Source organism: Kitasatospora sp. NPDC093679, from assembly GCF_040683455.1.
GTDB classification, from domain to species: domain Bacteria; phylum Actinomycetota; class Actinomycetes; order Streptomycetales; family Streptomycetaceae; genus Kitasatospora; species Kitasatospora arboriphila.
On record NZ_JBFBDW010000019.1, the window covers coordinates 1 to 112114 of the forward strand.

109 protein-coding genes, 3 tRNA genes and 1 pseudogene (1 of these 113 cut by a window edge) are annotated in these 112114 nt (G+C 73.8%); 68 read left to right on the forward strand and 45 right to left on the reverse strand.

All coding sequences use genetic code 11. From position 1 onward, the window contains the following. From AB0O09_RS17720 to AB0O09_RS17730, 3 genes are all read left to right on the forward strand, one after another. Nucleotides 1–1854: phosphatidylglycerol lysyltransferase domain-containing protein (locus tag AB0O09_RS17720; protein ID WP_363542567.1), on the forward strand; the 1854-nt coding region annotated here is incomplete at its 5' end. Between the two features lie 55 nt (nucleotides 1855–1909). Next, nucleotides 1910–2536, forward strand: coding sequence for a class F sortase (locus tag AB0O09_RS17725; protein ID WP_363542568.1), 627 nt, complete (start codon nucleotides 1910–1912; stop codon nucleotides 2534–2536). Nucleotides 2537–2555: 19 nt separating this feature from the next. Further along, nucleotides 2556–4037 (forward strand): DUF2156 domain-containing protein, encoded by a 1482-nt coding sequence (locus tag AB0O09_RS17730; RefSeq protein ID WP_363542569.1) that lies wholly within the window; start codon nucleotides 2556–2558, stop codon nucleotides 4035–4037. 16 nt (nucleotides 4038–4053) lie between these two features. Here the strand turns inward: AB0O09_RS17730 and AB0O09_RS17735 are convergent, their stop codons facing one another. Further along, a complete protein-coding gene (locus tag AB0O09_RS17735) occupies nucleotides 4054–4491 on the reverse strand; it encodes an SsgA family sporulation/cell division regulator (protein WP_363542570.1) in 438 nt (145 codons plus the stop codon). 237 nt (nucleotides 4492–4728) lie between these two features. Between AB0O09_RS17735 and AB0O09_RS17740 the strand changes: the two genes are divergently transcribed. The 7 genes from AB0O09_RS17740 to AB0O09_RS17770 all read left to right on the forward strand — a co-directional run bounded on the left by AB0O09_RS17740 (nucleotide 4729) and on the right by AB0O09_RS17770 (nucleotide 10006). Further along, nucleotides 4729–4899, forward strand: coding sequence for a hypothetical protein (locus tag AB0O09_RS17740; RefSeq protein ID WP_363542571.1), 171 nt, complete (start codon nucleotides 4729–4731; stop codon nucleotides 4897–4899). After that, nucleotides 4896–5282, forward strand: coding sequence for a type II toxin-antitoxin system death-on-curing family toxin (locus AB0O09_RS17745; protein ID WP_363542572.1), 387 nt, complete (start codon nucleotides 4896–4898; stop codon nucleotides 5280–5282). Before AB0O09_RS17740 ends, AB0O09_RS17745 begins: the two co-directional genes overlap by 4 nt. 135 nt (nucleotides 5283–5417) lie before the next feature. Further along, nucleotides 5418–7247, forward strand: coding sequence for a DEAD/DEAH box helicase family protein (locus AB0O09_RS17750; RefSeq protein ID WP_363542682.1), 1830 nt, complete (start codon nucleotides 5418–5420; stop codon nucleotides 7245–7247). 210 nt (nucleotides 7248–7457) lie between these two features. Next, nucleotides 7458–7694, forward strand: coding sequence for a TM2 domain-containing protein (locus AB0O09_RS17755; protein ID WP_363542573.1), 237 nt, complete (start codon nucleotides 7458–7460; stop codon nucleotides 7692–7694). Nucleotides 7695–7696: 2 nt separating this feature from the next. Next, nucleotides 7697–8149, forward strand: a complete 453-nt coding sequence (locus AB0O09_RS17760) for a DUF2752 domain-containing protein (RefSeq protein WP_363542574.1) — start codon at nucleotides 7697–7699, stop codon at nucleotides 8147–8149. 350 nt (nucleotides 8150–8499) lie between these two features. Continuing rightward, on the forward strand, nucleotides 8500–9150 hold the full coding sequence (locus AB0O09_RS17765) for a helix-turn-helix domain-containing protein (RefSeq protein WP_344623436.1): 651 nt from the start codon (nucleotides 8500–8502) through the stop codon (nucleotides 9148–9150). 64 nt (nucleotides 9151–9214) lie between these two features. Then, nucleotides 9215–10006, forward strand: a complete 792-nt coding sequence (locus AB0O09_RS17770; protein ID WP_344623464.1) for a hypothetical protein — start codon at nucleotides 9215–9217, stop codon at nucleotides 10004–10006. A gap of 44 nt (nucleotides 10007–10050) precedes the next feature. On the opposite strand, the gene AB0O09_RS17775 is transcribed toward AB0O09_RS17770, so the two are convergent. After that, nucleotides 10051–10533, reverse strand: coding sequence for an Lrp/AsnC family transcriptional regulator (locus AB0O09_RS17775; protein WP_263105176.1), 483 nt, complete (start codon nucleotides 10531–10533; stop codon nucleotides 10051–10053). Nucleotides 10534–10747: 214 nt separating this feature from the next. Between AB0O09_RS17775 and AB0O09_RS17780 the strand changes: the two genes are divergently transcribed. After that, nucleotides 10748–11293, forward strand: coding sequence for a VOC family protein (locus AB0O09_RS17780; RefSeq protein ID WP_363542575.1), 546 nt, complete (start codon nucleotides 10748–10750; stop codon nucleotides 11291–11293). A gap of 32 nt (nucleotides 11294–11325) precedes the next feature. Here AB0O09_RS17780 and AB0O09_RS17785 read toward each other — a convergent pair whose 3' ends face one another. After that, complete coding sequence (locus AB0O09_RS17785) at nucleotides 11326–11871, reverse strand: hypothetical protein (protein ID WP_344623438.1); 546 nt, start codon at nucleotides 11869–11871, stop codon at nucleotides 11326–11328. A 167-nt stretch (nucleotides 11872–12038) separates the two neighbouring features. On the opposite strand from AB0O09_RS17785, the gene AB0O09_RS17790 reads away from it, so the two are divergent. From AB0O09_RS17790 to AB0O09_RS17805, 4 genes are all read left to right on the forward strand, one after another. After that, nucleotides 12039–12755, forward strand: a complete 717-nt coding sequence (locus AB0O09_RS17790) for a response regulator transcription factor (RefSeq protein WP_344623439.1) — start codon at nucleotides 12039–12041, stop codon at nucleotides 12753–12755. Nucleotides 12756–12838: 83 nt separating this feature from the next. After that, nucleotides 12839–14242 carry a HAMP domain-containing sensor histidine kinase gene (locus AB0O09_RS17795; RefSeq protein WP_363542684.1) on the forward strand — a complete coding sequence of 468 codons (1404 nt, stop codon included), beginning with the start codon at nucleotides 12839–12841 and terminating at the stop codon, nucleotides 14240–14242. A gap of 239 nt (nucleotides 14243–14481) precedes the next feature. Continuing rightward, a complete protein-coding gene (locus tag AB0O09_RS17800) occupies nucleotides 14482–16005 on the forward strand; it encodes a cellulose binding domain-containing protein (protein WP_363542576.1) in 1524 nt (507 codons plus the stop codon). A 227-nt stretch (nucleotides 16006–16232) separates the two neighbouring features. Then, complete coding sequence (locus AB0O09_RS17805; protein ID WP_363542577.1) at nucleotides 16233–17669, forward strand: glycosyltransferase 87 family protein; 1437 nt, start codon at nucleotides 16233–16235, stop codon at nucleotides 17667–17669. Between the two features lie 338 nt (nucleotides 17670–18007). Here AB0O09_RS17805 and AB0O09_RS17810 read toward each other — a convergent pair whose 3' ends face one another. After that, on the reverse strand, nucleotides 18008–18424 hold the full coding sequence (locus tag AB0O09_RS17810; RefSeq protein WP_363542578.1) for an SsgA family sporulation/cell division regulator: 417 nt from the start codon (nucleotides 18422–18424) through the stop codon (nucleotides 18008–18010). A gap of 211 nt (nucleotides 18425–18635) precedes the next feature. Here AB0O09_RS17810 and AB0O09_RS17815 point away from each other — a divergent pair, with 211 nt between their 5' ends. Together AB0O09_RS17815 and AB0O09_RS17820 are read left to right on the forward strand one after the other, a co-directional pair. Next, nucleotides 18636–20702 carry an RDD family protein gene (locus AB0O09_RS17815; protein WP_363542579.1) on the forward strand — a complete coding sequence of 689 codons (2067 nt, stop codon included), beginning with the start codon at nucleotides 18636–18638 and terminating at the stop codon, nucleotides 20700–20702. 133 nt (nucleotides 20703–20835) lie between these two features. Continuing rightward, nucleotides 20836–21546, forward strand: coding sequence for an RDD family protein (locus AB0O09_RS17820; protein ID WP_363542580.1), 711 nt, complete (start codon nucleotides 20836–20838; stop codon nucleotides 21544–21546). 132 nt (nucleotides 21547–21678) lie between these two features. Here AB0O09_RS17820 and AB0O09_RS17825 read toward each other — a convergent pair whose 3' ends face one another. After that, entirely contained in the window at nucleotides 21679–21951 is a 273-nt protein-coding gene (locus tag AB0O09_RS17825; RefSeq protein ID WP_363542581.1) for a hypothetical protein, read from the reverse strand. 307 nt (nucleotides 21952–22258) lie between these two features. Here AB0O09_RS17825 and AB0O09_RS17830 point away from each other — a divergent pair, with 307 nt between their 5' ends. From AB0O09_RS17830 to AB0O09_RS17855, 6 genes are all read left to right on the forward strand, one after another. Continuing rightward, complete coding sequence (locus tag AB0O09_RS17830; RefSeq protein WP_363542582.1) at nucleotides 22259–22936, forward strand: endonuclease V; 678 nt, start codon at nucleotides 22259–22261, stop codon at nucleotides 22934–22936. 157 nt (nucleotides 22937–23093) lie between these two features. Beyond that, nucleotides 23094–23564 carry a hypothetical protein gene (locus tag AB0O09_RS17835; protein ID WP_363542583.1) on the forward strand — a complete coding sequence of 157 codons (471 nt, stop codon included), beginning with the start codon at nucleotides 23094–23096 and terminating at the stop codon, nucleotides 23562–23564. 133 nt (nucleotides 23565–23697) lie between these two features. Next, nucleotides 23698–25014 carry a hypothetical protein gene (locus AB0O09_RS17840; protein ID WP_363542584.1) on the forward strand — a complete coding sequence of 439 codons (1317 nt, stop codon included), beginning with the start codon at nucleotides 23698–23700 and terminating at the stop codon, nucleotides 25012–25014. Between the two features lie 94 nt (nucleotides 25015–25108). Then, nucleotides 25109–26569: a S8 family serine peptidase gene (locus AB0O09_RS17845; protein ID WP_363542585.1), complete on the forward strand. Its 1461-nt coding sequence runs from the start codon at nucleotides 25109–25111 to the stop codon at nucleotides 26567–26569. Between the two features lie 90 nt (nucleotides 26570–26659). Next, a complete protein-coding gene (locus AB0O09_RS17850) occupies nucleotides 26660–26866 on the forward strand; it encodes a hypothetical protein (RefSeq protein ID WP_344623450.1) in 207 nt (68 codons plus the stop codon). A gap of 61 nt (nucleotides 26867–26927) precedes the next feature. Next, nucleotides 26928–27374, forward strand: a complete 447-nt coding sequence (locus AB0O09_RS17855; RefSeq protein WP_363542586.1) for an HIT family protein — start codon at nucleotides 26928–26930, stop codon at nucleotides 27372–27374. Between the two features lie 69 nt (nucleotides 27375–27443). On the opposite strand, the gene AB0O09_RS17860 is transcribed toward AB0O09_RS17855, so the two are convergent. Both AB0O09_RS17860 and AB0O09_RS17865 read right to left on the reverse strand, forming a co-directional pair. Next, nucleotides 27444–27932: a GNAT family N-acetyltransferase gene (locus tag AB0O09_RS17860; RefSeq protein ID WP_363542686.1), complete on the reverse strand. Its 489-nt coding sequence runs from the start codon at nucleotides 27930–27932 to the stop codon at nucleotides 27444–27446. Between the two features lie 71 nt (nucleotides 27933–28003). Further along, nucleotides 28004–28495, reverse strand: coding sequence for a GNAT family N-acetyltransferase (locus AB0O09_RS17865; RefSeq protein WP_363542587.1), 492 nt, complete (start codon nucleotides 28493–28495; stop codon nucleotides 28004–28006). A 643-nt stretch (nucleotides 28496–29138) separates the two neighbouring features. Between AB0O09_RS17865 and AB0O09_RS17870 the strand changes: the two genes are divergently transcribed. Further along, nucleotides 29139–29669 carry a DinB family protein gene (locus AB0O09_RS17870; protein ID WP_363542588.1) on the forward strand — a complete coding sequence of 177 codons (531 nt, stop codon included), beginning with the start codon at nucleotides 29139–29141 and terminating at the stop codon, nucleotides 29667–29669. A 145-nt stretch (nucleotides 29670–29814) separates the two neighbouring features. Here the strand turns inward: AB0O09_RS17870 and AB0O09_RS17875 are convergent, their stop codons facing one another. The 3 genes from AB0O09_RS17875 to AB0O09_RS17885 form a co-directional block, all read right to left on the reverse strand. After that, on the reverse strand, nucleotides 29815–30897 hold the full coding sequence (locus AB0O09_RS17875; RefSeq protein ID WP_363542589.1) for a DUF2332 domain-containing protein: 1083 nt from the start codon (nucleotides 30895–30897) through the stop codon (nucleotides 29815–29817). A 104-nt stretch (nucleotides 30898–31001) separates the two neighbouring features. Next, nucleotides 31002–31391, reverse strand: coding sequence for a hypothetical protein (locus tag AB0O09_RS17880; protein ID WP_363542590.1), 390 nt, complete (start codon nucleotides 31389–31391; stop codon nucleotides 31002–31004). Between the two features lie 249 nt (nucleotides 31392–31640). Then, entirely contained in the window at nucleotides 31641–32057 is a 417-nt protein-coding gene (locus tag AB0O09_RS17885) for a hypothetical protein (protein WP_363542591.1), read from the reverse strand. On the opposite strand from AB0O09_RS17885, the gene AB0O09_RS17890 reads away from it, so the two are divergent. Both AB0O09_RS17890 and AB0O09_RS17895 read left to right on the forward strand, forming a co-directional pair. After that, nucleotides 32031–33074 (forward strand): cation diffusion facilitator family transporter, encoded by a 1044-nt coding sequence (locus AB0O09_RS17890; RefSeq protein WP_363542592.1) that lies wholly within the window; start codon nucleotides 32031–32033, stop codon nucleotides 33072–33074. The genes AB0O09_RS17885 and AB0O09_RS17890 overlap by 27 nt on opposite strands. 115 nt (nucleotides 33075–33189) lie before the next feature. Further along, on the forward strand, nucleotides 33190–34077 hold the full coding sequence (locus AB0O09_RS17895; protein ID WP_363542593.1) for a hypothetical protein: 888 nt from the start codon (nucleotides 33190–33192) through the stop codon (nucleotides 34075–34077). Here AB0O09_RS17895 and AB0O09_RS17900 read toward each other — a convergent pair. Then, entirely contained in the window at nucleotides 34052–34666 is a 615-nt protein-coding gene (locus AB0O09_RS17900) for a hypothetical protein (RefSeq protein WP_363542594.1), read from the reverse strand. The genes AB0O09_RS17895 and AB0O09_RS17900 overlap by 26 nt on opposite strands. Before the next feature lie 316 nt (nucleotides 34667–34982). On the opposite strand from AB0O09_RS17900, the gene AB0O09_RS17905 reads away from it, so the two are divergent. After that, entirely contained in the window at nucleotides 34983–36011 is a 1029-nt protein-coding gene (locus AB0O09_RS17905; RefSeq protein ID WP_363542595.1) for a type IV toxin-antitoxin system AbiEi family antitoxin domain-containing protein, read from the forward strand. A gap of 79 nt (nucleotides 36012–36090) precedes the next feature. Here AB0O09_RS17905 and AB0O09_RS17910 read toward each other — a convergent pair whose 3' ends face one another. Further along, nucleotides 36091–36678, reverse strand: a complete 588-nt coding sequence (locus AB0O09_RS17910) for an isochorismatase family protein (RefSeq protein ID WP_363542596.1) — start codon at nucleotides 36676–36678, stop codon at nucleotides 36091–36093. 193 nt (nucleotides 36679–36871) lie between these two features. Then, complete coding sequence (locus AB0O09_RS17915) at nucleotides 36872–38200, reverse strand: nicotinate phosphoribosyltransferase (protein WP_363542597.1); 1329 nt, start codon at nucleotides 38198–38200, stop codon at nucleotides 36872–36874. A 150-nt stretch (nucleotides 38201–38350) separates the two neighbouring features. On the opposite strand from AB0O09_RS17915, the gene clpS reads away from it, so the two are divergent. The 8 genes from clpS to AB0O09_RS17955 all read left to right on the forward strand — a co-directional run bounded on the left by clpS (nucleotide 38351) and on the right by AB0O09_RS17955 (nucleotide 44110). Beyond that, nucleotides 38351–38644 (forward strand): ATP-dependent Clp protease adapter ClpS, encoded by a 294-nt coding sequence (gene clpS, locus AB0O09_RS17920; protein ID WP_363542598.1) that lies wholly within the window; start codon nucleotides 38351–38353, stop codon nucleotides 38642–38644. Nucleotides 38645–38762: 118 nt separating this feature from the next. Next, a complete protein-coding gene (locus AB0O09_RS17925) occupies nucleotides 38763–39338 on the forward strand; it encodes a DUF2017 domain-containing protein (RefSeq protein WP_363542599.1) in 576 nt (191 codons plus the stop codon). Nucleotides 39339–39522: 184 nt separating this feature from the next. Further along, nucleotides 39523–40965 (forward strand): amino acid permease, encoded by a 1443-nt coding sequence (locus AB0O09_RS17930; RefSeq protein ID WP_363542600.1) that lies wholly within the window; start codon nucleotides 39523–39525, stop codon nucleotides 40963–40965. Between the two features lie 100 nt (nucleotides 40966–41065). Then, nucleotides 41066–41497: a M67 family metallopeptidase gene (locus AB0O09_RS17935; RefSeq protein ID WP_363542601.1), complete on the forward strand. Its 432-nt coding sequence runs from the start codon at nucleotides 41066–41068 to the stop codon at nucleotides 41495–41497. A gap of 137 nt (nucleotides 41498–41634) precedes the next feature. Then, nucleotides 41635–41751 (forward strand): putative leader peptide, encoded by a 117-nt coding sequence (locus AB0O09_RS17940; protein WP_344626806.1) that lies wholly within the window; start codon nucleotides 41635–41637, stop codon nucleotides 41749–41751. A gap of 97 nt (nucleotides 41752–41848) precedes the next feature. Beyond that, complete coding sequence (locus tag AB0O09_RS17945) at nucleotides 41849–42127, forward strand: MoaD/ThiS family protein (RefSeq protein WP_344626805.1); 279 nt, start codon at nucleotides 41849–41851, stop codon at nucleotides 42125–42127. Continuing rightward, nucleotides 42127–43095: a cysteine synthase gene (locus tag AB0O09_RS17950; protein ID WP_344626804.1), complete on the forward strand. Its 969-nt coding sequence runs from the start codon at nucleotides 42127–42129 to the stop codon at nucleotides 43093–43095. Before AB0O09_RS17945 ends, AB0O09_RS17950 begins: the two co-directional genes overlap by 1 nt. Before the next feature lie 262 nt (nucleotides 43096–43357). Then, nucleotides 43358–44110, forward strand: coding sequence for an MBL fold metallo-hydrolase (locus AB0O09_RS17955; protein WP_363542602.1), 753 nt, complete (start codon nucleotides 43358–43360; stop codon nucleotides 44108–44110). Nucleotides 44111–44206: 96 nt separating this feature from the next. Here the strand turns inward: AB0O09_RS17955 and AB0O09_RS17960 are convergent, their stop codons facing one another. Continuing rightward, on the reverse strand, nucleotides 44207–45112 hold the full coding sequence (locus AB0O09_RS17960; RefSeq protein WP_363542603.1) for a branched-chain amino acid transaminase: 906 nt from the start codon (nucleotides 45110–45112) through the stop codon (nucleotides 44207–44209). Nucleotides 45113–45251: 139 nt separating this feature from the next. On the opposite strand from AB0O09_RS17960, the gene AB0O09_RS17965 reads away from it, so the two are divergent. Next, nucleotides 45252–46208, forward strand: coding sequence for a helix-turn-helix transcriptional regulator (locus AB0O09_RS17965; RefSeq protein WP_363542604.1), 957 nt, complete (start codon nucleotides 45252–45254; stop codon nucleotides 46206–46208). A gap of 7 nt (nucleotides 46209–46215) precedes the next feature. Here AB0O09_RS17965 and AB0O09_RS17970 read toward each other — a convergent pair whose 3' ends face one another. The 5 genes from AB0O09_RS17970 to AB0O09_RS17990 all read right to left on the reverse strand — a co-directional run bounded on the left by AB0O09_RS17970 (nucleotide 46216) and on the right by AB0O09_RS17990 (nucleotide 50664). Next, nucleotides 46216–46680 (reverse strand): hypothetical protein, encoded by a 465-nt coding sequence (locus AB0O09_RS17970; protein ID WP_363542605.1) that lies wholly within the window; start codon nucleotides 46678–46680, stop codon nucleotides 46216–46218. Next, on the reverse strand, nucleotides 46677–47201 hold the full coding sequence (locus AB0O09_RS17975; protein ID WP_363542606.1) for a sigma-70 family RNA polymerase sigma factor: 525 nt from the start codon (nucleotides 47199–47201) through the stop codon (nucleotides 46677–46679). The genes AB0O09_RS17970 and AB0O09_RS17975 overlap by 4 nt, the downstream gene beginning before the upstream one ends. Continuing rightward, entirely contained in the window at nucleotides 47194–47676 is a 483-nt protein-coding gene (locus AB0O09_RS17980; RefSeq protein ID WP_363542607.1) for a DUF3995 domain-containing protein, read from the reverse strand. Before AB0O09_RS17980 ends, AB0O09_RS17975 begins: the two co-directional genes overlap by 8 nt. A gap of 186 nt (nucleotides 47677–47862) precedes the next feature. Further along, the gene (locus tag AB0O09_RS17985) at nucleotides 47863–49137 is read right to left on the reverse strand and encodes a PTS transporter subunit EIIC (RefSeq protein WP_363542608.1); all 1275 of its coding nucleotides are present in this window, start codon (nucleotides 49135–49137) and stop codon (nucleotides 47863–47865) included. A gap of 234 nt (nucleotides 49138–49371) precedes the next feature. Next, complete coding sequence (locus AB0O09_RS17990; RefSeq protein ID WP_363542609.1) at nucleotides 49372–50664, reverse strand: PTS transporter subunit EIIC; 1293 nt, start codon at nucleotides 50662–50664, stop codon at nucleotides 49372–49374. A 358-nt stretch (nucleotides 50665–51022) separates the two neighbouring features. Between AB0O09_RS17990 and AB0O09_RS17995 the strand changes: the two genes are divergently transcribed. From AB0O09_RS17995 to rdgB, 4 genes are all read left to right on the forward strand, one after another. Then, the gene (locus AB0O09_RS17995) at nucleotides 51023–51259 is read left to right on the forward strand and encodes a PTS glucose/sucrose transporter subunit IIB (protein WP_030275743.1); all 237 of its coding nucleotides are present in this window, start codon (nucleotides 51023–51025) and stop codon (nucleotides 51257–51259) included. Nucleotides 51260–51343: 84 nt separating this feature from the next. Continuing rightward, complete coding sequence (gene rph / locus AB0O09_RS18000; protein WP_344626795.1) at nucleotides 51344–52078, forward strand: ribonuclease PH; 735 nt, start codon at nucleotides 51344–51346, stop codon at nucleotides 52076–52078. A 148-nt stretch (nucleotides 52079–52226) separates the two neighbouring features. Further along, nucleotides 52227–52616, forward strand: a complete 390-nt coding sequence (locus AB0O09_RS18005) for a hypothetical protein (RefSeq protein WP_363542610.1) — start codon at nucleotides 52227–52229, stop codon at nucleotides 52614–52616. Nucleotides 52617–52653: 37 nt separating this feature from the next. Then, nucleotides 52654–53262, forward strand: a complete 609-nt coding sequence (rdgB, locus tag AB0O09_RS18010; RefSeq protein ID WP_030275746.1) for an RdgB/HAM1 family non-canonical purine NTP pyrophosphatase — start codon at nucleotides 52654–52656, stop codon at nucleotides 53260–53262. Between the two features lie 51 nt (nucleotides 53263–53313). On the opposite strand, the gene AB0O09_RS18015 is transcribed toward rdgB, so the two are convergent. Together AB0O09_RS18015 and AB0O09_RS18020 are read right to left on the reverse strand one after the other, a co-directional pair. After that, nucleotides 53314–53388 (reverse strand) — tRNA-Leu (locus tag AB0O09_RS18015). A 62-nt stretch (nucleotides 53389–53450) separates the two neighbouring features. After that, nucleotides 53451–54101: an HNH endonuclease gene (locus AB0O09_RS18020; protein WP_363542611.1), complete on the reverse strand. Its 651-nt coding sequence runs from the start codon at nucleotides 54099–54101 to the stop codon at nucleotides 53451–53453. A 370-nt stretch (nucleotides 54102–54471) separates the two neighbouring features. On the opposite strand from AB0O09_RS18020, the gene AB0O09_RS18025 reads away from it, so the two are divergent. Next, entirely contained in the window at nucleotides 54472–56826 is a 2355-nt protein-coding gene (locus tag AB0O09_RS18025) for a chitinase C-terminal domain-containing protein (RefSeq protein WP_363542687.1), read from the forward strand. Between the two features lie 99 nt (nucleotides 56827–56925). Here AB0O09_RS18025 and AB0O09_RS18030 read toward each other — a convergent pair whose 3' ends face one another. Next, nucleotides 56926–57597 carry a hypothetical protein gene (locus AB0O09_RS18030; RefSeq protein ID WP_363542612.1) on the reverse strand — a complete coding sequence of 224 codons (672 nt, stop codon included), beginning with the start codon at nucleotides 57595–57597 and terminating at the stop codon, nucleotides 56926–56928. 204 nt (nucleotides 57598–57801) lie between these two features. Continuing rightward, on the reverse strand, nucleotides 57802–58275 hold the full coding sequence (gene bcp, locus AB0O09_RS18035) for a thioredoxin-dependent thiol peroxidase (RefSeq protein WP_363542613.1): 474 nt from the start codon (nucleotides 58273–58275) through the stop codon (nucleotides 57802–57804). Between the two features lie 142 nt (nucleotides 58276–58417). Between bcp and AB0O09_RS18040 the strand changes: the two genes are divergently transcribed. Both AB0O09_RS18040 and AB0O09_RS18045 read left to right on the forward strand, forming a co-directional pair. Further along, on the forward strand, nucleotides 58418–58756 hold the full coding sequence (locus tag AB0O09_RS18040; RefSeq protein WP_363542688.1) for a DUF3618 domain-containing protein: 339 nt from the start codon (nucleotides 58418–58420) through the stop codon (nucleotides 58754–58756). 200 nt (nucleotides 58757–58956) lie between these two features. Beyond that, nucleotides 58957–59259 carry a co-chaperone GroES gene (locus AB0O09_RS18045; RefSeq protein WP_363542689.1) on the forward strand — a complete coding sequence of 101 codons (303 nt, stop codon included), beginning with the start codon at nucleotides 58957–58959 and terminating at the stop codon, nucleotides 59257–59259. A 74-nt stretch (nucleotides 59260–59333) separates the two neighbouring features. Here AB0O09_RS18045 and AB0O09_RS18050 read toward each other — a convergent pair whose 3' ends face one another. Next, on the reverse strand, nucleotides 59334–61754 hold the full coding sequence (locus AB0O09_RS18050) for a transglycosylase domain-containing protein (protein ID WP_363542614.1): 2421 nt from the start codon (nucleotides 61752–61754) through the stop codon (nucleotides 59334–59336). 280 nt (nucleotides 61755–62034) lie between these two features. On the opposite strand from AB0O09_RS18050, the gene AB0O09_RS18055 reads away from it, so the two are divergent. The 8 genes from AB0O09_RS18055 (at nucleotide 62035) to mycP (ending at nucleotide 71357) form a co-directional block, all read left to right on the forward strand. Continuing rightward, the gene (locus AB0O09_RS18055) at nucleotides 62035–62877 is read left to right on the forward strand and encodes an ABC-2 family transporter protein (protein ID WP_363542615.1); all 843 of its coding nucleotides are present in this window, start codon (nucleotides 62035–62037) and stop codon (nucleotides 62875–62877) included. An 85-nt stretch (nucleotides 62878–62962) separates the two neighbouring features. After that, nucleotides 62963–63736 carry an ABC transporter permease gene (locus AB0O09_RS18060; protein ID WP_363542690.1) on the forward strand — a complete coding sequence of 258 codons (774 nt, stop codon included), beginning with the start codon at nucleotides 62963–62965 and terminating at the stop codon, nucleotides 63734–63736. Nucleotides 63737–63813: 77 nt separating this feature from the next. Next, nucleotides 63814–64773 carry an ATP-binding cassette domain-containing protein gene (locus tag AB0O09_RS18065; protein ID WP_344626786.1) on the forward strand — a complete coding sequence of 320 codons (960 nt, stop codon included), beginning with the start codon at nucleotides 63814–63816 and terminating at the stop codon, nucleotides 64771–64773. 89 nt (nucleotides 64774–64862) lie between these two features. Beyond that, nucleotides 64863–66170: a DUF445 domain-containing protein gene (locus AB0O09_RS18070; RefSeq protein ID WP_363542616.1), complete on the forward strand. Its 1308-nt coding sequence runs from the start codon at nucleotides 64863–64865 to the stop codon at nucleotides 66168–66170. 38 nt (nucleotides 66171–66208) lie between these two features. Next, the gene (locus AB0O09_RS18075; protein WP_363542617.1) at nucleotides 66209–67246 is read left to right on the forward strand and encodes an adenosine deaminase; all 1038 of its coding nucleotides are present in this window, start codon (nucleotides 66209–66211) and stop codon (nucleotides 67244–67246) included. Between the two features lie 333 nt (nucleotides 67247–67579). Then, entirely contained in the window at nucleotides 67580–68176 is a 597-nt protein-coding gene (locus AB0O09_RS18080) for a hypothetical protein (protein ID WP_363542618.1), read from the forward strand. 34 nt (nucleotides 68177–68210) lie between these two features. Further along, nucleotides 68211–69788: a hypothetical protein gene (locus AB0O09_RS18085; protein WP_363542619.1), complete on the forward strand. Its 1578-nt coding sequence runs from the start codon at nucleotides 68211–68213 to the stop codon at nucleotides 69786–69788. A gap of 159 nt (nucleotides 69789–69947) precedes the next feature. Then, entirely contained in the window at nucleotides 69948–71357 is a 1410-nt protein-coding gene (gene mycP, locus AB0O09_RS18090; RefSeq protein WP_363542620.1) for a type VII secretion-associated serine protease mycosin, read from the forward strand. A gap of 107 nt (nucleotides 71358–71464) precedes the next feature. Here the strand turns inward: mycP and AB0O09_RS18095 are convergent, their stop codons facing one another. Beyond that, nucleotides 71465–72535 carry a Gfo/Idh/MocA family oxidoreductase gene (locus tag AB0O09_RS18095; RefSeq protein WP_363542621.1) on the reverse strand — a complete coding sequence of 357 codons (1071 nt, stop codon included), beginning with the start codon at nucleotides 72533–72535 and terminating at the stop codon, nucleotides 71465–71467. A 37-nt stretch (nucleotides 72536–72572) separates the two neighbouring features. Then, entirely contained in the window at nucleotides 72573–73601 is a 1029-nt protein-coding gene (locus AB0O09_RS18100; RefSeq protein ID WP_363542622.1) for a lytic polysaccharide monooxygenase, read from the reverse strand. A gap of 385 nt (nucleotides 73602–73986) precedes the next feature. Between AB0O09_RS18100 and AB0O09_RS18105 the strand changes: the two genes are divergently transcribed. Both AB0O09_RS18105 and AB0O09_RS18110 read left to right on the forward strand, forming a co-directional pair. Continuing rightward, on the forward strand, nucleotides 73987–74766 hold the full coding sequence (locus AB0O09_RS18105; RefSeq protein ID WP_030275764.1) for an HAD-IIA family hydrolase: 780 nt from the start codon (nucleotides 73987–73989) through the stop codon (nucleotides 74764–74766). Nucleotides 74767–75089: 323 nt separating this feature from the next. Further along, a complete protein-coding gene (locus tag AB0O09_RS18110) occupies nucleotides 75090–76130 on the forward strand; it encodes a VCBS repeat-containing protein (RefSeq protein ID WP_363542623.1) in 1041 nt (346 codons plus the stop codon). Between the two features lie 148 nt (nucleotides 76131–76278). Here AB0O09_RS18110 and AB0O09_RS18115 read toward each other — a convergent pair. After that, nucleotides 76279–76395 (reverse strand): annotated as a pseudogene (locus AB0O09_RS18115) (integrase); the annotation flags it as partial. A gap of 54 nt (nucleotides 76396–76449) precedes the next feature. Here AB0O09_RS18115 and AB0O09_RS18120 point away from each other — a divergent pair. The 3 genes from AB0O09_RS18120 (at nucleotide 76450) to AB0O09_RS18130 (ending at nucleotide 79321) form a co-directional block, all read left to right on the forward strand. After that, nucleotides 76450–76731 carry a hypothetical protein gene (locus tag AB0O09_RS18120; protein ID WP_363542624.1) on the forward strand — a complete coding sequence of 94 codons (282 nt, stop codon included), beginning with the start codon at nucleotides 76450–76452 and terminating at the stop codon, nucleotides 76729–76731. Nucleotides 76732–77309: 578 nt separating this feature from the next. Continuing rightward, a complete protein-coding gene (locus AB0O09_RS18125) occupies nucleotides 77310–78431 on the forward strand; it encodes a low temperature requirement protein A (RefSeq protein WP_363542625.1) in 1122 nt (373 codons plus the stop codon). 179 nt (nucleotides 78432–78610) lie between these two features. Then, nucleotides 78611–79321: a uracil-DNA glycosylase gene (locus tag AB0O09_RS18130; protein WP_363542626.1), complete on the forward strand. Its 711-nt coding sequence runs from the start codon at nucleotides 78611–78613 to the stop codon at nucleotides 79319–79321. Nucleotides 79322–79390: 69 nt separating this feature from the next. Here AB0O09_RS18130 and AB0O09_RS18135 read toward each other — a convergent pair whose 3' ends face one another. Both AB0O09_RS18135 and AB0O09_RS18140 read right to left on the reverse strand, forming a co-directional pair. Then, nucleotides 79391–80104 carry a CoA transferase subunit B gene (locus AB0O09_RS18135; RefSeq protein WP_363542627.1) on the reverse strand — a complete coding sequence of 238 codons (714 nt, stop codon included), beginning with the start codon at nucleotides 80102–80104 and terminating at the stop codon, nucleotides 79391–79393. 1 nt (nucleotide 80105) lies between these two features. Further along, nucleotides 80106–80867, reverse strand: a complete 762-nt coding sequence (locus AB0O09_RS18140; protein WP_363542628.1) for a CoA transferase subunit A — start codon at nucleotides 80865–80867, stop codon at nucleotides 80106–80108. A 513-nt stretch (nucleotides 80868–81380) separates the two neighbouring features. Between AB0O09_RS18140 and AB0O09_RS18145 the strand changes: the two genes are divergently transcribed. From AB0O09_RS18145 to AB0O09_RS18170, 6 genes are all read left to right on the forward strand, one after another. Then, complete coding sequence (locus tag AB0O09_RS18145; RefSeq protein WP_363542629.1) at nucleotides 81381–82721, forward strand: substrate-binding domain-containing protein; 1341 nt, start codon at nucleotides 81381–81383, stop codon at nucleotides 82719–82721. Between the two features lie 164 nt (nucleotides 82722–82885). Beyond that, nucleotides 82886–83644, forward strand: a complete 759-nt coding sequence (locus tag AB0O09_RS18150; RefSeq protein WP_363542630.1) for an ABC transporter ATP-binding protein — start codon at nucleotides 82886–82888, stop codon at nucleotides 83642–83644. Between the two features lie 77 nt (nucleotides 83645–83721). Continuing rightward, nucleotides 83722–84504, forward strand: a complete 783-nt coding sequence (locus tag AB0O09_RS18155) for an ABC transporter ATP-binding protein (protein ID WP_363542631.1) — start codon at nucleotides 83722–83724, stop codon at nucleotides 84502–84504. Then, nucleotides 84501–85367, forward strand: coding sequence for a branched-chain amino acid ABC transporter permease (locus AB0O09_RS18160; protein ID WP_344627088.1), 867 nt, complete (start codon nucleotides 84501–84503; stop codon nucleotides 85365–85367). Before AB0O09_RS18155 ends, AB0O09_RS18160 begins: the two co-directional genes overlap by 4 nt. Before the next feature lie 107 nt (nucleotides 85368–85474). Beyond that, on the forward strand, nucleotides 85475–86581 hold the full coding sequence (locus tag AB0O09_RS18165) for a branched-chain amino acid ABC transporter permease (RefSeq protein WP_363542692.1): 1107 nt from the start codon (nucleotides 85475–85477) through the stop codon (nucleotides 86579–86581). Then, a complete protein-coding gene (locus AB0O09_RS18170) occupies nucleotides 86578–87483 on the forward strand; it encodes an alpha/beta hydrolase (RefSeq protein ID WP_363542632.1) in 906 nt (301 codons plus the stop codon). The genes AB0O09_RS18165 and AB0O09_RS18170 overlap by 4 nt, the downstream gene beginning before the upstream one ends. A gap of 181 nt (nucleotides 87484–87664) precedes the next feature. On the opposite strand, the gene AB0O09_RS18175 is transcribed toward AB0O09_RS18170, so the two are convergent. Next, nucleotides 87665–88930: a hypothetical protein gene (locus AB0O09_RS18175; protein WP_363542633.1), complete on the reverse strand. Its 1266-nt coding sequence runs from the start codon at nucleotides 88928–88930 to the stop codon at nucleotides 87665–87667. A 463-nt stretch (nucleotides 88931–89393) separates the two neighbouring features. Then, entirely contained in the window at nucleotides 89394–89993 is a 600-nt protein-coding gene (locus tag AB0O09_RS18180; RefSeq protein ID WP_363542634.1) for a hypothetical protein, read from the reverse strand. A gap of 496 nt (nucleotides 89994–90489) precedes the next feature. Between AB0O09_RS18180 and AB0O09_RS18185 the strand changes: the two genes are divergently transcribed. After that, on the forward strand, nucleotides 90490–91671 hold the full coding sequence (locus tag AB0O09_RS18185) for an LLM class flavin-dependent oxidoreductase (protein ID WP_363542635.1): 1182 nt from the start codon (nucleotides 90490–90492) through the stop codon (nucleotides 91669–91671). Between the two features lie 60 nt (nucleotides 91672–91731). On the opposite strand, the gene AB0O09_RS18190 is transcribed toward AB0O09_RS18185, so the two are convergent. Further along, complete coding sequence (locus AB0O09_RS18190) at nucleotides 91732–93873, reverse strand: EAL domain-containing protein (protein ID WP_363542636.1); 2142 nt, start codon at nucleotides 93871–93873, stop codon at nucleotides 91732–91734. A 673-nt stretch (nucleotides 93874–94546) separates the two neighbouring features. Continuing rightward, nucleotides 94547–94972: an OsmC family protein gene (locus tag AB0O09_RS18195; RefSeq protein WP_363542638.1), complete on the reverse strand. Its 426-nt coding sequence runs from the start codon at nucleotides 94970–94972 to the stop codon at nucleotides 94547–94549. Between the two features lie 332 nt (nucleotides 94973–95304). On the opposite strand from AB0O09_RS18195, the gene AB0O09_RS18200 reads away from it, so the two are divergent. Both AB0O09_RS18200 and lepB read left to right on the forward strand, forming a co-directional pair. Beyond that, nucleotides 95305–95604: a chorismate mutase gene (locus AB0O09_RS18200; RefSeq protein ID WP_344627099.1), complete on the forward strand. Its 300-nt coding sequence runs from the start codon at nucleotides 95305–95307 to the stop codon at nucleotides 95602–95604. A gap of 239 nt (nucleotides 95605–95843) precedes the next feature. Beyond that, on the forward strand, nucleotides 95844–96701 hold the full coding sequence (gene lepB / locus AB0O09_RS18205) for a signal peptidase I (RefSeq protein WP_363542640.1): 858 nt from the start codon (nucleotides 95844–95846) through the stop codon (nucleotides 96699–96701). Nucleotides 96702–96804: 103 nt separating this feature from the next. Here lepB and AB0O09_RS18210 read toward each other — a convergent pair whose 3' ends face one another. Both AB0O09_RS18210 and AB0O09_RS18215 read right to left on the reverse strand, forming a co-directional pair. Continuing rightward, a complete protein-coding gene (locus AB0O09_RS18210) occupies nucleotides 96805–97866 on the reverse strand; it encodes an EamA family transporter (RefSeq protein WP_363542641.1) in 1062 nt (353 codons plus the stop codon). 67 nt (nucleotides 97867–97933) lie between these two features. After that, nucleotides 97934–100318 (reverse strand): transglycosylase domain-containing protein, encoded by a 2385-nt coding sequence (locus tag AB0O09_RS18215; RefSeq protein ID WP_363542642.1) that lies wholly within the window; start codon nucleotides 100316–100318, stop codon nucleotides 97934–97936. Nucleotides 100319–100571: 253 nt separating this feature from the next. On the opposite strand from AB0O09_RS18215, the gene AB0O09_RS18220 reads away from it, so the two are divergent. After that, entirely contained in the window at nucleotides 100572–101396 is an 825-nt protein-coding gene (locus tag AB0O09_RS18220) for a hypothetical protein (RefSeq protein WP_363542643.1), read from the forward strand. A gap of 79 nt (nucleotides 101397–101475) precedes the next feature. Here AB0O09_RS18220 and AB0O09_RS18225 read toward each other — a convergent pair. The 3 genes from AB0O09_RS18225 to AB0O09_RS18235 all read right to left on the reverse strand — a co-directional run bounded on the left by AB0O09_RS18225 (nucleotide 101476) and on the right by AB0O09_RS18235 (nucleotide 103078). Continuing rightward, nucleotides 101476–101549: transfer RNA gene (locus tag AB0O09_RS18225), tRNA-Lys, on the reverse strand. Between the two features lie 64 nt (nucleotides 101550–101613). Further along, the gene (locus AB0O09_RS18230; RefSeq protein WP_363542645.1) at nucleotides 101614–102186 is read right to left on the reverse strand and encodes a YdeI/OmpD-associated family protein; all 573 of its coding nucleotides are present in this window, start codon (nucleotides 102184–102186) and stop codon (nucleotides 101614–101616) included. A gap of 40 nt (nucleotides 102187–102226) precedes the next feature. After that, nucleotides 102227–103078 carry an alcohol dehydrogenase catalytic domain-containing protein gene (locus AB0O09_RS18235; RefSeq protein WP_363542646.1) on the reverse strand — a complete coding sequence of 284 codons (852 nt, stop codon included), beginning with the start codon at nucleotides 103076–103078 and terminating at the stop codon, nucleotides 102227–102229. Between the two features lie 144 nt (nucleotides 103079–103222). On the opposite strand from AB0O09_RS18235, the gene AB0O09_RS18240 reads away from it, so the two are divergent. Together AB0O09_RS18240 and pgi are read left to right on the forward strand one after the other, a co-directional pair. Further along, complete coding sequence (locus AB0O09_RS18240; protein ID WP_363542648.1) at nucleotides 103223–104803, forward strand: Na+/H+ antiporter; 1581 nt, start codon at nucleotides 103223–103225, stop codon at nucleotides 104801–104803. Between the two features lie 140 nt (nucleotides 104804–104943). Then, nucleotides 104944–106605, forward strand: coding sequence for a glucose-6-phosphate isomerase (pgi, locus tag AB0O09_RS18245; RefSeq protein WP_363542649.1), 1662 nt, complete (start codon nucleotides 104944–104946; stop codon nucleotides 106603–106605). Between the two features lie 67 nt (nucleotides 106606–106672). On the opposite strand, the gene AB0O09_RS18250 is transcribed toward pgi, so the two are convergent. The 7 genes from AB0O09_RS18250 to AB0O09_RS18280 form a co-directional block, all read right to left on the reverse strand. Beyond that, nucleotides 106673–107014 carry a hypothetical protein gene (locus tag AB0O09_RS18250; RefSeq protein ID WP_363542651.1) on the reverse strand — a complete coding sequence of 114 codons (342 nt, stop codon included), beginning with the start codon at nucleotides 107012–107014 and terminating at the stop codon, nucleotides 106673–106675. Nucleotides 107015–107094: 80 nt separating this feature from the next. After that, nucleotides 107095–107168: transfer RNA gene (locus AB0O09_RS18255), tRNA-Lys, on the reverse strand. A 66-nt stretch (nucleotides 107169–107234) separates the two neighbouring features. Further along, nucleotides 107235–107831, reverse strand: coding sequence for a bifunctional DNA primase/polymerase (locus AB0O09_RS18260; protein WP_363542652.1), 597 nt, complete (start codon nucleotides 107829–107831; stop codon nucleotides 107235–107237). A 133-nt stretch (nucleotides 107832–107964) separates the two neighbouring features. Then, a complete protein-coding gene (locus AB0O09_RS18265; RefSeq protein WP_344627640.1) occupies nucleotides 107965–108366 on the reverse strand; it encodes a hypothetical protein in 402 nt (133 codons plus the stop codon). Between the two features lie 156 nt (nucleotides 108367–108522). Further along, entirely contained in the window at nucleotides 108523–109875 is a 1353-nt protein-coding gene (locus AB0O09_RS18270; RefSeq protein ID WP_363542654.1) for an AAA family ATPase, read from the reverse strand. 8 nt (nucleotides 109876–109883) lie between these two features. Continuing rightward, the gene (locus AB0O09_RS18275) at nucleotides 109884–111467 is read right to left on the reverse strand and encodes a hypothetical protein (RefSeq protein WP_363542656.1); all 1584 of its coding nucleotides are present in this window, start codon (nucleotides 111465–111467) and stop codon (nucleotides 109884–109886) included. A 37-nt stretch (nucleotides 111468–111504) separates the two neighbouring features. After that, nucleotides 111505–112114, reverse strand: the 3' portion of a protein-coding gene (locus AB0O09_RS18280) for a hypothetical protein (protein ID WP_363542657.1). It continues 590 nt past the right edge of the window; only the last 610 of its 1200 coding nucleotides appear in the window; its start codon lies off the right edge, out of view; it ends in the stop codon at nucleotides 111505–111507.

The following is a 112114-nucleotide window of genomic DNA, read 5'->3' on the forward strand; positions in this document are numbered from 1 at the left end:
GCCCGGGCTCCGGGGCCGGTGCCCGGGCCGAAGGCCCCGGCGCCCGACCGCGACCGCGGCAGGGCGGCCGCCCCCGCCGCCGGGGGCGGGCCCGCCCCGCCGGTGCCCCTCTGGCGCCGCCGGTTCGCCGCCGGCGCCGAGTGGTACGTCCGGGTGGTCGCGCTGCTCAACCTGGTCGCCGGGCTGATCGAGCCCTTCCGCCAGCAGGTCCAGCGGGCCAACCGCGGGGACTTCTTCACGCCCGTCCTGGTCGCCTCCGGCTTCACCGGCGCGCTCTTCGCCGGGCTGCTCGCCGTCATGCTCCGCCGCCGCAAGCGGGCCGCCTGGACGGTCACCACCGTCCTGGTGGCGATCTACACCGCGCTGTTCGGCTGGGCGCTCGCCTACGTCGACTACAGCGAACACCCCTTCAACTGGATCTCCGCCCTGATCACCGTGGCCCTGCTCGTCGCGCTGCTGATCGGCCGGCCCGTCTTCACCGCCCGCGGCACCCGGGGCAACGTGGTGCTGGCCGCCGTCGTCCTGGTGGCCGGCGGGGCCCTGCTGACCGTGCTCGGCGCCGCGGTCGTCCGCGCCACCTACCCCGACACCCCGCCCGACTGGGGCGACGCCTCGCTGTACGTGCTGCTGCGCCTGCTCACCCTCTCCGGGGTCGTCCAGGTCGCCGACGTGGACGTGCCCGGCTGGGTCGACCTCGGGATCAACCTGTTCGGCGCCGCGCTGCTGCTGATCGCCCTGCGGGTGCTGTTCCGCTCCCCGCGCGGCCACGTCGCGCAGCAGCCCGAGGACGAGCAGCGGCTGCGCGACCTGCTCGCCCGGCACGGCGCCCGCGACTCGCTCGGCTACTTCGCGCTCCGTCCCGACAAGGCGGTCTGCTGGTCCCCGTCCGGCAAGGCCGCCGTGCTGCACCGGGTGGTCAACGGCGTCGCCCTCGCCTCCGGCGACCCGATCGGCGACCCGGAGGCCTGGCCGCAGGCGATCGAGGTCTGGCACCGCCGGCTGCGCGAGCAGGGCTGGATCCCGGCCGTCACCGGCGCCGGGGAGGCCGCCGCCACCGCCTACACCCGGGTCGCCGGGCTGCGCGCCCTGGAGTTCGGCGACGAGGCGGTCGTCGAGACGGCCGGCTTCACCCTGGAGGGCCGCGCCATGCGGCCGCTGCGGCAGGCGCACAGCCGGGTCCGCAAGGCCGGGTACCGCGCCGTCGTCCGCCACCACCGCGACATCCCCGACGGGGAGATGGCCGACCTGATCCGGCTCGCCGACGCCTGGCGGCACGGCCGCACCGAACGCGGCTTCTCGATGGCGCTCGGCCGGCTCGGCGACCCCGCCGACGGCGACTGCCTGATGATCGAGTGCCGGGACGAGAACGACCGCACCTGCGCCCTGCTCAGCTTCGTCCCCTGGGGCGGGCACGGGCTCTCCCTGGACCTGATGCGCCGTGACCGGGAGTCCGACAACGGCCTGGTCGAGTTCATGGTCACCGAGCTGCTGCTGCGCGGCGCCGCCGGCGAGCTGCAGGTCGCCCGGGTCTCGCTGAACTTCGCCATGTTCCGCGCGGTCTTCGAGGAGGGCGGCCGGCTCGGCGCCGGGCCGGTGCTGCGGCTGTGGCGGGCCGTCCTGCGCTTCCTCTCCCGCTGGTGGCAGCTGGAGTCGCTGTACCGGGCCAACGCCAAGTACCGGCCCGACTGGCAGCCGCGCTACCTGCTCTACGAGAAGTCCACCGAGCTGTTCGCGATCGGCCTGGCCAACGCGATGGCCGAGGGCTTCGTCACCCGCCCGCGGCTGCCCGCCGTGCGCCGCCGCCGGAACGGGCCTCACCCGGGCGGGGCAGCGGCGGATGCCCCGGGAGGCTGACGGCCCTTCACTTGAGACGGGCCGCGCAGGGCGGACCGACGGACGGGAGCTCGGGTTGGGCGGACAGCGCAGGAGCCCCTGGCCGGGCACGCTGGCGGCCGGCGCCGCCCTGGTGCTCGGTGCCTGGATGCTGCACGGCGGCGGCGTCCTGCCCCCGCTGCCCACCGCCGAACAGGGCGTCGACGCCCTCGGGCTGCCCATGGTCGTCGCCCCGCCGATGCCCCGTTCCGCGCCGACCAGGATCCGGATCCGCAGCGTCGGCATCGACGCGCCCGTCACCGGCCTCGCCCTCGACGACGACGGCCGGCTGCAGCCGCCCCCCGAGGACGACGACGACCTGGCCGGCTGGTACGCGGCCGGCACCGCCCCCGGCGAGAGCGGCACCGCCGTGCTGGCCGGACACGTCGACACCGCCGACGGCCCGGCCGTCTTCTACCGGCTCGGCACCCTGCGCCGCGGGGACCAGGTGGAGGTCGTCCGGGCCGACCGCACCACCGCCCACTTCGCCGTCGACGGCGTGGAGGTCTACCCGAAGAAGGACTTCCCCGACCGGAAGGTCTACGGCGCCTCGCCCAACGCCCAACTGCGGCTGATCACCTGCGGAGGCGGCTTCACCCGGCAGCACGGCTACGACGGCAACGTGGTCGTCTACGCCCACCTCGTCCGCGCCACCGCGGCCTGACCGGCGCGGAGAGGAGCCCGTGGACCGCAGCCTCGCCTCCTGGAACCCGATCGACTGGCCGATCACCACCGGCGTCGTCCCCTACGCCCTGCTGGTCGCCGGCAGCGCCGCGCTGCTGCTGCTCGTCCTGGTCCCGGCGCCGCGCTGGTGGCCGCTGCGGCTGCCCGCCGCCGTCCTCGCCGCGGCCGGCGGCGGCGTGCTCACCGCCCTGACCGTCGACAGCTGGTGGCAGCCGTTCGCCGGCGGGCTGCCCGGCGACCAGTACGAGCCGGACGCCACGGCCGCGGGGCTGGCGGCGGGCCTGCCCTCGGTGCTGCTGCCGCCCGCCTACGACGAACTGCTGCCGGACCGGCCGATCGCCGCGGGCGGCGGCGCGCAGGCCCTGGAGATCGCGGTCGGGCCGGTGTTCTGGGCGGTGGCGCTGACCGCGCTGCTGGTGGCCTTCCGCCGCCCGGTGGTGCACGCGGACGCCGAGGACGCGGCCCGGGCCCGCGCGCTGCTCACCGAGTACGGCGGTTCCACGCTCTCCTTCATCTCCACCTGGGACGGCAACCACTACTGGTTCGACGGGGACGGCCGGGCCGCGGTGCCGTACCGGGTGATCGCCACCGTGGCGCTCACCACCGGGGACCCGTTCGGCGAGCCGGAGGCCCGGCGGCGGGCGGTCGCGGGCTTCGCCCGGTACTGCGACGCCCGGAGCTGGACGCCGTGCTTCTACAGCGTCTCCGCGGACGCGCAGCAGGCCGCCGAGCAACTCGGCTGGCGCTCGCTGCAGGTCGCCGAGGACACCGTGGTGCCGCTGCCCGACCTGGCCTTCACCGGCAAGAAGTGGCAGTCCATCCGGACCTCGCTGAACAAGGCGGGCAAGCAGGGCATCACCGCCGAGTGGTGGACCTACCGGGAGGCGCCGATCGGCATCCGCGACCAGATCCGCTCGATCTCCGAGGAGTGGGTCTCCGACAAGGGCCTGCCGGAGATGGGCTTCACCCTGGGCGGGCTGGCCGAGCTCGACGACCCGGCGGTGCGGATGCTCGTCGCGGTGGACGGCGACCGCACCGTGCACGGGCTGACCAGCTGGATGCCGGTCTACGCCGCCGGGCAACCGGTCGGCTGGACGCTGGACTTCATGCGTCGTCGCTCGGAGGGCTTCAGCGGAGTGATGGAGTTCCTGATCGCCTCGGCCGCGCTCGGCTTCAAGGAGGAGGGCGCGCAGTTCCTCAGCCTCTCCGGGGCGCCGCTGGCCCGCGCCGACCGCGGCGGCGAGCCGCCGACCGCCCTGCAGCGGATGCTCGACTGGATGGGCAAGGTGCTGGAGCCGGTGTACGGCTTCCGTTCGCTGCTCGCCTTCAAGGCGAAGTTCCAGCCGGAGTACCGGCCCATGTACATGGTCTACCCGGACCCGGCGGCGCTGCCCGCGATCACCCGGGCGATCGGCAAGGCGTACCTGCCGCACATGACCCCGGGGCAGGGGGTGCGGCTGATGCGCAAGCTGTCCGCCTGAGGTGCCCGGCCCGCCGTCAGCCGAGGAGTTCGGCGAGCGCCCGGTCGGCGTCGAGCAGCAGGGCCTCGTCGCCCTCCGGGACGGCGAGGAGGGTCTCCGCGAGGAAGTGCCGCAGCTGGGCGCCGTCGAACTGGAGCAGGGCCACGCCCTCGGCGGAGCGCAGCTCCAGCATGGTGCGCCCGGACGCGGCAGGCCGCAGGTGCACGTCGCCGATGCCGCTCGGGGCGTCCAGGCCGGCGGCCAGCAGCCACCGGGCGAAGACCCACTCGACCTCCGGCGGGGCCTCGGGCAGCGGCGTGCCGTCCAGGGAGAACTCGGCGGGGAAGGCCATCCGGACGGCCAGCGGGTCGTCGGACCGGTAGCGCAGGGCCACCCGGAGCACGGCGGTGCGGTGGGTGGTGACGTAGAGGCGGGCCTGGACGACCTGTTCGACGACGATGGGCGCAGCTGTCATGGCGGTTCCTCCCGGTGTCGTCCTGCCCCGAGGTTCGCGGGCGGAACGTGTGACGTGTGTGGATTCTGTGACGGCCGGGGTGCGGCCCGTCGGGAGGGGAGAGCGGGACGGCGGGCCGTCCTTACCGGGCGGGGCTGTGAGCCCGGTCACGCGAGGGGGCGGACCGCCCGGCGGGCCGGGGTCCGGCGCCGAAATCCGGTACCGGCCCGGGCTTCGCCGCCGGTAGCGTCCCGGCGCATGACCGAGCAGACCACCGGCCGGCCGCCCGAGGGCGGCGGCCGTCCGCAGCGCGCCCCGGGGCCGCAGGAGGACCTCCGCGAGGCCGACCTGCGGCGGGCCGAGATCCGGCGCCTGGGCGCCAAGTACGCCGAGTGCCACGCCGAGCTGCTGAGGAGGCTGGGGGAGTGAACCGCCTGGAGACCGCCGAGCTGCTGGAGCTCGCCGCCTTCGCCTGCCGGGGCCGTCCGGCCGAGCTCCGCGAGCCCGGCCTGCTGGACTCCGCCGCGCACCGGCCGTCCGCCGGGATGTTCGGGGTGGAGGTCTACCCGGGCGTCTTCGAGAAGGCCGCCGCACTGCTGCACGCGGTGGCCTCGAACCACCCCCTGGTGGACGGCAACAAGCGGACCGCGTGGATGGGCGCGGTCGTCCTGCTGGACCTCGCGGGCATCGACATGGCCGGGGTCGACCAGGACGCGGCGTACGAGCTGGTGGTGGCCGTGGCGGCCGGCGAAACCACCGACGTCGGGGTGATCGCGGAGCGGCTGCGGGCGCTGCACGAGGGTCGAGCCTGAGCGGGCGGACCGGCGCGGCCCGGTAGGCTGGGCTGGTTGTCCGACGACCGCCCGACAGCGGGCTGGGGCCACGAAGAATGCCCTGACCTGCGACGATCCCCTCCGGAGCCCGTGAGTACCGCCGCCGCCTCCCCGATGTCGCCGCTGTTCTCCGACGTTGCCTCGCCGCACACGCCCGTCCGCCCGGCCGGTACGTCGAACGCTTCGCACCACCTGTCGCCGGCCTTCCCCGGCCGTGCCCCCTGGGGCACGGCCGGCAAGCTCCGGGCCTGGCAGCAGGGTGCGCTCGACACGTACATCGAGAAGCAGCCGCGCGACTTCCTCGCGGTCGCCACCCCGGGCGCGGGAAAGACCACCTTCGCCCTCACCCTCGCCTCCTACCTGCTGCACAACCACCTGGTGCAGCAGGTGACGGTCGTCGCGCCGACCGAGCACCTGAAGAAGCAGTGGGCGGAGGCCGCGGCCCGGATAGGCATCCGGCTGGACCCGGCGTACTCCTCGGGCCCGCTCTCCAAGGACTACCAGGGCATCGTCGTGACCTACGCGGGCGTCGGGGTCAACCCGATGCTGCACCGCAACCGCACGGAGGCCCGCAAGACCCTCGTCATCATGGACGAGATCCACCACGCCGGTGACTCGAAGTCCTGGGGCGAGGCCTGCTTCGAGGCCTTCGAGCCCGCCACCCGGCGGCTCGCGCTCACCGGTACGCCGTTCCGCTCGGACACCAACCCGATCCCGTTCGTGGCGTACGAGGCGGACACCGACGGCCTGCGCAAGTCCGTCGCGGACTACACCTACGGCTACGGGCACGCGCTGGCCGACCACGTCGTCCGCCCGGTGATCTTCCTCTCGTACAGCGGCAACATGCGCTGGCGCACCAAGGCCGGCGACGAGCTGGAGGCCCGGCTCGGCGAGCCGATGACCAAGGACCTGATCGCCCAGGCCTGGCGCACCGCGCTCTCCCCGCAGGGCGAGTGGATCCCCAGCGTGCTGCAGGCCGCGGACCGGCGGCTCACCGAGGTCCGCAAGGCGATCCCGGACGCCGGCGGCCTGGTCATCGCCACCGACCAGAACGTGGCCCGCGCCTACGCCAAGATGCTGCGCGAGATCAGCGGCGAGAAGGTCACCCTCGTCCTCTCCGACGAGGCGGAGGCCTCCAAGCGGATCTCCGACTACTCGGCCGGCACCTCGCGCTGGATGGTGGCCGTCCGCATGGTGTCCGAGGGCGTCGACGTGCCCCGGCTGTGCGTCGGCGTGTACGCCACCTCGATCTCCACCCCGCTGTTCTTCGCGCAGGCCGTCGGCCGCTTCGTGCGGGCCCGCAAGCGCGGCGAGACGGCCTCCGTCTTCCTGCCGACCATCCCGATGCTGCTCGGCTTCGCCAACGAGATGGAGCTGCAGCGCGACCACGTCCTCGACCGGCCGAAGAAGGAGGGCGAGGGACTCTTCGACGAGGAGGACCGGCTGCTCGCCGATGCCGAGAAGGCCAACGACGGGCCGGACGCCGGCGGCGAGGAGTTCTCCTACGAGGCGCTCGGCAGCGACGCGGTCTTCGACCGGGTGCTGTACAACGCCATGGAGTTCGGCATGCAGGCGCACCCGGGCAGCGAGGAGGAGGAGGACTACCTCGGCATCCCGGGCCTACTGGAGCCGGACCAGGTGCAGATGCTGCTGCAGAAGCGCCAGCACCGGCAGATCCAGCGCTCCAAGGCCAAGCCGGCCGAGGAGGCCGACCTGGTCGAACTGCCCGCCGAGCAGCGGCCGGTGGTGACCCATCAGGAGCTGCGCGAGCTGCGCAAGGAGCTGAACGCGCTGGTCGCCGCCTGGCACCACCGCACCAACCAGCCGCACGGCACCGTCCACAACGAGCTGCGCCGGCAGTGCGGCGGACCGCTGACCGCGCAGGCCACGGCGAACCAGCTGAAGGCGCGGATCGCGAAGATCCGGGAGTGGGCGAAGGGCTGACGCCCGTTCGGGGCGACGGAGGCCCGGTCGGAGTCTCCCGACTTGGCAAAGAAAGTGTGGAGACACGCGGTCATACGATCCGTTAATCTTCCGCGTGCCCGGCTCCGGTACGGACCTCCACGAGGTGACGGCCCGGCGCCCCGTCCCACATGCCGAGACCCGGCCGTCCCGCACGGCGGGCCGGCCGCGCACCGAACGAGGAGTCACCCCGTGGCGTACACCGCCCAGAACCCCGAGCTGTCCGACAAGTCGAAGGTCGTCGCAGGCCTCCTGCAGATCTTCCTCGGCGGCTTCGGCATCGGCCGCTTCTACACCGGCCACGTCGGCATGGGTGTCGCCCAGCTGCTCACCTGCGGCGGTCTCGGCGTCTGGGCCCTGATCGACGGCATCCTCTTCCTGGTCAGCGACACCCGCACCGACGCCCAGGGCCGCCTCCTGCGCTCCTGACCGTGCATCCCGCCCCGGCCCGGCAGCACCCCCGCCCCGCGAGCAGTGCGGGCGGGGGTGCCCGCCGCCGTGCCGCGCTTCTGCGGCACCCGGCGGCCGGCCCCCTCGGCCTGCTCGCGGCCGCCCTCACCGGCGCCGGGTACCTGTACACCCGCGACCCCCACCTGCCCGGGCAGGCCCTGCCCTTCTGCCCCTTCCACCGCCTCACCGGCCTGCAGTGCCCCGGCTGCGGCGGCACCCGGGCGGCCTGGGACCTGCTGCACGGCGACCTGCCGGCGGCCTGGCACGACAACGCCGCCCTGCTGCTCGCACTGCCCTTCGTCGCCGCCTGGTACCTCGTCCGGCTGCGGCACGGCCTGGCCGGCCGGACCTGGCGGCTGCGCCTCGGCCCTCGCACCGTCGCCGCACTGCTGACCGCGGCGGCGCTCTGGACGATCGGCCGGAACCTGCTCTGAGCGCCCCGGTCCGAGGGCCGCCGTGTCCGGAGTCCGGTCAGATATCGAACACCTGAGCTATTCAGGGCCCGGAATGTGGGCTTAATGTCCGTATTTGCGTCTCGACTTTGCGTCGATGATGACCGAATTTTGGACAACTACTTCCGCAGCGCGCGAAGAGTTCACTACCTTCTCCCCACGCTCGCTCGACGGACCACCCCCACCCCGAGAAGAGCACCGCGGAGCCGTGCCCTCGTCGATGGCGCCGAGCCAGCTGCTCCAGCGCGGACACCCACCTGCGCGTGACACCTCCGTCCCGGCCCGAGCCCCACGCCGGCGCCGGTGCCCGCCGCGGAAAGGACTTGCGCGTCGTGACTGCCGAAACCTCCCAGACCCTGGACCGCGGGGTCCGGGTCCTCAAGCTCCTCGCCGACTCCGAGCGGGGCCTGACCGTGACCGAGCTCGCCGCCCGGCTCGCCGTCAACCGCACCGTCGTCTACCGGCTGCTGGCCACCCTGGAACAGCACGGCCTCGTCCGCCGCGACATCGGCGGCCGGGCCAGAGTCGGCCTCGGGGTGCTCCGCCTCGCCCACCGCGTCCACCCGCTGCTCCGCGAGGCCGCACTGCCGGCCCTGCGCAGCCTCGCCGAGGACCTCGGCGCCACCGCCCACCTCACCCTGGTGGACGGCAACGAGGCGCTCGCCGTCGCCGTCGTCGAACCCAGCTGGACCGACTTCCACGTCGCCTACCGGACGGGCCTGCGCCACCCGCTCGACGAGAGCGCCGCCGGCCGCGCCATCCTGGAGGCCCGCGGCTTCCCCAGCCAGCGCCGCCCCGACCAGGGCTTCGTGATCACCCGCGCGGAGGAGCAGTCCGGCGCGAGCGGCGCCGCGGCCGCCCTGATCGGCCTCAGCGGCATCGAGGGCAGCGTCGGCGTCGTGATGCTCAACGGCCTGGTGCCCGAGCGGGTCGGCCCGCGGGTCGTCGAGGCCGCCACCGAGGTCGCCGACGCGCTGCGCTGACCCCGTACCGCAGGCCCGGCGGCACCGCCGGTGTGGTTCGATGCGGGATGTGTCTCCTGCGAAGCTGCCCACGGCCCTGACCGCCCCCAAGACCCGCGCCCTGGCGCTGTGCACCGTCCTGGTGCTCGCGCTGTTCGGGGTCACGGCGTTCGTGCCGCTGCCGTTCACGCTCACCCAGCCGGGCGTCACCGCGAACACCCTCGGCAGCTACAACGGGGTGCCGGTCATCACCGTCACCGGCACCCCGGTGCGGACCACCGGCGGCGAGCTGCTCGCCACCACCATCTCCGCCACCAACGCCGGCGAGAAGATCAGCTTCCGCGACGCCCTGCGGGCCTGGATCCGCGAGGACGAGGCGGTGCTGCCGACCGAGGCCGTCTACCCGCAGAGCAACCCCGGCAAGGCCGAACAGGAGACCGCCCAGCAGATGGCCGAGTCCCAGGACAGCGCCACCGCCGCCGCCCTCTCCTACCTCCACCTCTCGCCGTCCCAGGTCACCGTGAAGATCGACCTCGGCGACATCGGCGGCCCCAGCGCCGGCCAGATGCTCAGCCTCGGCATCATCGACAAGATCGCCGGGAACGGCCGCGGCGGCGACCTCACCGGCGGCCGGGTGGTGGCCGGCACCGGCACCATCGACGACCAGGGCGTGATCGGCGCGGTCGGCGGCGTCGCCCTGAAGACCCGGGCGGCCGCCCGGGACGGCGCCACCGTCTTCCTCGTCCCCGCCTCGGAGTGCTCCGACGCCAAGGTCGACACCCCGCAGGGCCTGCGGCTGATCCCGGTGGCGACCCTCGCCTCCGCCGTCGCCGCACTCGACGCCCTCGACGGCGGCGGCTCCGTGCCGAGCTGCTGACCCCGCGTCGGGTCCGCTCCGCGGGCGGCCCGGGCCGCGCCGGGTCACTCCCGGGCGGCCTGCTCCACCAACGGCAGGATCCGGTACGGCACCGGGTTCTCCAGGGCGATCGCGGTGGACGCCCGGACGATCCCGTCGAAACCCACCACCCGGTCGATCACCCGCTGCAGGTCCGCGTTCGACCGCGCGACGATCCGCACCAGCATGTCGCCCTGCCCGGTGATCGTGTGCAGCTCCAACACCTCCGGCACCGCCGCCAGATGGGCCCGCACGTCACTGCCCTGGCCCTGCGAGATCTCCAGCGTCGCGAAGGCCGTCACCGGGTAGCCGAGCGCCGCCGGATCCACCTGCGGACCGAAACCCCCGATCACCCCGCGCGCCTGCAGCCGGTCCAGCCGGGCCTGCACCGTGCCGCGCGCCACCTGCAGCCGCCGGGAGCACTCCAGCACACCGATCCGCGGCTCCTCGCTCAGCAGCCTGATCAGCTTTCCGTCGAGTGCGTCGATCGCGTCGTTGGGTGAGTGCACAACCGCTCCGTCCGCCGGCCGGTCCGACGGTCGGTCGTCCCGGTGGGCAATCTGTCCAGTGGGTGCGGCCATTCTCCGGCCCCCGGGGGCACCTTGCCCAGGAGGAAACGGAACAGTTGCGCGCCCCGAGGAGCCGCGCCACCCTCCTGCACACCCCGGCGGGCGGCCGCTCCGCCCCCGAACCGTCCCCGGGGCGACCCGGGGAGGCCCTGCCATGACCGCGCACATCGCCAACACCCGCTACGCCGTCCGCCCCTGCCCCTCGCCGGGGGCGCCGCCCACCGGGGCGGGCCCGCTCGCCGCCACCGACGCCCTCGTCCTCGCCGTCCGCGACGCCCGCCGCACCGCCCACCACTACCGCACCGCCCTCGGCCTGCACTGCACCGCCTACACCGGACCGGAGACCGGCAACCCGCGGCTGCGCGCGTACGTCCTGGAGGCCGGCGGCGCCCGCTGGGTGGTCAGCTCGCCCGCCGGCACCGGCGGCCGGCTCGCCCGCCACCTCGCCGAGCACGGCGAGGGCGTGCTGGAGGTCGTGCTGCGGGTGCCGGACGTGCACTGGGCCTTCGACTACGCCGTGGACCGCGGCGCCGTGGCCGTCACCGAGCCCCACGAACTGAGCGACCGCCACGGCACCGTCGTGCTCGCCGCCGTCGGCGACGGCGGCCCCGTCCGCCACACCCTGGTCGACCGGACCGGCTACACCGGCCCCTACCTCCCCGGATACGTCGCCCGCCCCGGCACCGGCTCCGCCGCCTGAGCAGGCGCCGGCCCGGCCGGAGCGACGGGAGGTCAGCGAACGACGGTCTGGACGTCCGGCGGGTGGCCGTTCCAGGTGACGAACACCGAGTTGGCCTTGTCGTCCTTGGAGAAGTCGATCCGCATCCAGTGGTCGCCGTTCCACACCTGGACCTGCCAGCCCGCGTCCGGCGTCGCCGAGACCAGGTCCGCCCGGTCCGGGTGGATGTCCAGCGCCACCCTGCCGCCCGGCACCAGGTAGCTGCGCACCGAGGACGGCGACGGCGGCTTCACCGTCGGCGAGGCCGACCGGATCGGACTCGGCAGCGTCGGCGCCGCCGACGGCGAGGGCGGTGCCGAGGACGCGGAGGGCGAGGGGTCGGCCGGCGCGGTCGACCCCGGCTCCTCGCCCGAGTCCGTCGCCGAGGCCGCCGGCGGCAGGCTCGCCGCCGCCTGCGTCGTCGAGGACGGCAGCGGCACCGCCTGCGGCCGCTCGAAACCCGCCTCGGTCAGCACCGTGTGCACGCCGTACCAGGACAGCGCCACCGCCGCTCCGGTGGCCACCGCCCAGGCGCCGATCTGTACCAGTCCGCTCCGCATCGTCCGCACATCCTGCCGCATCCCGCGCGGCCGCAGCGCCCCGGGCCCGGCAATCCCGTGAAAGGTTGCGGCAACCCTGTGAAACGTCCGCGCCGGAGCACGGGCAATCAACGCATAACGCCCGAGGTACAGACCAATGGGGGGCCCATGCCGTACCGTGCAGGGCCATGGCAACAGTGCTCGTGGTCGAGGACGACCCCTTCGTACGCTCCGCGCTGATCCGACACCTCGCCGAGACCGGCCACGCGGTGCGCAGCGTGGGCACCGCGTTGGAGGCACTGCGGGAGGTCGCCCAGGTCGGCTGCGACCTGGTGATCCTCGACCTCGGTCTGCCCGACCTCGACGGCAGCGAAGCGCTCAAGATGATCCGCGGCCTCACCAACGTGCCCGTCATCATCTCCACCGCCCGCGACGACGAGGCCGAGATCGTCCGCCTGCTCAACGCCGGCGCCGACGACTACCTCGTCAAGCCGTTCTCGCCCGAGCACCTGACGGCCCGGATGGCGGCCGTCCTGCGCCGCCTCGGCGGCGGCAGCGCCCCCGCCCCGCAGGTCCTCCGGGTCGGCGGACTCGCCATCGACGTGCAGCGCCGCGAGGCCGCGCTCGACGGCCGGTCGCTCGACCTGACCCGCCGCGAGTTCGACCTGCTGGCCTTCCTCGCCGCCCGGCCCGGCGTCGTCGTGCCGCGCAAGGAGATACTCGCCGAGGTCTGGCGCCAGACCTACGGCGGCGACCAGACCATCGACGTGCACCTGTCCTGGCTGCGCCGCAAACTCGGCGAGACCGCCTCCCGGCCCCGCTACCTGCACACCGTCCGTGGCGTCGGCGTGCGGCTGGAGGCCCCGAGCGGCACGGTCGCCGACCCGGTGGGCCGCCTGACATGACGCCCCCCGGCACCGGGCCGACCGGCGGGGACGCCACGGCCGCGGACAGCTCACCCGCCACGAGACCCCGCTTCACCCGCTCGCTGCGCTGGGCCCTCGTCAAGGCCGCCGTCGCCGGCACCACGATGGTCGCGCTGGCCTTCCTCATCCCGCTCGGGCTGATGGTCCAGCAGACCGCCAGCGACCGCGCCTTCACCGCCGCCGAACGCCAGGCCGCGGCCCTCGGCCCGGCCCTCGCCATCACCACCGACCAGGACCCGATCGCCCGCGCCGTCGCCTCCACCGACGCCGGCGCGCACGACCGGATCGCCGTCCACCTGCCCTCCGGCGGCCTCGTCGGCGAGGGCCGGGCCGCCGCCGCCGACCTCGCGACCGCAGGCGGCGACCGCAGCGACGGCAGCGGACGGGCCTTCACCGTCCGGGTCGCCGGCGGCTTCGCCCTGCTCCAGCCGGTCGCCGTCGAGGGCGGCCGGATCGCCGTCGTCGAGGTGTACGTCGCCGAGGCCGACCTCAGCCGCGGCGTCGGCACCGCCTGGCTGGTGCTCTCACTCGTCGCCCTCGCCCTGGTCGCGATCGCCGTCCTGGTCGCCGACCGGCTCGGCGCCCGGATCGTCGGCTCCGCCCGCCGTCTCGCCGGCGCCGCCCGCTCGCTCGGCGCCGGCAACCTCGCCGTCCGGGTGCCCGTCGACGACGCCCGCGCCAAGGGTGCCCCCGAGGAACTCCGCGAGGCCGGCCACGCCTTCAACGCGATGGCCGACCGGGTCGTCCACCTGCTCGCCGCCGAACGCGAACTGGCCGCCGACCTCTCGCACCGGCTGCGCACCCCGCTCACCGTGCTGCGGCTGAACGCCGCCTCGCTCGGCAGCGGCGACGCCGCCGACGCCACCCGGCACGCGGTCGCCCAGCTGGAACGCGAGGTCGACCAGATCATCCGCTCCGCCCGACGCGGCCGCGACGAGACCCCCGCCGTCCAACTCGGCTGCGACGCCGCCGAGGTGATCCGCGAACGGGTCGGCTTCTGGTCCGCGCTCGCCGAGGACGAGGGCCGGCCCTGGCAGCTCGCCGGCGCCGACGCACCCGTCCACGTCCCCGTGCAGCGCGGAGACCTCGCCGCCGCCGTCGACGCCCTGCTCGGCAACGTCTTCCGGCACACCGCCATGGGCACCGCCTTCTCCGTCGACGTGCTCGCCACCGAGAGCTCCGTCATCGTGCTGGTCGGCGATGCCGGACCGGGCTTCACCGACCCCGAGGCCGCCATCGAACGGGGCTCCGGCCACGGCGGCGAGGGCTCCACCGGCCTCGGCCTGGACATCGTCCGCAAGCTCACCGAGGCCACCGGCGGCGACCTCGCCCTCGGCCGGTCCGCCGGCCTCGGCGGCGCCGAGATCCGGCTGCGCCTGCAGACCCGCCCGTCCGGCGACACCCCGCGGGCCGGCCGGCGGCGGCGGGTGCGGCCCGGCCGCCGCCGCACCGCCGGGGTCGAGTAGCGGACCGCGGGTGTGCCCGGGTGCCGCGACCCGGCCGGTCGGCCGTGGGGCCCGACCGCGCCCCACGAGGTCCGGGGCCCACGAGGTCCGCGCCCCACGAGGTCCGGGCCTTAAGAGCTCCCTAAGAGAGGCTCACCCCTTCCTGAGCAGCGGTTTCACGGGGTTTACGGGCCGGTAGCGTCGGCGGCGCCCGGGTCGGTCAGGACCCGGCCCGACCCCTCTCAGCGGAGGTACCCGACATGCCGAGCCAGCCCGTCCGACGCCAGGGCCACCGCCGTCGCAGCCGCAAGGGCGCCGTCCTCGGGGCCTCCGCGATCGCCACCGTGCTCGTCGCGGGCGGCGTGGCCGCCCTCGCCTCGTCCGCCAGCGCCGCCTCGCTCGGCGCCGTGTACAGCCGCACCAGCACCTGGGACAGCGGCTACACCGGCCAGTACGTGGTCAGCAACTCCACCTCCGCCGCGATCGACGGCTGGACGCTCAGCTTCGACCTGCCGGCCGGCGCCAAGATCTCCTCGCTGTGGAACGCCAGCTACACCGCCTCCGGCCAGCACGTCACCGTGAAGCCCGAGTCCTGGAACAAGCGGATCGAGCCCGGCCGCACCGTCGACATCGGCTTCGTCGTCCAGGGCTCCGGCGGCGCCCAGGCCGAGCCCGGCCACTGCCTGATCAACGACGTGTCCTGCAGCACCGGCCCCGCCCCCACCCCCTCCGGCCGGCCCACCACCGCCACCCCGAAGCCGACCCCCAGCCCCACCGGCAGCACCACCAGGCCGACCGCCACCCCGACCCCCACCGCGACGAAGACCACCGCCTCGCCGACCCCCACCAGCACCGGCACCCCCGGCGGCGGCCGCTTCGCCCCCTACGTCGACACCTCGCTCTACCCGGCGTTCGACCTGGTCGGCACCGCCAAGGCCACCGGCGTGAAGCACTACACCCTCGCCTTCGTCGTCTCCGGCGGCGGCTGCACCCCGAAGTGGGGCGGCGTCAGCGACCTCAACACCGACGCGGTGGCCGCCCAGATCGGCGCGCTCCGCGCGGCCGGCGGCGACGTCCGGGTCTCCTTCGGCGGCGCCAACGGCAGCGAGCTCGCCACCGCCTGCTCCTCCGCCGGCGAGCTCGCCGCCGCCTACCAGAAGGCCGTCGACGCCTACGGCCTCACCAAGGTCGACTTCGACGTCGAGGGCGGCGCCCTCGCCAACACCGCCGCCAACACCCGGCGTGCCCAGGCGATCGCCCAGCTCCAGCGCACCGCCGCCGGCAAGGGCAAGGCCCTGGACGTCTCCTTCACCCTGCCGGCCCTGCCCAGCGGCCTGACCCAGGACGGCATCAACCTGGTCGCCAACGCCAAGGACAACGGCGTGCAGGTCGGCGCGGTCAACATCATGGCGATGGACTACGGTGACGGCGCCGCCCCCAACCCGCAGGGCCGCATGGGCAAGTTCGCCATCGACGCCGCCACCGCCACCCAGGCCCAGATCAAGGGCGTCCTCGGCCTCTCCGACAGCGCCGCCTGGGCCAAGACCGCCGTCACCCCGATGATCGGCGTCAACGACGTCGCCAGCGAGGTCTTCACCGTCGCCGACGCCACCCAGCTCGCCGAGTTCGCCAAGACCAAGCACCTCGCCTGGCTGGCCATGTGGTCCGGCACCCGCGACAAGGCCTGCCCCGGCGGCGCCAAGGCCTTCGCCGACGCCACCTGCAGCAGCATCGACCAGCAGCCGCTCGCCTTCACCCGCGCCTTCGGCGCCTACACCGGCTGACCGACCCCGCGACCGCGCGCGGCGCCCGTCCGCCCGCACGCAGGCCGCGGAACACGGCGGCACCCTCCGGAGCACGGGGCCGGAGGGCGCCGCCCCGTCTCCGTCCCGCCGCCCCTCCGGCCGCTGCTCCGACCTGTGGAGCGGCGGCCGTCCGCCGTCGTGGCCTGGGGGTCCGCGGGACGCGTCGGGTAGTGTCGCAGCTGGTTCACCGGCGGACGGAGCGGAATGTGACAGCGGTGCGCGAAGCCGACCGGACGGCCGGCCGGCAGCCCGAACAGCAGTCCCGGCCCACCCCGGACACCGGACGCCGACAGCTCCGGAACCCGCTCCGGGCCCCGCTGCAGGCCCTCCGCGCGGCCCCGCGCGGCCCGCTCACCGCGGCCGCCGCCCTCGCCGTGGTCTCGCTGCTCGCCTACGCCACCGTCCGGCACTTCGTCGGCACCTCGATGGTCGACATGATCGTCTACCGGGCGGAGGGCGCCGCCGTCGCCGACGGCCACGACCTCTACGCGCTGCGGGTCACCGAGTGGAACCTGCCCGCCACCTATCCGCCGTTCGCCGCGATGCTCTTCGTGCCGACCACCTGGTTCGGCATCGGCGTCCTCCGGGTCGCGATCACCGCAGGCAACGTCGTCCTGCTCGGCGTCCTCGCCCACCTCTCCTTCAAGCTCGTCGGCTGGCCCCGCCGGGAGGTGCGCCCGATCGGCATCCTGCTGGTCACCGGCCTCGGCGTCTGGCTCGAACCGGTCTTCACCACCCTGCGCTACGGCCAGATCAACCTCGTCCTGGCCTGCCTGATCCTCTGGGACCTCAACCGCCCCGACAGCCGCGGCACGGCCGCCGGCGGACCGCTGCACCGCCTCCCCAAGGGCGTCGCCATCGGCATCGCCGCCGGCATCAAGCTCACCCCCGGCCTCTTCGCCGTCTACCTGATGATCACCGGCCGCGTCCGGGCCTCCCTCACCGCCGGCCTCACCTTCCTCGGCACCTTCGCCCTCGGCGCCCTGCTGCTCCCCGACGCCACCTGGGGCTTCTGGACGAAGTACCTCTACGACTCCAGCCGCGTCGGCAAGACCGAGATCGTCGACAACCAGTCCGTCCGCGGCGCCGTCGCCCGGCTGCTGCACACCGCCGACCCCGGCAGCCTGGCCACCCTCGCCGGTGCCACCGTCGCCGTCGCCGGACTCGCCACCGCCGCCTGGGCCCACCGCAGCGCCCGCTGGCTGCCCCGCGGCGAGGCCTGGGGCATCTGCTGCGCCGCGGTCACCGCCGTCCTCATCTCGCCGATCAGCTGGACCCACCACTGGGTCTGGTGCGTCCCGGTGCTCGTCCTGCTCGCCGCCGAGGCCGCCCACGAGCGCTCCCGGCCGGTCGCCGTCCGGCGGCTCCGGTGGCGGCCGATCTTCGGCGCGACGCTGCTCGCCTTCCTCTCCTTCGCCATGTGGGTCGTCCCGCACAAGGGCGACCTCGACCAGCACCTCGCGCCGCTCGCCCAGATCCCCGCCGCGGTCTACCCGCTGGTCGGCGTCGGCTTCCTGGCCGCTGCCGCCGCCCGGGTCGCGGCGCGCCGCCGCGCCGCCGGGGAGCCGCTGCTGCGACTGCCCGAACAGCGCCCCGGCTCCTGGGCCGACGGCCGCCGCTCCGAGGGGCGCGTCCGCGCCTAGGGCGCGACTTCACAGGTGTACGGATGCCTCGCACGGGCCTCCTGGGGGCGCGTGGGGGCACCTGACCGCCCGCGCCTCCGAAGACCGGCTCTAGGGTTCCCGGACGGACGTGCGGCGTCGGCATGCCCCCCGCGGCGTGCCGTGGCCGTCCGGACCGTCCCGCTCGTCCCGTCCGGTCGGTGGCTGTCCCCGGCGAGCGGTCGGCGGCGCCCCACCGGCACGCGGCAGGGCCCGGTACGCCGCAGGGCCCGGCGCGCGGCAGGGCCCGTTCACCCGGGCGTGAAGCCCGGCGGCCGGGTGACCGTTCACCCGGGCGTGGGGCCGCTCGCGCCCGCCGTTCACGCCAGCAGCTCGGCCAGACAGTGGTCCATGTCCAGGGCCGCCAGCTCACCGCCCGGCGGAACCAGCCGGTGCGCCCGCTCCAGCCACCCGGCCACCGGTGCCAGCGGCGCCTCCAGCAGCGCGTCCCCCGCCGGGGAGCTCAGCGCCAGGCACAGCACCCCGCGCCGCCCCGACCGCTTCGGCCAGATCCGGACGTCGCCCTGCCCGCACGGCCGGAACGTCCCCTCCACCAGCAGCTCCCGCGCGAACACCCAGGTCACCGGGTTGCCCGTGTCCAGGTGGAAGGTCACGTGCACCGCCAGCGGGTCGTGGCTGCCGTACGACAGCCGGGCCGGCACCGGAACGCTGCGCTCCGGCGACAGCACCAGCTCGATGTCCAGCTCCAGTTCCACCACGCTCGGGGTCTGCTCCATGGCCGGATCCTCTCCGCTCGACCGGGCCGCCGTTCGGCCCCTCGGGAGAGGAGAGCGGCCCGCCCGCGCGCTCTTACACGGGTTCGGGAAGGAGTGTTTTTCCGGAGAACCCACGGGAAGGACGGGGCGGAAGTACTACCCTTTGTGACTGCCTGGCGACTGTCCGGCTGCGCTCCGAGCGCCATCGACGCTGCCACGAAAGAAGAACCGGATGACGGACCGACCCAACGGCGGCGCTGCGGACACCGCCGTCGGCCCCATGCCGGGCTACTACCCGGACCCGTCCATCCCGGGTTTCGTCCGTTACTGGGGTGGCACCGGGTGGGTCCCCGGCACCACCCGTCCCGCCCCCGCCGAGGGCGAGGTGCTGGAGCCGCCTCGCATCGTCAGCCGGCAGACCCCGCCGCTCGTCCCGCCGACCGCCGCTCCGCCCGCCGCCGTAGCGGCCTCCGCTCCGCCGGTCTCCGTCCAGCCGGCCGCCCCGGCCGCCCCGGGCGCTTCCGCGGGCGCTGCACCGGCCGTGCCGTCACCGGCCGTGCCCTCACCGGCCGAGCCTCCGGACGCCGAGCCCGGGTCCGGGTCCGGGTCCGCGTCCGCCGAGCATGCAGGGGTCGAGCCCGCACCGGGTGAGCCCGCGCAGGCCGGGGTGCCGGCACCGGCGATGCCGTCCCTGCCGGACTGGCCGTCCCCGCCGCTCTCCGACTCGGACACGCAGACCGGGCCGGTGTACTTCGACGAGACGTCCGCCGGGGCCTCGTTCGTGATGGCCGCCCACGCCGAGGTCGAGCTGCGCCCCCGCGCGGACGTCGAACCGGTGCGGGCCGAACAGCCCGCGCTGCGCCACGTTCCGCCGACCCTGGTGCCCCCGCCGGCCGCGGTCGTCGTCCCGTCCGCCCGCTCGGCCCCGCCCGAGACCCTGACCCCGGCGGCGCAGCCGTCCGCCACGCAGGAGGCGGAGGAGCGGGTCCCCGCGGCGCGGTCCGGCGGGTCCGGGTGGCAGGCCGATCCGAGGGCGCAGCGCGGCCTGCTGGAGACCGGTGCGGCCCCGCGCTGGGTGTCCTGGGGCGTGCTGCCGACCGGCGCGGAGGCCGAGTTCGCCGAGGTCGAGCACGCGGCCGCGCCCCCGTCCTTCCCGGCGCCGGCCCCCGTCCGGGCCCCCCAGGCCCTGCAGGCGGCGCCCGGCGCGGTCGCCGCTCCCGGGGCCGAGGCGGCCGAGCCGCAGCCCGCGGAGAACTCCGCAGCGCACTCTGCGGCGCCCGAGCCGGTGGTGGCGGAGGAGGAACCGGAGGCGCCGCCGACACCCGGGGCGACGGTCGAGGCCGAACCCGACGTGTCTGCCGTGACCGAGCCTGCTCCCGCGGAGCCTGTCGCGGCCGAGGCGGTGCCCGCGGTGGACGCGTTGTCGGAGGTCCCGTCGGTCGAGCCTGCGCGTACGGTCTCCGAACCGGCTCGGCGTGAGGAGCGGGTGCCGCGGGAGGCGTCCGCCACGGCGCTCCGGCCGGAGGCCGCCCGGTCGGCGGCTCCGCAGCGTGCGGCGTCCCGTTCCCCGGAGCCCGGCGCCGGGGCGGCGGCCCCGCGGGTGGCCGAGCGGCCCGCGCCGGTGAGCCGTCCCCCCGCATCGACCCCCTCCGCACCGCCCCCCTCCGGGCAGGCCGCGTCCGGTCGGCGTGCTGCCGAGCAGCGCCCCGCCGAGCAGCGCCCGGCCACGGCGGCGCGCAAGGCGGTCCCGAAGCAGGCGACGAAGCAGACATCGAAGCCGGCGCCGAAGCCGGCCGCGCTGCAGTCCGCCGGGCTCGGCCGCCGACTGGCCGCGCGGATCGTCGACTCCCTGCTGGTCCTGGTGGTGGCGGCCGCGGCCGGGGTACCGCTCGGTACGGAGGCCGTCGCACACGTCCGGGAGAAGCTCGACCAGGCGCGGGCGGCCTCCGCGCTGGCGGGCCACGAGGTGCGGGTCTGGCTGGTCGACGGCGTCGTCCTGGGCAAGGCGGGCGTCCTGATCGGGGTCCTGGTGGTGTTCGGGGTGCTGTACGAGGTGCTGCCGACGGCCCGGACCGGCCAGACCTTCGGCAAGCGGCTCGTCCGGATCCGGGTGGTCGACGCCCGAGGGGGCGGCAGCGGGCGGCGCACACCGCCCTCGTTCGGCCGATCGCTGGTGCGATGGGCCGTCAGGCAGCTGTCCGTGCTGATGCCGGTCGGCCTGCTCTGGCCGCTGTTCGACCGGCGGGCCCGCCGCGGATGGCAGGACCGGGCGGCCGCCACCCGCGTGGTGAAGGGCTGATCGGACGTCACCGCCGGGCGCGCCGTCGGCACGCTGCCGGCGCCTCTCCGGGCGGTCGTGAGCCGTTCGGCAACCCCGTCAAAACGTACCGGATGTGCCGATTCCGTGGCATATCCGATGTTCTACTCGGTGCATGAGCACCAATGACCCCTCAGGCCAGGAGCCGGAAGGGGGCGGCAAGCCCTCCTTCGACAAGCAGCCCCCGCAGGAGGGCACGCCGTCGGGTGCGCCGTCCGACCCGTACGGCGCGCCGCCGCCTCCGCCGCCTCCGCCGCCGACGGGCAGCCCGTACGACACCCCCGGCGAGTTCACCGGGACCTACGGTGCCCCGCCGCCCGGCTTCGGGACGGGCCCCGGCCACGGGGCGGCACCGCCGCCGACCCCCGGTACGGCGCCCGGTGCCGGCCCGGTGCCCGGAATGCCGCCGCTCGGCACCTGGCCCAACCGGATCGTCGCCACCCTGGTGGACTTCGTCCTGGTCGAGGCGGTCGCCGTGGCGCTGGTGGTCCCGTTCGCCAGCTTCGGCAAGCAGGACGGCTGGGTCGGTGCGACCTGGCTCGGCTACCTGCTCTGGCTGGTCTACGGCGGCCTGATGCTGAGCCGGGACGGCCAGACGCTCGGCAAGAAGCTGATGAAGGTCCGGGTCGCCATGCTCGCCGACGGGAGCGTGCCCGGCCCGGCGGCCGCCTGGACCCGGGCCGCGGTGTTCATCGTCCCCGCGCTGATCTGCTGCGGCGGACTCTGGTGGCCGATCGACGGCCTGTTCGGCGTCTTCGACAAGCCGTACCGGCAGTGCATCCACGACAAGGCTGCGAAGACGGTGGTGGTCTCCACCGCGGTCTGACGCCCACCCCCACCGGGCCGGGTCGGCCGGGCAGAGCCGGCGGAACGATCCGCGGGCCACCGCCGGGGTTAGGACCGGCCGCGACCCGCGGAGGCAGGTGCGGTACGGAGGCAGGTGCGGTACGGCGGACGGTCAGGACCGGCCCGCGTACTCCGGCCGGGGCCCGGGCACCGTCGATGCCTCCCGGGCCGGCTCCGCGCCGGCCGGCACGCCGCGGTCGGTGCGCCGCTGCGCGGAGAGCGTCATCAACAGCGCCGTCGCGAGCGTCCCGAGCGCCACGGCGAAGGCCACCAGCACCGCGACCTCGAACACGCCCGTGGACCCGGAGACCGCCAACAGGGCGACGGCCGATACGACGACGGTGAAGGTGCCGGTGCAGATCTGAGGGAGCGTCGGACGCGGCATGGCGGTCAGTCCTTCATGCGGAGTCGGTGGGGGAGCCGGTCGGGGGCCAGGTCGGTGATCAGGCCGGTGATCAGGCAGGCGATCAGGTCAGTGTCGGGGCAGTGCCTGGTCGGTGGGCCCCGGAGGGCCCTTCGGAGGTCTACCCAGCACGGCGGACCTCTACGTCCAGCGTAATCCCGCATATGCCGGGCATGAGGGGCGCACGGGTTCACGGCCGACCGCCCCCGATGCCACGGCGCTGCGCCCCTGCCCGACCGCGGTCGGTACGGTGATCGTCGGAACACCGTCATGACACTTGGGGGAGATTGTGAGCGTTCCCACCGACTGGCCGGCCGAGGAGGCCGAGGCACTCGCCGTCCAGAAGCGCCTGAGGCCGCTGGTGTCCGCCACCGGACCCGCGCCCGCGGCGGGTTCGCTGGTGGCGGGCGTGGACGTGGCCTACGACGACGAGCGGGACGTGGTCGCCGCGGCAGCCGTCCTGCTCGACTACGGCACGCTGGAGGTCGTCGACGAGTCCACCGCCGTCGGCCCGGTCGCCTTCCCCTACCTCCCCGGCCTGCTGGCGTTCCGTGAACTCCCGGCCGTACTGGAGGCGCTCGCCGCCCTGCAGCACGAGCCCGACCTCGTGGTCTGCGACGGGTACGGACTCGCCCACCCCCGCCGCCTCGGCCTGGCCAGCCACCTCGGCGTCCACACCGGACTGCGGACCATCGGCGTCGCCAAGACCCCGTTCACGTTCACCCACCGGACGCCCGGCCCCGAACGCGGCGCTTGGTCGCCGCTGATGGACGCCGGCGAAGAGGTCGGCCGGGCCGTCCGCACCCGGCAGGGCGTCAAGCCGGTCTTCGTCTCCGTCGGCCACCGCATCGGCCTGGCCGAAGCGGTGGAGACCACGCTCGCCCTCACCCCTTCCTTCCGCCTCCCCGAGACCACCCGGCGCGCCGACTCGCTCTGCCGCCGCGCGCTGGCGGCCGCCGTCGCCTGACGGACCGACAGTTCACGCACCCGGCCCAGCCGCAGGTCAGCCGGGAGGCCCGGCCCGGCCCGTGAGGGGTTGGTTTTGGCCCGACGTGGCATGTGTTAGACATAAGGGTCAAGACCCGGGTCATGACGCCAGGAAGTACGGGGGAGGCACGAAAGACGTGAGCACGGGGAGCGGTTCCGGCTACCGCGTGGAAGTGGACAACCTGCGCGCCTTCGCGTCGCAGGTACGGGGACTGTTGGGCGAGTTCGAGTCCGCCGCGGGCGGCTCCCGGGTGCACAGCCAGAGCGGGGTCAGCCGCAGCGCGTTCGGCACCTTCTCCGAGGCCGAGGCGCTGCACGCCAAGTATCAGGACATGCGGGACAGCCTGCGCGACGTTCTGGACGCACTCCAGCAGGCGATCGAGGAAGCCCAGCACAAGGCCGAGCTGACGGCGCGGAACTACGAGGAGCAGGAGCAGGAGACCTCCCACTCCCTCAGGGTCAACTCCGACGGCTGGTCCGTGGGCAGCACCGCCACGCCCGTCACCGCGGCCTACCGGTCGAACAGCGCCGCCGGTCCCGCGGTGGGCCCGAAGGGTCCCGCGGGCAGTTCACCGGCAGGTAGCGGAGACCCGCAACCGTCGTGGTAGTGAACGATGTCCTGAACAGGGACAGTCAGCTTGAGGCCGATTTCGGGACGGGGACGGAAGGCGTCCGAGCATGAGCGGATACACGAACTTCAACGGCTACAGCCACGGTGACATGCGCGGCATGGTCCAGTCGATGGACTCCGGCGGCGTCATGGCGGCCAGCGACCCCTGGCGCAAGGCCGCCGACACGCTCAAGCAGATCCGTACGGCGCTGAACACCGCCTCGGCGGACGCCACGTCCTCGTGGGAGGGCGCGACCAGCGACGCCTTCTACGCGAAGATGACCAAGCTCTCCAACGCCGTCAACAACGCGGCGGCATACGCCAACGACGCTGCGCAGACCATGCAGATGATGTCCGAGGCGATCGACACCGCCAAGCGGGACATGCCCGAGGAGCCGAGCTTCTGGGACAAGGCCGGCGATGCGCTCAGCGACACCGCCAAGTCGACCGTCGGCGTTGACGACGAGGACACCAGGACCGCCGTCACCGACGAGAAGAAGGCCCAGGCGGTCGCCGTCATGGAGACGCTGGCGGCAAAGTACCGGGTGGCGACGGCCAACCTGAAGCCGCCGCCGCGCGGCCAGGAGGACATTGAGGACCTTCCTGCGCCAGACTCATCCGCTGCTGGTGCGATCAGCGGGCTGTTGGTCGGTGGAGGCCTCGGTCTCACCGGCGGCTCCAGCTCCGGTTCGGGCACCGGTTCGGGCTCCTCCACGACCCGCCGGTCCTCCTCGACGGCCTCGCCGCAGTCGCCGAAGACCTCCACGGCCCGCATCACCGACAGTGGCATCAGCGGCGGTACCGCGAACCCCACCCCCAAGCCCAAGACGCCGACGCCTGTTGGACCGGGCACCGGTATCGACGGTGCCACGGTGACCAACCGGCCGCCCACCACGAGCGGTCCCGGCACCGGTCCCGGTCACACCGGCCCGGGCGGCGGTAGCGGGAGCCAGCACGGGGGCGGCGGCGTCTTCGACACCAGTCTTGGTGGCGGTAGCGGTGGCGGTCGCGGCGGCACTGGTGGCACCGGCGGCATGGGTCTCGGCCGCGGTGGATCCGGTGGGACCGGGGGCAGCCTCGGCCGTGGTGGTAACGCCTTCGGTTCGGGCGGCATGGGCGGCAGCAACGGCCTCGGTTCGGGCGCCGGTGGCCGGTCGGCCGGTGGCGGCGCGGGCGGAAGCCTCTCGCGGCGCGGCGGCGGCGTGGTCGGCGAGCCCGGGACGGGCGGCGCCGGACGCGGCTCCTTCACCGAGGGCGGATCGGGCCTCGGGCGCAATCGCCCGGGACAGGGCGCTGCCGGAGCGGGTGGCCAGGGCCACGGGATGCCCGGCTCGCAGGCCGGCAAGAAGAAGGACAAGAAGGACGGCAAGCGGCGTCCCGATTACCTCGTCGAGGACGAGGAGACCTGGGCGTCGGGGGAGCGGGCCAACCCCGACGTGGTGGAATGATCCCCAGCACCCCCAGGTGCACCCACAGCTGATCGGGCGTCTCGTCGCTGTTCCGGCGACGAGGCGTCCACCGGACGGATGAGGTGACGACGGCTTGACGACCAACCGACCGATGCGGGGTATGGCCGTGCTTGCTGCAGGCGCCCTCGTGTGGGGGATCAGCGCCGCCCCGGCGAGTGCGGACACCGTTCGCGACGGCCAGTGGGCGCTGGGCAACTACCACGTAACGAGGGATGTCTGGCCTATCAGCCAGGGCGAGAACGTTACTGTGGCGGTCATCGACTCGGGGGTCGCCGACCATCAGGATCTCACCGGACAGGTGCTGCCAGGCGCTGACTTCTCCAATGAGAGCGGCGTGGACTACAAGACCGACAAGGTCGGTCACGGAACCGGCATGGCGAGTCTCATCGCCGGTCATGGCCACGGCAGTGACGCCGGAATCATGGGTCTGGCGCCCAAAGCCAAGATCCTTCCGGTGCGCATTGGCACGTTCGACATCGACAGCGGCAGCGCCGGCTCCGGCGACATCGCGGCGTCCATTCGTTACGCAGCGGATCACGGTGCAAAGGTCATCAATATGTCGATCGTCGGCGGTACTGCGGAGGACAAGGCAGTTCGGGATGCCGTCAAGTACGCCGTTGAGAAGGACGTCGTGCTGGTCGGGTCTGCTGGAAACTTCGGCTCCGACCGCCCCGTGATCTACCCCGCGGCCTTCCCCGGGGTGGTAGCCGTCACGGCCATCGACTCGCAGGGCAACATCTGGTCCAAGTCGAATAGCGGTCCCGAGGTGACCCTGGCCGCACCCGGCGTGGACATCTACAGTGCGACCGCCAAGTCGGCGTCCAGCTACGGCAAGGGCAACGGCACCTCCGGCGCGGCCGCCTACGTCTCCGCCATCGCCGCGCTCGTCCGCTCGAAGTACCCGAACCTCTCGGCGGGCCAGGTCATCAACCGGATGATCAAGTCGGCTGTCGCTCCTCCGGACAAGTCGCCCGTCCCGAACAGCAAGTACGGCTACGGCATCGCCTCCGCCAAGGGGGCGCTCGCGCCGAACCCCGCGGTCGACAACGGGTCGAAGGAGAACCCGCTGCTCACCCGGGTGGAGTCGCAGGCGGACCCGTCGGGCAAGCCGTCCTCCGCGGCGTCCAAGCCGGCCCCGGGCAACAGCTCGGCGCCCGCGCCCGGTGACTCCTCCGCCGCGAAGGAGGACGGCGGCATCCCGGTGTACGTGCTGGCCATCGTCGGCGTCCTGGCGCTGGTGGTGATCGGCGGCGTGATCGTGCTGGTCCGGCGCTCGCGTGGCAACGGCAGCGGTGGTGGTGGCGGCAACGGTGGCGGCGGTGGTGGCTTCGTGCCGCCGACCCCGCCGCCGTACGGTCCGGGTGCTCAGCAGTTCCCGCCGCAGCAGCAGGCGCCGTACGCCGGCCAGGGGCAGCCCCAGCAGTCCTCGTACGCGGGCCAGGGCAATGGCCAGCCGCAGCAGTTCGGCTCCTCGCAGCCGTACCAGCAGTACCCGCCGCAGCAGCCTCCGGCGGGCGGCAGCCCCTACCGCTGACACGCCTACGAACGGCGGAAGGTTCGCAGGTCACGACGGCCCTTCGGGTACTGGTGGACTACTTGTCCCCAGTATCCGAAGGGCCGTCCGATGTTCAAGAAGCTCTGCGCCGTTCTCGCGCTCGCCGCTGCCGCCACAGTCTTCGCCGCCCCGGCGCCCGCGTTCGCGGACGGGCCCAAGACGCCCGAGGAGGCTGCGGTCTGCGAGGCGATGCTGTCGTCGGTGTTCCCCGGTCTCGGGCAGGCTGCGATCGACGCGATCTGTGCGGTCCAGGACGACGACACCACCACCGGCTGAACAGCCCGGGTTTCCACAATCGTTGATTACGGACGGCTGTCGCCGCACTAGGCTCGCGGCCGTGGATTGTTACACATGTGTTCGCACGGGAGACCCGGAAGGCCTGCCTCCGCGCGAGTCGATCGCCGGGGACGAGCACTGGCGGGTCGCCCACGCCTTCGGTTCCGCGCTGCCGGGGTGGCTCGTCCTGCTGCCCCGGCGGCACGTCACGGCGGTCGCCGAGCTGACTGACGCGGAGGCCGCCGGCCTCGGTCTCTGGCAGGTCCGGCTCTCCAGGGCGCTCGCCGAGGTGACGGGCTGCGCGAAGACGTACGTCGCGCAGTTCGCCGAGGCGGAGGGCTTCGCCCACGTGCACTTCCACGTCGTGCCGCGCAGCCCCGACCAACCGGAGGAACTGCGCGGGCCGAGGGTGTTCGGCCTGCTCGGCAAGGACGCCGCCGCCGCGGTCGGCCCGGAGGAGATGGACCGGCTGGCGGTCCGGCTCCGGGCAGCGTTGGCGGCGGGCTGACGCAGCCGGCAGGCCGTCCGGCTCCGGCTCGTGCCCGGTTCCCGTTTCGGCTTCGGCTTCGGCTTCGGCTTAGAGCCTGCGGTACATCACCAGCAGGTCGACGTAGCCGAGTTCGGCGTGCAGGAAGCCTTCGGGGACGGTGCCGACGGTCTCGAAGCCCAGGGACTTCCACAGGGCCACGGCCCGGTGGTTGGTGGCGACGACGGCGTTGTACTGGATCGCCCGGTAGCCGTCGGTGCGGGCCTGGGCGATGACGTGCTCGCCGAGGGCGCGGCCCACCCCGCGCCGGGCGTGGCGCGGGTCGACCATGAAGCCCGCGTTGGCGATGTGCGAGCCGGGGCCGCCCTGGTTCGGGTGGGTCTCCGCGGTGCCGAGGACGGTGCCGTCGGCGTCCACGGCGACCACCGTCCGGCCCGGTGGCTGCTTGAGCCACATGTCGCGGGCGTCGGCCTCGGAGATGTCCCGGGGCCAGGTGTAGGTGTCGCCCGCCGCGACGATGTCGCGGAGGAACGGCCAGATCGCGGGCCAGTCGGCCGGGGTGGCCGCACGGATGGTCATGCCGGCGGGCGTGGCCGGTGCGTCGTGTGCGGCCTGCGCCGTGGTCGTGGTCGTGGTCGTGCCGTGCTCGGTCATACCAGCTCCTTCGAGAACCAGAGCTCGGCGTACGGGTCGTCGCCGTAGGGGTCGGTCGGGCGGTAGCCGAGGCGGGTGTACAGCGCGATCGCCTCGGTCAGGTCGCGGCGGGTGTTGAGCAGCATCCGCCTCACCCCGCGGGCCCGTGCGACCTCCTCGGCGGCGGTGACCAGACGCCGTCCGGCGCCGCCGCGGCGGGCGGACCGGGTGACGAACACGCGTGTCAGCTCCCCGGTGTCCGCCGCGAGCCAGCGGACGCCCGCGCAGGCCACCGGTGCCCCGCCGGCCCTGGCGACCAGGAAGACTCCGCGGTCGCCGAGCAGGTCGGCGCCGTCGCCGGCCTCGTGGGTGATCTCCGCCTCCTCGGCGGGCCTGCCGTAGTAGCGGCTGATCAGCTCGTCCAGGTAGGCGTGCAGCACCGTGCGGGCGTCGGGATCGTCGACCGGCGCGGGATCGATGGACCAGGTATCGGGGGCAGCGACGTTCACCTCGTCATTCTCGGCGGACGCCCTCGGCCGCGTGCAACGCATTTTCGGGCCGCGGCCGTCCGCTGCCCGCCGCCTGCTGCCCCCGGGCCGTCCGGCGGTACGGGCCGTCCGGCGGTACGGGCCGTCCGGCGGTACGGGCCGTCCGGCGGTACGGGCCGGGGGCGGACCAGCGGGATCACTCGAAGGTATGAAGGATTTCCGGAACGGCCGAGTTATCCACAGGCTGGGGGCGGATCACGCCGGGGCCGTCCGGATCGTGCTGCCATTGGGGTCATGAACGAAGACCTCCTGATGCCCCTCATTCCCGGTATTCGCCGTTCCCGTCGCCAGGTCCGACTTGCGGTCACCGGCGCGTCCGGCCCGGTGGCCGGGCCCGGCAGCGGCCGCGCCCGGGCACCGATCCGCTCATGGCGGGCCTGCTCACGGTGGTGGGCCCGCCGGGCCGCCGCCGGAACGGCCCGTGCGAGGCCGGCCCGCGGTATCCGGCCGCCGCCGCGCGCTGCCGTGCACCACTGCCCGGGGAGTGTGTTCTCGCGCTCCGTGCCGCCCCGGTGACCTGCGGCGGGGCCGGTGGCAGCATCTTGGCGGTGGCTGGCGTTCCCGCCACTGGTGGCGCGGGAGCGGCCGACGGCATCCTGGACGCATGATCACTCCTGACACCAAGGACTGGACCTGGGTCCTCGAGCGCTCCTGCGACGACTGCGGCCTGGACACTCCGGCCGTCGTCCGTGAGGACGTGCCGGGCATGGTGCGTGCCAACGCCGCCGAGTGGCAGCGGCTGCTCGCGGACGACCCGGCCGAGCTGCGGCGCCGTCCGCAGCCCGACGTCTGGTCCACGCTGGAGTACGCCTGCCACGTCCGGGACGTCTTCCGGCTCTTCGACCGGCGGCTCGTGCTGATGCTCACCGAGGAGGCCCCGGCCTTCGCCAACTGGGACCAGGACGCGACGGCGGTCGCCGAGCGCTACGCCGAGCAGGACCCGGCCACCGTGAGCGCGGACCTGGCCGCCGCGGCCGAGCAGCTGGCGCGGTCCTTCGCCGGGGTGTCGGGCGAGCAGTGGCAGCGCACCGGTCTGCGGAGCGACGGTGCGCGGTTCACCGTGGACAGCTTCTCGCACTACCTGATCCACGACCCGGTGCACCACCTGTACGACGTCACCGGCGTCCGCCTCTGACCCGTGCCGGACCCGATCCGGCCGCCGGGTCGGTCCTGCCGCCGCCTGCGGCAGGACCGGGCCCCACGGGCCTGCCCACCGCCTCCTGAGGCCGGCGCACGACTTCCCGTCCGGGGCTGCGGTCCCAGGCCGCCGGGCCACTGCCTCAGGCCGCTGTCCAGCCGGGTTCGGCGGGCCAGGCGGGCAGCCCGTGAGGGGCGGCCTCGGCGAGCAGTTCCACCGGGCCGGTGCCGCTCCGGACGGCGAGCACGAACCGGTGCCGGTCGCCGATCCGCCGTGGCTCGAAGGCGACGTGGACGAACGGCGCCGTGGGCGAGGAGGAGGCGGCCAGCCGCGCCAACTCGTCCTCCACCCGCGCCCATTCCTCCGCGGGGACGTACTGGCGCATGACGGAGTGCCAGACCACGGTGAGCATGCCCTCGGCCACCTCGGCACCGGCCAGGAAGTCGGCGGCGCCCACGGCCTCGACCCGGGTGGGCACCTCCGCCGCCAGCCGGAGCGCACCCTCCAGCCGGGCCGTGCGGGCCGGCTGGTCGGGCCACAGGTAGGCGCGGAGGGCCAGCGAGCCTTCCGCCGAGCGCGGGTCGATCGGAGCGAGGTCGCAGCCGCGGCGTTCGGCGAAGGCCAGCGGCTCGGCCCGGGCGGGCAGCCAGGACGGCGGTGTGCCGCGCCAGGCGTCCGGCAGCTGGACCGGCGAATCGGCGGGCCCGCAGGAGTAGCCGGGGGAGGAGCAGTGGAAGCGGTCGGCCAACTGGTTGAGACCGGCGCTCGACCCCAGTTCGAGCAGCCGGATCGGCAGGCGGCGCTCGCCCAGGGTGTGCAGCAGACCGGCGATCAGCAGGTTCGAGCGGCCCACCTCGTTGGTCTGCGGCGGCCGGGTCAGCCAGTCCCGTACCCACGGCAGGTTGTCGGCGACGGCCTGCCGGAAGGCGGGCCAGGCGGTGTCGGGCCGCGCGGGGTCGACGCTGCCGCCGGCGCTCGGGTAGTGGGCGGCGAGCTCCGGGGCCCGGCCGGTGAGGACCAGGGCGTGCACGCCGCCCAGCAGCCGCAGTGCCACGGCCTGCGGCCCGGCGTCGTCCTCGTGGCCGGCGACGGCCGCCGCACAGGGCCCGCCCTCGCGGATGTCGGCCGCAGCGGCGTGCAGCAGGGCGGCGTAGAGCGGGGAGCCGAGTTCGGCGCAGGCGACGGCCTGCTGTTCGAACACGGCGACGGTGTGCTCGATGGACACGTGGGTTCTCCGTCCGGTCGACTGGAGATCATCATTCGCCCGCTCGGTACCGTCCGGCAGTAGGGCGTACGGTGATTCGGATCACCGGTTTCCCGTGACCCGGGTCACCACTCCTGGGGCATGCGGCGCAGGGCGTGGCGGAGCTGCCCGGCGACGCTGGCGGTCTCCGCACCCACCACGTCGGCGATCTCGGGTGCGGCCAGGCCCACCACGTAGTGCAGGATCGCGAGGTCCTCGTCGGCCGGCGCCGGGCGGTGCTCGGCGAGCGGCTCGCTGTTCGGGCGTTCGCACTCCGCGACCGTGCTCCGCAGGATCTGCCAGGCGATGGCGGTGGGGTTGGAGCTGCCCAGGACCTCGGGCCACACCTGGGCGAGCGTGCAGAACGCCTGGTCGACCACCCGGCCGGCCGCGGTCGGCTCGTGGAACCAGACCTTGGCGTAACTCAGGTAGCGGGGGCGGTGCAGTTCGCAGAACGCCGTGAACTCCAGGGGCATGGCTGCCAGACCGATGTCGGCGGCGGGGCTGATCGATACCGTGGCAGGGACATGACGATCAGTCACATCAGCCTCTCGATCTGGTCGCGTCGGAAGGGTAGCCCGGTGCTCACTCTAGGCCCTTGCGCGGCTGCTTTGGGTGACAAGCCCCGTCGGGGAGAGCGGGAACCGGCCTGAGCGCGCTGCGATATGACGGTCAATCAGCCGACCTGTCGGGGCCTCCGGCAGGTGCGAGGGTATCGCACCTGGTCACGGAGGGTACGGCGGTGATGGCTGCAGCGGTGTCGATGTGCGACCGTGGGGCGCATGACGGATCCGGCGCATCCATCCGATCACCCACGCCCCCCGCGGACCGCACCCGGCGGAGACCCGCACTCCCGGGGTCCGCACGGCCGGGATCCGCACACCCGGGCGCCGGGCGATCCCGCCGCGCGTCTCTCGGACGCGCATGTCGACGGCGCGCGCCCCCAGAGCGCCGTCCCCCGCGGCACCCGCCTCCGGGACCGTCCGGTCCACCACGTCCACCCCCACGAGCCGCACCAGCCCAACCAGCCCAACCAGCCCCACGAGCGCCACTGCCACCACGAACACGACGCGAACGACGAACGCGACGAACACGTCCTGCGCGACGTGCACGACGTGCGCGACGAACACGAGCGCCGTCACTGCCGCCGCACCCACGGCCGCGGCGCCCCCGCCCGACTCGGTCACCTGCTCCGCCCGCACACCCACCATGCCTCCGAGAAGGTCGACGAGGCCGTGGAGACCTCCGCCGACGGGCTGCGGACCCTGTGGATCTCGCTCCTCGTCCTCGCCCTCACCGCCGTCCTGCAGGCGGGTGTGGTGGTGCTCTCGGACTCGGTCGCGCTGCTCGGCGACACCGTGCACGACGCGGCCGACGCGCTCACCGCCGTCCCGCTCGCCATCGCCTTCCTGCTCGGCCGCCGCGCCGCCACCCGCAGCTTCACGTACGGCTACGGACGGGCGGAGGACCTCGCAGGGGTGGCCGTGGTGGCCACCGTCGCGGCGTCCGCCGTGCTGGCCGCCGTGACCGCCGTCGACCGGCTGCTCCACCCGCAACAGGTGGGCCACGTCTGGGCGGTGGCGGCTGCGGCGGTGGTGGGCTGCCTGGGCAACGAGTGGGTGGCACGTTACCGCATCCGCACCGGCCGCCGGATCGGTTCGGCCGCGCTGGTCGCGGACGGCGTCCACGCGCGCGCCGACGGGCTCACCTCGCTGGCCGTCCTGCTCGGCGCGGGCGGCTCGGCGCTGGGCTGGCAGGTCGCCGATCCGCTGGTCGGCCTGGTGATCACCGCGGTGATGCTGGCGGTGCTGTGCAGCTCGGTGCGCGAGGTCGGGCGCCGACTGATGGACGGGGTCGAGCCCGCGCTGGTGGATGCCGCCGAGCGCGGGTTGCGAGGGGTGGACGGGGTGCGGGCGGTCGGCGCGCTGCGGATGCGCTGGGTCGGCCACGCGCTGCGCGCCGAGGCCGAGGTGGCGGTCGACGGCTCGCTCACCGTGGCGGAGGGTCACCTGGTCGCGGAGGCCGTCGAGCAGGCGCTGAAACGGGCCGTGCCGCGCCTGGTCGCGGCGACCGTGCACGTCGATGCCGCAGAACCGGCCGGGCCGGAGGAGAGGGCGGTGGCCGCGGAGTCGACGGCGGTGCGTGCCGCCCTGCGCTGACGTCCTCCGGGCCGCCGTCGGGGCCGTCCCCGACCCGGCGTCAGAGTGCCGTCCGGGCGCCGTCCGGGCTCTCACCGATGTCGGCCGGAGGGCCCCGGGCAGCAGGCTGGCCGCCATGGAAACCCACGCCGCTCAGAACGCCGCCCGCCCCGACCGCTCCCGCCGGACCCGTCGGACCCGTCGGACCCGTCGGACCCGGCGGGCCGGGATCGCCGCCGTCACCGTCCTCGCGGCCACCGGCCTCGCCCTGGCCGCCCCCTCCGCCGCCCAGGCGGCCGATACCGCCCCCGCCGCCCACGCTCCCGCCGCCGCAGGCCCTGCGGCGTCCACCGTCACGGCGTCCACGGCCGCGGGGTCCGCTGCGACCCCGGAGGCCGAACTGGCCGCGCTGGAGGCCGGCTACGCCGACTGTCCGGAGCTCCCGCAGGGGGTCGACCCGGCCCGCTGGCGGTGCGAGGTGCACCTGGCCACCCCGAAGCTGCGCCTGGGCGACGCCGACCTCCCGGCGCTGCGGCCGATCATGATGGTGCACGCCGAGGGCCCGCTCGCGGACGGCACGCCGGGGCAGGTCTGGGGCGCCTGGCACGGCGGCGGCCCGGTGGCGGTGCCCGGCGGCCTGACCGGCACCCCGGCCGGGGATCGCAGCCCGGTGCTCGGACTGTCGCTGGAGGCGGAGTACGGCGGCGCCTCGGACTTCTACACCGGCAGCATGGAGATGCGCTTCCGGCTCTCCGGCCCGCTGCTGCCGGACGGCTGCGAGATCGGGCGGAGCGCGCCGGTGAGCCTGCACTTCCAGCGGGCGGGTTCCTCGGAGTGGGTCTCCCGGAACCCGCCGCTGATCCACTTCTCCGCGTACGACGAGGGCTTCGCCGCCCCCGCGCCGGAGAGCTGCGGCCCGCTGACCGGGCTGCTGTCCCACCGGCTCGGCCTCCCGGCGGCGAGTGGCAACCTGCTCTCGTACGACGCGGGTTACACCTTCAGGACGTACGACCGGCTGCGCTGACGGCGCCGACGGCACCGATCGTGCTGCCGGCACCGACGGCGCTGCCCGCGGTGTGGCGGCCGCGTCCGCCGGCCCGTCGGCCGGCCGTGCCGGCGCTGTTGGCCGCCAGTGCCGCCGCGCCGGCCGCGGCCGCCGCAGCGGCAGCCGCGGCGACGGGTGCCGCGGCCTCCCGGCAGACCTGCTCGGGGATCGGCACCGTTCTGGTGCGGCCCGCCGGGGCGTCGGGGGCACCGGGGGCGCCCGCCTCGTCCGTGCCCTCCGCGTCCGCGGCACGGGCCCGGGCGAGCTCCTCGAAGGCCTCCCGGGCGGCCAGGTAGGCCTGGACGGCGGCGATGCCGTACACCGGCTGGATCAGCTGGTGACCCTTGAAGAACGGCCGGGCCGGGGCGAACCCGGCGGCGATCACCAGGTCGCGGATCTCCGTTATCTCGGCTTCCGTGCGGGCGGTGAAGCGGACCTCCCAGCCCTTCTTGTACGTGTGGCCGTCCGCGCTGTTGCGGCGGGCGAGGTCGGGCCGGCGGACGTAGCCGGGCAGGCGGCCGAGGCGCAGTTGGGCGGCGCGCAGGCCGGGGATCTCGTCACGTGGCATGTGCCGATGGTAGGCAATCCGGCGGGTGCCGGTGGTCGGCGGGTGGTGCTCCACCGTATGGCCTTGGTCACTCTGGGTCAGTAATCGCTGATCATCGGGGTGCCTCCACTCCATGATCGTTGATGTGCCGATTCGATGAAAAACGGATCGTCACCTCCCAAGTCCGATCTAATCCGGCATTCGAGTGAACGTCCCATACGTCGAACGGGTGAGGGTATGGGGACTTTAGGGCGGAGCCGTCCCGTTTTCGCGACGGTTGGGTAACAGGTCGTCAAGTCGTGCGTGCGACTGTGGCGGCGTTGGGGAGGGTGTCGACATGAGCTACCGGATTCCTTCCCAGCCGCTCTCCCTGGAAGAGCTGGCGCGGCGTCAGCAGAACGTGGTCACCGCGAGCCAGCTGCGGGCCCGCGGCGTACCGGCCCGGGCGGTCACCGAGCACTGCCGCCGCGGTGGGCCGTGGCAGCGGCTGCTGCCCCGCGTCTACCTGCTCCAGGGCGGCGACCCGACCCCCGAGCAGCGGATGTGGGCGGCCCTCCTCTACGCGGCGCAGGACGGCCGGGACGAGGGCGGCTGCGAGGGCGCCGTGATCACCGGCGCGGCGGCGCTGGCGCTGTACGGCTTCGCCTCGGTGCCCCGGCTGCCGGCCGTCACCGGCGTGGAGGTGCTGGTGCCCCGTCAGCGGCGCCTGAAGGACGCCGGCTCCGTCCGGATCCTGCGCACCGGCCGTGAGCTGGTGGCCCGCTCGGTGCACGGCCTGGCCTGCGCGCCGGTGGCGCGCGCCGTGGCCGACGCGGTGCGCGAGTGGACGGACGCCGGGGCCTTCGAGAGCGGTGCCGTCCGTCCGGTGCTGCTGCGGGCGATGCTCCGCGAGGCGGTGACGCGCACCGAGGGCGGCTGCGCCCTGCGGGAGCTGGTGGCGGAACTCGGCGAGGCCCGGCTGCTGACCGAGCCCCGGGTGCGCGCCGCGCTGGACGAACTCCTCGCCATGGAGCGGGAGTCGGTGCTCGCCCGGATCGGCGAGCTGGTGGACGAGTGGCTGCTGCCCGTGCCGCTGGTCGGCCCCGAGCTGCGGATGCGCGGCGGCACCTACGTGGCGGTGCCGGACCTGTACTGGCCGGAGGTCGGCGTGGCGGTGGCCGTCGATTCCGACCTGCGCTGCGTCAGCGAGGGCGAGGCCGCCTGGGTGCGCGGGGAGCAGCACCGGATGGAGTACCTGGGGGTGCGGGTGGTGTACGTCTCCGGCGCGCGGGTCGCCGCCGAGCCGGACGAGGTCGGCGGCGAGCTCCGCGAGGCCTTCCGGGCGGGTGGGGCGGACGTGGTCGAGCTGGTGGTCACCGACCGCTGACCGGCCGCGCGCCGACCGGCCCGACCGCCGACTGCTCGGACCGCTGACCGCCCGGCCGTTCCGGATGCCGGGCGCGGCTTCAGCGCAGGACCGGGCTGCCGGTCAGCTCGACTCCCGCGGAGCGGAGTTCGGCCAGTGCCGCCTCGGTGGTGCCGGCGGCGACGCCGGCGGTCAGTTCGAGCAGCACCCGGGTGGTGAAGCCCTCGCGGGCGGCGTCGAGCGCGGTCGCCTTCACACAGTGGTCGGTGGCGATGCCGACCACGTCGACCTCGGTGACCTCCCGTTCGCGCAGCCAGTCGGCCAGCGTCCCGCCGTTCTCGTCACGGCCCTCGAAGCCGCTGTACGCGGCCGCGTACGCGCCCTTGTCGAAGACCGCCTCGATCGCGCCCGAGGTGACCGAGGGTGCGAAGTTGGGGTGGAAGCCGATGCCCTCGGTGCCGGCCACGCAGTGCGCGGGCCAGGAGGTGACGTAGTCCGGGTCCTCGGCGAAGTGCGCTCCGGGGTCGACGTGGTGGTCCCGGGTGGCGACGATGTGGGTGTAGCCGGGGGAGGCGTCCGCGATCAGGTCGGTGATGGCGGCGGCCACTTCGGCGCCGCCGGCGACGGCCAGACTGCCGCCTTCGCAGAAGTCGTTCTGCACGTCGACGACGATCAGGGCCCGGTGCATGGCTGGCTTCTCTCGGTGTGGGCGGTCCGCGGCGGGCCGCGGTGGGGGTCGGGCGGTGCGGGTGGAGGTGCGGGCGGGACCGCCGGTGGGACCGGGACGGAACCACGGGCGGAACGTGGGGGTGGCGTGGAGGCCGTGGTGGTGCCGAGAAGACTGTAGGGAGTGACGCGCGGCGGCGGAAGGCCCGGCGGGCTCACCCGGCGGCGGTCGCGCCGCTCATCAGCTCGGTGACGATCACGGGGTCGCCCTTCGACAGCTGGGTGGCCGACATCGGGAGCGTCCCGAGGGCGCGCCGGTGCCGCTCGCGCGCCGCGTCCAGCGGTTCGCGCCCCACGACCTCGCCGCCGCGGACCAGCGGGACGTGCAGCAGGTGCGGCTCCAGGTGGGCGGGCACCGGCCCGGTGCCGACGACCTCGGCCTCGGCGACGCCGTCCGCGTCGGGCCGGCGGGCCGCCCACTTGAGGCCGCCGGTGCTGGTCTTTCCGCCGGCCGAGCGCTTGGCGACAGGGACGAGCGGCCCGCCGGGCACGCTCTCGCGGGCAACCAGCTTGTAGACCATCGCGCAGGTCGGGTGGCCGCTGCCGGTGACCAGGCTGGTGCCGACGCCGTAGCCGTCGACCGGCGCGGCGGCCAGCGCGGCGATGGCGTACTCGTCCAGGTCGGAGGTGACGATGATCCGGGTCTTGTGCGCGCCGAGGTCGTCGAGCTGGCGGCGCACCCGGTGGGCGAGCAGGGTCAGGTCGCCGGAGTCGATGCGGACGGCGCCGAGTTCGGGGCCGGCGACCTCGACGGCGGTGCGGACGGCCTCGGCCAGGTCGTAGGTGTCGACGAGCAGCGTGGTGCCGCGGCCCATCGACTCGACCTGGGCGGTGAAGGCGTCGCGCTCGCTGTCGTGCAGCAGCGTGAAGGCGTGGGCGGCGGTGCCGGTGGTGGGGATGCCGTGGGTGAAGCCGGCCTCCAGGTCGGAGGTGGCGCTGAAGCCCGCGATGTAGGCGGCGCGGGCGGCGGAGACGGCGGCGGCCTCGTGGGCGCGGCGCGCGCCCATCTCGATCACCGGGCGTTCGCCGGCGGCGGCGGTCATCCGGGAGGCCGCGGCGGCGATCGCCGAGTCGTGGTTGAGGACGGAGAGCACCAGCGTCTCCAGGATCACGGCCTCGGCGAAGCTGCCCTCGACGGTCAGCAGCGGCGAGCCGGGGAAGTACACCTCGCCCTCGGGATAGCCGTGGATGTCGCCGGAGAAGCGGTAGTCGGCGAGGAAGCGCAGCGTCGCGTCGTCCACCACCCGCTGGTCGGCGAGCCAGTCCAGCTGGGGGCCGGTGAAGCGGAAGGCCTCGACGGCGTCCAGGACCCGGCCGGTGCCGGCGACCACGCCGTAGCGGCGGCCGTTCGGCAGGCGCCGGGTGAACACTTCGAAGACCGAGCGGCGGTGTGCGGCACCGCTGCGCAGCGCGGCCTGCAGCATGGTCAGCTCGTAGCGGTCGGTGAGCAGCGCGGTGGAACGGTGCGCGGTGATGGCGTCCATGCCGATGATGCTACTACCACTTAGCGTCAGATTGACGATTTCTCTGGCGTGATGTTGACCCGGATTCGCTCGGAAGTCCCCCGGATGGAAGCATGAGGGCAGGGGGAGACGCGCCTTCACCCCGGTCAGCCGCAGAGGAGAGAGCCAGTCGTGAGTGTCGCGCCGGTCGAGATCGAGCGCCCGGAGGTCGAAGGCCTGCCGGCGGTGGAACCGGACACACCGTGGGTGACCATCGTCCACAACGACCCGGTGAATCTGATGAGCTACGTGCAGTACGTGTTCCAGGCCTACTTCGGCTACCCGAAGGACAAGGCCCGCGAACTCATGATGGAGGTGCACACCAAGGGCCGCGCCGTCGTCTCCAGCGGCACCCGCGAGGAGATGGAGCGCGACGTGCAGGCGATGCACGGCTACGGGCTCTGGGCCACCCTCCAGCACGACTGACGCACGGCGGCCCCCGCCCGGCCGGGCGCCGCACGCGCCGGTCGCAGGGGTCGGCGGCACGGCCGCGACACCACACACCGAGACCCACAGACACGCGAACGGGGCTGATTCAGGACTCATGGCTGGCTTGTTCGAGAGTGCCGGCGAGGGCACTGCGGCGATCGCGCTCGACGAGGTGGAGGCCTCCATCCTCCGGTCGCTGGAGGTGCAGATGCTGGAGCTGATCGGCCCCGGCCCCGGCGGAACCGGCGACGACCCGCTGGCCGCGCTGTTCGCCGAGGGGCCGACCGAGGCTCCGGCCGACCCCGCGCTGGCCAGGCTCTTCCCCGACGCGTACGGCGAGCCCGGCGAGCCCGCCGACACCGAGACCAGGGCGATGGCGGGCGAGTTCCGCCGCTACACCGAGCTGGACCTGAGGGCCCGCAAGCGCGAGGACGCGCTGAGCGTCGTCCGGGCCCTGGACGGGCTCGGCGGCGACGGCGGCGTGCTGACCGTCCCGGCCGCGGACTGCCCGCGCTGGCTGGGCGCGCTGAACGACCTGCGGCTGACCCTCGGCTCCCGACTGGACGTCACCGAGGACGACGAGGAAGGGCTGTACGCGCTGCCCGACAGCGATCCGCGCAAGCCGCTGGTGATGGCGTACCTCTGGCTCGGCGGCATGCAGGAGTCGCTGCTGGAGGCGATGGCCGGCTGACCCGGCGCCACCTCGGCGGCACCGCACCCCCGTGTCCACCATGTGGACCCGGGGGTGCGGCATTTCGGGCACATGGGGACGGCTCCGGACATGACATGCTCAATTAACGCTCAGATGAACACCGGTATCCGGGCGTGCCGTGGTACGACTTCTCACCTCCCCACGACCCGAGGACGGTACGCCCATGGCCGATCAGCGCTACGACGAGGTGATCGACACCGAGCCGGACGAGGAGGGCTACGCCCGCGGACTGGGCAGCCGCCAGATCCAGATGATCGCCATCGGCGGCGCGATCGGCACCGGCCTCTTCCTCGGCGCCGGCACGGCCATCTCCAAGGCCGGTCCCAGCCTGATCCTCAGCTACGCGGTGGCCGGCCTGGTGATCTTCGTGATCATGCGCGCGCTCGGCGAACTCCTCACCTACCGCCCGGTCTCCGGCAGCTTCTCCGAGTACGCCCGGGAGTTCCTCGGCCCGTTCGCCGGCTTCGTCACCGGTTGGACGTACTGGCTGTTCTGGGTGGTCACCGGCATGGCCGAGACCACCGCGGCCGCGGTGTACGTGCGGTACTGGGCGCCCGGCGTCCCGCAGTGGGCCAGCGCGCTCGCCTTCCTGGTGCTGCTCTACGGCGCCAACCTGATCTCGGTGAAGCTCTTCGGCGAGATCGAGTTCTGGTTCTCGATGGTCAAGGTCACCGCCATCCTCGGCATGATCCTCATCGGCGTCGGCGTGCTCACCCTCGGCTTCTCCGACGCCGGTGACACCGCGTCGGTCACCCACCTGTGGGCCGACGGCGGATTCTTCCCCAAGGGCGTCGGCGCCACCGTGATGACCCTTCAGATCGTCATGTTCGCCTACCTCGGCGTCGAACTCGTCGGCGTCACCGCCGGCGAGAGCGAGGACCCGGCCCGCACCCTGCCGCGCGCCATCAACACCCTGCCCTGGCGGATCGCGCTGTTCTACATCGGCGCCCTGGTCGTCATCCTCTCGCTCGTCCCGTGGCAGGAGTTCGCGCCCGGCGTCAGCCCGTTCGTCGCCGCCTTCGAGAAGGTCGGCATCCCGGCCGGCGCCTCCGTCATCAACTTCGTGGTGCTCACCGCCGCCCTCTCCTCCTGCAACTCCGGCATGTACTCCACCGGCCGGATGCTGCGCGACCTCGCCCTGCGCGGCCAGGCCCCCGGCAGCCTCACCGCGCTCAACGCCCGCCGCACCCCGGCCGCCGCGATCACCGTCTCCTGCCTGCTCATGGGCGTCGGCGTGGTGCTCAACTACCTCGCCCCCGGCAAGGCGTTCGAGTACGTCACCTCCGTCGCCACCGTCTGCGGACTGTGGACCTGGGCCGTCATCCTGGTCGCCCAGATCCGCTACCGCCGCGCCTGGCAGGACGGCCGACTGCCCGCCCCCACCTTCAAGGCCCCCGGCGGGGCGTGGCCGAGCCGGCTCGCGCTCGCCTTCCTCGTCCTGGTCGTCGTGCTCATCGGCTTCGACGAGGACGCCCGGATCTCGCTCTACGTCTTCCCGGTCTGGGCCGCACTGCTGACCGCCGGCTACCTGGTGCTCTCCCGCAGGCGCCCCGAGGCGGTCCGCGGCCCCGACCACGACCGGTCGGACGCGGGCGCCGGCCGCTGATCCGCCGGGCGCCCACCGGCCGTCCGGCGGGCGTCCGGCAGTCGAGACGACGGCCGGTCCCGGACCCTGACCCGGGGCCGGCCGTCGCTATCCTGGCCGCATGCTGACCATCACCCGAGAACTGCGCGACCGCATCGTGGCCCACGCCCGCGCCGACCACCCGGACGAGGCCTGCGGCGTGGTCGCCGGCCCCGAGGGCAGCGGCCGGCCCGAGCGGTTCGTCCCGATGCTCAACGCGGCCCGCTCGCCCACCTTCTACGAGTTCGACTCCGGTGACCTGTTCAAGCTCTACCGGGAGATGGACGACCGCGACGAGGTCCCGGTGATCGTCTACCACTCGCACACCGCCACCGAGGCCTACCCCTCGCGCACCGACGTCAGCTACGCCTCCGAGCCGGAGGCGCACTACGTGCTCGTCTCCACCGCCGAGGGCAACGGCGAGGAGGACCCGTACGAGTTCCGCTCGTTCCGCATCGTGGACGGCGTGATCACGGAGGAAGACGTGCAGGTCGTCGAGGAGTACTCCGCCTGACCGGCCACCTCCGCACACGGCCCGCCGACCGGCCACGACCGGCCGCGGCGGGCCGTCGTCTCGGCATGGGAAACGAAACCATCCGGATCGCGAGACGCGGATGCCGCTGCGGGGGCGGGAATCTATACGATGAGCCCATGCGTTCCGTCGATGTGACCAATCAGGCCCCAGGCATCCGCCTCGTGGCGCGCCTGCACGTCGACCTGTGCCGGCTCGCCAGCGCGATCTGTCCCGGCACCGCCGACGCCCACTGACTCGGCACCGCCAGCCCGCCCCGGCCGCCCCGGGGCCGTCACCCCTGCCGCGCCGCGTGCGGCGGCCCACCCGACCCACCTCCACAGGAGCGCAGCCATGGCCATCGAGGTCCGCATCCCGACCATCCTCCGCCCGTACACCGACGGCGCCAAGGCCGTCGAAGGCACCGGCACCAACCTCGGCGAACTGTTCCAGGACCTCGACAGCCGCCACCCCGGCATCGCCGAGCGCCTCCTCGACGCCGGCGAGCTGCGCCGCTTCGTCAACGTCTACCTGAACGACGAGGACGTCCGCTTCCTCGAGGGCATCAGCACCGCCCTCGCCGACGGCGACAGCGTCACCATCCTCCCCGCCGTCGCCGGCGGCATGAAGTAATGCGCTACGACAGCCCCCTCGAGGCCGTCGGCAACACCCCGCTGGTACGGCTGCCGCGCCTGTCGGCAGCCGTACCCGGGAACGCCGACGGCCTGGTGAGCCTCTGGGCCAAGCTGGAGGACCGCAACCCCACCGGCTCGATCAAGGACCGCCCGGCCCTGCACATGATCGAGCGGGCCGAGGCCGACGGCAGGCTCACCCCCGGCTGCACCGTCCTGGAGCCCACCAGCGGCAACACCGGCATCTCGCTGGCCATGGCCGCCAAGCTCAAGGGCTACCGCATGGTGTGCGTCATGCCGGAGAACACCAGCGAGGAGCGGCGCGAGCTGCTCCGCATGTGGGGCGCAGAGATCATCTCCTCGCCGGCCGCCGGCGGCTCCAACACCGCCGTGCGCATCGCCAAGGAGATCGCCGCCGAGCACCCCGACTGGGTCATGCTCTACCAGTACGGCAACCCCGACAACGCCGGAGCGCACTACACCGGCACCGGCCCCGAGATCCTCGCCGACCTGCCCACCGTCACCCACTTCGTGGCCGGCCTCGGCACCACCGGCACCCTGATGGGCGTCGGCCGCTACCTGCGCGAGAAGGTCCCCGGCGTGCAGATCGTCGCCGCCGAGCCCCGCTACGACGACCTCGTCTACGGCCTGCGCAACCTCGACGAGGGCTTCGTCCCCGAGCTCTACGACGCCGAGGTCCTCACCACCCGCTTCAGCGTCGGCTCCGCCGACGCCGTGCAGCGCACCCGCGAGCTGCTCCAGCAGGAGGGCATCTTCGCCGGCGTCTCCACCGGCGCCATCCTGCACGCCGCGATCGGCGTCGCCCGCAAGGCCGCGAAGGCCGGCGAGCGCGCCGACGTCGTCTTCGTCGTCGCCGACGGCGGCTGGAAGTACCTCTCCACCGGCATCTACACCGCCGAGTCGACCGAGGCCGCGGTCGACGCGCTGCAGGGCCAGCTCTGGGCCTGAGGCGCACGAGGGGCGCGGCATCCACACGGGTGCCGCGCCCCCGGCGTACCCGCCGCCGCCCGCGCCGTACGCCGCTCGCACCCGCCCCGTCCGGCCCGCCACCGGGCCCGGCCCGTTCTGGTGATTCCAGCCACAGCGCGGCACGGAGACGGGGGCAAAGTGCCGCCCGCCCCTTACCCTCGACAACGCGAAGGGGCACCGCTACCGAGAGGTAGTGCCCCGCCGGCGTGGACCATGACCCATCGGGGCGGAGGGGCTCGGCATGAAACTGACCGTGGTGGGGTGCTCGGGAAGCTTCCCGTCCGCCGAGTCGCCCTGCTCCAGCTACCTCGTGGAGGCCGACGGCTACCGCCTGGTCATCGACCTCGGCAACGGCGCCCTCGGCGCGCTCCAGAAGTACACCGGCCTCTACGACGTCGACGCCGTCCTGCTCAGCCACCTGCACGCCGACCACTGCATCGACCTCTGCGCCTACTGGGTCGCCCGCAACTACCGGCTGGAGGGCTGCCCCGCACTCCTCCCCGTCCACGGACCGCACGGCACCGCCGAGCGCCTCGCCCGCGCCTACGACATGCCGGAGGAACCCGGCATGAAGGAGGTCTTCGACTTCCGCCCGCTCGGCAACCGCAGCTTCGACCTCGGCCCGCTGCGCATCACCAGCGCCCGGGTCAACCACCTCGACACCGAGGCCTACGGCTTCCGCGTCGAGCACGGCGGCGCCTCCCTCGCCTACTCCGGCGACACCGGCGAGTGCGCCGAGCTCGTCGACCTCGCCCGCGGCGTCGACCTCTTCCTCTGCGAGGCCGCCTACACCGACGGCAAGGAGACCTACGAGGCGATCCACCTCAACGGACGCGAGGCCGGCGAACACGCCGCGGCCGCCGGCGTCGGCCGCCTCGTGCTCACCCACGTCCCGCCGTGGACGGACGCCGAGCAGAACCGCCGCGACGCCGCCGCATCCTTCGACGGCCCCGTCGAGGTCGCCCGCCCCGGCGCCGTCTACGACCTGCGCTGAAGGCGGACCGGGGGAGCAGGCCACGGGGGCGCGGGGAACCGCGCGGCTCTCCCCTCGGTCCTCGGCCGGGAGGCGCCCCCACGGGCCCCCGGGGGTCTAGACCCGGGTCAGCCAGTGCGCGTAGCGCGGCTCCTCGCCCGACACCGCCGCCCGGTACAGCTCCGCAAGGCGCTTCGTCACCCCGCCCGGCGCCGCCGGCAGCCCGCGGTCGTCCAGCGAGGCCACCGGCACGATCCCCGCCGCCGTCCCGCACACGAACACCTCGTCCGCGGCGTACAGGTCCGAGCGCAGCAGCCGCTCCACCCGCACCTCGATCCCCAGGTCCCGGGCCAGCACCAGCACCGTGTCCTGCGTGATCCCCTCCAGCGCACCCGCCGCCACCGGCGGCGTCCGCAGCACCCCGTCCCGCACCACGAACACGTTCTCCGCACTGCACTCGCTGACCGAACCGTCCGCCGCCAGCAGCAGCGCCTCGTCGTAGCCCGCGTCCGTCGCCTCCCGCCGCGCCAGCACCGAATTCAGGTACGGCCCGGTCGCCTTCGCCGCCGGCGGCACGCTGTTCGGATCCGTCCGCCGCCAACTGCTCGTCTTCAACCGCAGCCCGCCCGACGGCCGGTGCTCCGGCCACTCCCAGGACGCGATCACCGTCCTGGTCCGCACCCCCCGCATGTCCAGTCCCATCGAGCCGTCCCCCAGGAACGCGAAGTGCCGCACGTAGCAGGCACCCTGACCGTTCGACCGCAGCAGCTCCACCGTGCCCGCCGCCAACTCCTCCACCCCGTACGGCAACGGCATCCGCAGCATGTGCGCACTGCGCAGCAGCCGCCGCAGGTGCTCCTCCAGACGGAACACCGCCGGCCCGCCGGCCGTCCCGAACACCCGGGTGCCCTCCAGCACCCCCGTCCCGTAGTGCAGGCCGTGCGTCAGCACGTGCACCTGCGCCTCCTGCCACGGCACCAGCGCGCCGTCGAACCAGATCCTCGAAGCCCCGTCCGTCGTCATGCCGCCATCCTGGCCCCGGCACCGCCCCGCACGGCCCGCGCCGAGGACGGCAGAACCGGCCATGGCCGGGACCGGAGCCGCCGTCCCGGATGGTGGAATTCACCGTTCGCCCACCGACCGGATGGCTATCGTCCCCGCCGTGGAGCACAGCACCGCCCTCTACCGCCGCCTGCGCACCGACCCGAGCCGCCCGCTGCCCGAACTGCGCAGCGAACTCGGCTGGGAAGAAACCGAGTTCGACACCGCACTCGGCGAACTCCGGCAGCTCGGACTGCTCCGGCCCACCAACGCCACCGGCAGCGGACTCACCGCCGTCTCCGTTGCCACCGCCGTCCGCCATCTCCTCGCCGACGCCGACGGACACCTCGCCGACCTCTTCACCGCCGTCCGGCGTACCCGCGACACCGTCGAACGGCTCCACACCCGCTACCTGCCCGCCCAGAGCGACACCGACGACGGCGGCGCCCGCCACCTCGTCCACGGCGCCGACCGCATCGCCGCCCTCCTGGAGGACGCCGCGCACAGCGCCCGCACCGAAGTCCTCTCACTCCGCCCCGGGCAGGACCACTCCCGCCCCGCCCTCGACGGCAAACTCGCCCGCGAACGCATCGCCCTCGCCCACGGCGTCCGGCTGCGCACCGTCTACCCGGCGGCGGCCCTGCACCACCCGGACGTGCTCGACCACGTGCAGCGGCTGACCGCCGCGGGCGCCGGCATCCGGGTCGCGCACACGCTGCCGCTGTGGCTGATCGCCGTGGACAGCACCATGGCGGTGCTGCCCGCGCCCGGCGGCGCCCCCGACACCGCGCTGGTCGTCCGGGACGAGGCGGTGCTCGCGGTGGTCCGCGAGCTCTTCGAGTACTTCTGGACGGCCGCCTGGGTGCCGCCGGACCTGCTCGGCCGCCCGGTGCCCGACGACCGCCACCGCGAGGTGCTCCGGCTGCTCGCCGCCGGTCTCACCGACCAGGCGATCGCCCGCAAGCTGGAGATCTCCGAGCGCACGGTGCGCCGCCTGGTCTCCGACCTCACCACCGACCTCGGGGCCCAGAGCCGCTTCCAGGCCGGTGTCCACGCCGCCCGCCTCGGCTGGATCTAGGCAGGACCTACGCGCTCTCCACCCGCTGCCGCAGCCGGGCCAGGGCGAGCCGCGGCTCGCGGCGGGTGCCCAGCGGGACGAGCGCAGCCCGGCCGGGCACCCGGACGCCGCCGGTCAGCGCGACCCGGGTGGTGCCGCTGCCGTCGGTGACGGCCGCCATCCCGATGACCACGAACCGGCTCTGCAGCCAGCACCAGCCCGGCCGGAGCACCCCGTCGAACCGGGCCCGCATCCCGTACCGGCTGCGTGCCAGGGACTCCACCCGGTCGCCGTCCCGGCGGGTCACACGCAGGCTCCGCATGTCGGGCTGGAAGCGTCCGAACTCACCCTCCAGATCGGCCATGACCGCCCACACCCGGTCGAACGGCGCGTCGACCACGCCCTCGGTGACGCGGGCGCCGCGGATCCCCGCGGCCATCACGTGCAGCCGGCGCACCGGGTCGAGCGGGGCCGTCGGGTCGTCCGTCCTCATGCTGTCCACATCCTTCGGAATACGGTCCGGGCGCGGTGCAGCCGGGACTTCACGGTGCCCTCGGGGATGCCGAGCAGCCCGGCGGCGGACCGCTCGTCCAGGCCCTCGACGTCGCGCAGCAGCAGGACGGCCCGGTGCTCGGGGGTGAGCCGGCCCAGCACGTCCCGGATGTCCGCGGCGAGCTGGGCGTCCCCGGGCGAGGGCAGTGCGGCGAGTTCGGCGGGCAGGTCCCGGCCGTCCCGGCGGACCACCCGCACCGCCTCGCGGACGGCCAGCACCCGGACCCAGCCGTACAGCGCGTTCGCGTCCCTCAGCGAGCGCAGGCCCCGGAAGACCGCGGTGAGCGTCTCCTGCACCGCGTCCTGGCGGCCGGCCGCAGCGCCGGGCCCGCAGATCCGTCCGCAGATCCGCCCGACGTAGGGCGTGAGGTGGTCGAGCAGGTCGCTCATCGCGAGGGTGTCCCCGCGCCGGGCGGCGCGGGCCAGCGCCACGCCGCGGGAGCGCTCGTCGGGATCAGCCACGGCGGAAGTCTCGCACCGCTCGGTGCGGGCGGAGCCCGGCGGCCCGGGCCGCCGCCGCGCCGAAGCCGAGGCAGAGCGGGGTGTAGAGCACCTGGTCGAGCAGGCGGAAGGCGCTGCCGGGGTCGGTGCCGGGGCCGCAGGCCCACACGATGCCGACCGCCCCGCGGAGCAGCAGCCCGGCCGCCACGGCGGCGGTGGCGAGTCGGCAGAGCCGGGCGGTGCGGGGCCCGCCGAGGCCGTGCGCGCGGGCGAGCACCGCGGCCGCCGCGGCGAGCAGCAGCACGGCGAGCGGCAGCACCACGGGCGGCGTGAACGGGACGTCGGCGTTGAGGACGGCCTGCGAGAGGGCCCGGCTGTCGGCGGCGGGCCAGGTGAGGCCGGTGGCCCAGTACAGGTGGAGTGCGGCGTCGGCGGCCAGCAGTGCGGCCACCGCCGTTCCGGTGCGCTGCACGATGCGCTGCTCGGTGCGGTCCACGGGTCCCCCTCGCTTCGGTCGGCCGGATCGGCCGGGCGGCGCCGTCCGGTCGACGGTCCGTCACCGCAGAGGGAGGAGCGGCCGGGGCCGGACGTTCCGCGTGTCCTGCGTCACACCTGTCGCGGACGGCGACGGACCCCGCCCTGAGCAGCCGGGCGGGGTCCGTACGGGGGTGGGGGAGGGGCGTCAGGCCTTGGTGACGTCCTCGACCTCGGTGTCGTCCTCGCGACCGGGGGTCTTGAGGTTGAACTTGGTGATCGCGAAGCGGAAGAGCACGTAGTACAGGCCGGCGAAGACCAGGCCGATCGGGATGATCAGCAGCGGGTGGGTGGCCTTGCTGAAGCCGAGGCCGTAGTCGATCAGGCCGGCCGAGAAGGTGAAGCCGGCGTGCACGCCGAGCGCCCAGGTCACCGCCATGGAGACGGCGGTCAGCACGGCGTGGATGGCGAACAGGACCGGGGCGATGAAGAGGAAGGCGAACTCGATCGGCTCGGTGACACCAGTGACGAAGGAGGTCAGCGCCAGCGACATCATCATGCCCATCACCGCGGCGCGGCGCTCCGGGCGGGCGGCGTGCGCAATCGCCAGGGCGGCGGCGGGCAGCGCGAACATCATGATCGGGAAGAAGCCCGACATGAACTGGCCGGCGGTCGGGTCGCCCGCGAAGTAGCGGGTCAGGTCGCCGTGCACCACGGTGCCGTCGGCCTTGGTGTAGTCACCGGTCTGGAACCAGGCGTAGGAGTTGACGAACTGGTGCATGCCGACCGGCAGCAGACCGCGGTTGATCAGGCCGAACGCGCCCGCACCGAAGGCGCCCGCGCCGATCAGGGAGTCGTTGAGGCTGCCGATCGCGTCGCCGACCGGGCCCCAGACCAGCGCGAAGACCACGCCGACGGCGGTGCCGACGAAGGCCATGATGATCGGCACCAGGCGGCGGCCGTTGAAGAAGCCCAGCCAGTCCACCAGCTTGGTGCGGTGGAACTTCTGCCAGAGCACGGCGCTGAGCAGGCCGATCACGATGCCGCCGAGCACGCCCGGGTTCTGGTAGGTGGGTGCGACCCACTTGCCGTCGGCGATGTGGCCCTCGGTGATCGGGAACGCGGTGAGCACGTTCTTGTACACCAGGAAGCCGACCAGGGCGGCGAGGGCGGTCGAGCCGTCGGCCTTCTTGGCGAAGCCGATGGCGATGCCCACCGCGAAGAGCAGCGGGAGGTTGCTGAACACGGCGTCGCCCGCCGTGCTGAACACCGCGGCGACCTTGTCCCAACCGAGACCGTCCTTGCCGAACACGTCGTCCTGGCCGAGACGGAGCAGCAGGCCCGCGGCCGGCAGCACGGCGATCGGCAGCTGGAGGCTGCGGCCGATCTTCTGCAGGCCCTGGATCGTGCTCTGGCCGATCTTCTTGATCGGGGAGGGGGCCGGTGCCGCAGCGGGCGCCGGTGCCTGCGCAGTCGTACTCATGGGGTGGTTCCTAACGGCAGGGCGGGTCGGTGGGGGTGCATCGGGGGCCGACTCGCGAACTGGTCTACACCACGAGTGGTGTAGACCAGTTTTTAACACGCGCCTGACGGAGGGGGGAACCCCGGAAAGCGCCGCAGGTGGGAAGCGCTATGAAATCGAAACCTTGTTGCGGATCGACGATCTTGACTGTGCTCGGCCATTCGCCATTTTGGCGAGTTGCGCAACAAATGGTCCTCAGGCCTTGGTCACGTCCTCGACCTGGTCGTCGTCCTCCCGCCCCGGCGTCTTCAGGTTGAACCGGACGATGACGAACCGGAACAACGCGTAATAGACGACCGCGAAGGCCAGCCCGATCGGCATGATCAGCCACGGTTTCGTGGCCAGCCCCCAGTTGATCACGTAGTCGATCAGGCCCGCCGAGAAACTGAAGCCGTCGTGCACCCCCAGCGCCCACGTCACCGCCATCGAGGCGCCCGTCAGCAGCGCGTGCAGCACGAACAGTGCCGGCGCGATGTAGGCGAAGGAGTACTCGATCGGCTCCGTCACCCCCGTGACGAAGCTGGTCAGCGCCACCGAGGTCATCAGGCCGTAGATCTCCTTGCGCCGGTGCGGCTTCGCCGAGTGCGCGATCGCCATCGCCGCCGCGGGCAGCGCGAACATCATGATCGGGAAGAAGCCCGAGGTGAACTGCCCTGCCGTCGGGTCGCCCGCCAGGAACCGCGGGATGTCGCCGTGCACCACCTCGTCCGTGCCCGGCTTGTGGAACTCGCCGAACTGGAACCAGACGAAGGTGTTGATCAACTGGTGCATGCCGATCAGCAGCAGCGCCCGGTTCGCCACGCCGAAGATCCCCGCACCGCCCGAACCCAGGTCGGCCAGCCACTGCGAGAAGTCGTTCATCCCCCGCCCGATCGGCGGCCACACCCACAGTCCCAGGCAGGCCAGCGCCAGCCCCGCCACCGCCGTGATCATCGGCACCAGCCGACGGCCGTTGAAGAAGCCCAGCCAGTCCACCAGCTTCGTCCGGTGGTACCGCATCCACAGCCACGCCGACATCAGGCCGATCAGGATGCCCCCCAGCACCCCCGGATTCTGGTACACCGCCGCACTCGACGTGTGCGCCGAGTAGTCGATGCACTGGTTGCCCACGATCGTGCCCGTGCACTGGTCCCGGTCCGGGAAGGCCAGCAGCACGTTGTGGTAGACGAGGAAGCCCACCACCGCCGCCAGGGCCGTCGACCCGTCCGCCTTCTTCGCCATGCCGATCGCCACGCCGATGCAGAACAGCAGCGGCAGGCCCAGGTTGGAGTCCAGCAGCGCGCCGCCCGCCGCCGCGAACACCTTCGCCACGTTGTCCCAGCCGAGGCCGTCCTTGCCGAACACGTCGTCCTGGCCCAACCGGTTCAGGATGCCGGCGGCCGGCAGCACCGCCACCGGGAGCTGCAGGCTGCGCCCCATCTTCTGCAGTCCGCCGTAGAAGGACTGCCACCACGGTGTCGGTGCGGGCTCGGCGCCTGCTGTACTCATGGGAGTCCTCCGCGTGCGGTCCACGGCTCGGCCCGGGGGTCCGTTCCGCCGCCCCGGCGCTGCGCCTACTATTGGTGTAGACCACTTGGGGAGGTGGACGGGCGCCGGACGGCAGCCCGATGATCGCCATCCTCGGGCCCGGCCGCACACCCGTGCGCGCCAAAATGGGCCAAAAGTGGACTGACGTGGCAAACCGCCCCCAAACGGGAAATGCTTGTCGCGCCGCCGGCCGACACGGAAGCTGAACCCGCGTCACCACGCCGGCACACCCACCGCACCACGCACCACCGCACCACCGCACCGAGCGGCACGGCACCCGACACCACCCGCCGAACCGCCGACACCCAGGGAGACACACATGGCCAGCAAGGCAGAGAAGATCGTCGCCGGCCTCGGCGGAATCGACAACATCGAAGAGGTCGAAGGCTGCATCACCCGCCTGCGCACCGAAGTCGTCAACCCCGACCTCGTCGACGAAGCCGCCCTCAAGGCCGCCGGCGCCCACGGCGTCGTCAAGATGGGCACCGCCATCCAGGTCGTCATCGGCACCGACGCCGACCCCATCGCCGGCGAGATCGAAGACATGATGGACTGACCGGCCACCACCCCGGCCACGGCCCGCCGCACCCACCGGGACGGCGGGCCGCACCGCACCCCGCAACGGCTACGCTCGGTACCTATGTCACGCATCGACGGCCGCACCCCCGACCAGCTCCGCCCCGTCACCATCGAACGAGGCTGGAGCAAGCACGCAGAAGGCTCCGTCCTCGTCTCCTTCGGCGACACCAAAGTCCTCTGCACCGCCAGCGTCACCGAAGGCGTCCCCCGCTGGCGCAAGGGCAGCGGCGAAGGCTGGGTCACCGCCGAGTACTCCATGCTCCCCCGCGCCACCAACACCCGCGGCGACCGCGAATCCGTCCGCGGCAAGATCGGCGGCCGCACCCACGAGATCAGCCGCCTCATCGGCCGCTCCCTGCGTGCCGTCGTCGACCACCGCGCCCTCGCCGAGAACACCATCGTCCTCGACTGCGACGTCCTCCAGGCCGACGGCGGCACCCGCACCGCCGCCATCACCGGCGCCTACGTCGCCCTCGTCGACGCCGTCGCCTGGGCCCGCGACAAGAAGCTCCTCCGCGCCAAGGGCAACCCCATCACCGGCGGCGTCAGCGCCGTCAGCGTCGGCATCATCGACGGCACCCCCATGCTCGACCTCCGCTACGAGGAGGACGTCCGCGCCGAAACCGACATGAACATCGTCTGCACCGCCGACGGACGCTTCGTCGAGGTCCAGGGCACCGCCGAAGGCGCCCCCTTCGACCGCGCCCTCCTCGACCAGCTCCTCGACCTCGGCACCCTCGGTTGCGCGGAACTGGACGAAATTCAGCACAAAGCCCTTCGCGACCTCGAAAACTGACCCCGCACCGGGCCGCGGGCGCGCATCCTGTACACGGCGCGCCCGCAGCCCGTAGCGTTCCCGACGGAACCGCGGAACCGGCGGCGCACCACCCGCCGTCCCACACCACGGACCCAGCATGCGCCCACCACACCACGGAGGACACCCGATGCCGGACAGCCTCACCCGCTCCGCCACCCTCGCCGCGGCCGGCCTCGTCCTCCTCCTCCCACTCAGCGCCGTCAGCTGCTCCGCCGCCCAGAAGGCCCTCGACTGCGGCAACACCGCCGTCCGCATCACCAACGACGTCGCCCAGGCCGGCAGCGCCTTCAACAACGCCGCCAACGACCCCGACGCCGCCGGACAGGCCCTCCAGACCCTCAAGAAGGACCTCGACCAGATCAGTCGCAACTCCAGCGACACCGACGTCTCCCAGGCCGTCACCGACCTGCAGACCCAGGTCGACAAGGCCCAGCAGGCCGTCGACAACAAGCAGGTCCCCGACCTCAAGCCGCTCGGCGACGCCGCGAGCAACCTCAGCAAGGCCTGCACCGGCTGACACCCCGAGCACCCGGCCCCTCGCTAGGGTGGGCCGCATGACTGCACGACGCCTCGTCCTCGCCACCCGCAACCGCCACAAGGTCGCCGAACTCCGCGACATCCTCGGCGACGCCGGACTCGACGTCGAACTCGTCGGCGCCGACGCCTACCCCGAGATCCCCGACGTCCCCGAAACCGGCGTCACCTTCGCCGAGAACGCCCTCCTCAAGGCCCACGCCCTCGCCGAGGCCACCGGCCACCCCGCCGTCGCCGACGACTCCGGCCTCTGCGTCGACGTCCTCGGCGGCGCCCCCGGCATCTTCTCCGCGCGCTGGTCCGGCAAGCACGGCGACGACCGCGCCAACCTCGACCTGCTGCTCGCCCAGCTCTCCGACATCGCCGAACCCCACCGCGGCGCCCACTTCGCCTGCGCCGCAGCCCTCGCCCTTCCCGACGGCACCGAACGCGTCGTCGAGGGCCGCCTCCTCGGCACCCTCCGCACCGTCCCCGCCGGCGACGGCGGCTTCGGCTACGACCCGATCCTGCAGCCCCTCGGCGAGAGCCGGACCTGCGCCGAACTCACCCCCGCCGAGAAGAACGCCATCAGCCACCGCGGCCAGGCCTTCCGCGCGCTGGCCCCGGTCGTCCGCGAGCTGCTCGGCTGACGCAACGCCGAAGGCCCCTCCCGCCGTCGTGGCGGAAGGGGCCTCTCGCGGTACGCCCGGTGGGACTCGAACCCACGACACTGCGGACCTAAACCGCATCCCTCTGGCCAGCTGGGGTACGGGCGCGCTGGTCCACAGCCTACCTGTCGTGTCCAGCCGGCCATCGCACCATTTCCGGCCGACCGCAGTCAGCGTCGCCTTCGGTTCCGCCCGCAGTAGGTCTCCGTGGTGGCATGACAGTTCGGGCAGAGCAGGCGGAGGTTCTCGGCCCGGTTGTCGAGCCAGTCGCCGTTGACGTGGTCGACCTCCAGGGTCAGGGGGCGTCCCCGCCACACCGCCCCGGTGCCGCAACCGGCGCAGACGTCCGGGCGCCCGATGTGGACGAGCATCGCGCGCAGTTGGCGCCCCCGGACGCGGTGGCTGCCCGGTGGTCGGCGTACGAGCAGTTCCTCCGGCTTGCGCAGTGGTCCCGTCCTGCGCCCCCGGTTGTGGGCCGAGCCGTTGAAGTGCGACGTGTCGATCCGGTGCTCCAGCAGTGCCGCCTTCACCGCGCTGCGGCAGCTGCCGGTGTCGGGCAGGCCCAGGGCGCGCAGCACCGCGGCGATGCCGGTGCTCGCGGCGGCCGCCTCGGCGAGCTGCTCGGGCGGGATCACCCGGCGTCGGCGGCGAGGAGGCTCGGCGAAGTGCGAGGTGTCGATCCCGTACTCCCTGAGCCGCCGGCTGAGGTAGCTGTGGGTGCCGCCGGCGAGCGGTACGCCGAGTCGCCGCAGCATGTCGTTGACGCCGACCGACTCCGCCGCGGTCGTGGCGAGCAGTTCCCGGGTGTATCTGATCCGCATGTGTGCCCCCGTGCGGGTTCCTGTGTCCTGTCCGGTACCCGTCCCCCGGTGTGGGAACGATCGGGCGGGGTGGGGGGTCACGGGGGAGTTCAACGGCCTATTGGTACAGACCTATTGACCGGGATGGTCCAGACCACATAGCTTCGGCGCACTCTGTGGTTCGGCGGCCGGGCGGTTGACGGTGCGTCGGCCGCGGTGTGTCCGACCCTCCCCCACTTGCGTGCCCCGACACCCCTCCCGGGCGCGCCGACACTCTCTCCTGGAGGACCGAGTGTTGAACCGAACCCTGACGGCGCAGCGTCCCCCTGCCGTCGGTACCCGCCGGGCCTCCGGCAGGCGGGCTGCGGCGGCCGCCACGGCGGCCGCCGGCCTGGCCGGCCTGCTGCTGGCGACGCTGGGCGCGTCGCCCTCGCAGGCGGCCGCGGACAACCAGTCCTGCCGTCCCGACGGCATGTACACCACCCCGGGTGCGGACGTCCCGTACTGCGACGTCTACGACACCGCGGGCCGCGAGAAGATGGGCGCCGACCACCAGCGGCGGATCATCGGCTACTTCACGGGCTGGCGGACCGGGCAGGACGGCACGCCGGCCTACCTGGTGAACAACGTCCCGTGGGACAAGGTCACCCACCTCAACTACGCCTTCGGGCACGTCGGCAGCGACAACAGGCTGTCGGTGGGCGCGGACTCGCCGACCAACGCGGCGACCGGGATGACCTTCCCGGGCGTGACGGGTGCGGAGATGGACCCGAGCCTGCCGTACAAGGGCCACTTCAACCTGCTGACGAAGTTCAAGAAGCAGTACCCGAACGTGAAGACGCTGATCTCGGTGGGCGGTTGGGCCGAGACGGGCGGCTACTTCGGGGACGACGGCAAGCGCGTCGCCTCGGGCGGCTTCTACTCGATGACGGTGAACGCGGACGGTTCGGTCAACCAGACCGGCATCAACACGTTTGCGGACTCGGCGGTCGACTTCGTGAAGAAGTACGGCTTCAACGGCGTCGACATCGACTACGAGTACCCGACGTCGATGAAGGACGCGGGCAACCCGCTGGACGCGACGATCTCGAACGCGAAGCGCGGTTCGCTGGTCAAGGGTTACGCGGCGCTGATGAAGACGCTGCGCGAGAGGCTCGACCGGGCGGGTGCGACGGACGGCAGGTACTACATGCTGTCGGTGGCGGCGCCGTCGTCCGGCTACCTGCTGCGCGGCATGGAGACGTTCCAGGTGACGCAGTACCTGGACTACGTGAACATCATGTCGTACGACCTGCACGGTGCCTGGAACAAGTACGTGGGGCCGAACGCCTCGCTGTACGACGACGGCAAGGACGCCGAGCTGGCGGCGGCGAACGTGTACGGCACCTCGCAGTACGGCGGCATCGGCTACCTGAACACCGACTGGGCGTACCACTACTTCCGCGGGGCGATGACGGCCGGCCGGATCAACATCGGCCTGCCGTACTACACCCGCGGGTTCAAGAACGTCACGGGCGGCACCAACGGCCTGTGGGGCACGGCGTCGACGTCGACCTGTCCGGCGGGCTCGGGCCTGACGGCCTGCGGTGACGGTGCGGTCGGCATCGACAACCTGTGGCACGACCTGGACGACAACGGCAAGGAGGCCCCGGCGGGCTCCAACCCGATGTGGCACGCGAAGAACCTGGAGAAGGGCATCGTCCCGGACTACCTCTCCACGTACGGTCTGACGGACACGGCGCTGCAGGGTTCCTACACCCGCAACTACAGCTCCCAGCTGGTGGCGCCGTGGCTGTGGAACGACAGCAAGAAGGTGTTCCTGTCCACCGAGGACGAGGAGTCGGTGGCGGCGAAGGCCGACTACGTGGTGAACCAGGGCGCCGGCGGCGCGATGATCTGGGAGCTCGCGGGCGACTACAGGTGGGACGCCACGGCGAACGGCGGCAAGGGCGAGTACGTGCAGGGCTCGACGCTGACCTCGCTGATGTACGACAGGTTCAAGGCGGCCTCGCCGTACGGTGCGACGCGTTCGACGGTCGCGCTGCCGCAGCAGACCCTGCCGATCGACGTGTCGTTCACCAACTTCGCGCTGGGCGACTCGAACTACCCGATCAACCCGAAGATCCACATCGTGAACAACTCGACGCTGACCCTGCCGGGCGGCACCGAGTTCCAGTTCGACTACGCGAACTCGGCGCCGGGCAACGCCAAGGACCAGTCGGGCTTCGGCCTGACGGTGATCCGGCAGGACCACACGGCGGCGAACAACGCGGGCGGTCTGAAGGGCGTGTACAACCGCGTGTCGGTGAAGCTGCCGAGCTGGCAGTCGCTGGCGCCGGGTGCGTCGATCGACATGGACTTCGTCTACTACCTGCCGGTCTCGACCCCGGCGAACTGGACGGTCAACGTCGGAGGCACGCTGTACGGCCTGACCGGTGACCTGACCCGCGGCAGCACCGGCGCGACCTCGTCGCCGAGCGCCTCGGCCTCCGGTTCGTCGTCGGCGAGCCCGTCGTCCTCGGCCAGCGCCTCGCCGAGCGGCTCCGCGAGCAGCTCGCCGAGCACCTCGGCCGGCCCGACCGGCGGCACCTGCACGGTGCCGAGCTGGAACGCGGCGACCGTCTACGCGACCACCACCACGGTGTCCTGGAAGGGCCGCAAGTACAGCAACAAGTGGTGGACCCAGGGCGAGGACCCCTCGACCACCGGCCAGTGGGGGGTGTGGAGCGACCTCGGTCCGTGCTGACCGGTCCGAGGTGAACGGCGGCGGTGGCGGTCGACCCGGTCGGGGGGTCGGCCGCCACCGCTCCGTTTCCCGCCCCCGGTCGGGCGCCGCGTGGGGCGGCTACTGCTCCAGGTCGGCCCGCATGGAGGCGAACAGCTTGGCGGCCGAGGCCGGCGAGGACTGCGGGAAGAGCGCGACGGCGGCGGTCGAGGAGTCGGCCCAGCCGCACAGGGCGTCGGCGCCGTACGGCAGGCACTCCAGGCTGCCGCCGAACGGGCCGGGGGCGTAGGGGGTGCCGGTGCCCGGGGTGCCGGTGGAGCCGTTGCCGGCGGCGTAGTCGATCAGGCCGCGCCAGAGGTGCTCGCGGCGCTTGCCGGTGTCCTCGGGGACGTTGTCGACGCCGACGAAGAGGATCCGCCGGCCGGAGGTCTGGCCGGCCCGGTCGTAGTTCTCCACCACGAGGTTCATGCCGTCGCGCATCTCGCCCGGGTCGACGGGGACGTCGCTGATCGTGCCGTCGCCGCTGGACTTGGTGAGGCCGGCGGCGTGCTGGGTGGAGATCACGGTGCGCTTGCCGCCCGAGGGCTTGCCGCCGGCCCTGGCGGTGGCGGAGGTGGCGGCGGGCGCGGGGCTGCTCGGTGCGGCGGTGGTCGCGGCGGCGGTGGGGGTGGCGGCCGGTGCGGCGTCGGTGCCGGCGCCGGCCTCGGGGTCGCAGGCGGTGAGGGCGAGTGCGGCGACCAGGGTGCCGGCGGCGAGGAGGGTGCGGGCGGTGCGTGGTCCGATGCTCGGCACGGTGTCTCCCGGGTGGGTGGAGGGCTCGGGCTGCTCGGCCCGACGCCCGCCGACGCTAGTGGCGCGGGGTGCGCGCCCGCCGGGTCTTGTCCTTCCCACGACCGCTTCGGAACCGGACGGTGACAAGGTGACGGACCGTCGACCACCGGGAACGCCGCGGCGGGCACCGGGTCTCCCGGTGCCCGCCGCGGCGTCGACGGTCGGTCAGGCGCCGATCCGCAGGTCGCGCAGCAGCTTGGCGACGTGGCCGGTGGCCTTGACGTTGTAGAGCGCGTGCTCGACCTTGCCCTCCTCGTCGACGACGACGGTGGAGCGGATCACGCCGACCACGGTCTTGCCGTACAGCTTCTTCTCGCCGTACGCGCCGTACGCCTCCAGCACCGACCTGTCCTCGTCCGCGACCAGGGTGACCCGGAGGTTCTCCTTCTCGCGGAACGTGCCGAGCTTCTCCGGCTTGTCGGGGGAGACGCCGATGACGTCGTAGCCGGCGCCGGCGAAGACCTCCAGGTTGTCGGTGAAGTCGCAGGCCTGGGTGGTGCAGCCGGGGGTGAGGGCGGCCGGGTAGAAGTACACGATCACCTTGCGGCCGAGGTGGTCGGCGAGGGACACCTGGTTGCCGTCGGCGTCGGGCAGGGTGAAGGCGGGGGCGGTGTCGCCCGCCTTGAGGCGCTCGCTCACGGTGGATCTCTCCTCGTGCTGGACGGGTGGTCGTACCCCGGCAAACCTACCCCGCTCGGTGGGTGGCGCTGCGCGGCGCGTGGGGGGAGCTGACAGACTGTGCGTGTCGCACAGGACAGCATCAGTGATTGGGGTGGCTCTCGTGGCCCAGGCGAGCAAGGACAAGTCGGCGCGAACGACGGCCCAGATCGAGGCGGACATCGCGCAGGCCCGTGAGCGGCTCGCGTCGACGCTGGACGAGCTGGCGATGCGGGTGCACCCCGCGACGGTCGCGGCGCAGACCAGGGCGCGGATGCTCGGCGCCGTCGAGCAGAAGGTCGGCCGGGCGTACGTGGCGGCGAGCGGGACGCTGGAGCAGGTCAAGGCCGGTTTCACGGACGAGAAGGGCCGGCCGCGGCCGGAGCGGGTGGTGCCGGCGGCGCTGGTCGGTGTCGGCGTGGTGCTGCTGCTGGCCTCGGCCCGCAAGCGGCGGCGCGGCTGAGGCGGGCCGGTCGGGGCCGGGGCGCTGCGGCGTCCCGGCCCCTTTCCGTGTCCGTTCCGGATGGCGGGCACCTGCGGGCCCGCCGTGCACCTGCGGGCCGTCGGGCGGGTACGGTCGGGTGCGTGAGCAAGAACGACGAGCAGAGCGCGCGGCACGAGGAGCCCCGGCACGACCGGCTGGGGGAGAAGCTGCCGATCAGGATGTTGCACGACCGGGTGCTGGTGAAGGCGGACGCGGGCGAGGGCGAGCGGCGCTCCACCGGCGGCATCCTCATCCCGGCGACGGCGGAGCTGTCCCGGCGCTGCGCCTGGGCCGAGGCGGTGGCGGTCGGCCAGAGCGTGCGGACGGTGGAGCCGGGCGACCGGGTGCTGTACGACCCGGAGGACAAGCTGGAGGTCGAGGTCCGCGGGGCGACGTACGTGCTGCTGCGCGAGCGCGACCTGCACGCGGTGGCGGCCGAGCGGCTGTCTGGCGCGGAGGGGTCGACCGGCCTCTACCTGTGAGCCCCGCGGGCACGCGGGCGACGCCCCGGACCGCGTGTGCGGTCCGGGGCGTCGTGGTGCCGGGCGGGGGCGGTTCAGGGCCGGGGTGCGGGTGGCGGGCCCGGGGCGGGTGCGGGGGCCGCGGCGGGCCGGGCGGCCGCGGGGCGCTTGACGGCGGGCGCCTTGGGCTTGGGCTTCGGTTGCGGCTTCGGCTTCGGCTTGGGTTTGGGCGCGGCGGGGGGCTGGGGGCTGGGCGTGGGCGGTTCGGTGTTGCCGGGGCCGGGTTGCAGGTCGAACTGGCCGACCGGGCTGCCGCCGAGCGCGGCGCCCATGTAGGAGGTCCAGATCCGGGCGGGGAAGGTGCCGCCGTTGACCCGCTCGTAGCCGGCGGTGCCGGCCAGCGACTCCTTGGCGTGGGTCTTCTTGTTCTCGCGGAACAGGCCGACCACCGTGGCGAGTTCGGGGGTGTAGCCGGCGAACCAGGCGGAGCGGTTGTCGTCGGTGGTACCGGTCTTGCCGGCGGCGGGCCGGCCGAGGGCCTGGGCGGTGGCGCCGGTGCCGCGCGGGCCGACGGTGTCGCGCAGGACGTCGGTGACGGCGTCGGCGCTGGTGCGGCTGACGGCGGTGGTGGCGTCGTGGGCGGGCAGCGCGGGCCGGTCGCCGGTGCCCGGGCGTTCCAGGGCGGTGACGGCCCAGGGGCGGAAGGCCTGGCCGTGGTTGGCGAGGGCGGCGTAGACGGCGGCGAGGTCGAGGGCGCTGGGGGTGGCGGTGCCGAGCGTCATCGAGCTGTGGTCGGGGTCCATGCCCTGGAGGCTGTCGGGCAGGCCGAGGCGGATCGCGGTGCGGCGGACGTTGTCGAGTCCGGCGTCGATGCCGAGCTGGGCGTAGACGGAGTTGACCGAGCGCATCATGGCTTCGCGCAGGGTGATCTGGCCGTGGTTCTCGTTGTCCTCGTTGGGCGGGGCGTAGGGGGTGGGGCCGCCGACGACGAGCCGGCCGCTGGTGCCGTCGTACGGGGTCTGGGTGGTGATGGGCTTGCCGTCCTGGGTGGTGCGGTCGCCCTCCAGGGCGGCGGCGAGGTCGATGGGCTTGAAGGTGGAGCCGACCTGGTTGTCCTGGCGGAGGGCGTCGTTGTAGGGCTGGACGGCGTAGTCGGGGCCGCCGTAGGCGGCGACGATGCGACCGGTGCCGGGTTCGACGGAGGCGCCGGCGACGCGGACGTCGGTGTCGGTGCGGGGGCGCTTGACGGGGTCGAGTTCGGCGGTGAGTTCCTGCTTGACGGCGTTGACGAAGGCGTCCTGACGGTTCTTGTCGAAGGTGGTGGTGATCCGCCAGCCGCCGGCCTTGAGGGTGGCGGTGTCGAGGACGCCGGTCTGGGTGAGCCAGTCGTCGGCGATGTCGACGAGGTAGCCGGCCTGCCCTTCGAGGCCGCCCGCGGGCTGCGGGTCGAGGACCTCGGGGAAGGCGGTCGCGGCGCGGGTGGCCTGGTCGAGGAGGCCGAGCGAGACCATGCCGTCGAGGACGTAGTTCCAGCGGGCGACGGCCTTCTCGCGGTTGGCGGGGGAGGCGGTCTTCACGTCGTAGGCGCTGGGGGCCTGCAGCAGGGCGGCGAGGTAGGCGCCCTGGGCGAGGTCGAGGTGGGCGGCGTCGGTGCCGAAGTAGGCGCGGGCGGCGGTCTGGATGCCGTAGGCGCTGCGGCCGAAGTAGCTGGTGTTGAGGTAGCCGGCGAGGATCTCGTCCTTGCTGTCCTGGCGGTCGACCTTGAGCGAGATGAAGAGTTCGCGGGCCTTGCGGCTGAGGGTCTGTTCCTGCGTCAGGTAGTAGTTCTTGACGTACTGCTGGGTGATGGTGGAGCCGCCCTGGAAGGCGCGGCCGCCCTGGCCGAGGTGGCTGACGTTCTGCCAGGCGGCGCGGACCATGCCCTTGAGGTCGATGCCGCGGTTGCGGAAGAAGGTGCGGTCCTCGGCCGAGACGACGGCGTCGCGGACGTGCACGGGGACCTGGTCCAGGGCGACGTCCTCGCGGTTGACGGCGCCGGTGCGGGCGATCTCGGTGATGCCGTCGGCGTAGTAGTACACGTTGCTCTGGGCGAGGGCGTGCGCGTTGGGGTCGGGGACGGGCACGGCCAGGTAGAGCGCGGCGAAGGTGCCGGTGGAGAGCAGCAGTCCGCCGCCGAGCAGGGTCAGCGAGGTCCGCCAGGTGGGGACGGTGCGGCGCCAGCGGGGGAGGCTGCGGCGGTGGTCGCGGCGGGCGCGGCGGCGCAGCCGGCGGCGGTCGCGGCGGGTGCCGGGTGCGCCGGGGGGCGTGCCGGGTCCGTCGGGCCGGTCGTTCTCGCGGTCGGGGCGGCGCGGGCCGGGGGCCCGGCCGGGGGCCGGTGCGGGTGCGGGCCTGGCGGGTGCGTCGGGGGCCGTGGCGGTGCCCCGTTGGGCGGGCGGATCGGCGCGCGTGGCGGTGTCCTGCCCGGGGCGGTGGTGGCCTTTGCCCGCCGGGTTGTTGGCTCGCTGCGCTCGGGTCATGGGGCGATTATGGGCGATTTGACCCGTAATCAGGTGTTTTGGCCGGTCGGCTCGGGCGTGCCGGAATTCGCCTGCGCGGGCTCGCGGCCGACGCTACGGTGAAAGGTGACAACCGCAGACCGCTGAGACACCGCTCAGCTCCGCCCGCCGCTCCGGACCCCCGGGGTGTGCCCGGTCGGAGCGGATCGGGGCTGCCCGCACGCCCGCGTGCGGGCCGTTCGGCGTGCGCCCGCACCGGTCCGTGCGCGACTGCGGGCCGAAAAGTCGACAAGGAGACATCATGGCGATGGCAGTGCAGACCGGACGACGGGAAGGGGGCGGCGCGGCGGTCTACCCCGCGGTGGCCGCCGGCGCCTTCCGCCGCTACGCCACCTACCGCGCCGCGACCCTCGCCGGCACCGTCACCAACACCGTCTTCGGCTTCATCCTCGCCTACACCTTCCTCGCCCTGTGGCAGGCCCGCCCCGGCCTCGGCGGCTACGACACCGCCCAGGCCGTCACCTACATCTGGATCAGCCAGGCGCTGCTCGTCACCGTCGCCGTCTGGGGCGGCGGCTTCCAGGACGACGTCCAGGAACGCCTGCGGACCGGCGACATCGCCGTCGACCTGCACCGCCCGGTCGACTTCCAGGGCTGGTGGCTCGCCACCGACCTCGGCCGCGCCGCCTTCCACCTGCTCGCCCGCGGCACCCTGCCGACCCTCGCCGGCGCCCTCGCCTTCCACCTCCGGCTGCCCGCCTCGCCGCTGGTGTGGGCGGTCTTCCTGGTCTCCGTCGCGCTCGCCGTCACCGTCAGCTTCGGCCTGCGCTTCCTGGTCGTGCTGACCGGCTTCTGGCTGCACGACTCCGACGGGGTGCGGGCCGTCGTGCTGGTCGTCGCGATGTTCCTCTCCGGCATGCTGCTGCCGATCGGGCTCTTCCCCGGCTGGCTCGGCAGCCTCGCCGCCGCCCTGCCCTGGGCCGCGGTGATCCAGACCCCGGTCGACATCCTCGTCCAGCACCGCACCGGCGCCGCCGCGGCCACCGGGATCGCCGGCCAGCTCGCCTGGGCCGTCGTCCTCCTCGCCGCCGGACGGCTCACCCTCGCGCTCGCCGTGCGCAAGGTGGTGGTGCAGGGTGGCTGAGCTCCTCCTCGCCGAGCGCCCGGGCCGCGGGGCCGTCCGCGCCGGGTGGGCGCGCGCCCGCTGGGCCGTCCGCGCCTGGTGGCTGATGGCCGGCATGTGGACGCGGTCCTCGATGTCCTACCGGACCTCCTTCGTCCTCATGCTCCTCGCCAACCTCGCCACCACCTCGCTCGACTTCCTCGTCGTCGTCCTGATGTTCCGCCACACCCGCACCCTCGGCGGCTGGACCCTGCCCGAACTCGGCTTCCTGTACGGCACCTCCGCCTTCGCCCTCGGCACCGCCAACCTCTTCGTCGGCTCCGTCGACGCGCTCGGCAACCGGATCCGCACCGGCACCCTCGACACCATGCTGGTCCGGCCCGCCCCGGCCCTCGCCCAGGTCTGCGCCGAACGCTTCTCGCTGCGCCGCCTCGGCCGGCCCCTCCAGGCCGCCGCCGTCCTCGGCTGGTCGCTCACCGCACTGCCCGTGCACTGGACGGCCGACCGGATCCTGCTCGTCCCGGTGCTGCTGCTCTGCGGCAGCGTCATCTTCGCGAGCATCTTCGTCGCCGGCGCCACCCTGCAGTTCTGGTGGGGCGACGCCGGCGAACTCCAGCACTCCCTCACCTACGGCGGCGCCACCCTGCTCCAGTACCCGCCGACCGTCTTCGCCAAGGAACTCGTCGCCGGCACCGTCTTCGGCGTCCCGCTGGCCTTCGTCAACTGGCTGCCCGCACTGCACGTCCTCGGCCGACCCGACCCGCTCGGCCTGCCCGCCGCCTTCCAGTACGCCTCGCCCGTCGCGGCCGCGCTCTGCGTGCTCGCCGCCGCCCTCACCTGGCGGGCCGGACTGCGCGCCTACCAGGGCGCCGGCAGCTGAACCGGCCCCCGAACCGACCCGGCAGCCGGACCGGCCCGGCCGGGCCCACCACCCCGCCGAGCAGAAGGAGACACCCCATGGCCCTCATCGAACTCGACGACGTCCGCCGCAGCTTCACCGTCCGCACCCGCGCCGGCCGCTTCCGCCGCGCCCGGCGCGAGGTGCACGCCGTCGACGGCCTCAGCTTCACCGTCGGCGCCGGCGAGTGCGTCGGCTACATCGGCCCCAACGGCGCCGGCAAGTCCACCACCGTCAAGATGCTCACCGGCATCCTCGTCCCCAGCTCCGGCCGGCTCCGCGTCGCCGGCGTCGACCCCGCCCGCGACCGCACCGCCCTCGCCCGCCGGATCGGCGTCGTCTTCGGCCAGCGCACCACCCTCTGGTGGGACCTCCCGCTGCGCGACTCCTACGAACTCGCCCGCCGCATCCACCGCATCCCCGACGCCCGCTACCGCGCCAACCTCGACCGCTGCGTCGACCTGCTCGACCTCGGCGCCCTCCTCGACACCCCCGTCCGGCAGCTCTCGCTCGGCCAGCGGATGCGCGGCGACCTCGCCGCCGCCCTGCTCCACGACCCCGAGGTGCTCTACCTCGACGAGCCGACCATCGGCCTCGACGTGGTCAGCAAGGCCAAGGTCCGGGCCTTCCTCAAGGAGGCCCACCGCAACCACGGCACCACCGTGCTGCTCACCACCCACGACCTCGTCGACATCGAGCAGCTCTGCGACCGGGTCATGGTGATCGACCACGGCCGGCTCGTCCACGACGGCGACCTCGACGGCCTGCACGCCGCCGGCGACAGCGAACGGACCCTGGTCGTCGACCTCGCCGAGGCGCGGCCGCCGATCCTGGTGCCGGGCGCCCGCACCGTCCGGGTCGACGGGCCCCGCCAGTGGCTGGCCTTCCCCGCCCGGGAGAGCGCCGCGCCGATCGTCGCCGCGGTCGCCGCCCGCTACCCGCTGGCCGACCTGTCCGTCCGCGAACCCGCCATCGAGGACGTCATCGCCCGGATGTACGCGGGTGCCGTCATCGGCTGAGCCGCCCGGCCCACCGGCCCCGCCGTCCCGGTCGCGCCGCCCGGCCCGGTGTCGTGATCAGGACGGCGGGCGCGGGGCAGACTGTCGGGGTGAGCGTCGAACAGAGAACCGGAACGGCCTCCCGACCTCCCACCGGGGTCAGCTTCACCGAGGCCGACGAGCGCAAGCGCCGCGGCGTACGGCGGATGAAGACCATCGCCACCGGCCTGCTGGCGTTCGCCACCGTCGTCTTCGCCCTGGCCACCTGGGCCTCCGCCGCCGGGGCCGGGGCCTGGGCGGGCTACGTCGCGGCCGCCGCCGAGGCCGGCATGGTCGGCGCGCTCGCCGACTGGTTCGCGGTGACCGCGCTGTTCCGCCGCCCGTTCGGCCTGCCGATCCCGCACACCGCGATCATCCCGACCAAGAAGGACGCCTTCGGCAAGTCGCTCGGCGACTTCGTCGGCGACAACTTCCTCTCCCCCACGGTCGTCCGCGCCCGTCTGGAGGCCATCGGCATCTCCCGCCGGCTCGGCGAGTGGCTGGCCGCCCCCGGCAGCGCCGAACGCGTCACCCGGGAGGCCGCCGCCGCACTGCGCGGCGTCATCGCCGTGCTGCGCGACGAGGACGTGCAGGCGGTCGTCGCCGAGGCCGTCACCCGCCGGGCCGCCGCCACCCCCGTCGCGGAACCGGCCGGCCGGCTGCTTGGCAAGGTCGTCGCCGACGGCGGCCACCACGGCGTGGTCGACCTGGTCAGCGTCCGCGTCCACCACTGGCTCGCCGAGCACCACGAGGACATCGTCGAACGGGTCACCCGCAAGACGCCCGGCTGGACGCCCAAGTTCATCGACCACCAGGTCGGCGAACGCGTCTACAAGGAGCTGATGCGGTTCGTCACCGACATCCGCGACGACCCGCAGCACCCCGCCCGCGGTGCCATCGACAACTTCCTCGCCGACTTCGCCACCGAGCTGCAGCACGACCCCGACACCATCGCCCGGGTCGAGCACGCCAAGGCCGACCTGCTGGAACGGCCCGAGGTGCAGGACCTCATCGCCTCCTCCTGGGCCGCCGTGCGCACCCTCGTCCTCGGCGCCGCGGAGGACGAGCAGAGCGAGCTGCGCCGCCGGCTGCGCGACGCACTGCGCTCGCTCGGCCACCGGCTCGCCACCGACCCGAAGCTGCAGGCCAAGGCCGACGGCTGGCTGCAGGACGCCGCCGAGTACGTCGTCGAGACCTACCGCGAGGAGATCACCGCGCTGATCTCCGACACCGTCGCCGGCTGGGACGCCGACGACGCCTCCCGCAAGATCGAGGCCAACGTCGGCCGCGACCTGCAGTTCATCCGGATCAACGGCACGGTCGTCGGTGCCGCCGCAGGGCTGGTGATCCACACCGTCGCGGTGGCCCTCGGCGGATAGCATGCAGAGTCAGCCGGACCTGTGAAGGAGCGTGTGTGGTGACCGAGGGCAGCAACCCGATCGAGGCGTTCATCGCCGGCATGCCGAAGGCCGAGCTCCACGTGCACCACGTCGGCTCCGCCTCCCCGCGGGTCGTCGCCGAGCTCGCCGCCCGCCACGAGGGCCGCACCAAGGTGCCCGCCGACCCGGCGGCGCTCGCCGAGTACTTCACCTTCACCGACTTCGCGCACTTCATCGAGGTGTACCTGAGCGTCGTCGACCTGATCCGCGACGCCGAGGACGTCCGCGCCCTCACCTACGGCGTCGCCGAGGACATGGCCCGCCAGCACATCCGCTACGCCGAGCTCACCATCACCCCGTACTCCTCGGTGAACCGCGGCATCCCCGACGTCGCCTTCATGGAGGCCATCGAGGACGCCCGCAAGGCCGCCGAGAAGGAGCTCGGCGTCGTGCTGCGCTGGTGCTTCGACATCCCCGGCGAGGCCGGCCTCGCCGCCGCCGAGGAGACCGCCCGGCTCGCCGTCGACCTCGCCCCCGAGGGCCTGGTCAGCTTCGGCCTCGGCGGCCCGGAGATCGGCGTGCCCCGCCCCCAGTTCAAGCCCTACTTCGACCGCGCCCGGGCGGCCGGCCTGCGCAGCGTCCCGCACGCCGGCGAGACCACCGGCCCGCAGACCGTCTGGGACGCCCTGCGCGACCTCGGCGCGGAGCGGATCGGCCACGGCACCCAGGCCGTCCAGGACCGGGTGCTGCTCGACCACCTCGGCGAGCACCGGATCGCGCTGGAGGTCTGCCCGACCTCCAACATCGCCACCCGCGCCGTCGAGCAGATCGAGGAGCACCCGATCAAGCAGATGGTCGACGCCGGACTGCTCGTCACCGTCAACAGCGACGACCCGCCGATGTTCGGCACCGACCTCAACACCGAGTACGCCGTCGCCGCCCGGCTGCTCGACCTCGACGAGGCCGGCGTCGCCGCGCTCGCCAAGAACGCCGTCGAGGCGTCCTTCCTCGACCAGGGCGGCAAGGCCCGGCTCGCCGCCGAGATCGACACCCACCTGGCCGCCTGGCGGCGTTGACCGGGCCCCGCCACGCGTGGCACGACCCCGGTCCGGCGAGAAGCCGGGCCGGGGTCCGGCGTTCCGGGCGGGGGAACGCCGATGGCGGGAACAGGACGCCCGGGCGGGGATGTTGTGAGTGTCCGGTGACAAGTGCGTACCGATGGCCGCCGAGGGTCCGTACCCCCTGACGGCCCGTCCGTGCGGGCCGCTATGTTACGGGTGGGGGTTGCTGCCGCCCGTCGGTGCGCACGACCGACCGGACGGTGACGGACCCCGATTGCCGGGGGCGAGAGAGATGTGGTGGAACGGCGGGCCGCGGCGGGCCGGCCGGACACGGGGGAGGTTTCAACGATGGTGAACGCGGCGGACTCCGGCGGCGGCAGCGGCGGCGGCACGTCCGGCATCTTCTACAACGTCGTGTCGACGGTGACGGCCGCTCAGACCGCGGCCATGGTGGCCCAGTCCCAGGCCCTCGCCGGCCAGGTCGGCGCCCAGGCCGTCAAGGTCGAGGTCGAGAACCTGCAGACCTTCAAGAACAAGGTCGACACGATCCTCAAGGACCTCGACGGCTCGCCCGCGAGCCACGGCGAGGTCTCCCAGCAGCAGCTGCAGTCCTGGCAGCTCGGCCAGAACTTCGGCCAGGCGGGCAGCCTGATGAGCGCCTACGCCACGGTGCACGCCAACCTGGAACAGCTGTCGAAGACGCTCTCCCTGCAGATCGAGGCGATGAGCGCCAGCATCGACATGGCGGCCCGCGGCTACGCCAACGCCGACGAGGAACAGCGCCAGAAGTTCCAGACGATCCTCAACCAGGCGGACCAGCAGACCCAGGTGTCGTCGGCGGCCGGCTACCGGACCGCCGCGGGCGGCGGCACCCAGGCCCAGCCCGCCTCGTACCCGCAGCAGGCCGCCCGGCCGTCCACCGGCACCCAGCAGGGTTCGTACTGATGTCCGCTCCGGCAGCGGAGAGGGGGAGTGAGGCATGACCGAGAAGCGATTCGTCAGGTTCCACCGCGACGGCGACGACTTCGGCGGCTCCAGCCACGAGCAGTTGGTGGCCATGGTCGAGAGCGCCGACCCGGTGGCCGTCATGCAGGTCGGCCAGCGGCTGCTGCTGGCCGCCCAGAAGATGGACGAGATCAGCAACGAGCTGCACGCCCACATGAGCGGCCTCGAGTGGGAGGGCCAGGCGGCCGACAGCTTCAAGACCTGGGGAGGCAACGTCTCCAAGTCCACCATGCAGCTCGCCGACTACTCGCGGAACGCCGGCACCTACATCGCGACCGCCGGCGAGACGCTCGGCGAGGTCAAGCGGAGCATGCCGGACGTGCCGACCTCCGACATGGAGCTCGTCCGCCGGTACGAGGCGCAGCCGAACACCGCGGTCGGCGTCGGCGGTTTCATCGCCGGCGGCATGGCGATGCCCGGCATCGGGAACGTGGTCGGCGGCTGGGCGGCCGACAAGGTCGCCGGCATGGTCGACTCCGACTGGGTCACCCAGGAACAGGCGCAGGCCGCCCAGAAGCGCGTCGACCAGGCGCACCAGGACGCGATCCAGCAGATGGCCAAGCTGGGGCAGTCCTACGACCAGTCGGTCACCCGGCTGAACTCCGCGCAGCCGCCGGAGTTCCCGTCGGTACCGGGTGCCCAGCATCTCGACGACGGCCAGAACGTGACCGTCGGCGGCGGCACCGGTGGCACCGGCGGCACCGGCGGATCGGGCCGGCCGGCACAGATGCCCACGTGGACGCCGCCGTCCGGCCACCAGACGGTGCCCACGACGCCGCCGGTCCACCAGGTGCCGACCGGGCCAGGCCCGGTGCACACCATGCCGTACCCGAACACCGGCCAGGTGCCGAGCACCGGCATCGACCACGCGCCGACGATGCCGACCTCGCCGACCCTGCCCGGCGGTAACCAGCCCGGTGGTGGCAGCACGCTGCCCGGCGGCGGGAACCTCGGTGGCGGCGGTCTGCCCGGCGGCGGTCTCGGAGGCGGTGGCCTCGGTGGCGGCGGTTTGGGCGGCGGCCGCGGCGGTGCCGGTGGCGGCGGTCTGCCCGGCGGTCGCGGCGGCGGTGGCAACACCGTCGGCGCGGGTCGTGCGGGCGGTACGACCGGAGCGGGCGGCACCGGAGCCGGAGCCCGGCCCGGTGGTGGTGCGGCCGGCAGTACCCCGGGGACGGGCCAGGCGGGCCGCGCCGGTGCACCCGGCATGGGTGGCATGCCGCACGCCGGCGGTGCGGGCGGTGCGGGCGCCAAGGGCGGTGCCGGCGGCGGCCGCGCGGGCGGCGGCCTGGTGGGCCGGGCCGGCGGTGCGGTCGGCGGACGCCGCGGGCCCGCGGCCGGCGGCGAGTTCACCCAGGGCGGCACCGGTCTGCGCGGCCGGGCCGAGCGGGGCGCGGACGGCCGCTCCGGCCAGGGCGGCTTCGGCGGCGGCCACGGTGCCGGCGGCGCGGGCCGCAAGGACCGCAACCGCGGGAACCGTCCGGACTACCTCGTCGAGGACGAGGACACCTGGACCTCCGGTTCGGGGCCGGTCAACCCCGGCGTGATTGAGTAGGAATCAGGTCGACTGCCCGGCAGCGGGGCCACGAACCGCCCCGCTGCCGGGCAGGTCCGTGCGTCGGTAGGCGTGCCGGGCCGACGGCGACGGCTGACGAGGGAGAGCAGGATGCGGCGAACGGGCACGGCAGTGCGGGGGCGGCGGTTCGCCGCAGTGATGGCAGCGGCGGCACTGTCCGTCGGGGTGGCGGCCGGTCCGGCCGCCGGCGTGGACTCGATCCGCGCCCAGCAGTGGTACCTGGACGCCATGCACGCCCCGGACATGTGGAAGATCAGTACCGGCCAGGGCATCACCGTCGCGGTGATCGACGGCGGCGTCGACGCCGCGCACCCGGACCTGGCCGGGCAGGTGCTGCCCGGTAAGGACTTCACCGGGGCCGGGAACACCTCGGACTCCGTCGGCCACGGCACCGGCATGGCGAGCATCATCGCCGGCACCGGCAAGGGTCTGGGCGGCAAGGGCGAATACGGCCTGGCACCCGGTGCCAAGATCCTGCCGATCAAGGTCAACGACAACTACGGCGGCAAGGTCGAGGCGGAGAACTCCGACCTGGCGCAGCTGGGCCAGGCGATCGTCTACGCCTCCGACCAGGGCGCGAAGGTCATCAACATGTCGGTGGGCATCCCGGCGTCGAACCTCAAGCCGGTCGACCTGCAGAAGTTCAAGGCCTCGGTGGACCATGCGCTGTCCCGTGGCAGCCTGATCTTCGCCGCGGCGGGCAACAGCGGCAACACCACCAACCAGGTGGAGTACCCGGCGGCCTCCCCCGGCGTGGTCGGCGTGGCCGCCACCGACAAGGACGGCAAGGCGGCCGCGACGTCCGAGCACGGCACGCAGGTTTCCCTGGCGGCGCCCGGTGCCGACATCTACCGTGCCTGCACCGGCCCGTCCGGCTACTGCAAGGGCACGGGCACCTCCGACGCCACGGCCGTGGCCTCCGCCTCCGCCGCGCTCCTGTGGGCCGTGCACCCGGACTGGACCAACAACCAGGTGCTGCGCGTGCTCATCAACACGGCCAGCAACCCGAAGGAGCGCAGCGACTTCATCGGTTTCGGCACGGTGCGCCCGCGGATCGCGCTGAGCGAGCCGGGCGACCCCGGCCCGGCCGGCGAGTTCCCGCTGAAGGCGGCGGCGGCCGCCGACCCGACCCCGGGTGCGGGCACCGGCGGTGCCACCGCGCCGGGGACGGCACCGGCCCCCGCCGGGTCCTCGCAGGCCGCGGCCGCCGCCTCGGACGACGGGTCCGGCACGGACCCGCTCGACCTGGTGCTGATGATCATCGGCGGGCTCTTCGGCTTCGCGGTGCTGCTGGTGATCGTCTTCTTGGTGATCGGCCGGCGGAAGAAGGCCGCCGCGGGCGCGGCCCCGGTGCCGCCGCCCGCGCCGTACGGTGCCCAGCCGCCCCACCAGGCGCCGGGCTTCCCCGCCCAGCAGCCGCCCGCCGGCCCCTACGGGCAGCAGCCGTCGGCCGCCCCGTACGGCCAGCAGCCCCCCGCGCCCGGCGGCTACCCGCCGCCGCAGGGGCAGACCCCGCCGCCTCCGGGCGGCAACCCGTACGCCCGCTGACGGGTGAGGACAGCACGGCCCCGGGGCCGGCCGCGATCCGCGGCCGGCCCCGCGGCGTTCCCCGGGCCCGGGCCGGTCCGCGGGGCGATCGTCGGCCGAGGCGGACGTCAGCCGAGGCGGACGACGCTGCCCGTGGCGGCGGAGGTGCGGGCCGCCTCCAGGACGGTGAGCGCGGCGACGGCGTCCCGCGGGCCCACCGGCGGCGGGGTGCCGTCGGCCAGCGAGGCGGCGATGCCGGCGTAGTAGGCGGGGTAGTCGCCGGGATCGGTGGGGATGCGCTCGGCGCCCTCGTCGGTGCCGAGGGTGCCGTACGCGGCGGGGTCGTCGGCGCCCCACGGGTAGCCGTCGCCGGGCGTGCGGCCCGTCCTGAGGTCGCTCTCCTGCGGGTCCATGCCGAACTTGACGTACCCGGCGCGGTCGCCGAGGACGCGCAGCCGGGGGCCGCCGACCGGGGCGACGGCACTCGTCCACAGGTGGGAGCGGACACCGGAGGCGTGGGTGAGCGCCAGGAAGGCGTCGTCGTCGACCACCGCGCCGTCGCGCCGGGTGTCGATCTCCGCGTACACCGATTCGGCCGGGCCGAAGAGCGTGAGCGCCTGGTCGACGAGGTGGCTGCCCAGGTCGTACAGGGTGCCGCCGACCTCGGCCGGGTCGGCGAGCTCCCGCCACCCCGGCTTGGGCTTCGGCCGGAACCGCTCGAAGCGCGACTCGAAGCGGTGCACCCGGCCGAGCGCACCCTCACCGATCAGCCGGCGGGCCGTCAGGAAGTCGCCGTCCCAGCGGCGGTTCTGGAAGACCGAGAGCAGCACCCCGGCCCGCTCCGCCGCGTCGCAGAGCCGGGCCGCCTCGACGGCCGAGCCCGCGAGCGGCTTGTCGATCACCACCGGCAGGCCGGCGGCGACCGCCGCCTCGGCGAGCGGCACGTGGGTGCGGTTGGGGGAGGCGACGACCACCAGGTCGAGGTCCTCCGCCCGGTCGAACAGGTCGGCCGGGGTGTCGAGCGGCTGCGCCCCGGGATGGGCGCGGTGCAGCCGGTCGCGGCGGTCCGGGTTGGCGGTGACCACCGCGACCAGCTGCAGTCCGGGGGTGGTGGCGATCAGCGGGGCGTGGAAGGCGGAACCGGCCAGGCCGTAGCCGATCAGGCCGACGCGGAACGGGGTGCGGGGCGCGCTGGTCATGCGACCCACTCAACCACGGCCGCGTCGGCCGGCCGGGTCAGCGCGCGTGCGTGCCGCGGGCGCGGTTGCGGCGGCGCAGCACGGCCATCGCGGCGCCGGAGAGCACGAACGCCGTGCCGACGGCGGCGATCAGCCCGGTGGAACGGTCGGTGCCGGTCTGGGCGAGCTGCTGCCCGGCCGGGACGGCGTCCGTGACGGCGGGCGTCCCGGAGGCCGCCGGGGTGCCGGGGGCGGAGGCCGAGGGGGTGCCCTGCCCGGTGCCGACGGGGGAACCGGTCGCCGCGGCGGGTACGGCGACGGGTGCGACGGCGCCCGTGCCGGAGCCGGTGGCCGGGGTGGCGGCGGCGGAGTCGTGGACGTGCGGGGTGCCGCTGCCCGCGGGCGGGACGGGGGCCGTGCCGGCGGTCTTGCCGCTGCCGTCGAAGACCACGTCGGAACAGGAGTAGAACGCCTCCGGGCTGTCCGAACGCTGCCAGATCGCGTACACCAGCTGGCGCCCCTTCAGCCCCGCCGGGATCCGACCGGGCAGCACGTACTGGCCGTCGACCAGCTGCGGGTCGGTGACCGTCAGGAACGGGGTGGACTGCAGGTTCGACCAGGCGAGCGGCTTGGCCGGGTCGTACGTGCCGTTGGTGACGTACAGCCGGAAGGTGCCGCGGTGCGGCGCGGTGGCGCGGTACCGGAAGGTGAACGGCGAGCCGGCCGTCAGGTTGGTGGCAGGCCAGTCCGCGCGGGGCAGGTCCAGGCCGGCGAACTCCGCGTTGTTGGCGCTGCACAGCTTGCCGTCCGGGATCAGCTGCTGGTGGCGGCCGTTGGCGTCACCGATCCGCACACCGTTCCAGTCGTACATCGCCTGGGTGCCGCCGCGGGCGATCGCCGCCGCGCAGGCCGCGGACTTCGGGTGCTCCGGGCCCTCCAGGTAGCAGCCCTCGACCCGGCTCAGCGGGTTCTGCATCGAGCCGTGCGCGGCGGCCGTGCCGGTGCCGAGCGTGCCGGACAGGGCCAGGCCGGCGAGGGTGCAGGCGAGGACGGTGACCCGGCGGCGGGCGGAGGGACGAGCGGACATGGCGGCGCTCCAGGATCGAGGGTCGGGGACGCTGTGCCAGCACGCTAACCACTGCCGATGGCCGGATTGACGGGTGATCAGTGCTGTTATGGGGTCTTTAAGGCGTTCTTGAGGCGGCGGGCCCCGGGTCCTGCGGCTGGCCGGCAGGTGCCGTACCGGAGTCCGGCGGGCCCGGCGCGGGCCGGGGCGGGCCAGGAACGGGCCGGAGCGGGCCGCAGCCGAGTCCGCTGGTCGGGACGTCCTCCCGCCGGGCAGGTGTGCGGATTAGGCTGGGCGTGTTGGGGCAGCCAGTAGGACCCCCACACGTCGCGGAGGGCCCGCAGCGGGCACCGGGCGGAGGGGTGCAGTTCCGTACGACCACCGCACGACCTCGGGAGACACGCACGTGGCAGACCGCAAGCCCATCGAGTCCTGGCTGACCGACATGGACGGCGTCCTCATCCATGAGGGCACGCCGATCCCCGGCGCGGAGGAGTTCCTCCGCCGCCTGCGGGAGTCCGGCAAGCCGTTCCTGGTGCTCACCAACAACTCGATCTACACCCCGCGCGACCTCAGCGCCCGCCTCGCCGGCATGGGCCTGGAGGTGCCGGAGGAATGCATCTGGACCTCCGCCCTCGCCACCGCCAAGTTCCTCAAGAGCCAGCGGCCCGGCGGCACCGCGTACGTCATCGGCGAGGCCGGCCTCACCACCGCGCTCTACCAGGCCGGCTACGTGCTGACCGACAAGGACCCGGACTACGTGGTGCTCGGCGAGACCCGCACCTACAGCTTCGAGGCGCTCACCAAGGCGATCCGCCTGATCAACGGCGGCGCCCGCTTCATCTGCACCAACCCCGACGAGACCGGCCCGTCCACCGAGGGCGTGCTCCCGGCCACCGGCTCCGTCGCCGCCCTCATCACCAAGGCCACCGGCGTCGAGCCCTACTTCGTCGGCAAGCCCAACCCGCTGATGATGCGTGAGGCGCTCAACACCGCCGGGGCGCACTCGGAGACCGCCGCGATGATCGGCGACCGGATGGACACCGACGTGGTCTCCGGCATGGAGGCCGGCATGGAGACGATCCTCGTCCTGACCGGCCTCACCTCGCCGGCCGACGTCGAACGCTTCCCGTACCGGCCGACGCGCGTCGTGAAGTCGATCGCCGACCTGATCGACGAGATCTGACCGTCAGGGACAGTCGCAGCGCCCCTACCAGCGGTTTTCCGCCGGTAGGGGCGCTGTGTTTGCTCGCTGGGCCGTTTGTGGGCCGTCAGCGGTCCGAGTCCTGGGTGCGTCAGCGACGCTCCGGTGCGGTGATGCGGCGTCACCATCCCTTGGTCCGGCCCTACTGCTCCTGGACCGGTGCACCGTGCACGAAGGCGCTGTGCCATGATCCTCGCGCCGGTCCGCCGCGACCGGCCACTGTGCTCCTCACGGAAGACCCGAGGCACCCCATGTCACAACGCCGTCTCCCCCTGCACGCTCGCGCCGCAGCGGTCGTCACCGCCGTGACCGCCGCAGCCCTGGGCGGCCTCGTCCTGCCCGCCCACGCCGACACCGTGACGGCCATCGAGAACGACCTCAACGGCGACGGTTACACCGACCTCGTCGTGGTCGGCAACCAAGCCTCGCTCGACGCCGGTCTCTGGCTGACCGACGGTGCAGCGGGCGGAAACCTCACCGGCACCGCGACCGACATCGGAGTCAACGGCCTGGGCGCGAGCGGCAGCAGCCCCGCCGACTACAACGACCGCCAGGCGATCGTCGGGCACTTCCGCACCGGTGCCGGCCCCAACGACGTCCTGATCTACAACCCGGCCACCGGATCCGGCACGGTGATCTACGGCACCGGAGACGGATCTCCTCTGAACCCGCTGAGCGGCATCGGCGTCCCCTCGGTCGCATTCACGTCGCCCGTCACCGGCGCACTGCCCACGTTCATAGCCAATGCCGGCCAGCTGTACACCACCGCCGCCCAGGGCGAGCCGAACCCCCTCCCGTCGCTACTGAGCGTCCTCGACGGTGCGCTGTGGCTGCAGCCCACCGCCGCGGCGCCCGGTGCATTCTTCCCGCCCGAGCTGGTCCTCACCGAGACCAACCCCACCGGCAGCGGCACCTGGAGCGGCTGGAGCATCACGACCGCACTCGTCGACAACATGCCGGCGCTCTTCGCCCGCTCCGAGACGGGTGGCCAGCTGTACTACTACAGCCCCGCGGCCCTGCTCGACATGACCCTCGGCACCCCCGCCACACCGGTCCTTGTCGCGGCCGAAGGCTGGGACGCCGCGGCGAAGCCGCTCGTCCAGGCCGCCGACGTCGACCAGGACGGCACCGTGGACCTCCGCGCCGTCGACGCCTCCGGCAACGCCACCACCTACCGCTTCGACGGGACGGCCCTCACCGCCCTGGGCACCCACAACCTGCTCACCGGTGCCGACACCGTCCCCGGCGGCACCCCGACGGCCACTCCCACGCCGACGGCGACTCCCACCTCGACTCCGACCGGCCCCAAGCGCCACCCGCACCCGACGAAGTCGCACCAGTACTGACGGCCCATCGGTCCTGCGGTTAGTTACGGCCGAGGCAATAGAGCATAGGCCGTCGGCTCCGTTCTGACCGTCAGAAATCCTCACAGCGCCTACCAGTGGGTTTTCCACTGGTAGGCGCTGTGCTTGCCATCTGGCTCTCTGCGGGACGTCAGCGGCCAGAGCCGTGGCCGAACACCGCGTCCACGGCCTTCCGGGCGTGCTCCCGGCTGCTCGGCGTCAGGCGGGTGTAGATCCTTGGCGTCAACCCGGGGTCCGCGTGACCCAGGGGATGCCCCCGTGCCCAAGCCCGGAGAACAGGCAATCCGGCAGGATGTACCTCATGACAGCAGAGCAGGGGCCCCGCGCCAGCTACACCGTGACCACGCACTCTGACGGCGTCTCGCGCGTGTTCGGCTGGGAAGAGAACGCGCAGATCAGCGTTCGGAAGGCCGGCGCCGAGGTCGTCGTCGCAGCTAACGCCACCGGGCTTCGAACCCTCGCTCGCCATCTCCTGACGCTTGCCGAGGGCGGTACGCCGGACGGTAGCCACCTGCACCTCGAAGACGGCAACGGGCTCGAGGCAGGTTCGGTTGGCTTGATCCTGGAGCGGGACGACGAGTAGTGCCCGTCTGACCTGAAGGCCGCGCCCCGCCTGGCTGTGCCAGCCCCTGTCTGACTAGGCCCCCGGGGAGAGAGGGTATGGACTCACCACTTGTATGGGCCGTGCTGATCATCATTGGCCTCGTCGCGGCCGGACCGCTCGTTGTGATCGGATCCGCCTGCGTGTTCCTGGTCAATCACTGGCGGAACCGCCGGTACTCATGGAGGTCCGGCCGGGCCGTCTGCGGGCCGTCTGCGGCCCGTCCGAGGCTGGCCAAAGCTGACGGCCAGTAGCCAACGGCAACTGTTCCGCTGCTGGTCACCGACGTGTCGCGGGGCAACAGCACAGCCTGGTTCGGTCGGAGGCCAGACTGACGAGATCTATACCGGGTCCGGACCGGATCCGGACGGTGCGCCGCCGCCGCGGGGCCTGCCTTCTCGGGCCGGTGCCGTGGCGGTGGCGCCGTTCGAGCCCGAGGGGGAGCAGTGGAACGGGCAACGGAAGTGGGAAGACCCCGGACGGAACCGGGGGAGGGGACCGCGCACGCGGCGGGGACGCCGGGCGGGGCGCAGCCGCCGGGCGGGGTGGACGAGAAGCGGGTGACCTGGGCGGAGCTCTACTTCGACCTGGTCTTCGTCTTCGCGGTGACCCAGGTGTCCCAGTTGCTGCACCACCACCACGACTGGGCGGGGACGGGCCGGGCGCTGGTGGCCTTCGCACCGGTCTACTGGTGCTGGGTCGGGACGACCGTGCAGGCCAACGTCCGTGACGTCGACACCCCGCGCGACCGGATCGGGATCTTCGGCGTGGGCCTCTGCGGCCTGTTCATGGCCCTCGCCCTGCCCGGCGCGTACGGCGCCCGGGGCCTGCTCTTCGGTGCGGGCTACTGGGCCGCCCGGCTGGTGCTGCTGTGGCTGGTCCGCGGCATCCGCCGCGTCTGGCTCGGCCCGTACGGCGTCGGGGGCGCCGTCAGCGGCCCGCTGATGCTCCTCGGCGGTATGACGGACGGCCCCGCCCGGACCGTCCTGTGGGCCGCGGGTGCGGCCTGCGACCTGGCCGCGCCGCTGGTCTTCCGCCGCCGCCTGGCCGCCGTGACCTACCACCCGGGCCACCTGCCGGAGCGGTTCGGGCTGTTCCTGCTCGTGGCGCTCGGCGAGTCCATCGTGGGCATCGGCGGACCGGTCGCGGGCTCGGACCTGCACACCGGCCAACTGCTGTCGGTGGCCGTAGCGTTCGCCATCTCCTGCGCCCTGTGGTGGCTCTACTTCGGCTTCGCGTCCGACGCCATGCGGTTCGCCGTCGAGACGGCCGCCTCCCGCCGCGACATGATCCGCCGGGTGTTCTCGTACGGCCACCTGCTGCTGATCGCCGGTGTCATCGCGGTGGCGGTGGGCTTCGGCGAGACCGTCGCCGAACCGGGCCACGCCCTGGGCCTCGGCACCGTCGCGCTGCTGTACGGCGGCTGCGTGCTCTACCTGCTCTCCTTCAGCTACACGCGGTGGATGATGTTCGGCAAGGTCTCGCCGACCCGGCTGGGGGCCGCCGGCCTGGTCCTCGTCCTACTGCCGCTCATGCCGCACCTGCCGGCCCTCACGGCGCTGACCGCGCTGGCCGTCGTGCTCGTCGGGCTCAACGCGGTCGAGCACGTGCGGGTCCGCCGGGACCGTGCCCGGGCCGACGCGGAGACCGGGGCGGAGCCCGAGGCGGCCCTCCAGGTCTGAGAGCGCTGCGAGCGCTTAGCACCCCCGGGCGGGACCGGTGCGGATTCCCGGGGGATCCGGCGGGGAGGCGGGTGGGCGGAGCGGGCTGTCGGTAGGGGTGTGTAGCGTTCAGGTTCGTAGGAAGTCGTACGTCGGAGGCGACCGCTGCGCAGTGCGGCGCGGTCGGTGGGAGGTTTGTCGTGACGGATCTGGCTGAGACGGCCGCGGGCGCCGGTTTCGAGCTGCCCGAGTCCTGGCAGGACGTGCTCGCGGACGAGGTCGGCAAGCCGTACTTCGCCCAGCTGGCCGCCTTCGTGGCCGGCGAGCGCGCCGAGCACCAGGTCTTCCCGCCGAGCGGGCAGGAGTTCGCCGCGCTGGAGGCGACCCCGTACGACAAGGTCCGCGTGCTGGTCCTCGGTCAGGACCCGTACCACGACGACGGCCAGGCCCACGGCATGAGCTTCTCCGTCCTGCCGGGCACCAAGACCCCGCCGTCGCTGCGGAACATCTTCAAGGAGCTGGAAGCCGACCTCGGCATCCCCGCCCCCGACAACGGCTACCTGATGCACTGGGCCGAGCAGGGCGTCCTGCTGCTCAACGCGGTGCTGACGGTGCGGGCGCACGAGGCCAACTCGCACAAGGCCAAGGGCTGGGAGAAGTTCACCGACGCGGTGATCAAGGCCGTCAGCGAGCGCGAGGAGCCCTGCGTCTTCGTGCTGTGGGGCAACTACGCGAAGAAGAAGCTGCCGCTGATCGACACCGACCGCCACGTCGTCGTGCAGGGCGCCCACCCGTCGCCGCTCTCCGCGAAGCTGTTCTTCGGCAGCAAGCCGTTCTCGCAGATCGACGCCGCCCTGGAGGGCTTCGGCGCCGAGCCGATCGACTGGAAGATCCCGAACCTGAACGACTGATCGGGTACGGAAAGGCCGGCCGCGCGCTGTGAGGGCAGCGAGCGACCGGCCTTCCCCGTCTTCGGGGGCTCAGGCCGAGAGTCCGGCCGAAAGCGCGGGGGAGAGGCCCAGCGGGGGCTCGGTGGCGGCGCGGACCTCCTCGACCGTGCGGCCCGGGGCCACCTCCACCAGCAGGAGGCCGTCCGGGGTGACGTCGAGGACGGCGAGGTCGGTGACGATCCGGTGCACCACGCCGCGGCCGGTGGCCGGGAGCGACAGCTCGTCGACGATCTTCGGTGAACCGTCCTTGGCGGTGTGCTCCATCACCACGATCAGCCGGCGCGCGCCGTGCACGAGGTCCATGGCGCCGCCCATGCCCTTGACCATCTTGCCGGGGATCATCCAGTTCGCGAGGTCGCCCGAGGCGGACACCTGCATCGCGCCGAGCACGGACACGTCGATCCGGCCCGCCCGGATCATGCCGAACGAGAACGCCGAGTCGAAGTACGAGGCGCCGGCCTCGACCGTCACCGTCTCCTTGCCCGCGTTGATCAGATCCGGGTGCTCGGTGCCCTCCTGCGGGTACGGCCCCACCCCGAGGATCCCGTTCTCCGAGTGCAGCACGACGTGCACACCGGGCGGAAGGTGATTGGGGATCAGGGTCGGCAGGCCGATTCCGAGGTTCACGTACTGGCCGTCGCGCAGTTCCCGGGCGGCCCGGGCGGCCAGCACGTCCCGGGGGTCGAGGGCGGTGGTGGCCGTGGCCGTCGCGGTGGGGGCCGTGGACGTTTCGGTGGCGGGCATCTCAGACCTCCTGGGGGATCGGACGGACGGTGCGGCGCTCGATGCGGCGGTCCGCGGGGTCGGCGGCGACGACCCGGTCGACGTAGACACCGGGCAGGTGCACCGCGTCCGGCGGGAGCTCGCCCGGCTCGACGACCAGGTCGGCCTCGACCACCGTGACCCGCCCGGCGGTGGCGCACAGCGGATTGAAGTTGCGGGCGGCCGCGTGGAAGACGCAGTTGCCGTGCCGGTCGGCCACCTCGGCCCTGACCAGCGCGAAGTCCGCCGTGATGGCCTCCTCCAGCAGGTAGCGTCGCCCCCCGAACTCGCGGACCTCCTTCGCCGGTGAGGCGACCGCCACCGAGCCGTCGGCGGCGTACCGCCAGGGCAGACCCCCCTCCTCGACCTGCGTCCCCGCGCCCGCCGGGGTGTAGAAGGCGGGGATGCCGGCACCCCCGGCGCGCAGCCGCTCGGCCAGCGTGCCCTGCGGAGTCAGCTCGACCTCAAGCTCCCCGCTCAGGTACTGCCGGGCGAACTCCTTGTTCTCGCCGACGTACGAGGACGTCATCCGGGCGATCCGGCCCGCACGCAGCAGCAGGCCGAGGCCCCAGTCGTCGACGCCGCAGTTGTTGGAGACGACGCGCAGCCCGGACGTGCCCGCCGCCGCGAGTGCGCCCAGCAGGGTGCTCGGGATGCCGCAGAGACCGAATCCGCCGACGGCGAGGATCGCTCCGTCGGGGATGTCCTCGACGGCACGGTCGGGGGAGACAAGGACCTTGTCCAAGGGGTCACCTCACTGAGGGCGGGGGTGGGGGTTGCCGGCGGCTCTCCGATCCGAGGACCGGGCGGAGCAGCGGGTGGTGGGCCCGGCCCCGGCCCGGGCGGTGGGCCGCGCCGGGGGCCGGCGCAGCGCTGGGCGGCGGGCCGGGTCGGGGGCCGGTGGTGGGCCGCGGCGGGACGGGCGGGAGCGTTCGGGTGCCCGGGACCGGGGACCGTGGCGGGGTGCCGGGCCGGGCGCAGCGCTGACGGTGATCAGGCGTGGTCGGCGGGCCGGTCGGGGCCGGTCGGGCTCCTCCACCCTCGCTGCGGGGCCCGGCCGGATCCATGGCGGCGCCCGACATTCGGTGCGCCCCGGCCATGGGGCCGTGCCACACGGATCGCCCTGCGGAGCTCCGACATGGCTGAGGGGCACACAGCCGGGGCGGTCGGTGCGTCGTCCGGCCATATGTCCCCGGGCCTGCCGCACTCCTACGGTTCCGGCATCCACCCCCGCAGCGATCCCCAGGAGCCGGCCGCCATGCGCCACACAGCACTTCCCCGCGTCAGATCCATCGGTGCGGCCCGGGCCGCGTCCACGGCCGCCCCGGCCCCGGGAGCCGCCCGCAGCACCGCGGCCACCGGCGGCGGTGCCGCGGGCGGTTCGCGGCACGTCGGGCGGCGGATCGCCGTCCTGGCGGCCTGCGGCGTGCTGGCGGTCGGCTGCGCCGAGGCCGGTACGGCGGGGACGGACTCCGCAAGCGGGAACGGCGGGGCTTCGAGCCCGGTCAAGGTCGGCCTGCTCTACTCCAAGACCGGCCCGCTCGCCGCGTACGGCAAGCAGTACCTGGAGGGCTTCAAGGCAGGGCTCGACTACGCGACCAAGGGCACCGGCACGGTGGACGGGCACCCGATCGAGTTCGTCGAGCAGGACGACGCCGGCGACCCCGCCAAGGCGGTGTCCGGCGCCAAGGAGCTGATCGGCAAGGGCTACAAGATCCTCGCCGGCTCCACCGCCTCCGGGGTGGCCCTGCAGGTGGCGCCCTTCGCCGCGCAGAACAAGGTGCTCTTCATCAGCGGACCGGCCGCCGCCGACAAGGTCACCGCGCTCAACAAGTACACCTTCCGTTCGGGCCGCCAGTCCTACCAGGACACCCTGACCGCGGCCTCGTTCGTGGGCGACGCCAAGGGCAAGAAGGTGACGGTGCTGGCCCAGGACAGTGCCTTCGGACAGGCCAACGTGGCCGCCGTCAAGGCCGTCCTCGGCAAGGAGGGCGCCACGGTCGACGCCGTCTTCGCCCCGCCCAGCGCGACCGACCTGACGCCGTTCGCGACCCAGGCCAAGGCCGCCAAGCCCGACCTGCTGTTCGTGGCCTGGGCCGGCGAGACCGCCTCCGCCCTGTGGACCTCACTCAACCAGCAGGACGTCTTCTCCTCCACCCGGGTGGTCACCGGCCTGGACCTCGCTGCCTCGTACCCGCTGTTCGGCCCGGCGGGCGAGAAGATCTCCTTCCTCAACCACTACTTCGCCGGTGCGGCCGGGACGGACATCGAGAAGGCGATGACCGAGGCCGTTGCCAAGGGCGGCGGCAAGCCGGACATCTTCACCCCCGACGGCTTCACCGCCGCCCAGATGGTGGTGCACGCGGTCGAGGCCAACAAGGGCTCCGCCGACGACACCGCCGCCCTGGTGAAGGCCCTGGAGGGGTGGAGCTTCGACGGCGTGAAGGGCCACCTCACCGTCCGCGCCGAGGACCACGCGCTGCTGCAGCCGATGTTCCAGGTCCGGCTGACCGGCAGCGGTGCCGCTGCCAAGCCCACCGTGGAGAAGGTCCTGCCCGCCGAGCAGGTGGCGCCGCCCGTCCTCGCCATGGTCGGCTGATCGTGGAGCAGCCATCCGCATCGGGGCCCGGCGCGGGGCCGTCCGGCGCCGCAGCCGGCCTGCCCGGGGAGACAGCCCTCCCCGGGCAGGCGGTCCTGCGCGGGCAGGCAGCCCACTCCGGGCAGGCGGGTGTCCCGCGGCCGGTGGGCGGGAGCACGGCCGCCGTGCGGACCGCCGAGCCCGTCCTGCGGCTGACGGGGCTCGGTTGGTCGGTCCGGGGTGTGCCGATCGTGGAGGACGTCTCCTTCACCGTGGGAGAGGGCGAGTTCGTCGCCTTCATCGGACCCAACGGTGCGGGGAAGACCTCCCTGTTCAACCTGATCTCCGGGATCTACCCGGCGAGCCACGGCACGCTGGAACTGGACGGGGCGGACATCACGGGCCTGCCCGTACACGCACGGGCCCGGCGCGGGATCGGACGGACGTTCCAGACCTCCTCGCTGTGGGGCGGGATGACGGTTGCCGAGCACGTACGGCTGGCTGCGCAGGGCGCGGCCGGGCCGGCCGCCTCCTACCGCTTCTGGCGCCGGGCCGACCGGTACTCCGCCCAGGTCGCCGAGACGTTGGAACGGACCGACCTCGGGCACCGGGCGGACACCGTGGCGAACGCCCTCTCGCACGGCGAGAAGCGCAAGCTCGAACTGGCCGTGCTGCTGGTCGCCGAACCGCGGCTGATCCTGCTCGACGAACCGATGGCCGGCGTCAGCGCGGAGGAGGTCCCGGCCCTCACCGAACTGATCCGCTCGGTGCACCGGGAGTCGGGCCGGACGGTGCTGATGGTGGAACACCACATGGACGTCCTGCTCGGTCTCGCCGACCGGCTCGCCGTGATGCACCACGGCACCCTTCTGGCACTGGACACGCCTGCTGCGGTGATGGCGGACCCCACCGTGCAGCAGGCCTACCTGGGTGAGGCGCTGTGACGGACGATCCCTTTCTGACGCAGTATCGGAAGACGCGGGAGACGACGGTGGACGGGCGGGCGGCGGGTGCGGCGGAGATGCCGAAGCCGTTGCTCGCCGTGCGGGACCTGCGGGTGGTCATCGACGGCCTGCACATCCTGCACGGCGTGGACCTCGACGTGGCCCCCACGGGCGTGACCGCGCTGCTCGGCCGCAACGGCGCGGGCAAAACCACCACGGCCAAGGCGGTCATGGGCCTGGTGCCGAGGTCGGGAAGCCTCCTCTTCGACGGGGCCGAACTGGCAGGACTGCCGACCCATCTGGTCGTCCGCCAGGGCATCGGCTACGCCCCGGAGGACCGCGGCGTCTTCGCCGGGCTCACCGTGGCCGAGAACCTCCGGCTGGCCGAGCGTGATGCCGAGCCCGCCTACGACCTGGTGCACGAGCTCTTCCCCGAGCTGCGTAAGCGGGCCCGACAGGCCGCCGGGACCCTCTCCGGTGGCCAGCAGCAGATGGTGGCGATCGGCCGCACCCTGCTCAACCGCAACCGGCTGATCATCGCCGACGAGCCCACCAAGGGTCTGGCACCGAAGATCGTCTCCGAGGTGGCCGAGGTCCTGGCCCGGGCGGCGGAACGGGTGCCGATCCTGCTCGTCGAACAGAACCTCGCACTGGTGAGACGGCTGGCCGGCCGCTGCACCGTCCTGGCCGACGGCCGGACCGTCCACCGGGGCGACACCGCCGAACTGCTGGCCGACGAGGAGGCCTCGCGCCGACTGCTCGGCGTCGGCAGCAGGCGCGCTTCTGCTGCCGCCGCGCAGGCCGCGGCCGACGACTCCCCCCGTCCCGTCGAATCCGCTACGGAGGTGACCTCTCCATGAACACCGTCGTCCTCCTCGTCTGTACGGGTCTCGGTCTGGGCGCTCTCTACTTCCTGGTGGCCTCCGGGCTGTCGTTGATCTTCGGTCTGATGGACGTGCTCAACTTCGCCCACGGGGCCCTGCTGTCGGTGGGCGCCTACGCCGCCTGGTGGGCCTCCGCCGAGGCGGGGGTGGGCTTCTGGCCGGCGGTGCTCTTCGGCACCGCTACGGGGACCGCCGCCTCCGTCCTGCTCGAACTGGCCGTGATCAGGCCCCTCTACAGTCGTCCTCGCGACCAGATCCTGGCCACCGTCGGCGTCGGCCTGGCGCTGCCCGCCCTGATCATGGGCATCTGGGGCGCCGACGCCCGGCCCTTCCAACCGCCGGCCGCGCTGGCCGGCACCGTCTCGCTGCTGGGTGCGGTCGTCCCCGTCAACCGCTTCGTCCTGATGGGCGCGGCCCTCGTGGTGCTGGTGCTGCTGCGCCTCTTCCTGAGCCGTACCCGGTACGGCCTCATCGTCCGGGCCGGTGTCGAGGACCGCGCCATGGTCACGGCCCTCGGTGTCGACGTGCGTCGTGCGTTCACCCTGGTCTTCGCCATCGGCGGAGCCGCCGCCGCACTCGGGGGCGCGCTCGCCGGTCTCTACTTCGGTTCCGTCAACCCCGGCCAGGGCACCGGTCTGCTGATCTTCGCCTTCGTCGTGGTCGTCATGGGCGGCATGGGCTCGGTCACCGGTGCCGCCGTCGCATCGGCCGCAGTGGGCCTCGTCCAGCAGTTCGCCAACTACTACACCGCCGCCGGGCTGGGCGATCTCTCCGTCGTCGTACTCCTCGCCGTACTTCTCCTCGTACGGCCCCGCGGACTCACCGGGAGGCTCGCGTGACCGCCAACTCCTCGACCACGGGCACCGAGAGCCCGACGGGCGTCACAGTCTCATGGCCCGGCGGTGCTTCTGACGGAGATTCTGGAACACCGGGACGTGGTCGCACCATCCCTCGAACAGGTGAATCATTCGGTGACGGCTCGACTCCGCTCCGTCGAGCACTACGCTGGTGGCCGATCACCCTGCTGATCCTGTTCCTTGTCGCCCCATACAGTGCGCTTCCCGTCCCGGGATTCCTCGACGGGCCGCTCGGCAGCCCCGGAAGCCTCCAACTGATCGCCCTGTGCCTCCTCTACGGGGCCCTCGCCACCGGCTACGACCTGCTCCTCGGCCGGACGGGCCTGCTCTCCTTCGGCCACGCCCTCTACTTCGCGGCGGGTCTCTACTGCACCGACCTCGCCATGCTCGAACTCCGCCTCCCCCTGCTGCCGGCCGCTGCCGCCGGCATCGCCTGCGCCACCCTGCTCGCCGTGCTGCTGGGCGCGGTCAGCCTCCGGGTCACCGGCATCGGCTTCTCCATGGTCACGCTCGCCTTCGCCCAGGCCGGGGCGATCCTCGTCCAGCGCAACCCCGGCGGCCTCACCGGCGGCGAGGAGGGGCGCGCCGCCCCCGCGGACCTGCTGCCGTCCTCGCTGGTCGGCATCGGCAACACCGCCAACCTCTACTGGATCGCGCTCGGGTACCTCGTCCTCACCCTCGCGATCGTCCACGTCACCGTCGGCTCGCCGATCGGCCGGGTCTGGGCCGGCATCCGGGAGAACGAACGACGCGTCGAGGTCCTCGGCCTGCGGCCGTACGGCTACAAGCTGATCGCCTTCGTCGTGGCCGGAGCCCTGGCCGGCGCCGGCGGCGTCGTGTACCTGCTGCTGACCGGCGGCGCGACCCCGCAGGCCGCGACCTCCGACGCCACCCTCGCGCTGCTGGTCATGGTGGTGCTCGGCGGATCCGGCACGCGCTGGGGTCCGCTGCTCGGCGGCGTCCTCTACACCTGGGCCGGCCACCGTCTCGGCGACCTCGCCAACTCCGCCGCCGTCGCCGACCTGCCCGCCGTGCTGCGCGTCCCGCTCTCCCAGCCGCTCTTCCTGCTGGGCGGCCTGTTCGTCGTGGTGGTCTACCTCCTGCCGGGCGGCCTGGCTAGACTGCCCGCCCGTCTCCGTGCCGCCCGTGCCGGCTCGGCCGTGCCTGTTCGAATCCGTGGAAATGAGGCAGCGTGAGCATCTCCGGAGGACCCGTGCACGACGAACTGTCCGTCCCCGTGCCCGGTGGGGACCTGGCCGTCCTGCGCTGGCCGGCCCGGGTGCCCGACGCACCCACGGTGGTCGCCGTCCACGGCATCACCGCCAACGCCCTGGCCTGGGGCGAGATCGCCGACCGGCTGGCCGGCCGGGCCACCCTGATCGCTCCGGACCTCCGGGGACGGGCGGACAGCCGCTCGGTAGACGGCCCGTTCGGCCTCGCCCGCCACGCGGACGACGTCGCGGAGGTCGTCCGCGCCCTGGGCCTCGGCCCGGCCCACCTGGCGGGGCACTCGATGGGGGCGTGGGTCTGCGCCCTGACCGCGGTACGCCACCCCGGGCTGGTGAGCCGGGTCCTGCTGGTCGACGGGGCCGTGAGCTTCCCGCTCCCCGCAGGGGTCCACGAGGACGACGCACTGGCGGCGGTCCTCGGCCCCGCCCTCGCACGGCTGTCCATGACCTTCCCGGACCGGCAGGCGTACCGGGAGTTCTGGCAGGCCCACCCCGCCTTCGTCGACGAGTGGACCGCACGGATGGACGCCTACACCCAGCGCGACCTCGTCGGGACGGAGCCCGGACTCCGCTCCTCCTGCGTCCCCGAGGCGATCCGGCAGGACGGCCGCGAGGTGCTGCTGGACAAGGAGGCCGCTGCCGCCGTCCACCAACTGCCCTGCCCCGCCGAACTGCTCTGGGCCGAACGCGGGCTGCTCAACGAACCGCAGGGGCTCTACGACGCGGCGCGCCTCAGGTCGGCCGGCCTGGACGAAACCCGCGTCCCCGCCGCCACCGTCCCCGGCACCAACCACTACTCGATCATCGGTGGTGCGGACGGTGCGGACGCCGTGATCGACCGGCTGCTGCGGGGCGCGACGCTCGACTGACCCGTGGAAGGCCGGTCGCCGGCCCGGATCCGTCGGAGACGGTTCGAGCCGGCGACGGCGCCCGGTCCGAGCCGGCCCGCCTGAGCGGGCCGGCCGGAGCGGGCCGAACGGCGAGCGAGTGACCTGGGAGACCGGGATACCGGGTGGCCCGGGGAGGTCCCGGGAGGCCGGGAAGGAGGGTTCAGCCCGCCGTCCCCAGGAAGCTTTCCCAGCCGCCCGTCGGGGCCTTGCCCACGCCGAGGGTGCGGAGCTTGCGCAGCGTCGACTGGTCCTGGACCTCCAGCCACTCGACCAGCTGCCGGAACGAGACCAGCCGGACGTCCGGCTTGCCGGCGATCTCCTTGATGGTGTCCTCGACGGCGTTCATGTAGATGCCGCCGTTCCACTGCTCGAAGTGGTTGCCGATGAACAGCGGCGCCCGGTTGGTGGTGTACGCCCGGTTGAAGCCCGCCACGTAGGCGTCACGGGCCTGGGCCTGCCACTCCGCGTGCTTGGACGGGTCGCCCTTGGTCGAGCCGTGCGACTGGTTGGCGAGGATGTTGTAGTCCATGGAGAGCACCTGGAAGCTGTGCCCGGGGAACGGGATGCCCTGCAGCGGGAAGTCCCAGATCTTGCCGTCCTGGACCTTCTGCGGCCAGATCTGCAGGCCGCCGGGCGAGCTCGCGTCGTACTTCCAGCCCAGCTTCGCCGCGGTCGGCAGCAGCCCCTTCTGCCCCTGCAGGCAGGGCGTGCGGCCGCCGATGAGCTCCTTCTTGTAGTCGAAGGGCAGCGGATCGACGTCGGTGAAGCCGGTGTTCGTCTTCCACTGCGTGACGAACGACACGGCCTGCTGGATCTCGTTCTCCCAGTCCTCGGGAGTCCACTTGTTCACGGCGTTGCCGTCGTCGGGCTGACGCGCGCAGAAGTGGCCGTTGAAGTGCGTGCCGATCTCGTGGCCGGCCAGCCAGGCCTGGCTGATCAGCTTGATGGTGTTCCGGACGGCGTTCGCGGAGAGGAACGGGATGTCCGAGGCGCCGACGGGGTGGCGCGGCGGGTGGTAGAGGCTCGACTTCTCCTTCGGCACCGTGTAGATGCCGGAGAGGAAGAAGGTCATCGACGCCTTGTGCTCCTCCGCGATCTTCAGGAACCGGCTGAACTGCCCGTCGTCCGTGGCGCCCGCGCCGTCCCAGGAGAACACCACGAACTGCGGCGGCTGCTCACCGGGCTTCAGCTTCTCGGGCTTGGGCTGGTTCGGCTGTGCGCCGCTGTCCGAGGTCGAGCCGTCGCCGAGCGGCGTGCCCTTGACGGGCTTCGCCGTCGAGGTGCTGCCGGCGCCGTCCCCGGAACCGCCGCCGGGGCCCGAACCCTTGGCCTTCGCCCCGCCGCCGCTGGAACAGGCGGTGACAGCGCCGAGAGCCGCAGTGGCCGCCCCGGCACTCAGCACTGCCCTCCGCGAGATGCTGCTCATGGTCTCCCCTACCCGCGTGGTGCCCGCACCCAGCAGACGTCCGGACACCAGGAGGCATCCGGACGGCGCCGACATAATCGGACAATTGATCTGTATTCCTGCACAAGGATGTCATGGGCGCTCAGGTCGGTACAGCGCGCCTGTCCACCCCCAGGCCACCACGCAGCTCATACCCATGGCGGCTGCACCCTCGACCCGACTGTTGCGGTCCTGAGACAGATCGTCGGGAAGGGTGGCGGGCCGATCGCTGCCGGCGCGGGGTCAGGGAGGCCGAGGAGTCCGGGGGGCCGTGCGGCCATTGTCCGACCCGCGACCCGCCCCTGTCTCCCGACCCCGGCCTGCGATCCGGACGGGGCTGGGCCGGGACCGATCCGGGACCGATCCGGGCCCGATCCGGACCGGACTGACCCGATCCGGACCGACCGGGATCCGGTCAGGTCGTCTCAGGTCGGAGCGGCGGTGCTCAGCAGGCCGCCGCAGCGCGGCGCCGACGGCGGATGACGCGGGCGATGCTGCCGCTGATCAGCGTCGCCGCCGCGCAGGACACGACCAGGCTCAGCCAGGCGGTGTCGAACCAGTGGCTGTTGAGCCAGCCCAGGCTGACGATGTAGGCGGCCCAGACCACGGCCGCCAGCGCGGACCAGCGGAGGAAGATCCGCGACGAGGCCGGCGAGTGCCCGACCGCCAGGTCGAGGACGGTGCGGCCGGCCGGGACGAACCTGGCGATGATCACGATGACCGCAGCGGCCCGGCTGGTGCGCTGCGCCAGTGCCGCCTGCATCCGCTCGACGCTCGTCGCCAGTTCGGGACGCCGGGCCAGGCGGCGCCGTACGGCCGGAGCCCCGCGGCGGGCCAGGTTCAGCAGCAGGAGGTCGCCGAGGAAGGAGGCCACGGCCACCCCGAGGCCCAGCAGAAGCGGAGCACCCTCGACCTCGGAGGTGCGGAGCACGGCGAGGATCACCAGCGTCCCGCTCGGAAGGAAAGGAAGGAACGCGTCACCGAGCACGGCGCACAGCGCCAGCGCGCAGATCCACGACGGGCCGAGTACGGCTGCGGCGTCCAAGGTCGAACTCCCTCCAGACCGCCCGGGGGAGAGCAGTGCTGCAGGGAGTAACGCTAGCGAGTCGAACTTTCATGCCATGAAGCACCCCCCGTGTGTCGCTGCTCACGGCACACGGGCTGAGCCGCAGCCGCTGCGGGCGCCCCGGCGGAGCCGCGTCCCCCGACCGGGTCGGCACATGGCACGAGCCCCCGGAGCGGGGTGCCGCTCCGGGGGGCTCGCGGGGACCATCGGTGCTGGTCCAGCCCGGTGGTCTTCGTCAGGAGCGCGGTGATGCATGCACCGCACTGATGAGTAACTTTGCCCGATCGTCTTTCCTGACGCGACATCAGGAGCTGGCGACTTCCCGCGCTGGCATGAAGTCGCCAACCGCCGCCTGCACGGGGCGGCCGATCGGTTCGGGAACGAGGGAACACGCCCGCCCGCCCGGAGGTTGTCCTCCGTCGTCGGTCGACCGACCGGCGACCAGGAACCCGCGGCGACCAGGAGGACGGGCGGCATGAGCGGCGAGCACACGGGCGGAAGCCAGAACCCCACGGAGACGGTGCCGGGCGACCCCGTCCGCGGACGCGCCCGCGGGTCCGCGCCCGCCCCGCTCTCCATCCTCGACCTCGCCACCGTCGGCGCCGGCTACTCGCCGGCCGACGCGCTCACCGCCACCACCGAGCTGGCCGCGGCGGCCGAGAGGTGGGGCTTCCACCGCTTCTGGGTCGCCGAACACCACGGCATGCCCGGGGTCGCCAGCTCGAACCCCGCCGTGCTGCTCGCCCACCTCGGCGCGCACACCCGCACCCTGCGCCTTGGCTCCGGCGGCGTGATGCTGCCCAACCACGCCCCGCTCACCATCGCCGAGCAGTTCGGCCTGCTGGAGGCCCTGCACCCGGGCCGGATCGACCTCGGCCTCGGCCGGGCGCCCGGTACCGACCAGGCCACCGCCCGGGCCCTGCGCCGCGGGCTCTCCGACGGCGCCGACGACTTCCCGCAGCAGCTCGCCGAACTCACCCACTTCCTCGACGGCGACTTCCCGGACGGGCACCCGTACGCCCGGCTGCGCGCCGTCCCGCAGAGCGAGGCCCGGCCGCCGATCTGGCTGCTCGGGTCCTCCGGCTTCAGCGCCCGACTGGCCGGCCGGCTCGGCCTGCCGTTCGCCTTCGCCCACCACTTCAGCGCCGCCAACACCGTCCCGGCGCTGGACCTCTACCGCAGCACGTTCCAGCCGTCCGCCGTCCTGGACGAGCCCTACGCACTGATCGGCGTCAGCGCGGTCGCCGCCGACCGGGAGGCCGAGGCGCTGCGCCTGGCCCGGTCCGCCGGCCTCGCCATGCTCCGGCTCCGCCAGGGCCGCCCCGGTCTGATCCCCACCCCGGACGAGGCCGAGGCCCACCCCTACACCGAGATGGAGGCGGACTTCCTCGCGAGCTGGCTCGGCAACGTCGTCCTCGGCACCCCCGGGCAGGTGGCCGACGGCCTGGAAACCCTCCGCAAGCGGGTCGGCGCCGACGAACTCATGGTCACCTCGCACATCCACGGTCACGAGGCCCGCCACCGTTCCTACGGCCTGATCGCCGAGGCGTACGGGCTGACCGCGGCCGTTGACGCCGGTGATGCCGGTGATGCCGGCAACGTCGGCGGTGCCGTCGGCGCTGCCGACCCGAGCCCCACGGAGGTCCCGGCCCGCTGATCCGGGTCCGCTGATCCGGCTCTGCTGATCCGGCTCCGCCGATCGCGGTGTCGCCCGGACTCAGTCGGGTTGGCACTCCCGGAGCATGTCCGCCACGATCTCGGCGTCCCCGGGCTTGGCGAAGTACCAGCCCTGGGCGGTGTCGCAGCCGGTGAGCCGGAGCCGCTCGGCCTGGGCCGCGTTCTCGATGCCCTCGGCGGTCACGGTCAGGCCGAGGGCGTGGGCGAGCCGCACCATGGCGCCGACGATCTGTTCGTCCGCCTCGGTGCGCCGGGCCCGGGCACCGTCGGGGTCGGGGGAGGCGGAGCGTCCGCCGGGGAGGCCGGTCGTCCCGGCGTCGCGGAAGGCCTCGACGAAGGTCCCGTCGAGCTTGAGGACGTGCACCGGGAGCCGGGAGAGGTAGGCGAGGTTCGAGTACCCGGTGCCGAAGTCGTCGATCGCGATCCTGATGCCCATGTCGGCGAGGGCCTGCAGGGCCTGGATGGGGCGCCCGCCCGGGCCGAGCAGGGCGCTCTCGGTGATTTCCAGCTGGAGGAGTCCGGCGGGGAGACCGGTCCGGTCCAGGACCTCCGCCACGTCCGCGACGACGTCGGAGTCCCAGATCTGACGGGCGGCCAGGTTGACGCTGACGAAGGTGTCGGCGTCCGGGAACTCCGCCAGCCAGCGTCTCGCCTGTCTGCAGGACTCCTCCAGCACCCACTTGCCGAGCGGCACGATCGCGCCGGACTCCTCGGCCAGCGGGATGAACCGGTCGGGCGAGAGGGTGCCGTACCGGGGGTGCCGCCAGCGGACCAGCGCCTCGGCGCCGTGCACCAGCCCGTCCGAGAGGCCGACCAGCGGCTGGTACTCGACGATGAACTCGCCGCGCTCCAGGGCCGGCCGCAGCGCCGTGGAGAGCAGCTGCCGGGTCAGCTGGTGGGCGCCGCGCGCCGGGTCGTAGAGCGTCCACCGGGCGCGGCCGTCCGCCTTGGACCAGTAGAGGGTGGAGTCCGCGTCCTTCAGGAGGTCGGTCGGGGAGGTGCCCTCGACCGGCCGTTCCACCACGCCGACGGAGGCGGTGACGGCCAGCCGGTGACCGCCGATCTCGAAGGGCTTCTCCAGCGCCTTGATCAGTCGGCCGGCGAGCGAGGTGAGCTGCTCGGAACCTTCGCTGTCGGTGATCAGGACGGCGAACTCGTCGCCGCCGAGCCTGGCCACCAGCTGCCGGTCGCCACGGGCGAAGCCGTTCTCCAGCCGGGCGGCCACCGCGACCAGCAACTGGTCACCGACGTGGTGGCCGAGCGTCTCGTTGATCACCGCGAAGCCGTCGAGGTCGAGGTAGCACAGCCCGATCCGGGGATGCCGCTCGCCGTCGGCGGCCTGCGCGGCGCGGTTCGTCGCGCCCTTGGGGGCCCCGCGCACGCCGGAGCCGTTCGCAGCGCCGACGGCACCGTGGCCGTTCGCGGAGCCGGAGGCTCCGGAGGCGTTCGCAGGGCCGGCTGCGCGGGCACCGTTCACCGCGCCCGCTCCGGCGCCTCCGGAGCCCTTCACCGCGCCGCCCGACCCGGAGCCGTTGAGCGCCGCGGCGGCCGTGGTGAGCGTGCCGCCGGCCGAGCCGCCGCCGGCGGGCCTGGCGCTGCCCGCGGGCCTGCTGCCGCCCGTCGGCACCGGGCCCTTCACCGCCGTCGCCCCGGGCTCGGTCCGTCCGCGGTCCGTCCGGGCGCCGACGGCGAGGAACGCGGCCTCCAGCCGCTCGAAGAAGAGCGTGCGGTTCGGCAACCGGGTCAGCGGATCGTGCAGGGCCTGGTAGGCGAGCCGGTCGCCGAGGAGCCGCTGCTCGGTCACGTCCTCGACCATGGCCAGGGTGTAGAGCGGGTGCCCGGCGCCGTCCCGGATCAGGGAGAGGGCCACCTTGCTCCACACCGAGCGGCCGTCCCGGTGCTTCAGCCGCTTCTCGACACGCAGCCGGTCCCGCTTGCCGTGCACCAGGTCCCGGTAGAGGCGCCGCGGGGTGTCCTCGGGCTCGATGATCTCGTGGATGTGGGTGCGGGCGAGGTCCGACGGCTCGCGGCCCAGCATCGCCGCGAAGGCGGGGTTGGCCTCGATGATCCGGTCGTCCGCGTCGATCAGGGCCATCCCGATGCCGGCGTCCGCGAACGCCGCCCGGAAGCGGGACTCGCTCGCCCGGAGAGCGGCCAGCAGGCGTGCGGTGCTGCCGCCCACCGGCCCGGTGCAGGTGGGACAGGAGAGCAACGGCTCGACCGGCAGGGCCGGTTCGATCCCCGGACGGCCCGACGAGTGCCCCACCGATGACTGACCCACCGACGGCGACTGACCCGCGGTGCCCGCCTGGGCCCCGGTGCCCGCCCGCTCGGCGGTGTGCTGCTCGGGGTGCCCGGGCGGCGAGTGCGGGGGCTCGGGGCGGCCGTGGCGCGCCCGGTTCAACTCCTCGTGCCGCACACCCGTGTGGTGTGCGTCGACCCCCTCGTTTCGCCCCGGCACGGCATGCTCCCGTCCGCTGCTCCCGCTGATCCGGACGGCTGCCGTAGTGCAGTTGTCCGTGTCCACGGCGGTCCACGCCCTCGTCCGATCCAACCCCTCGATCGAAACCCCTCGGGTCGGGCCACCGTCGCCGATCATAGGCGTCGGGGAGAATCTGCGGCGACCGCCGCCAGGGTGATTCGTCGGCTTTCTGACGGAGCGTGAGCGGACCCGGCACCGCCCCCGCCCGCCGCGGAACGGCGGCGGACGGGGGCGGGTGCGCATACGGCCTGCTCGTCCGGTGTGTGACCGGGCGGACGGAGGTCCGGTGTGCCGGTGGTGGGTGTCACGGCACCGGGGCGGTGGGAGCGTTCCGACGATTTTGGGAGCGCTGCCACCGACGGCGTGTCGCGGGTCAGGCCAGCTTGGCGGTGAGGGTGATCGTGGTGCCGGTGAGGGCCTGGCTGACCGGGCAGTTGGCCTTGGCGTCCTCGGCGGCCTTGACGAAGCCCGCCTCGTCGAGGCCGGGGACCTCGCCGGTGACCGTCAGGTGGATGCCCGTGATGCCGGTGCCGGGCTGGAAGGTGACGTCGGCCTGGGTGTCCAGCTTGGTGGGCGGGGTGCCGGCGCCGGCGAGGCCGTGCGAGAGGGCCATCGAGAAGCAGGAGGAGTGGGCGGCGGCGATGAGCTCCTCGGGGCTGGTCTTCCCGTTCGGGGCCTCGGCGCGGGCCGGCCAGGACACCGGGTACTCCCCGATGCCGGAGGAGGCGAACGTCACCACGCCCTTGCCCTCGAGCAGGTTGCCTTCCCACGCGGTGCGTGCGGTACGGGTGGTTGCCACGATCAGGTACCTCCAGTGCTGGGAGAACTGCTGGGTCGTCACGTCCTGTGGCGCCGCGCCCAGCCTACGCGGCGATTGTCCGTCCGGACGGGCGCTCGGCCGCACCCGCCACGCGGGGTCGCCGGATGTCCGGATGGTGGACGCTTGGTCCGAAAGGTGGGAGTTCGGGGGGTGCCCCCTGTTAGATTTGCCGAGGCCCGTGCCGGTTTCCGGCCGTCGGGCGTGTCCAGCCCCGCCAGCTCCGGAGCGATTGTCCGATGACCGATCAGCCCACCGACCCCGCCGCCGACGCCGTGGCCGCCGATGTCGCCGCCGCGGACGCCGCCGAGGCGATGGCGCAGGTCGACGAAGCGGTCCGCGCCGAGCTGACCAGCCTGCGCGAGAGCATCGACAACATCGATGCGGCGGTCGTCCACATGCTGGCCGAGCGCTTCAAGGCGACCCAACGCGTGGGCCGGCTGAAGGCCGACCACAAGCTGCCCCCGGCCGACCCCGCCAGGGAGCGCGAGCAGATCACGCGCCTGCGCGAGCTCGCCGCCGGTGCACACCTCGACCCGGTCTTCGCCGAGAAGTTCCTGAACTTCATCATCGCCGAGGTGATCCGGCACCACGAGGCCATCGCCCGTTCCTGACCGGGTGCCTGCCCGCACACGGCACCGCCGTACGCGGAGCAGTCGCACACGGAGCCGCCTCGCCGAACCCCCGTCCGGATGTCGGATGCGGCTAAATACGGGATTTCCTGTGTACGGCCCACGGCGCTAGCGTGCTGTTCTCTTCGACCGGCGATCTCGACCCACCGGCGGGGCAGTCGCCGAGCCGGCCCGCCGGGCCCCGGCGCGGCCCGGCGGTGGCGCGGAGGGTGGCACTGCAGATGACCAGCTACGTGGGCACCCCCGGCGCGGAGCCGTCGACGGGCCCCGAGCCCTCCCGGCGCCCGGACGGTCCCACCGGCGCGGCTCCCGCCGCCGACGCCGGCACCACCCCCGGCAGCGGCATCGACGGCAGCGGCAGCAGCATCGACGGCGGCAGCGACACCGGCAGCGACACCGGTAGTGGCACCGGCAGTGGCAACGGCCGGCGTCCGCGGCGCCGCTGGCCCTGGTGGGTCGAGCTGCCGGTGATGGCGGCCATCGGCCTGGTGGTGGCGCTGGTGATCAAGACCTGCCTGTTCCAGGTGTTCACCATCCCGTCCGGCTCGATGGAGAACACACTGCGGGTCCACGACCGGGTGGCCGTCAACAAGCTGGCCGTCCTCACCGGCTGGGAGCCGAAGCCGGGCGAGCCGGTGGTCTTCCGCGACCCCGGGAGCTGGCTGCCGAACCAGCCGGACACCTCCGGCACCCTGCCCGGCGCCTTCGACGCCGTGCTGAGCTTCGTCGGCCTGCTGCCGCCGAAGGACGACAACTACCTGGTGAAGCGGGTCATCGCGACCGGCGGCCAGACCGTCCAGTGCGCCGGGACGGTGCTGCGCGTGGACGGGCACCCGGTGGCGGAGCCGTACCTGCACGCCGGCGACGACTCCTGCTCGGGCCTGGACTTCGGGCCGGTGACCGTGCCGCAGGGGTACGTCTGGGTGGAGGGCGACCACCGCAGCAACTCGGCGGACTCCCGCTACCACCGCGACGGGCCGGGCGACGGCGCCGTCCCCGTGGCGAACGTGGTCGGCCCGGCCGCCGCCGTGGTGTGGCCGCTCGGACACGTCGACTGGTTCGGCTGGTCCGGCCGCTGACGGCGGACCGACCGGACCGACCGGACCGACCGGATCGAGCAGATCGACCGGCGCGGACCGACAGGCGCTGACCCGGCCGGGTCCGGCCCACCCGCTCAGCCGGTCAGGCGGATCCCCGGACGACGTCCTGCGGGGCGTCCTCGCCGTCCGAGCCGCGGCCCAAGCCGTCGCCCGAACCGCCGGAACCGCAGACCCGCTCGGAGGCACCGCCGCCCGAGGCCGCCGTCCGCTCCGGTTCGGCGCCGGACTTGCTGGTCTGGGCGGCGAAGGCGCCCGCCAGCACCAGCAGGCCGCCGAACAGCTGCGGTGCGCCGAGGTGTTCGCCGAGCAGCACCCAGGCGAGGACGGTCGCGACCACGGCCTCCAGGTTGGCGACCACGCCGGCGATCGGCGGCGACAGGTGCTGGACGGCGACCACACCGGTCAGATAGGCGAGCACCGTGGCGACCAGCACCATCCAGGCGGCCGGCAGCACCGCGGGCAGGCTGTGGCCGTTCATGGTGACCGAGCCGCCGAGCAGGCTCCAGTCCGCCTCCCAGGGCCGGGTGAAGGCGGTGAGCACGACGGCGCCGATGAGCAGGCCGTACGCGCTGACCGCGATCGGGTCGATCGGCTTGTCGCCGCGGCGGCCGGCGTCGGCGAGCACGAAGTAGCCGACCTGGCAGCAGGCCGCGCCGAGGGCGAAGACCACGCCGAGCGCGTCGAAGGAGAGCCCGTTCCAGACCTCGACGACGCAGGCCAGGCCGGTGACGGCGACGCCGGCGCCGATCGCGGCCCCGCGGGAGACCGGGCGGCGCTGCACGAACTTCACGTAGCCGAGCAGCAGCGGCGGGCCGAGGTACTCGATGAGCAGCGCGACGCCGACCGGGATGCGCGAGATCGCCGCGAAGTAGCAGGCCTGCACGCCGGCCACGGCCAGCAGGCCGAACCCGAGCAGCAGGCCCGGGCGCTGGCGGACGGCGTCCCGGTGCCGGTAGGCGAGCGGCAGCAGCACCACGGCGGCGCCGGTCACCCGCAGCCACACCACGTGCAGCGGTGAGAGGCCGGCCTCGATCAGGGGTTTCGCGGCGGTGCCGGAGCCGCCGAACGCGAAGGCCGAGAGCAGGGCGAGGGAGAGGCCGAGCGAGCCGATGCCGCGGGCCGGGGTGGGGGAGGAGCTGCGCACCGACGCATTGTGCCAGTCCGTGGACGTACTTGGTAAGGCGCCATCTCACGTGATGGTCCTGTGCGAGTCACCCCCAGCCGCCCGGCGTGGTGCCCGTCCCGCCGGACCCCGACCCCGAACCTGACCCCGTCCCGCTCGTCCCGCCCGAGCCCGAGCCGCTGCCCGAACCGGACCCGGTCCCGCCCGAGCCGGATCCCGTCCCGGTGCCGGACCCGTAGCCGAACAGGCCGCCCCCACCGGTGCCGTCCGGGCCCGTCCCGCCGCCCGAGGAGCCGCTCCCCGTCCCGGGGCGGCCCGCGCCCGGCGCGGCGCCCGGCGACGCCCAGGGGCGCTCGGGCTGCCGGGTGGCGTCGTCCTCGGCCGGCGCACCGGAGGCCGGCGAGGAGGGGGCGGTGGACGGGGTCGCGGAGGCGCTGCCGGTCGGCGCGGACCCGGTCGGCCGGGTGCGCACCTGCTTCGGCGCCGTGAAGTCGGAGACCGGCTCGCCGGACAGCGCGGCCTTCATGTAGGCGGTCCAGATCAGGGTGGGGTAGCGGCCGCCCGCGGCCTCGCCGGTGCCGCCGACCCCGTCCAGGGTGACCTGGGCGCCGGTGGCCGGGTCCTGGCCGAAGAGCGCGACGGCCGTCACCAGCTCGGGGGTGTAACCGACGAACCAGACGGACCGGGAGTCGTCGGTGGTGCCGGTCTTGCCGGCGACCGGCCGGTCGAGGGCGCCGGCCCGCCGGCCGGTGCCGCCCGGGTCGTCGACGACGCCCTGCAGCATCGCGGTGGTGGCCCGGGCCGCCTCGGTGCTGACCGCCTGGGTGGTGCTGTGCGCGGGCAGCGGCACCTGCTCGCCCTCCACCCCGACGGACTTCACCAGCCACGGGGTGATCTGCTTGCCGTCGTTGTCGAGGGCCGCGTACACCCCGGCCATCTGCAGCACGCTGGGCGTGGCCGCGCCGAGCGGGATGGACGGCACCGCGGACAGCCCCGGGGTGTCGGCGGGCAGGCCGAGCGCGACGGCGGTCCTCCGGACGGTCTCCAGCCCGGTGTCCTGCGCGAGCTGCGCGTAGACCGAGTTGACCGACCAGTCGGTGGCCTGCTGCAGGGTGATCTGCCCGTAGTCCTTGCCGCCCTCGTTCGGCGGGGCGTACGGGGTGCCGGTGCCGCCGCGGACGGCCCGTCCGCTGGTGCCGTCGTACACGGTGTCGGCGGTGATCCGGCGGCCGGCCTGGGTGCGGGCCTCGCTGTCCATCGCGGCGGCCAGCGCGATCGCCTTGAAGGTGGAGCCGGCCTGGTAGTCCTGCCGGGTCGCGTTGTCGATCCAGTGCCGGGTGGCGTCGCTGCCGCCGTACAGCGCGAGCACCGCCCCGGTCTTCGGGTCCAGCGAGACGGCGCCCGCCTGGGCGTCGGCGTCCTTCTTGCGCTTCGCCGGGTCGAGGTCGCCGGTGAGCTGGCTGCGGACGGCGGCCTGCAGCTGCCGCTCCCGCTCGGCGTCCACGGTCAGGGTGACGGTGTAGCCGCCCTGGGCCAGCTGGGCGTCGGTCAGGACGTGCTGCGAGGTCAGGTAGTCGGTGGCGGCGGAGACCAGGTAGCCGGCCTGCCCGGAGAGGCCGGGCGCGCTCCTGGGCTCCTTCACCTCGGGGAACCGGACGGCGGCCCGCTCGTCGGCGGACAGCCAGTGCTCCTGCACCATGCCGTCCAGCACGTAGTTCCAGCGGTTCGTCGCGTTCTGCTTGCCCTGCGGGGTGGCGGTGGCGACGTCGTAGGCGCTGGGCGCGTTCAGCAGCGCGGCCAGGTAGGCGCCCTGGGCGGCGTCCAGCCGGTCCGCGTCGATGCCGAAGTAGGCCTGGGCGGCGGCCTGGACGCCGTAGGCGCCGCGCCCGTAGTACGCGGTGTTGAGGTACCCGGCGAGGACGTCGTCCTTGCTCTCCGTCGCGTCCACCTTGATCGCGATGAAGAGCTCCTTCACCTTGCGGGTGACGCTCTGCTTCTGGCTGAGGTAGGTGTTCTTGACGTACTGCTGGGTGATCGTCGAGCCGCCCTGGGTGGCCTTGCCGGTCGCGGTGTTGAACGCGGCCCGGGTCAGGCCCTGCAGGTTGACGGCGCCCTCGTGGTAGAAGTTGCGGTCCTCGGCGGCCAGGGCGGCGTGCCGGGCGGCGGGGGAGATCCGGTCGAGCGGCACGTTCTGCCGGTTGGTCTGGCCGGTCCGGGCGATCAGCGTGCCGTCGGAGTACAGCCAGGTGTTGCTCTGCGCCGTCGCGGCGGCGTGCGCGTCCGGCACCTGCACCAGGGCCAACCCCACTGCGAACAGGCCGGCCGCGAGCAGCACCGCCGTCACCGAGCCGGCCAGCGCCGCCCGCCAGGTCGGGACCAGCCGCCGCCAGCCGGTGCGCCGCTGCGCCGTCCGGCGGCCGGACCACCGTCCGCGGGGCGCGCCGGGACCGCTCTGCTGCGAAGTACGGGGCACCGGAATTCCCTTCCTGCGAGCCCCGCAAAGGTCGCTCACCCGTCGGACGGCATGGACCGTCCCACCCTGCCTGATCGACTTGTCAGGCGTTAGGGACTTATGTCCCATTTTTCCTTACCGTTCCCTCACCTCGCGGCCGCCGCCGCGCCGACCCGACCGTGCCGACCCGCGCCGTTCCGGGTGCCCGCCTCGCCCACGGCCCCGCCACGACGCGGCGGGTAGGGTGCCCGGACCCGCCCGCACGAGGAGCACCATGGCCCGCCCGAGCATCCTGTACGTGACCGACCTCACCTACCCGGCCCGCGGCCGGCGCTACGGCGACGAGGACACCCACCTCTCCGCCGCGCTGCGCACCGACTTCGCCGTCGCCCTGTGCCACCCGCTGGATGCGGCCGGCCTGATGGACTCCTTCGACGGCGTCGTGGTGCGCAACAGCGGCCCGGTGCTGCACTACCAGGAGCAGTACGACGCCTTCCGGGCCGAGGCGCTGCGGCGCGGCACCCGTGTGTTCAACGAGCTGACCGGCCGTGCGGACATGGCCGGGAAGCAGTACCTGCTCGACCTGTCGGCCGGCGGCCACCCGGTCATCCCGACCGCGGAGGCCCCGGACGACCTGGGCCGCCTCCCCGACGCCGCCGAGTACGTGGCCAAGCCCAAGCTCGGCGCCGACTCCATCGGCCTGGAGGTCGTCGGCCCGGACCGGATCGCCGGGATCGCCGCGGCCGGCGGCATGCTCGTCCAGCCCCGGATCGACTTCCGCTACGAGGTGTCCTTCTACTTCGTCGACCGGGAGTTCCAGTACGCCCTGCACACCCCGGACAAGGACGTCCGCTGGCAGCTCGCGCCCTACCGCCCGAGCGCGGAGGACCTCGCCTTCGCCCAGCACTTCGTGGACTGGAACACCCTCGACCACGGCATCCAGCGCGTCGACGCCTGCCGCACCGCCGACGGCGAGCTGCTGCTGGTCGAGCTGGAGGACCTCAACCCGTACCTCTCGCTCGACCTCCTGGAGGCCGGGCAGCGCGAGTCCTTCACGGCCGCGATGAAGGACTCCCTGCACCGCCTGCTGCGCCGCTGACCCGGACGGCCCGGACGGCCGGTCCGGTCCCGGGAACGTCGAAGGCCCCCCGCTCCCGCGAGGGGCCTTCGACCGTCTGTGCGCCGCCAGGGACTCGAACCCCGGACCCGCTGATTAAGAGTCAGCTGCTCTAACCAACTGAGCTAGCGGCGCCTGCTGACGTGGAGAACAATACACGCTCCCGCAGGTCGGACGCACATCCGTATCCACCTGCCGTTCAGTGCGGCTTCTCCCCGGCGGCCAGCATGGCCACGAACTTCTCGATGCGGCGGGCGCGGGTCTCCGGCCGCTTGGCCTCCTGCACCCGGTGGAGGATCGAATACCGGTTGGTGCCGTCCAACGCGGCGAAGTTCTCCGCCGCGGCGGGCACGGCGGCCAGGGCCGCGGCCAGGTCGTCCGGCACCGTCGCCGAGCGGGGGCTGTCGTAGGCGGCCTCCCAGCGGCCGTCCGCCCGGGCGCGTTCGACCTCGGCGAGACCGGCCGGGCGCATCCGGCCGGCGGCGGCGAGCGACTCCGCCTTCTCCCGATTGATCTTGGACCAGCGGCTGCGGGCCGTGCGCGGCGTGAACCGCTGCAGCCAGTGCTGCTCGTCGAAGGAGCGCTTCTGCCCGTCGATCCAGCCGAAGCAGAGGGCGGCGTCCAACGCCCCGGGGTAGTCCAGCGACACCACGCCGGGAGCTTTCTTCCGGAGCTTCAGCCAGATCCCGGGGGAGGTGTCGTGGTGCGCGTCGAGCCAGGCCTCGAACTCCTCGGCGGAGTCGAAGGCGAGCGTGTCCTGCGGGTCGGCCATGTCCGCAGTGAACCACGGGCCACCGACAGGTGAGACGGGATCAGCTCCGGGGGGCGACCACCGCGAGCGTCCCGCCGCCCGGCGGCGGCCGGTGGGCCGCCGCCTCCTCCAGCCCGAGGACGGCGTCCGGCACCAGCCGGAAGGCGCCCTCCTCCCACAGCTCCACCAGTTCGCCGAGCTCGGCGGACTCGGCGGCGCCGACCGTCCGGCCGCCCGGCGGCGGCACCGGCGAGGCCACCCGGTCCGGGCCGCCGGCCAGCTCCGGCCAGAGCGGGGCGGTGCCCGGGCCGACGGCGTCCAGCACGGCGTCCACGCCCTGCGGGGCGGCCGCCCGGGCGCGTTCGGCCAGCTGCGCGCCGTAGCCGATCGGCACCGCGCCGGCCTCGCGCAGCGCGGCGTGCTCCCGTTCGGCGGCCACCGCGACCACCGCTGCGCCGCGGCGCAGCGCGAGCGCGACCGCGGCCCGCCCGGCCGCCGCACCGGCGCCGTGCACCAGCAGGGTCCGGCCGCGTCGCACCCCGAGCCGGTCGAGGGCGGCCCGCACGCCCGCCGCGGTGACGGGCAGCAGCGCAGCCTCGGCCCAGGGCAGGGCGGCGGGCCGGTGCGCCACCCGGTCGGCGTCGGCGGCGGCGTACTCGGCGCAGGCGCCGGACGGGCAGTGCCCGAGCACCTCGTCGCCGACCTCCAGGCCGTAGGTGCCCGGGCCGAGCTGCACCACCACCCCGGCGAACTCCGTGCCCGGCACCCCGGCCGGCGCACCGTCGGCCGGCGGCAGTCCGGCGGCCTCCACCCGGACGAGGACCTGCCCGGGTCCGGCCCGCGGCACCGCCGTCTCGACGGTCCGCGGGGCGCCGGCCGCACCGTCCGGCCCCGGGTACTCCAACGCCCGCACCGGCCACCTCCCGCTCCCGTGCCCGTTCCCGTCCGCGTGCCCGGCGAGCCGCTCCGGGCGGGTGCTTAGTCACATTTATGCTGATCTGAGGGGTAGTGGACCGCATGTCGCACGGACCGGGGCGTACGGACAGGGAGTGGATGGGTGGCCCAGCTGTCGCTGCTGTTCCTGGTGCTCCTCGCGTCCGTGGTGACGATGCCGCTCGCCCGCCGCATCCACGTGCCGCAGCCGGTGCTGATGACCCTGCTCGGCCTGGCCATGGCGCTCGTCCCGCAGATCCCCAACGTGCGGGTCGACCCGGACTTCATCCTGCCGCTGGTGCTTCCCCCGCTGATCTTCGCGGTGGCCCGTCGCTCCTCCGTGCGCTACTTCCGGGCCAACGTCCGGCCGATCCTGCTGCTGGCGGTCGCCCTGGTCGCCGTCACCACGACCGTGGTGGCGGCCGTCTTCCAGTGGCGGGTGCCCGGTCTGCCGCTCGCCGCGGCGGTGGCGCTCGGCGCGCTCGTCTCGCCGCCCGACCCGGTGGCGGCGGTCGCGGTGGCCGGCTCGATCGGCCTGCCGCGCCGCCTGGTCGCGGTGCTGGAGGGCGAGGGCCTGTTCAACGACGTCACCGCGATCGTCATCTACTCGCTGGCCATCGAGGCGGTGGTCAGCGGCCACTTCTCCGGCGCGGACGCGGCGCTGCGCCTGGTGCTGTCCGCGGTGGTCGCGGTCGTCCTCGGGATCGCCCTGGGCTGGCTGAACACCTGGCTGGCCGGCCGCCTCGACGACCCCACCCAGCAGGTCGCGCTCAACCTGCTCGTCCCGTTCGCCGCCTACACCCTCGCGGAGGAGGCGCACGGCTCCGGCGTGCTCGCCGTGGTGGTCTGCGCGCTGTACCTCGCCGACCGGGCCGCCGACGCGGACGACGTGTCCTTCCGGCTGGTCGGCAACGCCTTCTGGGAGATCGTCGAGATCCTGATCACCGGCGTGGCCTTCGGCCTGATCGGCCTGGAGCTGAGCACCGTGCTGGCCGACGTCCGCTCCAGCTGGCACGGCATGCTCGGCGACACCGCCTGGGTGATCGCCGCGGTGGTGCTCGTCCGGCTGCTGTGGCTGCTGCCCGCCGCCTGGATCTCCGAGCGGCTCACCCACGGCGAGGAGGACACCCCGATCAGCTGGCGCGAGACCGTGGTGCTCTGGTGGTCCGGGATGCGCGGGGTCGCCACCGTGGCGCTCGCCCTCGCGGTGCCGCTCACCGTGCACGGCGGCGGGGCCTTCCCGGCCCGCAGCGAGATCGTCTTCGTGGCCTTCTGCGTGGTGCTCTTCACCCTCCTGGTGCAGGGGCTCTCGCTGCCCTGGCTGGTGCGGCTGCTCGCCCTGCGCGACCACCCCGACGTCCACGACGAGGCGCTGCGGGTGCTGCGCTGGCGGGCCGCGAAGGCCGGACTGCTCCGACTGGAGGAACTGGAGGAGGAACGCAGGCTGCCCGCCGAACTCGTCGACCGGCTCCGCGAACGCCAGCACGACCGGCTCGCCCGGCTCTACCCCGAGCGGTACGAGGAGGACGAGGCCGCCGAGGCCAAGCGCCGCCTCGCCCGCTGGCGGCAGGCGGCCGAGGTCGAGCAGGAGATGATCGCCGCCTCCCGCCGGGAGGTGCTGACGGCCCGTGGGGAGCCGGGCGGCGACCCCGGGATGGCCGACCGGGTGTTGCGCGAGCTCGACCTCCGCTCGGCGCGCAAGTGAGCGGGCCGGCCGGGGATAGGCTGGCCGCGGGCAAGGCCGTCAACGGAGTCGGCGCCAAGCACCACGCTGCCGCCGGACCTCGCGCTACCCTCCCGCCGGGCCCCGCAGGTAACGCATCCGGATGATTCAAGGAGCAACCGATGTCGGAGAACCGCCCCGGCTCTCGCATCCCCCTGGACCGAACCCCCCAGTGGGCCGCGCTGGCCAAGCACCGCGAGGAGCTGGGCGAGCAGCACCTGCGCGGGCTGTTCGACGCCGACCCCGAGCGCGGCAGCCGGTACACCCTGACCGTCGGCGACCTGCACGTCGACTACTCCAAGCAGCTGGTGACCGACGAGACGCTCGCCCTGCTGCGCGACCTCGCCGGCGCCACCGGCGTCGCCGCCCTGCGGGACGCCATGTTCCGCGGCGAGAAGATCAACATCACCGAGGACCGCGCCGTCCTGCACACCGCGCTGCGCGCCCCGCGCGACGCCGTGGTCGAGGTCGACGGCGAGAACGTCGTCCCCGCCGTGCACGCGGTGCTCGACAGGATGGCCGCCTTCGCCGACCGCGTCCGCAGCGGCGAGTGGACGGGCCACACCGGCAAGCGGATCCGCACCGTCGTCAACATCGGCATCGGCGGCTCCGACCTCGGCCCCGCCATGGCCTACGAGGCGCTGCGCTCCTTCACCGACCGCGGCATCGACGTCCGCTTCGTCTCCAACGTGGACGGCGCCGACCTGAACGAGGCGCTGGTCGGCCTGGACGCCGCCGAGACGCTGTTCATCGTCGCGTCGAAGACCTTCACCACCATCGAGACCGTCACCAACGCCGTCTCCGCCAGGAACTGGCTGCTCACCGAGCTGCGTGCGGACACCGACGCGGTCGCCAAGCACTTCGTCGCGCTCTCCACCAACGCGCAGGGCGTGGCCGACTTCGGCATCGACACCGCCAACATGTTCGAGTTCTGGGACTGGGTGGGCGGCCGCTACTCGTACGACTCCGCCATCGGCCTCTCCCTGATGATCGCCATCGGCCCGGAGCGGTTCCGCGAGATGCTCGACGGCTTCCACCTGGTCGACGAGCACTTCCGCACCGCCCCGCCGGAGCAGAACGTCCCGCTGCTGCTCGGCCTGCTCGGCGTCTGGTACAACAACTTCTTCGACGCGCAGTCGCACGCGGTGCTGCCGTACTCGCACTACCTGTCCAAGTTCACCGCCTACCTGCAGCAGCTGGACATGGAGTCCAACGGCAAGTCGGTGGACCGCGAGGGCAACCCGGTGACCTGGCAGACCGGCCCGGTGGTCTGGGGCACCCCCGGCACCAACGGCCAGCACGCCTACTACCAGCTGCTGCACCAGGGCACCAAGGTGATCCCGGCCGACTTCATCGGCTTCGCCAAGCCGGTCGAGGGCCTGCTGCCCGGCCTGGTCGCCCAGCACGACCTGCTGATGGCCAACTTCTTCGCCCAGACCCAGGCGCTGGCCTTCGGCAAGACCGCCGAGGAGGTCGCCGCCGAGGGCGTGCCGGCCGAGCTGGTGCCGCACAAGACCTTCCGCGGCAACCACCCCACCACCACCGTGCTGGCCGCCGAGCTCACCCCGTCGGTGCTCGGCCAGCTGGTCGCGCTCTACGAGCACAAGGTGTTCGTCCAGGGCGCGATCTGGAACATCGACTCCTTCGACCAGTGGGGCGTCGAGCTGGGCAAGGTGCTGGCCAAGCGGATCGAGCCGGTGCTGCTCACCGGCGAGGGCACCGAGAAGCTCGACAGCTCCACCGCCGAGCTGGTCGCGCGCTACCGCGCGCTGCGCGGCCGCTGAGCCCGCGGGTGGCGGGGCCGTCCCGGCCGGGGCGGCCCCGCCACCGTGCCGGCACCCTGACGGCCGGTCAGCGGCCCGCCGTCCAGCAGTTCGGGCAGCCGCCGGGCAGGTTCGACGGGCAGCAGGACGAGGGCGGCGAGGTCGGCCCGGCCGAGGCGTGCGGCGATCCGGTGGCGGTCGCCGGGCCCGGCGGCACCGGCGTGCGGCGGAGCTCCGCGGACCCGGGGAGCAGGGCCAGCAGCACGATCAGCGCCGCCCCGCCCAGCACCGCCAGGGCCACCAGCAGCCGGTGGCGCCACACCGCGATCCGGTGCGCGCGCAGCGCGGACGCCTCCAGGCCCTCGAGCTCGGCGCGGAGCCACTCCTCCCAGCCCGGCGGCGTACTGCGCGCGGGATCGTCGGGCGCCATGGACCGCGAGATTAGCAGTCGTGGACGTACCACGGAACGCCGAAGGCCCCCCGCTTCCGCGAGAGGCCTTCGACCGTCTGTGCGCCGCCAGGGACTCGAACCCCGGACCCGCTGATTAAGAGTCAGCTGCTCTAACCAACTGAGCTAGCGGCGCCTGCTGACGTGGAAGACTCTAGCAGCGGCTCCGGGCGGAGCCAAAATCGAATACCGCCGGGCGGGCTCAGGCCGACGGAACCGGGTGCAGCACCCCGGCGGGCTCCTCCGCCGCCTGCGGGGGGAGCGCCGGGAGGGCCGCCGCCCGGGCCTCGCCCCGCGCCGCCCGGACACAGGCCCACAGCACCACGGCCGCCCCCGGCAGCCACGGCTCGCGGGAGTCCGGGGCGACGATCCAGCGGCCGGCACCGAGCCCGGGCGACTCCGGGGCGTCCACCATCCGCTGCACCGGCGGCACGGTCACCGCGTCGCCCTTGCCGTGGCAGAGCAGCGGCGGGACGTCGCGCGCCCACTCCTCCCAGGCGAGCAGGGTGCGCAGGCGGGGCGCGGCGCCCGGCTGGACGAAGAGCAGGGTGCGTCCGCGGAAGGCGGCGACCGGGCCGCAGCCCGGGCCGGAGGACCACAGTTCGTCCAGCACCCGCCGGCCGAACAGCGACGGCATGCTGATCACGTCGAAGGCGCGGCCGCAGGGCAGCACGCTGGATGCCCAGGGGCGCGCCTCCCACAGGGCCCGCATGGAGCGCGGGTACTCGCTGGCCGAGGCCAGCCACGCCTCGCCGGCGACGGTGACGTACTCCACGGATTGATACGTCCAGATGTCCACCCCAGCAGCGTGGACCTCGCCGCCGTCGGGACGGGCGGAAAACGGGGTTCGCCGGACACCGCGCCGCGCCGCGGCGTACCCTTACCGGCCGCATATGCCAGAGGCCCGGTGCGGCGACGTCGCCGCGGCCCGGTCAGTGCTCCGCGCTGCGCTGCTTCTGCAGGCCGCGGCCGTACTCGACCATCCGCACCGCGTAGTCGGGCGTCCAGTCCGCGCGGGCGGCGATCTCCGCCGGGCTCAGCGCGTCGAAGCGGCGGGTGTCTGCGAGCTGCGCGGCGGCGATCGCCTGGAAGTCGGTGGCGCGCTCCGCGGCGGCCCGGAAGGCCAGGGCCAACTCGGTCGAGCGGCGCAGCAGTTCGGCCGGGTCCTCGATGGACTCCAGATCGAAGAACCGCTCCTGCTCGGGCTCGTCGGCCTGCGGCTCGAAGAGCAGCTGGGCCGGCCGCAGCCGGCGTGCGGGAGGCGTGCCCGGGCCCGGGGCGGCCTGCGCGGGGACCCCGCTCTGGTCGGACGCCTGTGCATGGGGATCGGGCATGGACGGACACCTCCGGAGACGCCGGTGACAGGAAAGGGCCGTCGTCCATTGTCGCGCGGCGGCGGCCGGTAGCGGAACGGTGTGCACCAGGTCGCTATTCCCGGTCGGGGCGCACATGTCACCCGTGGTGCGCCCCCGACCCTTCCGCGTCCGCCGTCAGGACAGCGGCACCCGGTGCGAGGCCAGGTGCGCCAGCACGGCGTGGTTGGCCTCCCAGCCGTCCGGGAACTTCACCGCCACCCCCAGCTGCACCGGCTCCGTCGAGGGGTGCTCGTCGAGCAGCTCGGCGATGCCGGCCCGGGCCACCACGATGCAGGCGTGCCGGTGCCGCGAGGCCAGCACGCACAGCCGGCCGGTCTCCAGGTGGAAGGCCGTCGCGTCGGGCCGCCCCGACAGCGGGTGCAGCACCACCGTGACGTCGTACTCGCGGCCCTGCAGCCGGTTCGCGGTGTCCACCGTCACCGCCGGACCGGCCGCCGGGTCCACCGGCACGTCCAGCGCCGCCAGCGCCTGCCGCACCGCCGCCGCCTGGTCCCGGTGCGCGGTGCCCACCGCGATCCGGCCCGGCGCGACCGGGGCGGACCCCTGCTCGGAGTGCGCCGTCAGCCCGCGGTCCAGCACCCGCCGGACGACCGCCGCCACCGCCGCCACCGCCTGCGGGTCCGTCCGCACGGTGTGCCGCGCGGGCAGCTCCAGCAGCGCCCAGCCGCTCTCCACCGCCTCGTCGATCGCCGCGTCCACCGGCGTGCCGTCCGCCCGGACGGAGGCCGCCAGCCGCCGCTCGCCCGGCCCCGTCCCCGACCGGAACGGCGTGTACGGGTAGAACGCCGCGGAGATCAGCGGCGCCGCCGAGGCCGGCAGCCGCCAGGACACCGGCAGCCGGTGCGGCCGGATCGCCGGGTTGTGCGCGAGCAGCGTCACCACCGCACTGCTCGACGGGTCGTACGACAGCCCGGCCCACTGGTCGGTGCCGACCACGGTGAACGGGTCCAGCTGGCCGGGGTCGCCGACGAACAGCGCCCGCTCGAACAGCCGGGCGACTGCCAGCAGCGCGTCCGAGCGCATCTGGTACGCCTCGTCCACGATCGCGTGCCGCCACGGCGCCTCGGTGCGCACCCACTGCCACTTCGCCGCCGTGGAGACCACCACGTCGTGCTCCAGCAGGTCGGCGACCTTCTCCGAGGCCGTCACGTTGCCGTGCCGCAGGGCCTCCGGCGCGGGCCGGGAGTCGCCCGCGTGCAGCCGGCCGACGGTGAGGTCCGGCCCCTTGGCGGCCAGCCGGTCCACCAGGTCGTCGACCTGGCTGTTGGTCTGCGCGACGATCATCAGCCGCTCGCCGGAGGCCACCAGCTCGCGCGCCGCGCGGACCACCAGCGTCGACTTGCCCGCGCCCGGCGGGGAGTCCACCACCACCCCGCGCGGCGCACCCGGTGCCGGCCGCACCGCGGCCTCCAGGATCGCCGCCACGGCGGCGTCGGCGACGGCGCCCGGCGCCTGATCGGCAGTCATGCCCGCGGTCATTCCCACTCTTCCGTACTGTTCGCCGACATCGGAGCGGCACCCGGAGGGCCGCCGTGCGTCCACGGGGTGTCCTCCGGATCCGGCAGCGGCGCCGACTGGCGGGGCGTCAGCTCGAAGAGCGTGAACACCACCCGCTCGCCGACCTCCGGCAGGCTGCCCGGCTCCGGCTCCTTGCGCCGGCCCATCCCGGACACCACCCGCACCGTGACGGTGCCCCCGTCCGGGTCGAAGCCCGCGACCACCCCGCGTTGCGGCGTCGCCGCGCCGACCCGGTGCACCTCCCGCCCGGTGTCCGCGTGCGGACGGTCCGCGGTGTGCACCACCAGCAGCGGCCGCGGCTTCGCCGACCGGCCCGAGGTGTCGTACTCCGGCACCACGGCGACCACCTCGCCCGCGAACGCCTCGCCGGTCAGCCGGTGCTCGGCCATCGCCAGCGGGTCGTCCAGCGCCTCCTGCACCTCCAGCCGGACCTGCTCGCGCTCGCGCTGGGCCAGCTTGCGGGCGGCCGTCACCGCGTCGTCCTGCTTCGGCTGCGGCGGCTCGCCGGCGGCCAGCCGGTCCCGGTGGCCGGTGTACGACCAGCGGTCGCCCTCCCAGCGCTCCGCGACGTGCCCGCCCTCCGGCAGCGCCCGCAGCAGGTCGAGCCCCTGCCAGACGTCCGCCCAGGTGGGCAGCAGCACCTGCTCCAGCACCCCGTGCAGCTGCTCCGCGGCCCGCTTGACCACCAGCTCCGCCCGGGCGGCGTCCGCGGGGGCGGCCGCCCGGGCCGCGGCCAGCGCCGCGTCGTGCCGGACGATCGCCGGCGCCAGCACCAGCTCGTCGAACTTCGGGTCGGTGGCCGGACCGGCCGGCGGGTGCACCAGCTGCCCGTGCACGTCCCGCTCGCTCTCGGCCCGCTCGGCGGCCTCCGCGCCGGTCAGCCCGGCCGGTGCCAGGTGCCAGGCCAGCAGGGCGGCCAGGTGCTGGTCCTCGAGGTGGCTCTGCCCGGTCGCCCAGTGCCGGGAGAGCAGCGCCGTCATCGGCAGCAGCAGGCTGGAGCCGGGCACCTGCGCACGGTCGGTGAGGTGGGTCAGCCAGCGGCCCAGCAGCGGCACCTGGGTGGGCGCCGGGTAGGGGCCCGGGTCGACGTCCTCCGCGGTGCGGCGGAAGCGCGTGGAGCGGCCGATCAGCGCGAGGTGCCGCACCGAGCCGGTGTTCGGCACGATCAGCTGCGGAGCGTCGGCGCACAGCTCCCGCACCACCGGGTTCTTCTCACCCGTCTCCGCGTCCCGCTCGGTGCCCTCGACGTGCTCCACCTCGTCGGCGAAGGACTCCAGGTACGGCAGCAGGTCCGCGCCGAAGCGGGCCAGGAAGTCGAAGCGCTGGTCGCGGTTGAGCGGCTGCGGCACGATGTGCAGCCGCGGGGCCGCCCGGTCGGTGCCCAGCATCACCGCCAGCGGCGCGCCGGCCTCGCCCGCCGCGGCCAGCGGCACCACGACCATCGGACGCTCCGACACGTGGCGGTGGCGCACCGTCGCCAGCGGCTCGGCCCGCCCGCTGCGGACGGCCTGCAGCCGGGCCAGGGTGGAGAGCAGGCTCACCGGGCCCACCGCCGGCGGATCGCGCGGCCCGCGCGGCTCACCGGACCACCTGCCCGAGGGCTTCGGCGCGCAGCGCGGCCGCGTACCGCAGCCGGGCGGACGCCTCGTCGACCTCCGCGTCCTCCGCCGGGCCGCCCGGCTCCGCGCCGGCGGCGGCCAGCGCCGCGCCGACCGTGCGGATCGAGCCGAGCTCGCCGCGCACCCCGCGGCCCAGCTGCTCCACCACGTCCGAGCAGCGGGCCTGGGCGCGGCAGTGGAAGCCCAGCTCGCAGGTGGAGAGGCAGTCCGGGCTGTACGCGGCCGGGACGGAGCCCACCGCGGCCGCCAGCTCCTCGGCCGGCCGGGTCGGCGCGCCGCCCTCGTCCGGCGCCAGGTCGAAGCTGGTGCCCTCCGGCAGGGCGGCGACCAGCTGCCCGATGCCGGTCATCCGGGACAGCTGGCGCCGGGTGGTCGCGAGCTCGCGGCGGACGTCCACCGCGGCCGCGGTCGGCCGGTTGGAGAAGTCCCTCGGGCAGACCAGCAGCACCGTGGTCGACGGGCTGCCGGGCAGCTCCTGCGCGCGGTACGGGTCCGACTCGGCCGGCACCCCGGCCAGTGCCGCGGCCGTCTCCTGCAGCGCCAGCACGTACACCGCCGCCTGGCGGGCC

What these genes read in the sequence shown, in the direction of transcription:
- AB0O09_RS17735 (WP_363542570.1), bottom strand. Translation starts at nt 4,491, where the DNA reads ATGACAGCTGCGCCCATCGTCGTCGAACAGGTCGTCCAGGCCCGCCTC.
- AB0O09_RS17740 (WP_363542571.1), top strand. Translation starts at nt 4,729, where the DNA reads ATGACCGAGCAGACCACCGGCCGGCCGCCCGAGGGCGGCGGCCGTCCG.
- AB0O09_RS17750 (WP_363542682.1), top strand. Translation starts at nt 5,418, where the DNA reads ATGTCGCCGCTGTTCTCCGACGTTGCCTCGCCGCACACGCCCGTCCGC.
- AB0O09_RS17780 (WP_363542575.1), top strand. Translation starts at nt 10,748, where the DNA reads ATGACCGCGCACATCGCCAACACCCGCTACGCCGTCCGCCCCTGCCCC.
- AB0O09_RS17785 (WP_344623438.1), bottom strand. Translation starts at nt 11,871, where the DNA reads ATGCGGAGCGGACTGGTACAGATCGGCGCCTGGGCGGTGGCCACCGGA.
- AB0O09_RS17790 (WP_344623439.1), top strand. Translation starts at nt 12,039, where the DNA reads ATGGCAACAGTGCTCGTGGTCGAGGACGACCCCTTCGTACGCTCCGCG.
- AB0O09_RS17800 (WP_363542576.1), top strand. Translation starts at nt 14,482, where the DNA reads ATGCCGAGCCAGCCCGTCCGACGCCAGGGCCACCGCCGTCGCAGCCGC.
- AB0O09_RS17810 (WP_363542578.1), bottom strand. Translation starts at nt 18,424, where the DNA reads ATGGAGCAGACCCCGAGCGTGGTGGAACTGGAGCTGGACATCGAGCTG.
- AB0O09_RS17815 (WP_363542579.1), top strand. Translation starts at nt 18,636, where the DNA reads ATGACGGACCGACCCAACGGCGGCGCTGCGGACACCGCCGTCGGCCCC.
- AB0O09_RS17820 (WP_363542580.1), top strand. Translation starts at nt 20,836, where the DNA reads ATGAGCACCAATGACCCCTCAGGCCAGGAGCCGGAAGGGGGCGGCAAG.
- AB0O09_RS17825 (WP_363542581.1), bottom strand. Translation starts at nt 21,951, where the DNA reads ATGCCGCGTCCGACGCTCCCTCAGATCTGCACCGGCACCTTCACCGTC.
- AB0O09_RS17840 (WP_363542584.1), top strand. Translation starts at nt 23,698, where the DNA reads ATGGACTCCGGCGGCGTCATGGCGGCCAGCGACCCCTGGCGCAAGGCC.
- AB0O09_RS17850 (WP_344623450.1), top strand. Translation starts at nt 26,660, where the DNA reads ATGTTCAAGAAGCTCTGCGCCGTTCTCGCGCTCGCCGCTGCCGCCACA.
- AB0O09_RS17860 (WP_363542686.1), bottom strand. Translation starts at nt 27,932, where the DNA reads ATGACCATCCGTGCGGCCACCCCGGCCGACTGGCCCGCGATCTGGCCG.
- AB0O09_RS17870 (WP_363542588.1), top strand. Translation starts at nt 29,139, where the DNA reads ATGATCACTCCTGACACCAAGGACTGGACCTGGGTCCTCGAGCGCTCC.
- AB0O09_RS17880 (WP_363542590.1), bottom strand. Translation starts at nt 31,391, where the DNA reads ATGCCCCTGGAGTTCACGGCGTTCTGCGAACTGCACCGCCCCCGCTAC.
- AB0O09_RS17895 (WP_363542593.1), top strand. Translation starts at nt 33,190, where the DNA reads ATGGAAACCCACGCCGCTCAGAACGCCGCCCGCCCCGACCGCTCCCGC.
- AB0O09_RS17900 (WP_363542594.1), bottom strand. Translation starts at nt 34,666, where the DNA reads ATGCCACGTGACGAGATCCCCGGCCTGCGCGCCGCCCAACTGCGCCTC.
- AB0O09_RS17905 (WP_363542595.1), top strand. Translation starts at nt 34,983, where the DNA reads ATGAGCTACCGGATTCCTTCCCAGCCGCTCTCCCTGGAAGAGCTGGCG.
- AB0O09_RS17910 (WP_363542596.1), bottom strand. Translation starts at nt 36,678, where the DNA reads ATGCACCGGGCCCTGATCGTCGTCGACGTGCAGAACGACTTCTGCGAA.
- AB0O09_RS17915 (WP_363542597.1), bottom strand. Translation starts at nt 38,200, where the DNA reads ATGGACGCCATCACCGCGCACCGTTCCACCGCGCTGCTCACCGACCGC.
- AB0O09_RS17925 (WP_363542599.1), top strand. Translation starts at nt 38,763, where the DNA reads ATGGCTGGCTTGTTCGAGAGTGCCGGCGAGGGCACTGCGGCGATCGCG.
- AB0O09_RS17930 (WP_363542600.1), top strand. Translation starts at nt 39,523, where the DNA reads ATGGCCGATCAGCGCTACGACGAGGTGATCGACACCGAGCCGGACGAG.
- AB0O09_RS17935 (WP_363542601.1), top strand. Translation starts at nt 41,066, where the DNA reads ATGCTGACCATCACCCGAGAACTGCGCGACCGCATCGTGGCCCACGCC.
- AB0O09_RS17940 (WP_344626806.1), top strand. Translation starts at nt 41,635, where the DNA reads ATGCGTTCCGTCGATGTGACCAATCAGGCCCCAGGCATCCGCCTCGTG.
- AB0O09_RS17945 (WP_344626805.1), top strand. Translation starts at nt 41,849, where the DNA reads ATGGCCATCGAGGTCCGCATCCCGACCATCCTCCGCCCGTACACCGAC.
- AB0O09_RS17950 (WP_344626804.1), top strand. Translation starts at nt 42,127, where the DNA reads ATGCGCTACGACAGCCCCCTCGAGGCCGTCGGCAACACCCCGCTGGTA.
- AB0O09_RS17955 (WP_363542602.1), top strand. Translation starts at nt 43,358, where the DNA reads ATGAAACTGACCGTGGTGGGGTGCTCGGGAAGCTTCCCGTCCGCCGAG.
- AB0O09_RS17960 (WP_363542603.1), bottom strand. Translation starts at nt 45,112, where the DNA reads ATGACGACGGACGGGGCTTCGAGGATCTGGTTCGACGGCGCGCTGGTG.
- AB0O09_RS17970 (WP_363542605.1), bottom strand. Translation starts at nt 46,680, where the DNA reads ATGAGGACGGACGACCCGACGGCCCCGCTCGACCCGGTGCGCCGGCTG.
- AB0O09_RS17985 (WP_363542608.1), bottom strand. Translation starts at nt 49,137, where the DNA reads ATGAGTACGACTGCGCAGGCACCGGCGCCCGCTGCGGCACCGGCCCCC.
- AB0O09_RS17990 (WP_363542609.1), bottom strand. Translation starts at nt 50,664, where the DNA reads ATGAGTACAGCAGGCGCCGAGCCCGCACCGACACCGTGGTGGCAGTCC.
- AB0O09_RS17995 (WP_030275743.1), top strand. Translation starts at nt 51,023, where the DNA reads ATGGCCAGCAAGGCAGAGAAGATCGTCGCCGGCCTCGGCGGAATCGAC.
- rph (WP_344626795.1), top strand. Translation starts at nt 51,344, where the DNA reads ATGTCACGCATCGACGGCCGCACCCCCGACCAGCTCCGCCCCGTCACC.
- AB0O09_RS18005 (WP_363542610.1), top strand. Translation starts at nt 52,227, where the DNA reads ATGCCGGACAGCCTCACCCGCTCCGCCACCCTCGCCGCGGCCGGCCTC.
- rdgB (WP_030275746.1), top strand. Translation starts at nt 52,654, where the DNA reads ATGACTGCACGACGCCTCGTCCTCGCCACCCGCAACCGCCACAAGGTC.
- AB0O09_RS18020 (WP_363542611.1), bottom strand. Translation starts at nt 54,101, where the DNA reads ATGCGGATCAGATACACCCGGGAACTGCTCGCCACGACCGCGGCGGAG.
- AB0O09_RS18045 (WP_363542689.1), top strand. Translation starts at nt 58,957, where the DNA reads ATGTTGCACGACCGGGTGCTGGTGAAGGCGGACGCGGGCGAGGGCGAG.
- AB0O09_RS18050 (WP_363542614.1), bottom strand. Translation starts at nt 61,754, where the DNA reads ATGACCCGAGCGCAGCGAGCCAACAACCCGGCGGGCAAAGGCCACCAC.
- AB0O09_RS18055 (WP_363542615.1), top strand. Translation starts at nt 62,035, where the DNA reads ATGGCGATGGCAGTGCAGACCGGACGACGGGAAGGGGGCGGCGCGGCG.
- AB0O09_RS18060 (WP_363542690.1), top strand. Translation starts at nt 62,963, where the DNA reads ATGGCCGGCATGTGGACGCGGTCCTCGATGTCCTACCGGACCTCCTTC.
- AB0O09_RS18065 (WP_344626786.1), top strand. Translation starts at nt 63,814, where the DNA reads ATGGCCCTCATCGAACTCGACGACGTCCGCCGCAGCTTCACCGTCCGC.
- AB0O09_RS18080 (WP_363542618.1), top strand. Translation starts at nt 67,580, where the DNA reads ATGGTGAACGCGGCGGACTCCGGCGGCGGCAGCGGCGGCGGCACGTCC.
- AB0O09_RS18085 (WP_363542619.1), top strand. Translation starts at nt 68,211, where the DNA reads ATGACCGAGAAGCGATTCGTCAGGTTCCACCGCGACGGCGACGACTTC.
- mycP (WP_363542620.1), top strand. Translation starts at nt 69,948, where the DNA reads ATGGCAGCGGCGGCACTGTCCGTCGGGGTGGCGGCCGGTCCGGCCGCC.
- AB0O09_RS18095 (WP_363542621.1), bottom strand. Translation starts at nt 72,535, where the DNA reads ATGACCAGCGCGCCCCGCACCCCGTTCCGCGTCGGCCTGATCGGCTAC.
- AB0O09_RS18100 (WP_363542622.1), bottom strand. Translation starts at nt 73,601, where the DNA reads ATGTCCGCTCGTCCCTCCGCCCGCCGCCGGGTCACCGTCCTCGCCTGC.
- AB0O09_RS18120 (WP_363542624.1), top strand. Translation starts at nt 76,450, where the DNA reads ATGACAGCAGAGCAGGGGCCCCGCGCCAGCTACACCGTGACCACGCAC.
- AB0O09_RS18135 (WP_363542627.1), bottom strand. Translation starts at nt 80,104, where the DNA reads ATGCCCGCCACCGAAACGTCCACGGCCCCCACCGCGACGGCCACGGCC.
- AB0O09_RS18145 (WP_363542629.1), top strand. Translation starts at nt 81,381, where the DNA reads ATGCGCCACACAGCACTTCCCCGCGTCAGATCCATCGGTGCGGCCCGG.
- AB0O09_RS18155 (WP_363542631.1), top strand. Translation starts at nt 83,722, where the DNA reads ATGCCGAAGCCGTTGCTCGCCGTGCGGGACCTGCGGGTGGTCATCGAC.
- AB0O09_RS18160 (WP_344627088.1), top strand. Translation starts at nt 84,501, where the DNA reads ATGAACACCGTCGTCCTCCTCGTCTGTACGGGTCTCGGTCTGGGCGCT.
- AB0O09_RS18175 (WP_363542633.1), bottom strand. Translation starts at nt 88,930, where the DNA reads ATGAGCAGCATCTCGCGGAGGGCAGTGCTGAGTGCCGGGGCGGCCACT.
- AB0O09_RS18185 (WP_363542635.1), top strand. Translation starts at nt 90,490, where the DNA reads ATGAGCGGCGAGCACACGGGCGGAAGCCAGAACCCCACGGAGACGGTG.
- AB0O09_RS18200 (WP_344627099.1), top strand. Translation starts at nt 95,305, where the DNA reads ATGGCGCAGGTCGACGAAGCGGTCCGCGCCGAGCTGACCAGCCTGCGC.
- lepB (WP_363542640.1), top strand. Translation starts at nt 95,844, where the DNA reads ATGACCAGCTACGTGGGCACCCCCGGCGCGGAGCCGTCGACGGGCCCC.
- AB0O09_RS18220 (WP_363542643.1), top strand. Translation starts at nt 100,572, where the DNA reads ATGGCCCGCCCGAGCATCCTGTACGTGACCGACCTCACCTACCCGGCC.
- AB0O09_RS18230 (WP_363542645.1), bottom strand. Translation starts at nt 102,186, where the DNA reads ATGGCCGACCCGCAGGACACGCTCGCCTTCGACTCCGCCGAGGAGTTC.
- pgi (WP_363542649.1), top strand. Translation starts at nt 104,944, where the DNA reads ATGTCGGAGAACCGCCCCGGCTCTCGCATCCCCCTGGACCGAACCCCC.
- AB0O09_RS18250 (WP_363542651.1), bottom strand. Translation starts at nt 107,014, where the DNA reads ATGGCGCCCGACGATCCCGCGCGCAGTACGCCGCCGGGCTGGGAGGAG.
- AB0O09_RS18265 (WP_344627640.1), bottom strand. Translation starts at nt 108,366, where the DNA reads ATGCCCGATCCCCATGCACAGGCGTCCGACCAGAGCGGGGTCCCCGCG.
- AB0O09_RS18270 (WP_363542654.1), bottom strand. Translation starts at nt 109,875, where the DNA reads ATGACTGCCGATCAGGCGCCGGGCGCCGTCGCCGACGCCGCCGTGGCG.